Origin of the sequence: Polymorphospora sp. NPDC051019, from assembly GCF_040683055.1 — a bacterium.
GTDB lineage: Bacteria > Actinomycetota > Actinomycetes > Mycobacteriales > Micromonosporaceae > Polymorphospora > Polymorphospora lycopeni.
The window spans coordinates 6641-121983 of record NZ_JBFBCH010000021.1 but is presented as its reverse complement, the minus strand read 5'-3'; the positions used below and the strand labels follow the sequence as shown (position 1 = coordinate 121983).

The window sequence follows — 115343 nt, the reverse complement described above, 5'->3', positions numbered from 1 at the left end:
ACTCTCGCGGGCCCGGTCGACCGTATCGACGAGGTGGTCGCCACCGGCTGCTGGAACGCGCAGTTGCACGATGATGACGTGGCCGATCGCAACGGCCTGCCGGACGCCATTACACGGGCCCGGCACCTCCGGTTGTTCCTCGATGGATATGAACTGTCGAGGGCTGACCGAGAAGGTCTGGTCGGCCGGATGATCGAGTTCGCGATCCGGGATTGTGCCGCGGAGGCGGCCCGAGCCCGGATCACTCCGGGCTCGACCGACCCGGCGCCGCTATGGGCATTGGCTTGGCGGTCCCGCGCCGCAGACTGGATGATCCGCCACCGCACCCTGCTCGAACGCGCCATCGGCTGAGCGGGTCGCGACTGTGGGCCGTCGACGTACGCGTCGGCGGCCCACGGTTTTCGGCAATTCGTCGGAGCTCTCACCCATCAATCGCACCCGTCGGGCACCGCCACCGCAGCCGGCGCACAGCCCGCCAGCAGCGGCGACAGGTATGCGACGACCGGCGGGGAATGCAACGCCGAACACGTCGGATCTCCGCCGACGGCCATCACCTCTCGATGATGGTGCCATTCTCGTCGATGCCGTGGCTCCGCCAATAGACGTCCCACTCGTCGTCCACATGCTGCGGCACCTTGCCCTCGGGATAGCGAACATATGGAGCGGTCGGCTCCTGTCCGTCCGGGATGCAGGCACTGCCGCCCTGACCGCCGACCGCGATGACCGGATACTCGCCGCCGCCGCAGATGCTCTCCTGGAAAGAACAACCACCGGTCACCAGCAAACCGGCCAGTCCAACCGTGGCAAGGACAATCCGTGTACGCATACGGAGGAGTCTCGTCGCGGGTAGCCGCCGCAACCATCCGTACGCGTACTCATGCTTCCTCGCTCGCGCCGTCCAGGGCGTGTCGTGTCGATCATGGGAGCCAGATGATCCGGCGATGAGTACGAGGTTGCGCTTCGTGTAGGTTGCCCGGTCGGAGTCTGGTGGTCGCCCGCCGTTGCCGCCCTTGGCGGCGTGGCGGGAGATCTGGTCGGACCGTTCCGGGATGGCGTGTCAGATCCCGGCACACCGTGAACGAACCACCGCTACAGGATCGGCAGGACACGCCCAAGTGCGGTGACCACAAACGATCACCGGGTTGGTCACGCAGCCCGGGACCGGGGACCACGTGTCGTTCACTCCGTACCCGGGCACGTTCCCGACGCTGCGCGACCAGCACATTCGGATGCCGGTTGTTCGCGTTGGGCCACCGCAGATAGGCGTGCAACTCCCGCCGTCGCCTCCCCACCGGCCGAACTATGATTCGGCACCGGGCCCCAAAACCCTTGGAGAGGACGCATGAGCGATGTGAGCACCGGCAAAGTGGTCGTGAACAGGGCGATGTCGCTGGACGGGTTCATCGCCGGTCCTGGCCACGCGATGGACTGGATCTTCGAGTACCTGACTGCGGACACGTTCCCGGAGGTTATGGCGGCCTCGGGTGCCATGCTCGTCGGCCGGGGCACGTACGAGGTCGCCAAGCGTATGGCCGACCAGGACGCCCCCTACGACGGGGGAGCACAGTTCGTCCTCACCCACGAGCCTCCCGACGAGCCGGACCCTACCGTCACGTTCCTCACCTGTGACATCGAGGAAGCCGTTGCCACGGCACGCAGCGCCGCGGGCGGCAAGAACCTGGAGATCCTCGGTGCTGACGTGGCCGCCCAGTGCCTGCAGCGCGGGCTCGTCGACGAGATCCTGGTGTATGTCCTACCGGTGCTGCTCGGCGACGGTGCCCGCTTCTCGCCCCCAAGCCTCGGCAGGATCGACCTGGAACCTTTGAGCAACACCCAGTCGGGCGCCGTCACAATGCTCCGCTTCCGCGTGCTCGGCGGCTGACCCTCCTGGTCAGACAGCCGCCGCACACGCACGGGTTCTGCCACCCGCCCAGCCTGAGCCCAGCCACGCCACCCGACCGGCAGGTCGAGCGGCGTGTCATCCAACACCGTGAACGTCTCTGGTCAGAGCACTAGGCGGACTCGAGGACGAAGAAGAGGAAACACATGAAGGACCCGGAGCCCTTGACCTTGTCGGGTGGCAGCAGCTCCGCAGGAGTGTCCGGGGAAGGGGGCGGCTCGCTGATCGTCACGATGCGGAACCCAGCGGTAGCAAAAGCATCCGACATGGCGTGCAGCGGCCGGTGCCAGAAGGTCAGCCACACGGTCTGGCCGTCCATGATGTAGTCCTCGGAGTACTTCGTGAGCGCGAAGTAGTCGTCTTCGGGATGGGTGACCGGATAGGCGGCCGGATGCATGACCGAGAGCAGCAGGCGACCGCCTGGCTTCAGCACGCGACGCAGCTCGGCGAGGGGACCCGACCAGTCCTCCAGGTAGTGCAGGACCAGGGACGCGACGACGTCATCGAACTCGGCGTCCGCGAACGGCAGCGGCTTGCTCAGGTCCGCCACGTGCAGGTCGGCGTCTTCACCCAGCCGCTGGCGGGCCAGATTGATCATGGCCGCACTCACGTCGAAGCCGGTGACCACTGCTCCCCTGGCGCGCAGCGCCGCTGACAACGGGCCGGAACCGCACCCCGCGTCGAGGATTCGGCGGCCGGAGACGTCGCCGGCAAGGCGAAGCATTGCGGGTCGCTCGTAGTAGGCGTTGAAGAGGCCGGTCTCGTTCTCCGCCGCGTAGGCGTCCGCAAAGTTGTCGTAGTCGGTTGCTGTCACCGTGACCCCGTTCGCGTGAGAGGCAAGGGTGCATGTCTACCAGAGCCGCGTGGGTGCGACAGACAAGCACCCGACTCGTGCGCGTGGGCCAGGATCCGATCCCACGTCCCGTCCGCTGCCGCAACCGCTCCTCGCAGTTTTTCCACGGCCCATAGCGGTCGGGCAGGTTCCGTCACGGCGTCAGCCCGGGGCGAGAAGGCAGAACTCGTTGCCTTCCGGGTCGGCGAATACCGTCCACGGCACATCGCCCTGACCTACGTCGATGGCGGTGGCGCCGAGAGTCCGCAGTCTGGCCGCCTCTGCCTCTTGGTCGGCACCTGGGTACGGGCGGACGTCGAGATGGACGCGGTTCCGCACGGTCTTCACGTCGGGTGTGCGGAGGAACTGCAGATATGGGCCGACGCCCTTGGCGGAGCGCAGTACCGCCTTGTGGTCGGTCACCTCGTGCAGGGTCCAGTTCATGGCCTCGCCCCAGAAGCGGGCCATGGCTCGCGGATCCGCGCAGTCGACCACCACCGTGGCGATCGGTCCGGTGTCTCGGTAGAGCGAGTCCAGCACGCAGAACTCGTTGCCCTCCGGGTCGGCCATGACCGTCCATGGGACGTCGCCCTGACCTACGTCGACGGGTGTTGCGCCGAGATCCTTCAGTCGCGCGACCACCTCCGCCTGATGGGCCGCCGAGGTGGTGGCGAGGTCGACGTGCACACGGTTCTTCACCGTCTTGGGTTCCGAAAAGGCGATGATGTCGAGGCAGACGGCGACGGGGTCGGGGTAGACGAAGCCCTCGGGTTCGAGGTTGGTCACGCCGGGTTCCTCGCTGGAGATCACCCAGCCGAGCCGCCTTCGCCCAGAAACCGCCCAGCGCGGAGTCGTCCCGAGCCTTCATGCTGACCTGCACAAGCCGCGTTGCCGTGCCGACGATGCTAGCCACAGTCTGGCGCATCAAGATCAGCCGTACCGATCTCGACGGGTGGGGAAGCCGAGCGCGTGGGGCGCGGAACGCGCCCAGCCAGAATCAAAACCGGAAACGGCACCGGTATCCGACCGGTAACGCACGCCGATGCTGGGGCACCGATCGATGCTGTGATCAGCGCCACGCCAACGGGCCGTGCCCCGGCGCCCGACGCGGTCGCCGGTGAGCGCTACGCCCCAGGACCCGCCGGGCACACCGGTCAGTGACTCTTGGCGCAGGCCTCGGCCTTCAGGTCGCGGATCATTCGAGACTCGCGCTCCATGGCACCGATCTGCTGGAGCAGTAGGCTGAGTTCGCCCTTGACCCGCTGCTTCGCGTCATCGGTGTAGGTGTCTTCCCATTCCTCGAACTTCCGCTTGGCTTCGTAGTCCAGCTCCAACGCCTGCGACAGCGACTGGCCGTAACGGGCGTTGGTGTCCACCTTCCAGTCGCCGTCCCCGGTCTTCGGGTCGATGCCGTTGAACCGGATGTAGTTCTCGCGCATGGCTTGGACCTGGGCCTTGGTCAGCTGCCAGGTCTGGAATTGCTCGGAGAACCGGATGGCGTCGTCGTCGGTCACCGGGTTGCCGCCCTGGATGAAGTCGAACAGAGATTCCGCCTGCTCGTGCGCGACCTTCAACGCCTCCTGGGAGATGTCGTGTTGTCGGGTGAGCTGGTCACACAGCTCCCTGTCGTAGGTCATCGGAGGGTGTTCCCGGCCAGGCTCACCGTGGCCGCCTCCTCCCGGGCCGGAAGGTGGCTTCGGCAGCTCACCGGGGTCTCGGCCACCGCCCCCGGGTTCACCGGTTGTCGTGTACCACTTGCAATACGGCACTACGTAGTACGTGTCGTTTTCGTAGTAACCGCTGTGTGCGTACTCGGAGCACGCCAAACCCGCAAGAGCCTGTGCTGGCGCGGCGACGAGCGTGCTGGCCAGAGCAGCCGTCGCCGTGACCGCCACGAGTTCGCGAATCGACCTCATGGCCGAAATCGTCGAGAGGGCTTGCGCAGGGCGCCGCATTCTGTCGGGTTTCCGGCTGTCCTTGATGATTCCGGACCATCGGGACGGTGGATGTCGGGCCGTACCCCTTGATTCCTGACCGATCCGGTCCTCCTCTCCCCTGTCGACCATGCATCGATCGGAAAGCCATGAGGTAACAAGGCGGCGGCAGGACGGTCCAGCGCGAGGACGGCCAGGCCCCGCCGGTGACTCCGGCGGGGCCTGGCGTGGTGGGGGTTACCTGGAACGTCGGTGCGGGGCCGCCCCGGTCGGGTGCGGAGGGGTCAGTTGCAGGTGGTGCCGTTGAGGGTGAACGGCACCGGGGTGACCGGTGAACCGTCGGCGCTGTAGCCGAAGCTGACCGCGCCACCGGTCGGGATGGCGGCGTTGTAGTTCTCGTTGGTCACCGTGACGGCGGCACCGGTCTGCTGGAAGATGCCGTTCCAGTGGCCCTGGACGATCTGGCCGCCGGGGAAGTTCCAGCCGAGCGTCCAGCCGTTGACGGGCGGGCCGTCGTTGTAGACGGTGACGCTGGCCGTGTAGCCGGTGCTCCACGAGTTGGTGACGACGAAGGAGACCCGGCAGCTGCTCGCGAGAGCGGTCGCCGGAACGATGTCGCCGTAGTCGTCGCGGGCGGTGGCGAAGTCCTGGAAGCCGAAGCCGGGGCCGGCGGACCGGGTGGTGGTGCCGGCCGCCAGCACGGTGCCGTCGGGGTTGACCGCGTAGACGGGGCCGCCGCTGTCGCCGCCGCGGGCCGCCTCCTCGCCGTCGAGCTGGGTGGCCTCGACCAGGTCCTCGATGTCGTCGTAGTGGAACTCGACCCGCAGGTTGCAGACCGGGCCGCCGAGTTCGCCGGCCGAGGTGTATCCGGACTGGCAGAGCAGCTGTCCGGGGTACACCGCGGTCCAGCCGACGACCTCGGCGCGGATCTCGTCGTGCAGGCCGCCGACGTAGATGTGGCTGCCGGGCGACGAGGTCGAGATGAGCATGGTGTCGTGGTCGTCGTTGCTGGCGACCGCGTAGCCGACCAGCGTCCCGGTGTTGGTGGTGGTGTTCCAGGCGATGTGCCAGGGCGAGCCGATGGCTCCGCAGTGTTCGGCGCTGAGCAGGTAGCCGGTGCCGGTGACGGCGTCGCGTACACCGAAGCCGGCGGTGCAGCCGTAGGTGGTGAACCCGATCCCGATCCCGCCGTCGTACGGTGCGGCGTCGTCGAACCGGGACCGTTCGACCATCGGCTCGCTCCGGACGATCCGGGTGCTGACCCCGGTCGCCGGCAGCTTCGGAAGTCTCGCGCCGGCGGCGTCGTCGACGGCGACGTCGATGCCGGAGCCGTCGGTGCGCAGCCGGAGGGCGTGGGTGGCGCCGGTCGGGTCGGCGTCGACCACGGTCCGGAGCTTCGCCGCCGCCTTCTTCAGTTCGGCACGCGAGTAGGTGGCGGCGGCCACCTCGACCGGCGCGGTACGGCGGGCGGCCGCCACCGCCGCCGCGATGTCGGCGGGCAGGGCGCCCTTCCACCAGACGGTGACGTGGTCGTCGACCAGCCCGATGCCGGCGTAGCCGCGCGGCGGGGCGGCTTCGACGGCGGTGCGGATGACGTTGGCCGCGTCGACGAGGGGGGCCTGGGCGGTCATCCGGTCCAGGATCCGCGCCGGGATGACATCGTGGATGGAGCCGTCGTCGGGCGTCGGCGTCGGTGCCGACGCCCCGGACGGCTGGCCGGGCGCCGCGTGGGTGGGCGCCGTCAGCGGGCCGACCAGCGCCGTGGCGCCGATCAGTACGCCGGCGACCACCGTGCGGGTGGTCGCCTTCCAGGTCTGTGTCATGCCGTCGAGTCAATCGATGCCGGCGGCCGTGGAACAGGCAGGACGCCCGGCAGGAGTGGTCCTGCCGGGCGGCTGCCGGGCCCCGGACCGGGCTGTGCCGTCCGGGTCCGGGCGCGTCAGAGCAGGTCGAGGGACATCGCGGTGGTGACCGCCGCGGTCCGGTCGGAGACGCCGAGTTTGGCGAAGGCACGCAGCAGGTGTGTCTTGACGGTCGCCTCGCTGATGTGCAGTTCGCGGCTGATCTCGGCGTTGGACAGGCCGCGCGCGACCAGGCGGAGGACCTCGGTCTCCCGGGGCGACAGTGACTCGTGCTGGGGCCGGCGTACCCGGTGCAGCAGCCGGGTGGCGACCGACGGCGCCAGTACGGTCTCGCCGCGGGCGGCGGTACGTACGGCGTTGACCAGGTCGGCGCGGGAGGTGTCCTTCAGCAGGTAGCCGGCGGCGCCTGCTTCGACGGCGCGCAGGATGTCGGTGTCGGTCTCGTACGTGGTCAGCACGACGACCCGGGTCGTGGGGGCGACGGTGAGCACCTGCCCGGTCGCGGTGACGCCGTCGATGCCCGGCATCCGCAGGTCCATCAGGACCACGTGGGGGCGCAGGGCGCGTACGGCGGTGACCGCCTCGGCGCCGGAGCCGGCCTCGCCGACGACGGCGATGTCGGCCTCGCCGTCGAGCATGCCGCGCACCCCGGCGCGGACCACCGGATGGTCGTCGACCAGCAGCACGGAGATCAAAGGTCGGGCACCTCCACCCTGATCGTGGTGCCGCGGCCGGGTTCCGAGTCGACGCTCAGCTTGCCGGACACCTGCTCGACCCGGGCCCGCATGGCACCGAGCCCGTAACCACCGGACGCCTTTTCGGGGTCGAACCCGCGTCCGTCGTCGGCGACCTCGACGGCGACGGTGCCGCCGAGGTGGGCCAGCCTTACCGTGACCAGTCCGGCCCCGGCGTGCCGGCGGATGTTGGCCAGTGACTCCTGCACGGCCCGCAGCAGGACCACCTCGACCGCGGTGGCCAGCCCGACCGGTTCGCCCTCGGTGCTGAAGTCGACGCGTACGCCGGTTTCCCGGCCGAACCGGTCGACGAGCCGGGCCAGTGCGTCGGCCAGCGACGAGCCGTCGAGTTCGGTCGGGGTCAGCGCGCCGACCAGGGCGCGGGCCTCGGAGAGGTTGTCGCGGGCGGTGTCGAGGGCCAGGCCGAGGTGCCGGCGGGCCTGGGCGACGTCGCGCTCCAGTTCGGCGTCGGCCGCCTGGATGAGCATGATGACGCTGGTCAGACCCTGGGCGACGGTGTCGTGGATGTCGCCGGCGAGGCGTTGCCGTTCGGCGAGCATGCCGGCCTCGTGGGACAGCCGGGCGACCTCGGCGCGGCTGCCGTCGAGTTGGCGGATGAGCCGGGCCCGTTCGTCGTTCTGGGTGGTGACCCGGCGGGCCCAGGTGCCGAAGACGGCGGAGCCGACGACGATGGTCGCCGCGACCGGCAGTGGACCGGCGACGGTGTCGGCCAGGTCGCGGGTCGACTCGTACGCCACCGCCACGTCGGCGACGTTGAGCACGAGCACGGCGATCGTCGCCCGTAGCGCGTCCATCAGCATGTACGCCTGCGGGCAGAGCGCGAGCAGCGCGAACGACGACACGCTGACCAGCGCGACGGCCGGGGTCATCAGCACGACGACGCCGGCGAAGTAGAGGTAGGCGCGACGGTCCTCGATCTCGCCGCGGATCAGTGGCCGCCCGTACAGCCAGTACCAGGCGGCGAGGCCGGCCAGCAGGGCGACCGCCCAGGCCCGCGCCACCACCGGCACGGAGCCGGTGGTGGCGACGAAGCCCGACGTGCCGACGGCGACCAGCCCGAAGTAGGCGTCCCACATCGGGAAGCGGTTCAGCCAGGTCGGCGTGTCCTCCATGGGGACTACCGGTCCCGCCGTCCGCGCCAGCGGAAGGTCGTCAGGCACAGCAGCAGACCTCCAATGCACCACGCCCCCAGGACCAGGGCGATCCGCCCATGCTCCCACGACGTGGTGACGATCTCCTGCGGCAGGATGTCGTCGGGCAGGAAGACCGACCGGAAGCCCTGGGCCATCCACTTCAGCGGGAAGACCGCGCCGAGCTGCTGCAGCGGCTCGGGCAGCGCGCTGATCGGGGTGTAGAAGATGCCGGAGATGAAGGCCAGCACGATGTACGGCAGGTTCATCACCGCGGCGGCGCTGCGCTCGGTACGGGCCAGGCTGCTGGCGGCGATGCCGAGGAACGAGCAGCCGATGACGCCGAGCAGGAAGACCCAGCCGAAGGTGACCCAGCGCGAGGCCTCGCTCGGCAGTTCGACGTCGAAGAGCAGCATGCCGAGGCCGAGCAGGATGATCACCTCGGCGACGCTGATGACCAGCACCATGACGACCTTGCCGAGGAAGTACGCCGACTTCGGCATCGGGGCGCCGCGCAGCCGCTTCAGGGTGCCGTCGTCACGGTCGGCCGCGATGCTGATGCCGAGGTTGACGAAGGTGGCCGAGGCGACACCGGCGGCGATCATGCTGGGTACGAAGTACTGCGCCGAGGTGACGGTGCTGCCCTCGTAGATGCCGCTGAACAGCGAGCCGAGCAGGGCGAGCAGCACGATCGGCAGGGCGAAGGTGAAGACGACGTTGTCCCACTCGCGGAAGAAGCCCTTGAGTTCGATCACGCCCCGGTGCAGGCCGAGGCTGACCGCGGAGGGATCCTTCCCGGCGGTCGCGGGGCGGGTGGAGGTGGTGGTCATTTCTGGGCGCTCCCGATCAGGTCGAGGTAGACGTCTTCGAGGCTGGGCCGGCTGACGGTCAGGCCGGGAACGGTGCCGCCGTGGCGGGCGGTCAGTTCGGCGATGACGGGGCCCGGGTCGGTGGCCTCCTGGGTACGGTGCTCGCCGTTCTCGAGCCAGGAGACGGTCGCCTTGGCCTCGGCGCGCCCGCCGAGGGTGGCGGGGTCGCCTTCGGCGACGATCTGGCCCTTGACGATGACCGCGACCCGGTCGGCGAGGTTCTCCGCCTCCTCGAGGTAGTGCGTGGTCAGCAGGACGGTGGTGCCGTTCTCCTGGGCCAGGGAGCGGATCAGGTCCCAGAACTGCCGGCGGGCCTGCGGGTCGAAGCCGGTGGTGGGCTCGTCGAGGAAGAGCAGCGCCGGGTTGCCGATCATGCCGACGGCGACGTCGATGCGGCGCCGCTGGCCGCCGGAGAGGGTGCTGACCCGGGAGTTGGCCTTGGCGGCGAGACCGACCTGCTCGATGACCTGGTCGGGGTCGCGGGGGTTGGGGTAGTAGCGGGCGAAGTGCCGCACGGTCTCCCGGACGGTCAGTTCGCTGAGGTCGGACGCGTCCTGCAGGACGATGCCGATCCCGTAGCGCCAGCGCCGGCCGGCGCGCTGCGGGTCGGCGCCGAGCACCTCCACCTCGCCGCCGTCGCGGTCCCGGTAGCCCTCGAGGATCTCGACGGTGGTGGTCTTGCCCGCACCGTTCGGGCCGAGCAAAGCGAAGATCTCGCCGGAGGCGATGTTGAGGTCCACGTTGTTGACCGCGAGGTTGTCGCGGTACCGCTTGGTCAGGCCGCGTACTCGCACGGCGGAATCAGTCATGTATCGATCATCGCGACCGGTGGGGTCCCCCGGGACGCCCGGACGATTGACAACGGCTGTCCACCGATCGGTGGACAGCCGTCGGCACGTCAGTGGACGTCGGTGGCGGGCCGGTTACTCAGTGGAACACCTTGAGGCCGATGACGCCGGCGACCACCAGCAGCAGGCAGGTGATCCGGGCGACCGTCGCCGGCTCGCCCAGGGCGACCATCCCGACGGTGGCGGTGCCGACCGCGCCGATGCCGACCCAGACGGCGTAGCCGGTGCCGATCGGGATGTCGCGCAGGGCGAGCGCGAGCCCGGCCATGCTGAGCACGAGCGCGACCGCGAAGACCAGCGAGGGTACGGGTCGGGTGAAGCCGGCGCTGCGCCCGAGCGCGATCGCCCACACCGTCTCCAGCATCCCGGAGATGATCAGTAGCAGCCAGGCCATGTCTGTTCCGTCCTTTCCGCGCGGATCGGCCCCGGTCGCGGCCGCGCGGCCCGGGCGCGCGTCGGCGGCCGGGCGGGGGCGGAGAAGGGGAAATGCGACGGAGGCCATGGTGGGTTGCGCGTCGTCTTCGCACGACCGGGTACGACACGCGGCTCGTCCGGGGCGACCCGCCAGATCGGGCGCCGGTTGCCACCCTAGCCGACCGGGGTGGCCGGCGGACCGATGGTGGGCGGACTCACCACACCGGCACGCAAGCCGGCAGCGGCGGGACCGCACCATCCGAAAACAACACTATCGACGCTTGTGAATGTCGCGGGCCACTCCTAGCGTGAGGCCTCAAGCCGGCGGCCATCCGTACGCCGGCAGTGAGACCCGGCGGCGCGGTTCGCACCGAATCCGTCCCGCCGTCGCCCCGACCGCCCCGGAACCCCGGGTGGAATCCCTCGGTAAGGAGCCCGTCTTGCGCATCCGACTGACCCTGGCGATCCTCGCCACCGCACTCACCGGCGCCCTCGTCGCCCCGTCCGTGGCGGCCGCCGCGCCCGCGCCGATCATCGGCGGCGGCACCGTCGCCTCGGCCCCCTGGGCCGCGGCGGTGTTCCAGAACGGCTCGTTCGCCTGCTCCGGCTCGCTGATCCACGCCAGCTGGGTGCTGACCGCCCGGCACTGCCTCGGCGGCACGATGTCCGTCCGCGTCGGCAGCGTCTACTACGGCTCCGGCGGCCAGACCCGTTCGGTCTCGGCCACCTACGGCCAGAACGACGTCGCCCTGCTGCGGTTGAGCAGCGCGATCAGCAGCCCGTCGGTGGTGACGCTGGCCACCGCGAACCCGCCGGTCGGCTCGACGAACCAGATCTACGGCTGGGGCCGCACCTGCACCAACTGCGCGCCGTCGGCGCAGCTCAAGACCGCCACGGTCGGCGTCACCTCGCTCAGCGCCACCGACGCGTACGGCGGCCCGGCCATCCGCAGCAACCGGGGCAACGGCGTGGCCTGGCAGGGCGACTCCGGCGGCCCGCAGTTCTACAACGGCCGGCAGGTCGGCGTCTGCTCGACCGGCAACGGCAGCACCCTGCAGAACTACGCCTCGGTGGCGGCCAACCGGGCGTGGATCACCTCGGTCTCCGGCGTCTGATCCGATCTCCCACCACGCGCCGTGCCGGCCATCCGCTGTGGATGGCCGGCACTGCCGCGTCCGGCGGGTCGGCGGTCAGCCGTCGTCGGCGGGACCGGCACCCCGCTCGAGGGCGGCGTGCGCGGCGGACTCCTCCAGCCCGGAGGCCAGCATCAGGTCGACCGCCACCGAGCGCACCTGCGCCGCGATCGCGGCCGTCGACAGGCCCACCCCGGCGGCGTACACCTCGCCGGCGAGCCGGGCCGCCCGGACGGCGTGCCGGCGGCCGTCCACCGACTCCCGTCCCCGGTCCAGGTCGTCGTGCAGGGCCCGGACCGCCGCCGCCAACTCGTCGAGCGCCTCGGCCAGCACCGGCGGGCCCGCCTCGCCGGTACGCAGCGCGGCCCGCTGCCGGCGGGCCAGCACCCGCGCGTTGCGTACCGCGTGGTCCAGGTGCGGCGCGGCGGTGACGTACATGCCGAGCGCCGACTTGTCGCCCCAGCGGATCGGTGACACCGCGACCGTCTCGCGGGCGCCGGCCAGCGCGTCGGTCAACTCCTGCAACAGCGGCTCGGTGGCCCGCAGCCCGGCCAGCGTGGCGTCGGCCGCCGCCGGGTCGGCCTCGCGCAGCGCCCGGCCGGTCGCGGTCAGCGCGTCGGCGAGGGTGGAGAGCACCGGCCCGACCGCCCGGCCGACCGTGGCCAGCGGGTCGCCGGGCAGCAGCAGCGCGTGTACGCCGAACGCCACCGCGCCGCCGATCAACGCGTCGAGCCACCGGGTGTAGTAGATGCCGCCCGACGGCGGGTAGAGGGTGGCGATCAGCACCGCCGACGCCGCGGCCTGGTTGATCAACAGGGCGCCGCTGCCGAGGAACAGCGCCGCCCCGACGGCCAGGCCGACCACCAGCGCCAGCTGCAGCGGGCCGGCCCCGAACAGCACGATCAGCAGGTCGCCGACGAAGATGCCGACCGCGACCCCGACCACGAGTTCGACGGTGCGGCGCAGCCGCTGGCCGGCCGAGGCACCGAGCACCACCACCGCCGAGATCGGCGCGAAGAACGGCATCTCGTGCCCCATCACGTACTGGGCGAGGAACCAGGCGAGGCCGGCGGCGGAGCCGGCCTGGATCACCACCCGCCGGTGGGTCCAGACCCGGGCACCCCGGGTACGCAGCACCTCCGGGGTCGACCAGCGTCGCCCGGCCTTCGTCTCAGCAGCCCCACGCACCCTGACACGCTACGGCCGGCAGCGCCCCGACCAGCACCGATACCCGGTGTCAACCCGATCACAAACCCGGCCGTACGGGCGCTCCCGCCGGCCGGACCGGAATCGTATGCTTCAATTCCTGGCGCCGCCTCGAGGGGAATCCATGACGACCGGTGAACAGCTGCGCAGCTATCCCTTCGAGCCGTTCCACGGCGACCTGCCCGACGAGTTGCTCAAGATGGTGCGGACCGAGCCGGTGAGCCGGGTGGAGCTGCCCGGCGGCCGGCCGGCCTGGCTGGTGGTCGGCTACGACGAGGTCTGCACGGTGCTCGCCGACCCGCGCTTCACCCGGCACGGCGACCCCTACCCCACCGGCGGCGGGGACGGCGGCTGCCCGGTCCGGGAGCTGAGCATGAACGGGCCGGCGCACACCAGCCTGCGCCGACTGGCCGCCCGGGCGTTCACCGCCCGCCGGGTCGAGGCGTACCGGCCCCGGGTGCAGCAGATCACCGACGACCTGCTCGACGAGATGGTGGCCGGCGGCAGCCCCGCCGACCTGATCGCCGGCCTGGTCGCCCCGCTGCCGGTGCGGGTCATCTGCGAGGTGCTCGGGGTGCCGCTGGCCGACCGCGACCGGTTCGCCGAGTGGACGGCGGCGATCCTGGCCATCGCCGGGCAGGACTCCCCCGAGGCGGTCCGGGCGGTCGCCGAACTGCGCGCATATCTCGCCGGGCGGCTGGCCGCCAAGCGGGAGCGGCCCGGCGACGACCTGTTCTCGGCGTGGCTCGCGGCGCAGGCCGACGACGAGCTCAGCGACGAGGAGATCGTCGGGCTGGCGGTCGGCGTACTCATCGGCGGACGGGAGATCAACTCCACCAGTGCCGGCCTGCGCGCCCTCTTCCTGCACCCCGACCAGCTCGACCGGCTGCGCGCCGACCCCGGGCTGCTGCCGTCCGCGGTCGACGAGATCCTGCGGTGGACGTCGGTCAGCCCGATGTTCCTGCCGCAGACCGCGGTCGGCGACGTCGAACTGGCCGGGCACCTCATCCGGGCCGGTGACACGGTGATGGCGGTGCCGTGGGCGGCCAACCGGCACCCCGACGTCTTCCCCGACCCCGGCGCCTTCGACATCGGGCGCGCCCAGAACCCGCACCTGGCCTTCGGGCACGGCCCGCACTTCTGTCTCGGCGCGGCGCTCGGCCGTTTGCAGATCGAGGTGGCGATCGGCACCCTGCTGCGCCGGTTCCCCGGCCTGCGGCCGGCGGTCCCGCTCGAGGAGCTGCCGTGGCGGCAGGAGCGGGTCAACTGCGGGATAGCGGAGTTTCCGGTCGCCTGGTGAGGTCGGGCAGCACCGACTCGACCGCGTCGGCGGCCCGCTCGACCGAGGTCGCCGCGAGCGGATCGGGTACGGCCGGCGGCCGGTCGTCGATCGCGGCCCGGATCGCCGCCGCCACGGCGTCGGCGGTCCACTCCCCCTCCGGCAGCCACCGGCCGACGCCGTACGCGGCCAGCCGGCGGGCGTTGTCGGGCCGGTCCAGCCCGGCGGCCATCGCCACCTGCGGGGTGCCGGCGGCCAGCGCCCGGCCGAGGGTGCCGATGCCGCCGTGGTGCACCACCGCGGCGACCCGGGGCATCACCGCGCGGAACGGCAGCTTGACGAACCGGTGCACGTCCGGCGGCAGCGGGTCGGGCACCAGGTCCCCGTGCCGGACGGCGAGCAGGGCCGGCCGCCCGAGCGAGCGGATCGCGTCGACGGCGGTGCGGTAGAAGCGGCGTTGCAGCAGCCGCCCGGTGCCGCCGGTGACCAGCACCGGCGCCACGTCGCCGGCGAGCAGTTCGCGGGCCGCCGGCGGGATGTCGTCGGAGGTGTCCTCGTCGGCGAGCACGAATCCGGCCAGGTCGGTGCCGGCCGGGGCGGGCGGGCCGGCGGCGTCGAACCAGGCCGGCCACAGCCCGACGTAGTGCCGGGCCGACGACATCCAGGCCGGCCAGTCGGTGACCGGGCCGAGCCCGATGCCGGCGCGGGCGGTGTCGACACCGTCGGCGAGCACCTCACGGTAGATGCCGGCGACGCCGGGCAGCGCCATCAACTGGAACGGCGAGGCGGCCAGGCAGACGGCGGGCGCGTCGAGCGCCTCGGCGGCGGTGAGCACCGACTGCCCGGAGATCGGCGCCCCGACCAGCACGGTCTGGTGTGGACGGTGCAGGCGCAGCATCTCCCGGCACTCCAGCAGGAACTGGTCGAACAGCCCGGTCCGGTCGAAGTGGCGGCGGAACTCGGAGATGTCGGTCTCGTCGAACTGGCCGGCGGCGTCGGCGAGGTAGCGCTCGTACTCCGCGACCGTGTCGACGGGCACGAAGCCGAGCCCGGCGCGGTGCACCGCGCTTCGGTAGTAGGCGTGGGTCAGCACCGTCACGTCGTGCCCACGGCCGCGCAGCGCCCGGCCGACCCGGACGAACGGCAGCACGTCGCCGTCGGTGCCGTGGATCACCATCAGGATCAGCGCCACCGGCGGCCTCCACCCGTCGCGGCGGGCCGCCCCGACCGGCCGTGGTCAGTAGTTCTCAACGGCGTTGACCCGGGCCGGCCAGTACCGCTGGCCGGGCGGCGCCTGGTAGTGCTCCCACCGCGGCTCGCCGCCGGCCGGCGCGTCGCCGAGCACGGTGACCCGCTGCCCCCGGCGGGGCTCGTCGTAGTCGTTGACCGCGTAGTGCTGGGTGACCCGGTTGTCCCACACCGCGACGTCGCCGGCCCGCCAGCGGTAGCGGCAGACGAACTGCGGGCTCTCGGAGAACTCGAAGAGGTATTGCAGCAGCGCGTCGCTCTCGTTGCGGGTCAGCTGCGGGATGTGCGAGGTGAAGAGGCGGTTGACGTACAGCGAGCGGCGGCCGGTCTCCGGATGCACCCGGACCACCGGGTGCTCGGCCCGGCTGGCGAAGTCGCTGCCGCCGATGCGGATCGCGTGCACCGCGGTGAGCCCGTCCAGCAGCTCGCGCATCGGCGCGGAGAGCCGCTCGTAGACCAGATACTGGTTCGTCCACATCGTGTCGCCGCCGGTGCTCGGGCACTTGACCAGATGCAGGATCGAGCACAGCGGCGGGTTGGCGTGGAACGTCATGTCGGTGTGCCAGACGTCGACCTTGCCGCCCCGCTCGGAGTCGATGATGACGATCTCCGGCTGCCCGTCGAGCCGGGGCAGGTAGGGGTGCAGCTCGACCTCGCCGAACCGGTGGCCGAAGTCGACGTGCGCCGCCGGGGTGAGGTCTTCCTGCCCGACGATGAAGATCACCTGGTACGTCAGCAGCAGCCGCTTCAGCTCGGCGAAGACCTCGTCGGTCAGCTCGGTCAGCCGTACGCCGTGGATCTCGGCACCGAGCGCGCCGGAGATCGGCCGTACGTCGAACATCGGTTTCGACATTCCCGCCTCCGAACCCGTCGTGGTGGTGCCGTCCGTGGGCGCATCATTCCACGGCCGGACGGCCGTACGCCAGAGTCGCAAGGGCCGCCCACGGCGACCTTGACGGCACCGCGCGGCGGCTGCAAGCATCGATCGCAGTTGCTGCCGGCCGCGCGTCCTGGCGCCGCATCCTGCCGCGTTGCGGACGGACGCGTTCCTGACGGGAGAAGCCCCGCGTTGATCAGCCACGCCGTCCTGACCCCGTGCCTGCCCTACGACGATCCGGACGCCGCGCTGCGGTGGCTGGACCGGGCCTTCGGGCTGGCGCACACCGCGGCCGGCGCCGGCCCGGCCGTCGTCACCGCGGGCGGGATCCGGGTGGCCGTCGAGGCCCGCCGGCCCGGCACGCCGCACGTGGCCGTGCGCCTGCTGGTCACCACCGACGACGTCGACGACCTGCACGGGCGGGCGGTCGCCGCCGGCGCCCCGGTCGTCGACGGACCCGACGGCGCCGGCACGTTCACCGTCGCCGACCCCGGCGGTCACCTGTGGACGTTCGCCCGCCCCGCCGGACCAGACCCGGCCGGCGACGCCGCTCCCCCGGCGCCGGCCGGGGCCCTCCCGGTGACCGCCGACGGCGCCGCGTCGCCGCAGGAACGGCTCGGCCGGCTCACCGACCTGGCCGCCCCGTTCGCCGTACGGGTCGCGGCGACGCTGCGCCTGGCCGACCTGATCGGGTCCGGGGTCACCCGCCTCGACGCGCTCGCCGGGCAGGCCGGCGCCGACCCCGACGCCCTCGGCCGGCTGCTGCGCTACCTGGCGCACCGCGGACTGTTCACCGAACCCGCCCCGGACGTGTTCGCGCTGACCGAGACCGGGCGGCTGCTGGGCGAGGACGGCGCCGGCGGGCAGCGGAGCTTCCTCGACCTCGAGGGGCTCGGCGCCCGGATGGACCTGGCCTACATCGGCCTGCTGCACGCCGTACGCACCGGCGAGGCCGGGTACGCCGCGGTGCACGGCCGCAGCCTCTGGGAGGAACTCGACGCCGTACCGCACTACCGCCGGTTCTTCGACAACCTGATGATGAGCCAGAACCACCTGACCGCCCCGCAGGTCGCCGCACTCTACGACTGGAGCGGCGTCGGCCACGTCGTCGACGTCGGCGGCGGCAGCGGCGCGCTGCTGGCCGAACTCCTGCGGACCCACGGCCACCTGCGCGGCACACTGGTCGACCGGCCCGACCCGGCGGGTACGACCGCGAGCCGGCTCGCCGGTCACGGCCTCGGCGGCCGGGTCGAGGTGGTCCCCGGCGACTTCTTCGCCCCGCTGCCGGCCGGCGGCGACGTCTACGTGGTCGCCCGCGCGATCACCGACTGGAACGACCGCGACGCGACGGCGATCCTGCGCCGCTGCGCGGAGGCGGCCGGCGACGGCGGTCGGGTGCTGATCGTGGAGGTGCTGCCGACCGAGCCGCACGTGCCCCACCTGTCCCCGTTCGACCTGCAGATGCTGGCCGTCGTCGGCGGCCGGGAACGGACCCTGGCCGACTTCGAGGCGCTTGTCGCCGCCGCCGGCCTGGCCGTCACCCGGGTCCTGCACGGGCGCGGGGGTCTGGCCCTGATCGAGTGCGCCACCACCCCGGCCAGCGGCGGCGGGGCGGACGCCGGTGACCCGGCGGCCCTGAGCACCGCCGGCTGACCGCGTGCGGATCCTGCTGACCTGCCAGCCGATCACGTCCCACCTGGTGCCGGCGCTGGTTCCGCTGGCCCACTCGGCGGCGGCGGCCGGCCATCAGGTCGCGGTCGCCACGGCCGGCTCGATGGCCGACGACCTGCGCCGGCACGGCGTCGCCCACCTGCCGCTGCCCCGGGTGCCGGGCCTGGCCGAGCTGCGTACCGACCCGGCTCTCGCCGACGAGTTCGGGCTGCCGAAGGTGCTGATGGCGCCCGGCAGCCGCACCGTCGAGCCGGCCGTCGCCCGGCAGATCGCCCGGGCGTACGCCGGGCCGGTCGCCGGCCGGTTCGCCGCCGACCTGCTGGCGGCGGCCCCGGACTGGCGCCCTGACGTGATCGTGCGTGAGCCCGCCGAGTTCGGCGGCTATCTCGCCGCCGAGCGGCTCGGCATCCCGCACGCCACCGTCGACATCGCCCCGTACGCGCTCACCGAACTCCCGATCGTCCACGACGCCGTCAACGCCCAGCGGGTGACGCTCGGCCTGCCCCCGGTCGACGATCCCCGGCACCCGCACCGCCACCTGCTCGCCGCCCTGCTACCGCCCCGCTGGTATCCGCCCGACCTGCGGCTGCCGACCACCCGGCACTACCGGGTGCCGGTCCCCGGGGAGGAGCCGGCACCGGCGGGCGACCCCGGTGCGGCCGGAGCACATGACCGGCCGCTGGTGCTGGCCAGCCTGGGTTCGCTCGCGCTGACCCTGCCGGGGATGGCCGACCTGCTGCCGGTCATCGTGCGGGCGCTGGGCACCCTGCCGGGCCGGGCCGTGGTCACCCTCGGCGGCCAGGCACAGCTCGCCGGGGCCATCGGGCCGGTGCCGGAGAACGTGACCGTGGTGCCGTACGTGGCACAGGCCGAACTGCTCGCCCGGTGCGACCTGTTCGTCACCCACGCCGGCTACAGCGCGATCCGGGAGGCGGTCGCCGCCGGGGTGCCGATGGTGGCGCTGCCGGTCGTCGCCGACCAGCCCGCGAACGCCGCCCGGGTCGCCGAACTCGGCCTCGGCCGGGCGCTGCCGATCGAGGACCTGACGGTCGAGGCGACCGCCCGGGCCTGCTCCGCCGTCCTCGCCGACCCCGGCTACCGCAGCCGGGTCGCCGCCCTACGCGACGAGTTGTGGGCCCTGCCCGACCTCACCCGCCTGGTCCACGACCTGACGACCCTCACCCGCTCGCCGGCACCGGCCCGGAACACCGGGACAGTGCGACGCTGACCCGTGGACGACGGTCGCACGGCGGGGCCAGGACGGGCCGCGCGAACAGCGGCCGGGGCCGCTAGTCCTTTCCGGGCAGTGGCTGCTGCGTCGTCGCGCCGGGGGTCCGGCCGGCCGGCGGGTATTCGCAGTCGAGCGCGGTCGGCTCGCGGTCGCCGTCCGAGCCGTCGTCCACGACCAGGGCGGTGCACACCCGACCGTGCTCGTCGGTGAACGTGACGACCTCGCTGTCGTCGGCGCAGCCCACAAGGGACGCTGCGACGGCGACGCCGAGGAGTGCGGCGGCGAAACGTCGGCGGAGAGACACGCCGGCAGTCTATGGCACCCGGCCACGCCCGGCCCGGGCCGAAGCACGGTGCCGGACCGGGCGCCGAACCCGACCTTCGGACGACGACGGGTCAGCGGGCCGGGCCACCGGTGGCGGCCGGCAGCGCGGCCGGCGTCCGGGACGGGAGGGCGGCCAGATGGTCGGCGAGCATCGGGCCGATCTCGGCGATGGCGTCGGGCCGCATCATCCGCTCGTGCCGGCAGGCGATGTCCCGGTTGTCGATACGGCCGTCGACGTACGGCAGCCAGGTGTCGACGGTCTGCAGCAGTTCGGGCCGGGTCAGCGTCGCGGAGAAGAAGAGCAGGTCGCCGTGGAACCGGTCGGGGTCGAAGGCGCGTACCGCCGCGAGGTTGTTGGTGGTGACCTCGACCAGGGCGGCGATGGCCTCGTCGGACCAGTCGACGAGGGCACCGCCGGCGGCCCGGATGACGGACAGGACCCGGTCGAGGTCGAGCGGGCCGCCGTCGAGCAGGGCGGGGTCGTAGCCGAAGTCGGCGAGGACGACGTTGAGGATCCGCCGCCGCTCGATGTCGGCGGCGACCGGGCTGTGCAGGTGCGGGTCGGGCGGGTAGGCGTCGAGCACCGCCAGCAGGTCGACCTCCTCCCCCCGGTGCTGTAGTTCGGTGGCGGTCGCGTACGCCAGCAGCCCGCCGAGCGACCAGCCGAGCAGGTGGTAGGGCCCGGTCGGCTGGACGGAGCGGATGTGGTCGGCGCAGTCGGCGGCCATCTGCTCGATGGTGCGGGGCGGCTCGCCGGGGCGGGCGAGTGCCGGCGACTGGATGCCGTAGACCGGCCGGTCGGTGCCGACGTGCCGCAGCAGGACCGAGTAGCACCAGCTCAGGCCGGTGATCGGGTAGAGGCAGAACAGCGGCGGCGCGGTGCCGGTGGCGCGCAGCGGCAGGACGACGTCGAGGGCGCTGTCGCCCCATCCGGTGGCCGGCCCGCCACCGGCGGTCGCCGGTGTCCGGTGGGCGTCGGGGACCGGGCCGGTGCCGCCGGCACCGGCGAGGGCCGGGTTGATGCCACCGGCACCGGCGATGAGCGGGTCGGTGCCGAGGCGGGCGGCTAGGCCGGCGACGGTGGGCGACTCGAAGACCGCGCGCAGGTCGAGCCCGACCCCGAAGACGGTGCGGATCCGGCTGGCCAGCCGGGCGGCCCGCAGCGAGTGCCCGCCGAGGTCGAAGAAGCTGTCGTCGACGCCGACCATCGGCAGGTCCAGGGCCTCGGCGAAGAGTCCACACAGGACTACCTCGTGCCGGGTGCGGGGGGCCCGGCCGGCGGCGGCCACGGCCGGTCCGACGTCGGGCAGCGCGTGCCGGTCGAGCTTGCCGTTGGGGGTCAGCGGCAGGGCGGCCAGCACGGTGAGTACCGCCGGCACCAGGTGCGCGGGAAGGGTCTCGGCGAGGCGGGCCCGTACGGCCGTGGGGTCCGTGTCGCGGCCGGCGGCCGGCACCAGGTAGCCGACGAGGTCCTGGTCCCCGGCGGTGTCGGCGCGCAGGGCGACCGCCGCCTGGGCGACGTCGGGATCGGCGGCCAGGGCCGCCTCGATCTCGCCGAGTTCGATCCGGTGGCCGCGCAGTTTCACCTGGTCGTCGGTGCGTCCGATGTAGACGAGTTCGCCGTCGGGCCGGCGCCGCACCAGGTCGCCGGTGCGGTACATCCGCGCCCCGGGCGGCCCGTACGGGTCGGCGGTGAAGCGCTGCGCGGTCAGGCCGGGGCGGCGCAGGTAGCCGTCGGCGAGCTGGACTCCGGCGAGGTACAGCTCGCCGGGTACGCCGTCGGGGGCCAGTCGCAGGAACGGGTCCAGGACGTAGGCGGCGGTGTTCCACGCCGGCCCGCCGATGGAGACGGGTTCCGGGCCGGGGACGCACCGGGCCGCGCTGACCGCGACCGACGCCTCGGTCGGGCCGTACAGGTTGTGCAGTTCGGCGTCGAGGACCCGGTGGAACCGGGTCACCAGGTCGGCCGGCAGCGCCTCGCCGATGCACAGCACCCGGCGCAGGTCGCGGCAGCCGGCGGCGGCCGGTTCGCGCAGGAAGAGCTGGAGCATCGACGGCACGAAGCCGGCGGTGGTGATCCCCTCGGCGCGGATCAGGTCGGCGAGGTGGCCGGGGTCGCGGTGCCCGTCCGGGCGGGCCAGTACGGCGGTGGCGCCCACCAGCAGCGGCCAGAAGAACTCCCACACCGACACGTCGAAGCCGGCCGGCGTCTTGACCAGCACCCGGTCGCGCGGGGTCAGGGCGTAGCGGTCCTGCATCCAGGCGAGGTGGTTGACCAGGCCCCGGTGCGCGACGACGACGCCCTTCGGCCGGCCGGTCGACCCGGAGGTGTAGAGGACGTACGCCGGGTCCCGCTCGTGCGGCGGCCGGGCCCTCTCGGCGGCGGTGAGGGCGGTGCCGGACCGCCCGGTGAGGCTCGTGAGCGTCGCCGGGTCGTCGACGACCAGCACCCCGGCCGGGTCGGGGCCGCCGGGGATCGTGTCGCGGTGGGCGGTGCCGGTCAGCAGCAGGGTGACCCGGGCGTCGCCGAGCAGGTAGGTGATCCGTTCGGCGGGGTCGACGGGGTCGACGGGCAGGTAGGCGGCCCCGGTCTTGAGTACGGCGAGCATCGCCACGACGAGGTCGGCCGAGCGGGGCAGGGCGAGGGCGACGACGGCGCCCGGGCCGGTGCCGCGGGCGAGCAGTTCCCGGGCGAGCCGGTTGGCGCGGGTGTCGAGTTCGCGGTAGTGGACGGCCGCCCCGGTCGCGGTGACCAGGGCGACGGCGTCGGGGGTGGCCGCCGCCCGCGCCTCGAACAGGGCCGGCAGGGTGCCGGGCGGGACATGGTGGGCCGGGCCGGCGCTGCGGGCGAGTACGGCGGCCCGCTCCGCGGCCGGCATCAGCCGTACGTCGCGCAGCCGCAGGCCGGGCCGGGTGCAGACGACGTGCAGGACGCGGCGGAACCGCTCCTGGACGGCGGTGAGTTCGGTGTCGTCGTAGCGGGCCGGGTTGGCGACGAAGTCGATCCTGGGGTCGGCGCCGCCGGGGGTGCCGTAGACGTCGATGGAGAGGTCGTCGACGGGGCCGGCGCCGAGGGTGCGGTCGAGGGTCGGGTGGGGGCCGAAGAGCGGCCGGTTGTCGAACGGCATGACGTTGACCGACGGGCCGAGCAGTTGGCCGGCGTCGGCGGTGAGTCGCAGGTCGGCGCGCAGGTCCTCGAGGCGGTAGCGCTGGTGGCGCAGGACGAGCCGGATCTGGTCGGCGGCCTGCCGGGTCACCTCGTCGACGGTCATGGCTCCGGTGAGCCGCAGCCGCAGCGGCAGGACGGTGGTCATCATGCCGGCGGTCTCGCGGGCGTTGCGGCCCCACCGGCCGGTCATCGGGAAGCCGAGGACCAGGTCGGGTTCGCCGGTGGTGCGGAAGAGCTGGATGGCGGTGGCGGCGACGAACAGGGCCGGCCACGAGTCGCGGTTGGCGGCGACGCGCAGCATCTCCACGTCTGTCGTGGACAGGTGCAGGGTCCGCCGGTGGGCCAGCGGCGAGGCCGGCGCCGTACGGGCGGCGAGGCTGGCCGGCGCCCGCCGGCCGGCGAGGTATCCGGTCCAGAAGGTGCGGTCCTCGGCGTGGCGGTCGGAGTCGCGGTAGGCGGCGTCGTCGTCGAGTTGCCGGACCAGTGAGCCGGCCGGGGCCGGGCCGGCCGGTGCCCCGGTGGTCCGGGCGGTGTAGAGCTGGCCGGTGCGGCGGGCGACCAGCGCGGTGCCGTAGCCGTCGAGGATGACGTGGTGGGCCCGCTGGTAGTAGTAGAAGAAATCGTCGGCGATCCTGATCAGTGCGGTGCCGAATAGCCGACCGGTGGTGAGATCGGTCGGGCGTGCCATTTCGGCGGCCATCCACGAATGCGCGGCCACCTGCGGGTCATTGGTGTTACGCACATCTACGTAGGACAGATCAATGGTGGCCCGGTCGGAAATCACCTGCCACGGTTCGCCGCCGTCCTCGCCGAATTGCAGGCGCAATGCCTCGAATTCCGTGGCGGCCCGGGTGGCGGCCCACTCGAAGGCGGCGCGGTCGAGGTGACCGTGGATCTCGAGATATCCGCCAATGTTCCAGGCCGGGCTGGTGGGCGCCAACTGCTGGGCGAACCAGACGCTGCACTGGGCGACCGACAGTGGCCGACGCGGGCCCGACACGATCATCCACCTCGCTGGCACGGCATCCCGGCTGGCATGGTCGGCAACGCTATCAGCAGGTTGCCGGCTACCGCGAGCCCCCGATCGGACCGTACCGGCGGGGCCGAACCGACCCCTGGACGGTAACAGCGGGTTGGTGGCGGTCGATGCCACTTGTCAGCTTTTCTCCGCCAACTCCGACTTTCCGACAACGCTGGGTGATCATCGGATCGGTACCGGGCCGGATCGGGGACGCCGGATATGAACGCTGTGTTACCCATCAACCAGTGTCTTTACCGACAGATGAGGCGGTGGTAGCGTCCCTATCCCGCGGTGATATTTCCTCGGACAGCGGCAATTCCGCTCGCAGGGGCCTGATGTCATGACCATTGTTGCCAGCACAGATCCGCTCGACTTCACGGGGAAGCTGTCCGCCAGCCACAGCGGCCGCCTTTTACGTGACCGGCTCGGGCAAAGGTGGCCGGAATCGGCCGACCGCCTGTCCACGATGGTGCGTCACGCGCTGCTGCCCGCCGGAAAGCTGATCCGGCCGATCATGGCGTTGGAGTCGGCCGTCGCCGCCGGCGGCCGCCCGGAACCGGTGCTGCCGGCCGCGCTGGGGCTAGAATACCTGCACGTCGCGACGCTGGTCCACGACGACATCATCGACGGCGACGCGACCCGGCGGGGACGGCCGACCGTGTCGGCGGCGTACGGCACCCCGGACGCCATCGTCACCGGCGACGCGCTGATCTTCACCGCCTTCACCGCGATCGTGGAGTGCCGGGCCGGCGGGGTGCCCGCCGACCGGATCGTCGCCGCCGTCGACGCGCTCGCCGGGGCGGGATCCGACCTGTGCCGCGGCCAGGTGCTCGAGGCCGGGCTGGCCGGCGACCCGGCCGGTGCCGCGACGGAATACCTGGAGATGGTCCGGCTCAAGACCGGCGCGCTGTTCCGGGCGGTGTGCCAGATCGGCGCCCTGCTCGGCGGCGCGGACGCCGAGCGGGCCCGGCTGCTCGCCGGCTACGGCGAGAGCGTCGGGATCGCCTTCCAGATCCGCGACGACCTGCTGGCCTACACCTCCGACGCGGCGACGATCGGCAAGTCGACCACCAGCGACCTGGCCAACGGCCGGCCGACGCTGCCGGTGCTGCTCGCCCACCGGGCCGGCGGGCCGGCCCAACGCCGGCAGCTCGCCGAGGCACTGAGCCGGGGCCGCGCCGACCCGGCGGCGCTGGCCGGGGTGCGCGACATCGTGCGCGCCACCGGGGCGCTGGCCGCCGCCCGGGACGTGGCCGCCGAACACGCCGGCCGGGCCCGCCGACGACTGTCCACACTCGACGAGTCGGCGGCCCGGGACACGCTGGCCGCCATCGCCGGCTGGGCCGCGGTGCCCGGATGACGGCCGTCGCGGGGCGCCGGCACACCACCCTGATCGCCCACGTGCAGACCTGGCGCCCCTACACGCTGTGGTATGTCGGCCTGCTCGGCCTCGCCGGCGCCGGCCTCGGCGGTGGCGACCGGGACTGGTGGCGGCTGCTCGCCGCCTGGGCCACCCCCACCATCGGCTGGATCGGCGGGCACTACCTCGGCGACTACTTCGACCGGCGGCTCGACGCGATCAGCAAGGCGCACCGGCCGATCCCGTCCGGGCGGCTACGCCCGCAGGCGGCGCTCGGCTGCGGCGTGGCGTGCTTCGTCGGGGTCGGGGCACTGGCGATCGCCGGCGGCCTCGGCACCGGGCTGGTCGCCGTGCTCGCCGCGATCGGGATCGTCGCGTACGGCAAGGGGCTGAAGGCCCGCGGGCTGTCCGGCAACCTCGCCCGTGGGGCGCTCGGCACCCTCGCCATGCTCTACGGCGCGCTGGTCGTCGCCCCGGTCGGCTGGTGGCCGCTGGTCGCCTTCGCCGTCGCGTTCTGGGCGCACGACACCGCGTCGAACCTGGTCGGCACGATCCGTGACGTGGCCGGCGACCGGGCCGGCGGCTACCGGACCGTACCGGTGCGGCACGGCGACCGGATCGCGGCCGGCATCGCCCTGCTGTTCTACCTCGCCGCCGTGGCCGCCGCCGCGGTCGGCGGACTGGTCCGGCCGGTCGACTCGCCGCTGACCGGCGGGCGGGGCGGCTACCTGGTGCTGCTCGCCCTGACCGCCGCCGTCGGGTTCGCCGCCTTCGCGACCCTGCTGCCGCGCCGCGACCAGCTTTCGATACGGACCGCGTTGCGGGCCCACGAACTGCTCGTCCTGGAACGGATCGGCTTCGCCGGGGCGGCCATCGGGCTCGGCTTCGGGCTCCTGCCCGCCGTCGTGCTGGTCGTACCGGCGCTGACCGTGAGCTGGTGGACCCAGGCCCGGATGCGGGCCGCCTACGAACTCGGTCCGCCCGCTCCCCCGGCCGGGGCCACCGGCCCGTCCACCGGTGCCCCGCCCGCCGGGCAGGCCACGTCCGATCCGTCCTGAAGGGAGCGCCGATGCCCCCCGTACCCGTGGACCGCGTCGCCGCCGCCGTCGCGGCCGGTGCCGAGGAACTCTTCGGCCACCAGCGCCCCGACGGCGCGTTCACCGACCATCCGCCGGCGTCGGTGCTCGGCACCGCGGGCGCGATCACCGCCCTGCACGCCGCCGACCCGGCCGGCTCGGCGGAACTGGTCCGCGGCGGCGCCGCCTGGCTGCGCGCCGCGCAACGCCCCGACGGCGGCTGGGGCGGGGTGCTCGGCGCCGACAGCGAGGTGGTGCCGACCGCGGTCGCCGCCGCGGCGCTGCGCGTCGTCGCCGGCACCGGTGACGCCGAGACGGACGCCGCGGTCGCCGCCGGCCAGCGGCGGCTGGCCGAATTCGGCGGGGTGGCGGCGGTGACCGACCGGGCGGTGGCCGTACTCTGCCAGCAGTTCCAGGCCCTCGCCGGTTTCCCGGAGGCGCCGGCCCCGCGCCGGCTGCCGCTGGAACTGGTGCTGTTCGACGGCGTACGGCGGGACCGGATCTCGTTCCGCACCGCACCGTTCATCGGCATCGCGCTGCTCCAGGGCGCGACGATGCCGACCGGCGCGCTGCGCCGGGCGACGCTGAAGCTGGCCCGGCCGGCCGCGCTGCGCCTGCTCGAGGCGATCCACGAGCACGAGGGGCGCACCGGCGCGTTCAGCGAGGACCCGTGGCCGGCCGCCCTGGTCTGCCTGGGCCTGGCCCGCGCCGGCGAGGCACCGCACCTGGTCGAGGCGATCACCGGCTTCCTGCGCCGGGCCGTACGCCCCGACGGCGCCTGGGACGCGGTCACCAACCTGGACCTGACCAAGTCGGCGTTCGCGCTGACCGGCCTGGTCGCCGCCGGGTACGCCGCCGACCCGCGACTGGCCGCGACCCGCGAACTGTTCCACCGCACCCAGCAGCGCAACCCGTTCCCGGTCTTCGACTGCCCGGCCGGCGGCTGGAGCTTCTCCGGCGCCGACGGCTGGCCGGTCACCCTGGAGTCGGCCGAGATCGTCGCCGGCCTGGCCGGGCTGCCCGGCGCCGCCGACGACCCGGTGCTGCGCCGCGGCGTCGGCTGGCTGACCGAACGCCAGGACACCCGCGGCTCGTGGAGCCTGTGGGTACGCGACACCAAGCTCGCCAACGACGGCCCCTGCCCGGCGATCACCGCCCAGGGGGTCGTCGCCCTGCTCGACGCCGGCCACACCCCGGACAGCCCGCCGGTGGCCCGGGCCGTCGAATGGCTGCGGACCGCGCAGCGGCCGGACGGGTCGTACGAGAACCTGTGGTACCGCGACCACACCTCCGGCACCGCGATGGTCCTCGACGCGCTCGCCCGCGCCGGCCTGGCCGGTGACCCGGTCGCCGTACGGGCCCGGGACCGGCTGCTGGCCGCCCAGCGCGACGACGGGTCGTTCGGCCCCGGCGACGACCGGCCCGGCTCGGTCGAGGAGACCGCGTGGGCGGTCCACGCGCTGCTCGCCGCGGGGCTGCCGGCCGACGACGAACGGATCTCGCGCGGCGTCGGCTGGCTGTTGGACGCCCAACTGCCCGACGGGTCGTGGCCGGCGACCCGGCTCTGCGTCTACATCCGGCACCACATGCACTACCCGAACTCGATCATCACCCGTGGGCTGGCGCTGCGTGCCCTGGCCGCGCACCGGTCCGCCGCGACCGGCGCCGCGCACGGCACACCGACCCCGGGGGCGCGGGCGTGACCACCGACGTCGTCGTCTGCGGCGCCGGCGTCGGCGGGCTGGCCAGCGCCCACGCGCTCGGCGCGCTGGGGCTGCGGGTGCTGGTCGTCGACCGGCAGGACGGTCCCGCCGACGTGCCCAAGGGCGAGATCCTGCAACCGGAGTCGGTACGCGTCCTCGACGCGTTCGGCGCGCTGCCGGCCGTGCACGCCGGCGGCGCGGTCCCGGTGGCCCGGCTGGCGATCCGCGACCCGGCCGGCCGGGCACTGCTCAACCTGGACTACGCCGACCTGGCCGGCGACCACCGGCAGATCCTGTGCACCGGCTACCCGAACGTGCTCGACGCCCTGACCGGCGTGCTCGGGCCGGGCGTGGAGGTGCGGCGCGGCGTCACCGTCACCGGGGTGCTGCGCGACGACACCGGCCGGATCGCCGGCATCCGGGCGGTGCGCGACGGCCGGCCGCACGACATCGCGGCCCGGCTGGTCGTCGCCGCCGACGGGCTGTCGTCGAGGCTGCGGGCCGACGCCGGGCTGACCGCCCGCCGGCAGGCGTACGACCACCGGCTGGTCGCCTTCGACCTGGCCGGGGTACGCGTCGACGACGAGGTGACCGCGTACGCCGGCGACCGGGGGCTGCGCCTGGTCTACCCGCTGCCCGACGGCCGGTGCCGCCTCTACGTGCAGGTCGAGCCGGACGAACTGCGCGGCGGCGGCGACCTGTCCGACTGGTCGGCGGCGGTGCTGGAAGGCACGCCGGCGCTCGCCCCGCTCGCCGACGCGCTGCGCGCCGCGCTGCGGACCCGGCAGATCCTGGCCGTGCACCGGCTGCGCGCCCCCCGGCTGTCCACCCCCGGGCTGGCCCTGGTCGGCGAGGCGGCGCACGCGGTCCACCCGATGGCCGCGCAGGGCATGAACAGCTCGCTGGTCGACGCCGAGACCCTGGCCCAGCGGGTCGCGGCCGCCGGCACCGACCCGGCCGCGCTGGACCGGGCGCTGCGCGAATACCACGCCGCCCGGCTGCCCCGGCTAGACCATACCGCGACCGTCAGCCACAACGCGTCGCGGATGCTGACCACCACCACCGGCCTGCCCCGGGTGCTCGGGCGCCGGATGATGCGGCACACCTCGGCCAACCGGCGGCTGCTGCGGATCACCACCGGCAACCTCGCCGGGGTCGGCGTACACCGGCTGACGGCCCTCGACCGGCTCCACCAGTTCGGCCTGCTGCCCGACCCGCGCGCGAACGACCGTCCCCGACAACCCGCGACCGAGAGCGAGACCCTATGACCACCCCCGTCGACCTGTCGATGAACGAGACGCCGTACCCGCCGCTGCCGAGCGTGCGCCGGCTGGTCGAGCAGGGGGCCGGGCAGCTCAACCGATATCCCGACCACGCGTCGAAGGCGCTGGTCGGCGCGATCGCCGGGCACCTGGACGTGCCACCGGAACACGTGCTGGTCGGGCCGGGCTCGGCCGGGCTGTGCCAGCACGTCATCGCCGGCCTCGACCGCACCCGTGGCGAGGTGCTGCACGCGGCGCTGTCGTTCGAGGCATACCCGCTGCTGATCGCGAACGGCGGGGCGCGGCCGGTGCCGGTGCCGATGGACGGCTTCCGGCACGACCTGGCCGCGATCGCCGACGCGGTCACCGCCGACACCCGCGCCGTGCTGCTGTGCAACCCCAACAACCCGACCGGGGCGGTGCTGCACCGCGCCGAGGTCGAGGCGTTCCTGGACCGGATCCCGCCCGAGGTCGTCGTGATCATCGACGAGGCCTACCGGGAGTTCGTCACCGACCCCGACGTGCCCGACGGGATCGACCTCTACCGGGGGCGCGACAACGTCTGCGTGCTGCGGACCTTCTCGAAGGCGTACGGGCTGGCCACCCTGCGGGTCGGCTACGCCGTCGCGGGCGCCCGGGTCGGGGCGGCCAGCCGGATGGCGGGCATGGTCTTCTTCCCCGGTGGTCTCGGGCAGGCCGCCGCGGTGGCCTCGCTGGCCGCCGACGCCACCGCCGAACTCGCCACCCGGCTCGCCGACCTGGCCGCCGAGCGGCGCTGGCTCACGCAGGCGCTGACCGGGTACGGGCTACCGGTCGCGCCGAGCGAGGCGAACTTCCTGTGGCTGCCGGTCGGCGACGGCTCCGCCGGGTTCGCGCAGCGGCTGGGTGAGGCCGGCGTGCTGGTACGGCCCTATCCCGGCCACGGCGTACGGATCACGGTCGGCGACCGGCCGGCGAACGAGCGGCTGCTCGCGGCCGTACGTGAGACCACGGTCAGCCCGGTGCCGTGACCACCACACCCGAGAGGAACCTCGTGACCACCGACGACCCGCTGCTGACCGTGGTGGTGCCCGCGTACGACAACGGGCACCTGCTCGAAATGACCCTGCACTCGCTGACGCTGCAGACCCTGCCCCGGGACAGGTTCGAGGTGATCGTCGTCGACGACGGCTCGAACGTGCCCGTCGAGCCGGTCGTGGCACGCTACGTCGACCGGCTCCCCCTGACCTACCTGGCGAACGAGGTGAACCGGGGGCGCTCGGTGACCCGCAACCGGGCCATCGCCGCCGGCCGCGGCGAGATCGTGCTTTTCCTCGACGCCGACCAGCCGGCGCATCCGACCACCCTGGAGCGGCACCGCGACTTCCACGTCGGCCGTGGCCTGCGCCCGACCGTCCTGCTCGGCCGCAGCCTCGCCCTGGACTGGGGGGCGATCGACGCGCTCAAGCGCGGCGAGACGCCGGACCACCGGGTGATCGGCGACTACAACGAGGACATCCGCGACTACCTGCTCTTCGCCCCGAGCCGGCGCCGGGACTGGAAACGCGCCCCGTGGATCTACGGGCACACCAACAACGCGTCGGTCGACCGGGCGACCCTGGACGCGGTCGGCGGGTTCGACGAGAACCTGGTCACCTGGGGTGGCGAGGACAACGAGCTGTTCTACCGGATCTTCCACCACCACGGCGACGACATCGACCTGTTCCACCTCGGCGACGAGGCGATCACCTACGACCTGCCGCACTTCCGGGTCATGCCGATGCTGATGTCGCAGCTCACCCAGAACATGCGCTACCTGGCGCAGAAACACCCGCGCTTCGACATGGAGTTCTTCGGCTACCCCGGCAACTGGGCCAACGCCGTACGGCGGATCATGCGCTTCGAGGACGCCCTGGCCGCCTGCGAACGGCACGGCCTCGGCCGGGTCGACACCCTGCCGGCGCCGCTGCTGGCCGAACTGGAGGACCGGGACTGCCTGCTGATCGGCTACGGCGCCAGCAAGGTACGCCTCGGCGACGGTGGCCGCACGTTCGACTACGACGCCCCGCTCGGCGAACAGAACTGGCACCTGGCCGGGGTGGTGACCGGCCTGGAGGACCAGCGGTTCGAGCGGGTGGTCAGCGTCGACCTGTGGCGGCTGTTCGCGCCCGAGGAGCTGGGCGCGTTCCTGGTCGAGTCGGTGCGGATCGGCCGGCGGGTCGACCTGGTCAGGTCGGCGGCCACGGTGACGCCGGCCGACCTGCTGCCGTTGCAGATCGTCGACGACCTGGAGTTCATCCGGATCACCATCGAGCCGTACTTCCGACTGGAGGTGACCGAGGTGGAGGGGACCCGGACGGTGTCGCTGCTCGGGCCGCGCGGGTGATTCCGGCATGCGGGTCCTGATCAGCACATGGGGCTGGCGGTCGCACTTCTTCCCGCTGGTCCCGCTCGGCTGGGCGCTGCGGGCGGCCGGGCACGAGGTGCTCGTCGCCAGTCAGCCGGCGCTGGTCGGGACGATCACCGCCGCCGGGCTGCCGGCCGTCGCCGTCGGTGCCGACCTGGACTTCGCCGAGGTGTTCGGCGGCCGGATCGGCCGGGTCGCCGACGGGGACGGGGAGGAGCCGGCGCCGGACTCGGTCACCCCGATGATCACCGCGGACGGCGGCGTCGTCCGGTACGCCGACGCGATGCTCGACGCCCTGGTCGCCGCCGGCCGGTCGTGGCGGCCCGACCTGGTGGTGTACGAGCCGTACAACCTGGCCGGCCCGATCGCCGCCGCCGCCCTGGACGTGCCCGGCGTACGGCACCTGTGGGGGCCGGACTCCAGCACCGCGATCGGGATCGACGAGGACGGGATCATCGCGCCCCGGGCCGCCCGGTTCGGTGCCGGAAGCGTCGACCTGGCCGGGGCGCTGACCCTCGACCCGTGCCCCGCGCCGATGCAGGTGCCGCTCGCCGGTCCGGCGCTCCCGATCCGGTTCGTGCCCTACAACGGGCCGGCGGTCCTGCCGGGCTGGCTGCTCGACCCGCCGCGGCGCCCCCGGATCTGCCTGACCTGGGGCACGATGATGGCCGGCGTCGACCTGCCCGGCACGCTCGCGTTGCGCACGGTCGCCGAGGCGCTGTGCGGGCTCGGCGCCGAGATCGTCGTCGCCGTCGACGCCGCCCAGCACGCCGACCTCGCCGGGCTGCCCGCCGACGTACGGGTGGCCGACTCGCCGCTGGCCCTGCACCTGCTGCTGCCCGGCTGCCGGGCGCTGGTGCAGCAGGGCGGGGCCGGCACCACGATGACCGGGCTGGCCTGCGGGGTGCCCCAACTCGTCCTGCCGCAGGTCAGCGACCAGCACTTCAACGCCGTACGGCTGGCGGCGACCGGCGCCGGCACCGTCCTCACCGACGACGCGGTGACCGGCGAGCGGATCCGCGAGCGGGTCGCCGACCTGCTCGCCGCCGACCACTGGCGCGACGCGGCCCGGGTGGCGGCCGACCGGGTGGCGGCGGCGCCGAGTCCGGCCGACGTCGTCGCAGCGCTGCAGGAACTGGTCCACACCAGAGAGGTTGCCGCCGTATGAGCGTGTCGTATCCGTTCACCGCCCCGTCGATGCACGAGCCGGCGCCGGAGTTCGGCGAGCTGCGCGAGAAGTGCCCGGTCGCCGCCGTGACGCTGCCCGACGGCACGCCGGCCTGGCTGGTGACCAGGCACGAGGACGTCCGGCAGGTGCTGGTCGACCCGCGGTTCAGCCGGGCCGCGGCGACCGCGCCCGGTGGACCGGAAAGCGAGCTGGGCGCGCTGACCTCGGAGTCGCTGATCGGGCTGGACCCGCCCCGGCACACCCGGCTGCGGCGGCTGGTCGCCGGCGCGTTCACGCCGAAGCGCGTCGAGCGGTTGCGCCCCCGGGTCGCCGAACTGGTCGACGGGATGATCGACGTGATGGAGGGGATGCCCCGCCCGGTGGACCTGGTCGCCAACCTGTCGATGCCGCTGCCCGTACAGGTGATCTTCGAGATGTTCGGGGTGTCGCCCGCCGACCGGGACCCGTTCCTGCGCTGGTCGGCGGCGCTGATGGGCAAGTGGGACCAGGACCCGGAACGGACCCGGGCCGCGCTCGACGGGTTCGCCGGCCTGATCGCCGCCAAGCGGGCGGCCCCCGCCGACGACATGCTGACCGCCCTCATCGCCGCCCGCGACGAGGAGGACCAGCTCACCGAGCGCGAGCTGGTGATGCTCTGCATCGGGGTGCTGATCGGCGGCCACGAGACGACCGCCAACCAGATCAACCTGTTCCTGCTCACCCTGCTACGCGAACGCGACCGGTGGGAGCGGCTGGTCGCCGATCCGGACGCGCTCCCCCGCGCCGTCGAGGAGCTGCTGCGCTACGTCCAGCTCGGCGACAGCGGTGTCGGGCAGGTCCGGCTCACCACCGAGGAGGTGACGCTCGGCGGCACCGTGATCCCGGCCGGCGCCGCCGTGCTGCCGGCGATGGTCGCCGCCAACCGCGACCCGGCGGTCTTCGCCGACCCCGACCGCCTCGACCTGGCCCGCGCCGACAACCCGCACCTCGGGTTCGGTGCCGGGGTCCACTACTGCCTCGGCGCGCAGCTGGCCCGGATGGAGCTGCAGGAGGTCCTCGCCGCGCTGCTGCGCCGGATGCCCGGGTTGCGGATCACCGTGCCGCAGGAGGAGCTGCGGTTCAAGTTCGGCATGGCCGTACGCAGCCTGGAGACGTTGCCGGTCACCTGGTGACGGCGCGGGTACCCCCTGGTTCTCCCGGGTGCGGTCTTCCGCACCCGCTGATTGCGCCGAAGTCGGGGGTCGCCCTCATGGCCGATGCCGCCCTCGGGTCCATACCCTGGTCGGCATGTCCCGCCTGTCGCAACTGTCCACGTACGTAGCTTCGCTGGCCCAGGAGTCGTCCGATCCGTCCGAGGGGGGCCTGGTCGGGTTCGTGACCGACCTCATGGAGTGGCTCGGGGCCCCCGGCGCCGGTCTCGCGGTCGCCCTGGAGAACCTGTTCCCGCCGATCCCGAGCGAGGTCATCCTGCCGCTGGCCGGGTTCACCGCCAGCCAGGGCAAGATGAACCTGTTCGCCGTGATCGTCTGGACCACGATCGGCTCGGTCGTCGGTGCGATGGCGCTGTACTACATCGGGGTCGCACTCGGGCGGGACCGGGTCCGCGCCATCGCGGCACGGCTGCCGCTGGTGAAGCTGAGCGACGTCGACCGGACGGAGGCGTGGTTCATCCGGCACGGGGCCAAAGCGGTCTTCTTCGGACGGATGATTCCAATCTTCCGGAGTCTCATCTCCATCCCGGCCGGCGTCGAACGGATGCCGATCCCCACGTTCCTGCTGTACACCACGCTGGGCAGCCTGATCTGGAACACCGTGTTCGTCATGGCCGGCTACCTGCTCGGCGAGAGCTGGCACACCGTCGAGGCGTACGCGGGCACCTTCCAGAAGATCGTCATCGTGGTCGGGGCGCTCGCCGTGGCCGGGTTCGTCATCGCCCGCGTGGTAAAGGCACGACGCGGACAGCCGGCGACCGACGGCGACGACGTGCCGCCCGACGGCGACGTCGCGCGGCCCGGCGACCTCGCGCGGCCCGACGGCGACATCCCGCGGCCCGACTTCGTCGAGCCCTACCCGCCGGAGGCCGCGGTCGAGCCGTACACCCAGCCGTGGGCGGGCACCGCGGGCCACGCCACCCGCGGCACCGTCTACGGATCCGCACGCGTCCCGGCACACGGGGCCGGGGCCGCCCCGCGCGGCACCCTGTACGGCACCCCACGCCGGCCGGCGGACGACCACTGACTCGCGTAGCTTGTTGCCATGCCGATCGAGGACGTCACGCCCGAGGCGGTGCGACCCGTACGCCGACCGTGGCTGGTGCAGAACTGGCGGGAACTGACCTTCGTGCACTGGCCGACGGATCCCGCCACGGTCGCTCCGCTGCTGCCGCCCGGCACGGCACCGGACACCCTGGACGGGGTCACTTACGTCGGGCTGGTCGCGTTCCGGATGGTCGGCCTCGGGCCGATGCGCGGCCCCGGGATCCCGTACCTGGGCACGTTCTGCGAGACCAACGTACGGCTCTACAGCGTGGACGGTACCGGCCGGCGGGCCGTGGTGTTCCGCTCCCTCGACGCGGCGCGGCTGCTGCCGGTGCTGACCGCGATCGCGACCCTGCGGCTGCCGTACAAGTGGGCGTCGATGCGGCTGCGCCGCGAGGGCGACCTGCTGACGTACACCACCCGGCGGCGCTGGCCGGGCCGTGCGGCCGGCGCGATGACGGTACGGGTGGGTGAGCCGATCGCCGAGCCGACGGCGTTGGAGCACTTCGTCACCGCCCGGTGGGGCCTGCACACCCGGGCCTTCGGCCGCACGATCCACCTGTCGAACGAACATCCCCGGTGGCCGCTGCACCGGGCGACGCTCCTCTCACTTTCCGACGAACTCCTGCCGGCAGCGGGACTGGCGAGGCCGACGGAGGCACCGGTGAGCGTGCTGTACGCCCCCGGCGTGCCGGTACGGTTCGGCGGGCCGTCGGTCGTGTGAGGAACGGCGCCCTCCCACCGCAATAACGAGGTTCGGCCTGGCGCGCCTCGGGCCCGATCGGCTTCGGTCAGGACGGCGGTGAGGCGGTTGGTGCCGTCGCGGAACGCGTTCTGACGGGTGGGTCAAGCGCGGCCACGGGCTTTGGCCGCACAGGCTCAGGGACGTAGCGGCGGGTCACCGGATGCCAGCGGCGTGGAGCTGTCGGATGGCGGCGGGGTCGATGCTGGTTCTCGCCAGCGAACCGGGCGGTGACCCCCCACCACTGAGCGCGCCCACGATCACCGCGATGAGCAGCAACGGCATGAGCAGCGTCCTGACCAACATGGCCCAGCACGCCTTGCCACCGATCCGACCGCCGTCCTTGACCCGCACGAGCTGCGTACCGGTGAGGACCGCGCCGAGCGCACGCCCGTTGCCGTAGCACAGGCCGTACAGCAACGGCACCACGAACAACAACGAGACCGCCAGCAGGGCGACGGTCCCGTCGGGGAGGCCCGCCGCGACGGCCACCAATGACAAGACGACGAAACCCACCCCGACACCCAGCACGTACACCACGAAGTCGACGAGCCACGCCAGGAACCGCGCGCCCCCGCTGGCCTCGACGTACAGGGTGCCGTCGTCGAACGCCGCGAGCCGTTTGGCGGTTCGCCGTCCGAGCACGCGTTCCGCGTGCTCCCTGGCGACCTCCAGTCGGGTCGGCGGCCGGCCTGTTCCGCGGACTGTCACAGCGCTCTCCTTGTCGTGTCGTCGCCATAGTCTGCGCCAACCCCGGAGCGTGACCGGGAACGACCCCACCGTCAGGCCCCGGCCGGCCGGGCGCACGATCACGACGGCGCCGGGGGCAGCGTCAAGCCCAGGAGGATCAATGGCACCGCGGGCATCGGTTCCTCGCTGCGACCGGCGTCATCCCAGAGGCTGGGACCTTCCATGTACATCTACCGCTGGAGAACCTGGCGATCAGCCCCAGCGCGGCTTCACCTTGATCAAGGAAGCTAACGTTGTCACCGTCGACGAACAGCGCCGCAAGCTTCAGCTGGCCGCGACGCCTGCGGGCCAGGGCTGGGCCCGATCGGCCCTGGCCGGCTCACCCACTCTTCGAGGAGAGGTCATTGGGACGAGACGCCCTGCGGTGGCCGATGCGGATCATCGCGCTCGTGCTGGGCCTGCCCCTGTTGACCGGCTGCGCCATCGACAAAGGGACGGCACTCGCCTCGGACTTCGAAGAAGACTGGGCCGGCACGTCAGACGTCGTGGATATCCGCACCACCGAGAACAACACGCTGCCCTTCTTTGGAACGGCGACCGGCGTGGTGATCCTCAAGGACGGCACTTCGGCCGACCGCGTAACCGAACTGGCGAACGAACTGAGGGAGTACGTCGCCAGTAACGACAAGACCACCGGCAGGATCACGGCGGATGGCATCACCTTCACCGTGGTAGCGGACAAGACGCGCACCGACGAGGTACTGGCGCTGTGGCGGTCACTGACGGACGACGACCGAGTGATGAACGGCGACATCAAGGATGCGCCCAGGAAAGAAACCGACCGCTGGGACATTGAGGTCACCGCGGCCGATCCGACTGACGCAATCGCGGTGTTCAAGGACATGATGACCGATGGCGACCGGCACCGGCCACTCTCGCAAGCGACCTCCCTGGAGGTCAGCACGGAGCACGGTGTGCGGCCCTCGCTTCACGTCGAGACCGACTTCGACGACGGCTTCCCTGCCGAGGCGATCGCCGCGTACGAGGCGGTGGCCGCTCGGTATCCAGTCGTCGGTGCGACTCTGCGACGCGATCCTACGACCGGATCGGCGGTAAGCATCGTCGTGGCGGACAGCGGGGATCTGGACCGTGCCGGCGAACTCGCCAGGGCCGCGGCGCCGAACCTCGCTGCCGCAATCAAGGTCACCAGCGACAACAGCGACTGATCTGGGTGCGGACTGAGCGCCGCGTTCAGGACCGCCCTAAGTTGATCATCTTTCGTGCCGGCCGGTCGCGGCGATGTCCCGGTAACATCCTTCCTGGGCAGAATCACCACGGGCCGCCCCAGACCACCGAAATGCCCCACCGAACAGACGCTCGGCCGCGGGTCTGTGGTAGGCAGTCCCGGTGGATCGACAGACGCTCAGCGCCTTGGCGCACTCGGACCATCCCATCGCCGCGCCGGCCAGCGAGAGCACGGTGGACCGCCTGCTCGGCCGCGCGATCCGCCGACCGGACGCCCACCTGCTGGACCTGGGCTGCGGTGAGGGGGCGTGGCTGCTGCGGGCGCTTCGGACACATCCGGGGGCCACGGCGGTGGGCGTCGACATCTCCGGGCAGGGATTCGACCGGACCCTCGAATCGGCCGCCCGCCTGGGTGTCGCGGACCGGCTCGAACTGCGCCAGGAGGACGTGACCCGGTACCGATCCTCCCGCAAGGCCGACGTCGTGCTCAGTGTCGGCGCCGCGTACGCCTTCGGTGAGCTGTTGCCCACGCTGGAGGCCGCCCGCGGGCACCTCGCCGACGACGGCGTGGTCCTTCTCGGCGACTGCTTCTGGGAGCGGGAGCCCGACCCGGCGCTACGCGCCGAACTGGAGCACGGCCCGCAGAGGTACGGCGATCTGCCGACCACGGTGGCCCGCGTGGTCGCCGACGGGTGGACGCCGGTCCACGGGCATGTCAGCACCCTGGCGGAGTGGGACGAGTACGAGTGGAACTGGACTGGGTCGCTGGCCCGGTGGGCGCTGGACCATCCCGACCACCCCGACCGTGACCAGGCTCTGGAGGTGTCCGCCGCCCACCGTCGCAGCTGGCTCGAAGGCTACCGCGGGGTGCTCGGGTTCGTCTTCCTGCTGCTGCGGCCCAGCCCCTGATGACGGGCGGATCGAGGACGTCACGCCCGAGACGGTACGGCCCGGCGGCGCTGGCCGGGCCGCGGCCGGCGCGATGACGGTACGGGTGGGCGAGCCGTCGGCGGTGTGAACCGTACGCGGGATATCGGCCCCGGCAACCGACCGGCTAGCGTCACCGGGTGGACCTCCGGCAGGCCTGGATCTCGCTACGGGACGCCCAACGCGACGGTGACGAGGCCACCATCGCACGGGCGGCGGAGGCGCTGGCCGAACTGCCCGATGACGTCGCCGAGCGCCGGATGCTCGCCGAGATCCTGGGGTACGCGGCCGGGGCACTGATCAAGCTCGGCCCCGGACACCTCGACGCCGCGGTCGCGCTCGCCGACCGCGCGGTGCGGCTCGATCCGGATGCCGAGCTGGCGATGAGCCTGCCGCTCGCGCTAGCCCTCCGCTCGGCGGCGACGACCAGACTGGCCGATCTCGACCGGTCGATCGCCGTCGCCGGTCGACTGTCCACCGACGAGGCGATGTTCGCGGTCGCGACGACGGCGATGCGGGCCGCACGCGGCGGGTCGCTCGACGAACTCGACGCCGCGATCGACCTCGGCCGCCGGGCGGCAGCGGGCCTGCGGCGCGGCGCCCCGGCCCGTCAGGTTCGCGCGGTGAGTCTCGGTGACGCCCTGTTCGCGCGCTTCCTGCGTACCGGGGACCGGGCGGCGTTCGTGGAAGCGGTCCGCGTCGTACGGGAGGCGACGTCGGCCCGGGACCACGACATCCGCGCCTATGCGATGTTGCGCCTCGGCGAGTTCTACCTGGCCGGCCCTGGCTTGCCCCGGTTCATGCTGCTGTTCCAGGCCAGGCAGGCGGAGCGGCTGAGCCGGCCGGTACGCATGGTCCGCGCCCGGGCGCTGCACCTGCTCGGCCAGGTGCAGCGACTGCGCGGCGACCACCGCCGGGCCGTCTCCGCGTTCGCCGAGGCGGCGGGGCTTGCGGATGCCGAGCCCGTACAGCGGGCCGTCAACGCGCGGCTGTGGGGTGACACCGCCGCCGAGGCCGGCGACCACCACGAGGCCCTCGCCGGCTACCGGGCGGCGCTCGACCTGCTGCCCTGGATCACCTCCTGGCGCGCGGACCGCGTCGACCGGGAGCACACGCTGACGGCGTTCGTGGGCCTGGCCCGCGACGCCGCGGCGGTGGCCCTCCAGGTCGGGGATCCGCAGGCCGCCCTGGTGCTGCTGGAGCAGGGCCGGGGTCTCCTCCTCGATCAGCTCATGTCGCCGCGCGCCCGGCTCGACGAACTCGAACGCGTCGCGCCGCGCCTCGCCGAACGTCTGGACGACACGATCGCGGCCATGAACGAGCCGGCGACGGTCGGCGAGGACCTGACCGGACGGGCCCGGCTGGTCCGGGAACTCGACGATGTTTCGGCGGCCATCCGCGGTCTTGACGGCTTCGCGCGCTGGGATCTGCCGCCGCTGTTCGCCGACCTCGAGGGCGCCGCGCGGGACGGACCGGTGGTCGTGGTCAACGTCGCCGCCAGCCGGTGCGACGCGCTGATCCTGACCGCCTCGGGCATGACGACGCTGCGTCTGACAGAGCTGACCCTCGCCGACGCAACGGCCCAGGCCGAACGGCTACCGGACGCCGACGACGACGTACTCCGGGAGATCCTGGCCTGGTTGTGGCGCACCACCGTCGGCCCGATCCTCGGGCACCGCGCCCTGCGGCCGCTGCTCGACGCGTCGGCGCCGCCGCGCCTGTGGTGGGTGCCGACCGGCCCGCTGGCCCTGCTGCCGCTGCACGCCGCCGGCGACGCGCTCGACCTGGTGGTTCCGTCGCTCGCCCCGACCGTGACCGCACTGCTGCGTAGCAGGGCGAAGTCGGCGCCGGTCGCCGAAGCGCGGATGGCCGTGGTGGTCGTCGACCAGGTTCCGGGCCTGCCCACCCTGACCGGGGCCCGCCGCGACGCACGGATGCTCGCCGACCGGGCCACCCGTCTCGACGGGCTGGCGACATCCGGGCCGCAGGGCTACGGCGTCGTGCACTACGCCTGTCACGCCACCACCGATCTCGGCAGCCCGTCCGAGAGCCACCTGGTCCTCGGCCCGGAGCTGCGACTGTCGGTCACCGACCTCACCCGCTGGCACCTGCGGCACGCCGAACTCGCGTTCCTGGCCGCGTGCGGCACGGTCCGCACCAGCGGCGCCCTCGCCGACGAGGCCGTACACATCGCCGGCGGCTTCCTGACCGCCGGTTACGCCCAGGTGATCGCCACGCTCTGGAGCGTCAACGACCAGCTTGCCCACCGCGTCGCCACGCACTTCTACGCCGGCGACCCGCTCGACGCCGCCCGCGCCCTGCACCATGCGGTGAGGGTCATCCGGCGGCATCCGACGTATGGTGAGCACCCGACGGCGTGGGCGGCCTATGTCCATCTGGGCCGCTGACACCGCCGCAATACGCAGTGTGTTCCGGAAACCGATGCGCTATCCCCTGAGCTACGGGGGCACGATGACCCAAACTAGCTAGCACCGGCTGTCAGCGCTGCGGCAAGGAGCCGCAGGCGCGATCGACGCCGGGACCGCCACGAGCGGATCGCACGACGACCACACGTACCCGGTCTGGACGGGCCACCTTCAACAACCGGCACGGTCGATCACCGTCGCTAAAGCACACATCGGACATGCCACGAAGGCCATCGATACCCGCTCATGCCGGCCGGTCTCGTCGAACTGTCCGTAGGCGCGAGTCGTGAACTTGGGAAGGGAAAGGCATTGCGGCGGCCGCTACGGTGGACGCAAGGCATCGATACACGCTGCTACGGGGGTAACGATGGATCCGATCACGGCCGGGATCCTGTCCGCGACACTGGTACCGCTGGCCGCCGGTGCCGCCGGTGAAGCCGGCAGGCAGGCATGGGAATCCCTCACCTCGTTCGTCCGCGACCGGTTCGGTCGCGGCTCCGACGCTGACACCGCTGCCCAGACGCTGGCAAGCCACCCCGGCGAGGTCGTGCATGGCGAGGTTCTCGGCCGGATCCTCGAACACGGCGCCGCGACGGACGAGCAGATCGCGGCCTGGCTGCGTACCTGGCTGCGCGACGCCGGCACGCTGACCGGACAGCCAGCGACCGGGACCAGTGTGACGAACACGGTCAGCGGCCATGCTCAGGTTCACGGCCCGCTCATCCAGACGCACACCATCTCCGGGCCGATCACCTTCGGCCCACCGGTCCTGGTACCGCCGCCGGCCGGGCCCTCGGCGACCACGGCCGGCATCGGTTCGGTCCCCCAGGCCAGCGACGGCGCCCAAGTCGCCGCGACCGGTCCCGTCCATGTCAACGACCGCCCGGTCACATGACCACCACCTCCCCGGCCGGAGACCACGATTACCCCACAGTCGTCCGGGTCTCGGAGGCGGGTACCGATAACGATGTGTCGGGTGTGGTGGCGGGGCCGGTGGTGCAAGCGGGTGCGCTGCACGGTGGGGTGCATGTTCACCAGTCGATGCCGGCGCCGCCGCCCAAGGCCGAGCGAACGCTGCCCGCGGACGTGCCCGGCTTCGTCGGACGGCACGACGAACTCGCCCGGCTGCTGGCCGCCGTCACCGACGCGGCCGACGGTCAGGTGCAGGCGGTCGCCGTCCATGCTGTGGACGGGATGGCCGGAATCGGCAAGACCGCCCTCGTCGTGCACGCCGCCCACCACCTCGCCGCCCGGTTCCCCGACGGGCAACGATTCATCGCCCTACGGGCGCACGCTCCCGGCCAGCCCCGTGTCGACCCCGCCGCCGCTCTGGAGACCCTGCTCCAGGCCGATGGCGTCGCCGCCGAACAGATCCCGGCCGGTCTCGACGCCCGGGCCGGACTGTGGCGTCACCGGATGACCGACAAGAAAATCCTGCTCGTCCTTGACGACGCCGCCGACACCAACCACGTCACACCACTGCTACCCGCCGCACCCGGTTGCCTCGTCCTGATCACCAGCCGTCGGAAACTGACCACCCTGCCCGGCGTCACCCTACTCGCGCTGGACATTCTCCCACCCGACCAGGCCGTGGAGCTGTTCATCGAGCGTGCCGGGCACCGCGCCCTCCATGAACCGGAAGCCGTCTACCGGATCACCGCCCTGTGTGGATATCTGCCGCTGGCGATCACCTTGACCGCTGCCCGCCTGCACACTCACCGCACGTGGACCGTCACCGACATCGCCGACGACCTCACCGAAGCCCGCGACCGGCTCGCCGAACTCGCCAGCGGCGACCTCGCCATCACCGCCGCCTTCGACCTGTCCTACCACGACCTGTCCAGCGACCGGCAGCGGCTGTTCCGACGCCTCGGCCTGCACCCCGGCCCTGACCTCGACCGCTACGCCACCGCTGCACTCGACAACACAACCCTCACCCAGGCCCGCCGAAGTATGGAAGACCTCCTCGAACATAACCTGATCACCGAACCCCACCGCGGCCGCTACCGCTTCCACGACCTCATCGCCGTACACGCCCGCATTCTCGCCACCACCGACCCGAAAACGAACCAGGACGCCGCCCGCGACCGCCTGCTCGACTACTACCTGCATACCGCCACCGCCGCCGCCCGCCATCTCCCCCACCACACCTCACCCACCAGCCCCACTACCTGGCCAGCACCCACACACGCCCCTACCATCACCAACCCCGAGCAGGCCACCGACTGGCTCACCCGCGAACAACCCAACCTCGTCGCCGCCACCGTCTGGGCCGCTGCCCACCACCACCCGGCAGCGATCGGAATCCCCAAGGCCCTGCAGAGCCACCTCCGTGCCCACGGACCCTGGGACCTCGCCCAGGACCTGCACCACACCGCCCTGGCCACAGCCCGCCACATCGAGAATCAACCCGCACAAGCCCACACCCTGACCAACCTCGCCATCGTGCAGCGCTTGACCGGCGACTACGCGGCGGCGGCCACCAACTCGCAGCAGGCCCTCGACATCTCCCAGCAATTCGGCGACCCGCACGGCCAGGCCGATGCTCTCAACGCCCTCGCCGGTGTACAGCAGGCGACCGGCGACTATGCGGGGGCGGCCATCAACTCGCAGCAGGCCCTCGACATTTGCCAGAGACTCGGCCAACGGCACGGCCAGGCCGACGCCCTGGAAACCCTCGCCCACGTCCTGCGTGCAACCGGCGACTACGCGGCGGCGGCCACCAACGCACAGCAGGCCCTCGACCTGCACCAGCAACTCGGCAACCCACACGGCCAGGCCGATGCTCTCAACGCCCTCGCCCGTGTACAGCACGCAACCGGCGACTACGCGGCGGCAGCCACCAACGCACAGCAGGCCCTCGACCTGCACCAGCAACTCGGCAACCCACACGGCCAGGCCATCACCCTGAACACCCTCGCCCGTATACAGCACGCAACCGGCAACTACGCCGCAGCAGCCACCACCGCACAGCAGGCCCTCGACATCTCCCAGCAACTCGGCCGACGGCACGGCCAGGCCAACGTCCTGAACACCCTCGGCCTCGTCCAGCAGGCGATCGGCGATCCCACCACGGCAGTTGCCACCCTCCAGCAGGCCCTCGACCTCTTCCACGACGTCGGTGACCCTGACGGCCAAGCCGAAACCCTCAACCACATCGGGCAGATACAACTCACCACCACAACGCTCGGCATCGCCCACGAGCAGTTCACGGCAGCACTCGACATCGCCCGCCGTGTCCATGCACCAGCCCATGAAGCCCGCGCCCTCGAAGGCATCGGCACCTACGCACTCCGGCATGGACGCCGTGACGAAGGCCTCGCACACCTGCGTAACGCCCTGACCATCTGCCGGCGCATCAACTCCCCGAACACCGTCCGCATCGAAGCCGCCCTCAGCCATCAGGACGACTGAATACCGGCGGACGTACCTGCTTCGTGCACGGTCAAGCGTGCATCCGATCATGGTTTGGTCGGCGATGCCGCGGCTGGCTCAGATCGGCTGTGGCTGTCTGTCTCAGCGCGCGACGAGGTGATACGTCGCCGTCACTCTGAACCCATGCCCGTCGGTGCCGTCCAAGCGGACCGTGTGCGCGCCGGACGAAAGCTGGTCGACCATGGCCCAGATACCCCAGACCCGCATGGGAACGACCCGTCGGACGCGGGTGACCGGGTTGAATAGAGCACCCCGGACGTCGAACATCGTTGCCGCGTCGATGGTGACGACCGGGTGCTGCTCTCCGTCGACGTGAACGGTGCCGCGTGCGCGAGGCAGTGGCGGGATGTACGTGCCGTTGGGACACTCATGATTGGCTCCGTGACCAGCTTTCCTGCGCAGGCGCGCCGTGTCCGCGACAGCGCCCTCTCGCCGCAGCGCAGGCTCTACGCGTTACGGGAGTGCGCTCTGCACTGTGCCCCGTACGGATTCCGTGCCACCTGGCACCACCTGGTCGTCGCCGCCCGTATCCCACGCAGGCTCACCGACGATCTCGACGCGCTCGTGCGCGCCGCCGACGAACTACAGCGGACACGCGACGTGGTCCTGCATCGTGCGCAGGAGTACGCCGCGTTGCGGCGTCGAGAGAAGGCGGCTGGCATGCGAACCCCACGGACGCTGTCGCCCTGGAACTCGTGGGGCTGGTCCCGGATCGCCTACTGTCCCGACCCTGAGCACCACCCGACGGAACCTCTCGCCACGGTCGTCCAGGCGGTCCTCGATCGCCACGATGCCGGCATCAACCCCGACAGGCACTGCCTGGCATGCGGCACCGAACGGCGCCGCCCGGGCCATGCATGCCCGACCTGTGGCGTCCATCCGGACGGCCCCGCCGCACCCTGGCGTGCCTCCCAAGCCGAGGAACGCTGGCAACAGGTCTGGCACCGTGAGCTCGACGACCGGCCGACGCCCGTCCCATGATTTCGAGGTGCACGAATCTGCCGCTGATCGAGCGGCACTACGTCACGCCATCAGGGCGGCCTCCAGGTCGCGGCGTGTCAGAGCGGCGCCCGCAACGGACTAACACGGCGACCACCGCGATGCCCCGGCGTGCGGCGCCTGGCCTCGCGCAGGCCACCAGCAGTACGCCGTGCGGGACGAATGGCAGCCGGCGGCTTGGCGCGTGAACGCTCGCCAGGTCAGGCGGCCGGAGTCAGGCGTACGACTCGACGACGGTCCCCGTGTAGAGCATCGCCGCGTCCATCGCGAGGCTACCGACAGACGGCGGGGGTGCGGGCCGGGTCCCGGACCGCACCCCCCGACGCGGACGGGGCGCGGCGCCCGGCGTCGCGGTCGTCATCATCTGGGCGCTGGGTCGCTCAGGTCCAGCTTGAAGGCGGGGCCGGGCCGTGACGGCCGCCAGCCGGCCGTCAGGGCTTGACGGACGCCTGCGGCCACTGTCCCGGGCAACACCGGTTGGCTCGGCAGTCCGAACCAGTTGCCGGGATGGGCACAGGGCAGCGCCGCGACCAACAGGGCACCCGGCTGTTCCGCCTGCTCGACGACGAAGGTCAGTGGCGACCAGCCATTTCCCTGGGAATAGGTCGGCCTGCGCCGAACCGACCAACGGAAGGCGACGCCGTCGACGGTGATCCGTCGAGAACCCTTGATTGCCAGTGTCATCCGTAACCTCGCCTCTCCAGCACTGTCTGGGCGAGCACCGTAGGCAGGGATCCGATGTCGCTGCTATCGAATTACCGCTTCCGTTCGCACCGGTGCGTGCGGCTCGTACCCAGGGCGCCAGTTGACGAAGGCCGGCGGTACGTCGACCATCCCTGGTGTTGCTCGAGGTGTACGTCGTGACCGGCGTCCGGAACGACGACGTGCGTGACGTCGGTGCGTGAGGCGCACATCCGGGCCGGTCCTGCCCGCTGGATGCCAAGGATCTCTCACGCCCGACCCTCGGCAGGGTCTGGCGGCCACGTACGGCACGTTGGGGTAGCGCACATCGCCAAACCGCTGTTGACGTCGCCATCGATGGAACTCACACCTCTGTATGATTTCCAGCCGAACGACTGTCACCGATCATCGGCCACTCACCTATACGACGTCGGCCTCGCAGGGGTGGGCAATAGACTCGGGCAGCGGCATCGCCTTCGCGGAGTCGCGAGACGTCCTTCAGATGAGCGAAAGTGCCTTCTGGTCTGGCTCATGAGGCTTTCGTAGGCTTCATATCACCAAAGTCCGAAGGCACTTTCGGCGTTCACTACATTTTTTGACGTTCAGAACTCGCGCTCAGCGGTGGTCGAACCATCCCTCGACGGGAGACTCAGCCGAGCCGGAGCCGCCACCCCTCGACGTATGTGGGCGCGGTCACCGTCGACGGATAGTAGCCCCACTCCTCGCACAGCGAACCTCTGGCGCGCCATTTCTCGACGTAGTAGGAGACCTGGTAGGCGTGCACCCCGTAGTCCGCGTAAACCGTCTGGTTCGGCTGCACCTCGAAGCTGGTGGACACCCCGATCGCCGTGCTACGTATCTGCACGATCTGGGTGCTGACATTGATCGTGAGCTGTTCGGTGAGCTGGGTGGCCACGCCGACCGACGTGGTGACCTGGTGCGTCCGCGTTTGGGTGGCGGTCACGGTCGCCGAGACCGGATAACTCAGGCCGTTGCTCACGGCGCGACCGTCGCTGGCAAGAAAGACCGGTGTCGAGGAGACGATCCGGTAGCGGTGGGCTTCCCATGCGGAGCCGTAGCGGTTCCAGTACTGGAGGTCGGTCGGGCAGGCCACGATGGCCCCTGCGTGGGCGGCGGTGGGTGCGACCACTACCAGCGATGCGATGGCCATGCCAACCACGGCGAAATAGGCGCCGAGTCGGGTAGGCCGCGAGGTTCTCGCCCCGCCCCGTCCGCGATCCTTCGGACGTCTCCTGAAGATCATTTAGATGCTCCTCCACGATAGACAGAATTGCTGTCCCTTCGCGCCGGCCGGCATGGCCGCTATGATGACAGCACTCGATCCCCCAAGGCATCGGCAAACCTACCTACATCGATCTACCTAACCGCTTCGCGGAGGCAGGAACATGTCGTCGGTTGCGGTGCCTCGGCCGAGCGCGGTGATCGGTCGTACGGAATGCGGTCGTGATCTCGAATGTCTGGTGGACAACCTGCAGGCCGGCACGGGCGGTGCCGCCGTCATCTTCGGGGAGCCGGGGATCGGCAAGACCACCCTGCTGACCGCGTCGCTCGCGTACGCGAAGGCTCGTGACCTCTGCGTGGTGTCGGCTCCCAACGGCGCGCTCGACGATCAGAGCCCCGACGCGCCCTCACCGTTCGAGTGGTGGCATCGCCTGCCGGACGGGCTGACGGAGTTGTCAGCCCGCACCGACGTACTCCTCGTCCTTGACGACCTGCACCGGCTGCCCCATTTCCTTGCACCCGTTCTCGACCGCCTACTCGAGCTCACGGTCTGCGCGCCGGTCCTGCTGATCGCCGCCTACCGTCCCCGGCAGCTTCCGTTGGAGGTGGCCGCCGTGGTCTTCCAGGCGACGTCCTCGCGAACACTGCGGACATACCCGATCGGCGCGCTCTCGCTCGCCGACACCCGACAGATGCTCGGCGACCGCCCCGATCTGGCCACCATCCACGGTGACGGGCACGGCAATCCGGCATACATGCGAATGCTGGCCGCCAAATCGCCGGACACCTCCGACGCCGCCGGCGTGTTCTCCGACGAGCTCGCGCAACTCTCGCCGACCGACCTGCGAGCGGCGCAGCTGGCGTCGGCGCTCCGCGACCCGTTCTCGCCCGACCTGCTGGTCGCGGTCGCCACGGCCACTTCCGACGAGACGCTCACGGCCCTCGACACACTGGTCGCACGGGATCTGATCCGACCGACCGAGCCGGCACCCCGGCTCGCCTTTCGACATCGGGTGCTCGCCGACGTGGTCTACGCCCGCACACCGGTCAGTCAGCGCCGCGCGATACATGCGCGGATCGGGGCGGAACTGGGTCGGCGGGGTGGGTCGATGGCGGCGCGCGCGTACCACGTCGCACGGGCAGCCGACCCGGCCGAGCCCGCGCACGTCGACACGTTGCTGGTGGCTGCCCGCGAGGCAACAGACGCTCACCCCGACGCGGCGATCGGCTGGCTGACGGTCGCGCTGACCCTGATTCCGGAGTCCGACGGCCGGTGGTACGAGGCGCACCTCCTGCTGGCCCGTGCCCGGCTGCTGACGGGGCAGCCAAAGGCCGGCCGGGAAGCGCTGCACACGCTGCTTGCCCGGGAGCCGGCTCCGGACCGTCAGGTCACGGCGACCGCGCTGGTCCTGTCCAGCGAGGTGGAACGGCAGCTGGGGAACTTCCGGGAGGCGGACGCGATCGCCCGTACCGTGGCGCTCACGGCGCTCCCCAACGGAGACCGGATCATGAGCCGACTGCGGCGTGAGCTGGCCGAGAACGCGCTGGAGGCGCTGCACTACGACCGCGCGGCGCGGCAGGCGACCGCCGCCACCCGGCACGCGCGCCGCGGTGCCGATCCGGCAGGCGAGATAATCGCGTTCAGTTTGACGGCGTTGGCGCGGTACTCCGACGACAAGCCGGGCCACGCCGAGACCGCTATCGGGCGGGCAGCACGGCAGGCCGACGCGACATCCGACATGGTGCTGCTGCGCGACCTGTCCTGTCTGTACGAGCTGGCACGAGTCGAGGCGATCATGGAGCGCATCGGTGACGCTGAGCGCCACCTTGAGCGCGGGGTGACGCTGTGCCGTAGCAGCGGGCAGTCGCACATCCTTCCCGCGATGCTGAAGACCCTCGGAGACATCCAGGTTCGGCTCGGGCGGCTCGCGCGCGGCTTGGAGACCCTGGACGAGGCCGCGCACCTGGCCCGGATCAGCGACGACCGGCCGAGTCGGGCGCTGGTCGCCGGGCTGCGCGCGAACGCCCTGGTGTGGCTACGGGCCGGTGCCGACACCGCCGAGGCGGTGGCCGCGGCGGACGAGGCCGTGCGGGTCTGCGACGGGCACGAGACCGCGTTCGCCGTGGTGGTCCGCGCTATGGCGGCCGAGGCGTTGGTGCACGTGGGCGAGCCCGAGCGTGGCATCCAGCTGACGCTGCGCGCAGCCGGTGGACACGACCTGCCGCGCCTGCCGACATGGCGCCGGCCCCGACAGTGGGACCTGCTCGCTTACGCGGAGCACGGGACCGGCGGCGAGCCGGGCGCCGCCGACGGTTATGTACGACGCGCCAGAAGCTACGCCCGGCGACGGCCGTCCCCGCTGTGTCTGGGATACGCCGGTCGGGCCGAGGCACGTGCCCACGGCGTACATGGGGATCCCAGCGGGGCGGCGGAGACCGGCACGGCGGCCCTCGCCCAGTTCGAGGCCCGTGATGCCAAGCTCGATACGGCCCTCACCGGCCTGGTCATCGCCAACGCCTGTCTCGACAACCGGGTGGCTGACGGCGTTCGGGGCCACCTTGACCGTGCCGCTGGACTGGCCGACGTCTGTGGGTCGCCACGGCTGGCGGAGCACGTCGCGGTAGCGCGGCGAGCCCTCAACGCCACCCTGCCCCTGGCGACGGCCGTGCTGGACCAGCTCACCGCACGCGAGTCCGAAATAGCGGCGATGGTCAGCACCGGAATGACCAACAGCCAGATCGCCGCCGACCTGGGGCTGAGCGTCCGTACGGTGGACAGCCACCTGTGGCGCGTCTACCACAAGCTCGGGGTGACCAACCGGGCCAGCCTCACCCGACTCCTGGCCCACCGAACCTGACCGGCACGCCGAAGTTCAACCAGTCCGGCAACTCGGCGCGCTTGTCGTCGGTCGGGTCGGCCCAGTACGCCTTGGCGCTGTCCCACTGCTCGCCGAGGCCGTACTCGTGTGCGTTCCACGCCGCCGTAGGCGGATCGGAAGCACATCGGCAGCGGGTCGAGCCTTTCTCGGGAAGCACCCGTCGCGGTGCAGTGGATGCACTGATCGCCCGCTGCGCGAGGAGGGGCCATGTCCGACGGGAAGTGGAGTCAGCTCAGCAGTTCCTTCGAGTTCGTGCACAAGAACCTCGACGGCTTCAAGATCAAAGAAAAGGTCGATTCGATGGGGATCGACGGCTACATCAACTACTGCGCGCTGCTGGCGGCCGGAAGCGGTGCCGTGGCCGGGGTCGGTGGACCGATCACGTTCGTGGTCGGTGTTCCCGCTGACGTCGCCAACACCGTCGCGCAGCAGTTCCGGGTCACGCTGGCGGTGATCTACCACCGGACCGGCCGGTACGCCGTGTCCTTCCCGGAGTTCATGAAGATCGTCGGCCTGTCCCTCGGGGTCGAGGTCGGCGTCATGGGCCTGCAGCAGGTGGTGCGGGTCGTCGCCCAGGTGATCCTGAAGAAGCTCACCGCACGCGTCGCGGGCAAGGTGATCCCGTTCGTGGGTGCGGCGGTGGGGGGTGGCCTCAACTACGCCTTCATCAAGGCGATCGGGGGGACGCTGCTCGCGTTCGAGGACAGCATCTTCAACGGCCGTCGGGAGCTGCCGCCCGGGTGACGGCCGGTACCGGCCATCCGACCACGCGGGCAGGACCGGCTCAGGGTGCGCGGCGGTAGGCGTCGAGTTCGGCGAGGTCGCCCGCGGCCAGCCAGTCCTGCCCGTGGTCGTCGACGGCGCAGCCGGCGAGCCGCAGCCGGTGGGCGAGCTTGCGCCGGAAGTCGGCGCTGTCCCGCAGCTGGAGGAAGTTGCGCCCGTCCAGGTCGGCCACGGGCCGGTGGGAGCCCGCCTTGACGATGACGGTCCGGTCGGGATAGGCGGCCAGCGCCATGCCGAGTTCCAGCAGTACGTTGGGGCGGGCCTGCATGCCGGTCGCCCACTCGTGGGGTTCGTCGGTGTCCAGGCGCAGGCTGGGGTGCAGTCCGACCACGTCGTCGGGGGTCAGCACCACCACGGCCGCCCGCGCGCGGGTCACCGCGTGGGCCACGACGTCGCCGAGGAACGGGGTGGCCATGCCGGTGCCCGAGACGAGGGTCTCCCACTCCAGCGGTTTGAGGTCCAGGGCGCGCAGCAGGGTGAAGATGCCGTCGCGGACCGCGGCGTCGCGGCCGTGGACGACGAACACGCTGCGGGCGACGTCGTCGGCCGGCGCGCCGGTGGACGGTGGCCGGTCGACGCCCGGTGACGGCGGGTCCGGTGGCGGGTCGACGGGTCTGTCCCCGGTCAGGTGGCGGGCCCGGGCCGCCGTCGTCTCCAGGTGTTCACGTTCGTCGTCGAGGTGGGTGAGGAGCCAGTCGATCATGTCCTGGTCGTCGGCGAAAAGTCCCTGGACGGCGGGCGGGGTCCTCCCCCACGCTGCCGCCATGTTGTGCTTCGCCACGCCGACGGTGTGGCGCATGGCCCGCAGGTCTTCGACCGACAGGTTCGCGTCCCGCTGTACGGCGGTCAGTGCCCCGATCACGGCCGCGGAGGTGTCGCCGGCGCGGACGTCGGCGGCCAGCGCGTCCACGCGGTCGCGCAGGTCGTCCGACGGGTTGTCCCGGCGCAGCACCCGCAGTTGGAAGCGGGCCTTCGCCGTGTGGAGCAGGTAGCGGGCCAGTGGTGGGATGGCCGCGCTGCCGTCGGACCACACCCACGCGCTCACCGTGGCGTCGTCGTGTGTCGGGGCGGCCAGCAGCAGTCGCCGTTCCCACCGGGCGTCGTCGGAGTACGGCAGTTCCCAGAGCAGCGCGGAGTCCCCGAGTTGGGCGGGTTCGGCCCACCGGGGCGCCGGGCCGGGCAGCTGCCCCGCCAGGGCGCGGCCCACCGCCGCCCGTCCGGCGGGCGGGATCCCGGCCGGACCGGCGTCGGGCAGGTCGGTCATCCCGGCGAGATAGATCCGGACCACGCCCAGCAGCGGGGCGGTCCGGCCGACGGCCAGGGCGTTCCACTGCCGGTCCAGGTCGTGCCACCGCGGCCAGTGGGCGGGCGCGGCGTCGGTCGGCGGCGGTCCGGGAGCCAGTGCCAGCGACAGGTTGAGCAGGTCGTGGTGGCGGCGCAGTACGGCCTGGTAGTCCGCGTCGGCGCGCTCCTGGCCGGCGAGGATCCACTCGGGTCCGGTGCCGGCCGGGGCAGGCAGGTCGGCGGCGGTTTCGGGTAGGCGTGCCGGTGCGTCGAGGCCGGGGATCTCGTCGTCCAACCGGAACAGGTGGCGGCAGGCGTCCCACAGGTCACGGAGCGCGGCGTACGCCGCGGTGGCGTGGGGGCCGGCGGCGGGTGCGAAGACGTGGACGACCATCTGCTGGTCGAGCAGGCGGGGTTCGCCCACCGCCGGCTCCGTGTGCGGCCCGGTCACCGCCTCGACGGCTTCGCCGGTGCCGGTCCGGCCGGCGGGTAGGCGGCGGTCATGGCGTCGACGGTGCGGCCCACCCGTTCCCGCACGGTCTGCGGCACGGAGCGGTCCGGTGGGGCGGAGACGCGCTGGATGCGGTCCGGGCCGGCCAACTCCAGCGCGGCGACCGCGTGCGCGAGTGCGGTGAGGTCCCGGGCGGCGATGGCGGCTTCCGTGTCGGTCAGCAGTTCCTCGACCGTCGACCAGCGCTGGTCGGGAAGGTGCCACTCGATCAGGTCGGCCAGGATGTCCCGCGCGTCACGGACCGCGTCGGGTTCGGATGCTTCCGGACCGGCGGCCGGTCGTGGCGGGAGTTGGTTCTGCACCCGGCCGTCCTTCCAGGCCGATCCTTCGAGGTCAGGCCAATCTCTTGGTCAGGGCAATCCTTTGAGGAACGATGCGACGTCCAGCATAGCGGTCCGTTGGAGGTCCTCCGGTCGGACCACGACGCGCAGTTCCCGGCTCACCGGCCGGTGTCGGGACCTTCGTACGAACGACTCGACGATCATGGTGATCAGGGTCGCGGGCTCGATCCGGTCGACCCGGGCCAGCCCCGCGCCCATCACGGGCACCGCCACCGGCTCCCGGCGCCCGTGCAGGTCGACCGCGTCCCACAGGTTGTCCAGGCTGTGCCGTAGACGGTCGAGGGAGGACCGTGCCACGAGGTCGTTGCCCATGACGCTGTACGCCACGGCGAAGACCTGGCGGCTCGATCCCCGCAGCACCGCCACCGTGCCGACCGGGTAACGGGCGAGTTTCCCGCGCCGCTTGTCGGCGCGCGACTCCACGGTGACCGGGTCGACGGTGCGCAGGGCGTTGCGCAGGTCCCGGTCCAGGCGGGTGCGGTCGCCTCCGTAGAGGCGGTCGAGCACCTGTCCCTGGAGGCTGGTGCGGCTGATCACGACGTCCTGCGTGATGTCGGTGTCGAAGGTGTCGCTGAAGCCGACGGCCAGGTGGGCACCCTCCTGGGCGAACAGGTCGCCGCCGGCGACCACCACGGCGGTGCCCAGGGCGGCCAGGTCCCGCCGCAGGGTGCCCGCCCGCGTACGCGACCGGCCGCGCAACTCCACCAGCATGGCGGCCAGGCCCGGGTCGTCGGGGTGTTCGGAGTGCAGCACCTCACCGACCCGTAACGCCTCGTCGAAGAGTCCGAGCTGCTGGTACGCCTCGACCAGGGCACGGCAGGCGGCGGCGTGCATGGGACGTAGCCGTGCGATCGTCGCCCGCGCGAACGCGTACTCCTCGACGTGGAACAGCGGACGGCCCCGCCACAACGCCACGGCCTCGGTGAGCAGTTCCACGGCCGTCGCCGCGTCGGTCCGCTGTGCCCGCGCGAGCAGGTCACCGAACCGGTGCACGTCGACGTGGTCGCGCCCGACGGTGAGCCGGTACGCCGAGGTGGCCGCGCCCCGGTCGGTGGGGATCAGCAGCGACTCGGCGCCGTCGCGGTCCGGTTCCAGGACCCGGCGCAGTTCGAGGATCCGCTTCTGGACGCTGATCCGGTCCTCGCGGCGCACCGTGCGGGCCTGCGTCGGCCAGACGTCCCGGAAGATCTCGTCGACGGTCACCAGGTCACCGTTGGCGATCACCAGTCGCGCCAGTACGGCGATCGTCGTCGGGGTGAGCTTGACGGCCTGCCCGTCCACCTCGACGACGGTCGGTCCCAGCAGCCCGATCCGGACCCGGCTCACCCTCGGCTCCGGCCGGTCGCTGTTTTCATCAGAAGCGAATCGGAAGCACGTCGGAAGCAGGAGTGCCATTTCACCGGAAGCAGACCTCCGTGTTCGCTTTCTGGTGTGTTTCCCCTATCGAAATGGCCGGTCACGCACCCCCGGACCCGCTCGACGTCCGGAGGATACCGGGCCGCGCCACACTCCCCCGTGGACAGTCCGGAACCCGACCCCGCCGTGGCGGCCGGTTGGTGCCGTGACTGACCAGGGGCTGCCGGACCGTACGGAACTGGACGGCCTGCTCACGCCACCGCCGGAGGGCGTCCGTGACCGGATCCTCGAGTTCCCGCACCGCTTCGGTGCCGCGCCGCGGCGGCACCGCTGGTCCACCGACCCGGACGGCACCCCGACCGATGTGGAGCTGGTCGTGCAGGGCTTTCTGCCCGTGACCGGTCCTGACCGGCACACGGCACTGCCGTGGGTGCACCACGTCTGGCGGCGCTGCGCCGAGGTGGCGGGCATGGACCAGGCACTGGCTGCCCTGCCCGCCGCGCCCCCGGCCGCCCTCGAGGACCTGCCGGCCGGCAGCCGACCCGCCGCCGCGTGCGCCGGCCCGGGCCCCGGAGTGCGCCAGGCCCTGCTCTACCGGGAACACGACCTGCTCTGCCTGTCGGTCGTCCTCGCCCCGGACCCACCCACCGGATGGGAGGCGTCGGAGCGGCTCTGGGAACGCCTCGTCGACGGCGCTCCCGTCGCCGCCCCGACGATCGGCGAGGCCCGCCTGTTCCTGGCCACCGGAGAATGGCCGCCGACACCGCGGGCCGCGGTGACCCGCAGCGGATTCCGGGTGTGGGAGAAGCCCCTGCCGCGGCGCAGGAGGCGTCGGGGGGCGGCATGAACCCGCCGGACTCCACCGACCCGTTCACGCACGGCCTCGCCCTCAACGACGAGGGCATGGACCTGCGCGAACGGTTTCAGGCGACCGGGTCCGACGCCGACCTCGACGCCGCGATCGAGACCGTACGCCGGGCCGAGGCGCTGGTCGACGCCGGCGGCAGCGGCGGGACCGCCCACGGCACGGTGCTGTCCAACCTCGGTTCCATGCTGGCCACCAAGGCATACCGCACCGGCCGGCAGAACCTGCTCGAGGAGGGCGTCGTCCACCTGCGCCGCGCCGTGGCGTGCGCCGCCGAAACGGCCCACGACCGCGCCGCCCGATCCGCCAACCTCGGCCAGGCCCTGGCCGTCCAGGCGTCCCTGAACGGCGACCCGACCACCCTGACCGAAGGACTCACGCTGATCGAGGAGGCGCTGCGCGTCGGCGACCCCGACGACCCGGTCCGGGCCGTCGCCGCGTCGGCGTACGCGATGGGTCTGCGGGTCCGCGCCGAACTGACCGGTGAGCCCGCGCACCCGGCCGGCGAGGTCCCCGACCCGTACACGATGTCGGACACGCTTGCCGACGACGCCGATCCCGACCAGGTGGCGGCCGTGCTCGCCAACGTCGGCCTGGCCCGGCTGCAGTCGGCCGACCCCGCTGAGCGCGAAACCGCGATCGCCGGGGCACTCGACCTCGCCGCCCGGGCGGTGCGGGCCATGACGCCGGCCCGGGCCGACAGCGCGATCACCGCCAGCCACCTGGTCACCCTCGCCCTGCGCCACTACCACCGGACCGGCCGGCTGTCCGAACTGGACCGGGCCGTCGCACTCGGTGACGCGCTGACCGACCGCCTGCCGGCGGGGCTGCGACCGATGCTGCTCGTCAACATGGCGCTGGCACTGGACCTGCGCTCCCGGCGGTCGGCGTCGCGGGCCGACGCGACGCGGGCGGTCGCCCTGTGCGAACGGGCCGCCCAAGAAACGGCCGACTCGCCCCAGGTGGCCGCCACGGTCGCCCTCAACCACGCGATCTGCCTGGAGAACCGCTGGCGGCTGACCGACGACCCCCACGACCTGGTGCGGGCCAGAAGGATCCTGACCCGGGTGGCGGGCACCGTTCCCGCACCGGCGCTGCGCGGACACGCGGCGATGAACCTGGCCGCGTTGCACCTCGCCCGGGCCGAGCACACGGCCGAACAGGCGGAACAGGCACGTACGGCACCCGCCGGATCCGGCGTCGCCGGTCGGGTCGCCCGCCGCGCCAGCAGGCTCTACCGCACGATCCTGTCGCGGCTGAGCGCGGTCGGCGACATCGACCACGCGATCGGATACGCCACCCAGGCCGCCGCCGAACTTCCGACCGGCTGGGACGGGTACGGCACCGTCCTGCTAAACCTGGCCCGGGCCCACGTCGCCAGGTGGCGCCGCGACGGCCGCCCCGCCGATCTGGAGCAGGCGACCGACAACTACCGCCGGCTCGTCGACCTGGACTCCGAGGCTCCGCTGCGCAGGATCGTCGCCGGCCAGGAGTGGGGTGACCTGGCGGCCGGCACCGGCGCATGGCCGACGGCCCACCAGGCGTACCGGCGCGCCGTCACGCTGCTGCCGATGTTCGCCACCTGGCGGGCAGACCGTCGGGACCACGAGTTCGTGCTCGGAATGGTGTCGGAGCTGGCCCGGGACGCGACGGCGGCGGCGCTGTACGCCGGCGATCCCGACGACGCGGTCGTCCTCGCCGAACTGGGGCGCGGCGTCATGCTCAACCACGTCACCTCGTACCACACCGAATTCGACGAGCTGGCCCGCACCGCCCCGACGCTCGCCGAGCGGCTACGGGCGACGCTGTCGGCGCTGAACGAGGACGGGGTGGCCCCACCCGTACCGGACCCCGTCCCGGACGCCCGGGAAGCGGCCGAACCCGCTGATCCGCAGACGGATCTGATGACGGCTCTCACCGACCGGCGTCACCTGATCGACCGCCTCACGCAGATCCTGGACGACATCCGGGCACTGCCGGGCCTGGCCCGGTTCGCCCTGCCACCCCGGCCGGCAGATCTACGGGCCGAGACGGCCGAAGGCCCGGTCGTCATCGTCAACGTCAGCCGGCACCGGTGCGACGCCCTGCTGGTCGGCGCCGACGGCGTCACCCACGTACCCCTGCCGGACCTGCGACACGCCGACGTGACCGCCCGCGCCCGGCAGCTGCTCACCGCGACCACCGACGGCGACGAGGAGGAGATGGTACGGGCGATCCTGCGATGGCTGTGGGCGACCACCGTCGGGCCGGTGCTCGCCCGGCTCGGCCTGACCGCGGCGGCCGTCGGCGACCGGCTGCCCCGGGTGTGGTGGGGTTCCCACCGGCATGCTCGCCGCCATGCCGCTGCACGCCGCCACCGACGACAACCACTGCGCACTCGACCTGGTCGTCTCCTCGTTCGCGCCGACCATCCGGTCCCTCGGCCACAGCCGGCGGACCCGGACGACCGGCCTGCCGCGCCGGCTGTGCCTGGTGCTGCCGGCCCCTGACGACCGCTCCGGGCTGCCCGCGGCGCGCCGTGAGGCACAACGCCTGCGGGAACGGTTCGGCGCCGACCACACCGACCTCATCGCAGCCGAGGCGGGCGCGGCGACGGTGGCGGCGGCCCTGCCCGGTCACGCCTGGGCCCACTTCGCCTGCCACGCCCGCAGCGACCTGGCCGACCCGTCCAACAGCCGACTGCTGCTCTCGTCGGCCACCGACGGCGCCCTCACCGTCGAACGGCTGGTGCGTCTACGGGCAGACGGCGGCGAACTCGCCTTCCTGTCGGCCTGCGAGACGGCGATGTCCGGACCGCACCTGGCCGACGAGGCGGTGCACCTGGCGGCAGGCTTTCTCACCGCCGGATTCGGCCAGGTCATCGCCACCCTGTGGGCGGTCAAGGACCCGGTGGCCCGCCGTACGACCGACGAGGTCTACGCGGCGTTGATCGACCAGCGCGGCCACGCTTCCCCGGTCGCGGCGGCCGACGCCCTGCACCGGGCCACGCTGGCGACCCGGGCGCGCTACCCGGACGCCCCGACGGCGTGGACCGCCTACATCCACCTCGGGCGTTGACGGATCGGTGACGGGTGGCGGCCCCGCCACCGGGATAGCCGCGGCCATCGGTTTCTCGGTCATGATGGCCGGAGCGGTCGTCACTCACCTCCGCGCCGGCGGCTCCGCGTACGGAGTGTTACCGACGACTGTCTTCGGGTTGGCCTCGATCGCGGTGGTCGTCCTCTATCTCCGCCGATCTGACCGCGGACGGCGAGAATCTGCGGACATCGACACCGCCGACGGGGTGGGTTCGGCTGTGCTTCTGGTGAACCGGTCGGCCAGTTGCGTGAAGGCCTGCGTGAGTTCGGCGGGGCCGGCGACTTCGAAGTCGGCGTCGTAGCGCGCGACGGCGGCGGCAAGGCTGGGCCAGGACCAGGAGCCGAGGGTGAGTTTGCAGCGGTCTGGGCTGATTTCCTCGACGACGCCGTCGCGTGTGTGGAGGGCGACCGTTGCTGCGGGCAGGTCGAGGATGACGGTGCCTTGGCAGGGCCAGTTGCCGGAGGCGTCGATGGAGCCTCGGAAGGTGCTCGTGACGTAGGTGACCACGTCTCCCCCGGGCAGTTCGCGCGGGCTGAAGCGAGGTCCGTTGGGGGTGCGCAAACGTATCCGGTCGGCGCGGTAGGTCCGCCAGTCCCGGCGGTCGAGGTCCCAGGCGACGAGGTACCACCGCGTGTCCCGGAAGATGACGTGGTGCGGCTCGACCCGACGCGGGGGCTTGTCCGTGGTGTCGGTGCCGTAGTCGAAGCGCAGGATCTCGTGGGCGTGGACGGCGGCGCTGATCGCGAGCAGTACGTCGCCGTTGACGGGCGGGGCCGGCTGGGTCGCGGGCCGTTCGACGGCGGTGACCTGGAGGGCGTCGATCCGGTGGCGTAGCCGGCTGGGCATGACCTGGCGGATGGTGTTCAGGGCGCGGGCGCTGGGTTCGGCGAGGCCGCTACCGGCGGTGGTGGCGGCGATCTGCAGGGCGATGGTGAGGGCGACGGCCTGTTCGTCGTCGAACAGCAAGGGCGGTAGTTCGGTGCCGGCGCCGAGCCGGTAGCCGCCGTCGGGCCCCTTGACGGCGGCGATGGGATAGCCGAGTTCGCGGAGCCGGTCGACGTCGCGGCGTACGGTGCGCAGGCTGACGTCCAGGCGGTCGGCGAGTGCCGTGCCGGGCCAGTCTCTGCGGGTTTGCAGCAGCGACAGCAGAGCCAGCAGCCGCGCAGAAGTCTTCTGCATGAGACGAGTCTGCCGGTCATTGGTGACACAACCTGGCACCTACTGCTGCAAATCTAGGTCGGGCCGGCGGGCAAAGCAGTCCGGCGAGGCCGCCACGGCCGCTTCCTCATTCGCGACACACCCCGGCAGGATTCATCATGGGCATCAGCACTACCGCACACCTCAACTTCCGCGGCAACGCCCGACAGGCGCTGGAGTTCTACCAGTCCGTCTTCGGCGGCCGGCTGACGGTCATCACGTACGGCGACTTCGGCATGCCGAATGGACTGCCCGACGCCGACAAGGTCGTCTGGGGCCAGGTGGAAGCCGACAACGGCTTCCGCATCATGGCCTACGACGTCCCGAGCCGGCCTGAAGCCTCGCCGGGCGGCGCGGCGGCTTCCACCACGTGGCGGGAGAACGGCATGACGCTGACCGGGCAGCCGTTCTTCATCTCCATCCGCGGCGAATCCGTCGAAGAGGTCGGCGCCCTCTGGGAGAAGCTCGTCGACGGAGCCACCGTGGTCGAGGCCTACGCCACGTCGCAGTGGGCCCCGGCGTTCGGAATGCTGACCGACCGCTTCGGGATCACCTGGATCCTCGACGTCGCCACCCAGCACACCGCCGCCTGACAGCGAGGACGTACGGGTCGGTCCTTCCGCCCGGTCTGCCTTCGGGGTCCTTCACGGGATCTGTCGACCGTGGCCGGGAGGACTGCTCGTACGCTCACCGGACGCGGTGGTGAGCGGGAAGGTGACGCCGGTCAGCTCCTCGGACACCGTCCACAGTCGATGGGCGACCGCGTTGTCGCGGGCGGCTCTGGACCGGCCGACGAGCTTCGGTGCACCACGACCTTGAAGGAAGCCGCCGGGGCCGGCGTAGCTGCCGGCCGGGACGTCTGCCACCGCCGCGTAGACGACAGGCAGCGCGCCGGCCTCCTCGCTCTGCGCCAGGAGACCGATGAGAGTCGTGCGGAGCCTGCGCAGCGGGGACTGCTCGCGATCGAGGTGCCCGAGGAGGTTCGTGGCCGCCAAGCCGGGATGGGCGGCGGTCGCGATCACCGGTGACCCCGCCTCGGTCAGGCGGTGCTGCAGTTCCAGGGTGAACAGCAGGTTCGCCAGCTTCGACTGCGCGTACGCCGGAAACGCCCGGTAGGCCCTGCGCTTCCAGTTGAGGTCGTCGAAGTCGATAGCGCCCGTCCGGTGCCCGGTGGAGGAGATGGTGACCACCCGATCCCGGATCCTCGGCAGGAGGAGATTCGTGAGCGCGAAGTGCCCGAGGTGGTTGGTGCCGAACTGAAGTTCGAAACCATCGATGGTACGGCCCAGTGGCGGGATCATCAAACCCGCGTTGTTGATGAGCACGTCGATCGGCTCGGCGGACCTCTCGGCGAACTCGCGGACCGAGGCGAGGTCGGCGAGGTCGAGCCGCCGCACGTCGACGTCGCCGGTCATCGTCGCGGCGGCGGCGCGGCCCTTGGCGAGGTCGCGGACGGCGAGTACGACGTGAGCCCCCTTCGCGGCGAGCATGCCGGCGGCGGCGCGGCCGATGCCGCTGTTCGCGCCGGTGACGACGATGGTGCGGCCGGTCAGGGCGGGGATATGCGCCTTCGTGAATGTTGTCATGGCAAACAATGTATGCGGTGACAACAATGTCGTCAACGGCAACACCTTCGGTTAGGGTGGGGTCGTGTCCCCGTACCACCACGGAAACCTCCGTACGACGTTGCTCGCCGCCGCCGAGCGCAGCCTGCGCCAGCACGGCGCGGACCAACTCTCGCTGCGCGAACTGGCCCGCGAGGCCGGCGTCAGCCACGCCGCGCCACGCCGGCACTTCCCGGACCGTCAGTCGCTGCTGGACGCACTCGCCGAGGCCGGATTCGCCCGGTTGGACCAGGAGCTGCGCGCGGCACTCACCGCCACCGGGCCCGAGTTCGGCTCGCGCCTGCACGCCGCAGCGGCGGCCTACCTGCGGTTCGCCACCGAGGACGCCGCACTGCTGGAACTGATGTTCACCCGCAAGCACCGCAAGGAAGCCGACCGGATCGTCGCGGCCGCCGCCGCACCGTTCGGGCTGCTGCACGACCTGATCGCCCAAGGACAGAAAGAGGGCGCCCTCCAGCCCGGCGACCCGCAACACGTGGGAATCGTGCTCTTCGCGACGCTGCAGGGCATCGCCACGCTCATCAACGGCAGCCTGGTGGCACCAGAACTGCTCGACGGGATCGTGGAAACCGCGGTCGACCAGTTCATGCGGGGATCGCGGCGGCCCTGAAGGTACGACCGGACCGCGACGACTGAAGGACGACCGACTCGAGCGGCTACTCCCCTGTCTGGCGGAATGCGTTGACCGCGGCCCGCAGGCGGAGCCAGGTCGGATCGGCGTCGTCGGCCGTGGTCAGGGTTTCGAGATCGTCGAAGTCCCACGTGCGTCGTCCGTCGTCGCGAACCAGGCTGGCGTCCAGGTCGGCGTCATCGGGCGGTTCCCTGGTGGCGGACAGGAACTTCTCACCCCGTTCGCGTCGACGACGATATCGCCGACGCGAACGGACCTGGGTGGCGACGCACTACAACGCTGCCACTTCCCTGCACCGCGTGGATCCCGGGCCGCCGTGACGCGTCAGGCCACTCACCCGATGCCGTCGACCGCGGCCCTGAGTGCATTGATCGACAGATCCCAGCTGAAGTTCAGGACGGGGATGCCGGAAGCGGCGGCATTGCTGTCGCCACCAAGGACCACTGCCCGCGGCTTACCGGTGCCCTGGGGGACTATGAGGTACCAGTTGCCCTTCACATTCGCGATGAACACTTCATCTACCTCCTGGTCGGGCGGGTTCGGGTGGGCGACGTCTCCGACGTGGTTCTCGAAATCGACCGTCGCGCGGAAGTTCGTCGGACTGCCGGTGTTCAGCCAGAGACTTGTGTGCACATGCGGTCCGACACCGTAGTCACTGCCGTTCGCCGAGGCGCCGGAGTACGCGATCGTCTGGCCTCGCGACACACGTTGGCCGGTTGAGACGGTGATCCTGGACAAGTGCAGGTGCCGGGTGTAATTGCCATCATCATGGGCCATCCCCACGACGCGCCCGGTCGCGGTGGAGGTGTCGGTCTTCACGAAACGGATCGTGCCGTTCGCCGCGGCCTTGACGGGAGTACCGGTTCCGACCGCATAGTCAGTGCCCGGCTCCCCCGAGGGCGGCGTCCGGTTCCGGTGGTCTTGCCAAGAACTCGAGATCCGGACGTTTCCGCACGGCCTCTGATAGCTGCCAGCAGCCTGAGCGGAGCCGGGCAGCAGAACAAAGGCGGCCGACACCCCGGATGCCGCCAACGCGGCACTTGTGATGAGCCCCCGTCTCGAAAGTCCCCGCAGATAGGCGATGCCACCGAGATCCTCGGGCCGCAGGTCGCCGTGGCTGACATTGTGAGGTGGGTCAGGGCGAGGCTCCTCGCTGAGGATCATCGATGCAATTTAAGGCCACTTCCACGCAAGGGCAAGGGTTTCCCTACGATCGCTTTGGGAGGTTACGCGAGTCCTCTCCGTGAAGTAGCCAGGCCAGGGCATGCGTCGTCGTAGGTCGGGTTGCGCTTGGATCGACCACTCCCAGGACGCATCCGGACGCCCATCGGCTCGCCAGTGGCCGCTCTCCGCGCCGCGCAATCGCGGCAGATCCGGATGTCGCGTCGCGGCGCTCGGCTCCGTCGGACTCATGGACTCGTCGTGAGATCCTGCCCGGTCAAGGGGGCGGGACGTGGGTGGCGAGTGGACGATCGTCTCGGAAGATGAGGCTCTGGCCCGGCTGGGCACGGCGCGTACGGTCGTCCGAGGCGATGCGGTGACGTTGGCGAAGGGCGCAGACAGCACGGTCGTCATCATCGTTGATGCCGGTGACCGGCCGTCAGGCAACGCCGTCGCCGGCGAGAGAGCCATAATGCTGCACGAGCCCTTCCCGGAGGGAGTGCTCGTGGGGCGTGGTAGACGACGTCGGGCAGACGTCGTCCGGGCCCTGTTTACGCCAAGCCGGTCACTATCGGCGATCACGTCTGGATCGGCGACGGCGTTACGATCATCCACGGTGTGGCCATCGGCGCGAACATGATCATCGGCTCGGGCAGCGTGGTCACCCGCCCCATCCCGGCGAACGTCGTCGCCGTCGGATCGCCGGCCCGGGTGCTGTGCGAGATCACCGACACCGACAAGACGGGTTACCGGCCTTGATGCACGTCCGACACGCGATCGTGAAGGAGGGACGCCGATGCAGTCACGGCGCCCTGTAACCCGCACGCAGCTTGCTGCCGACCTCCAAGAACTCGGCCTGGGCGCGGGAATGGCCGTGATGGTGCACACGTCGCTGAAGTCCCTCGGCTGGGTCATCGGCGGCGAGCAGACGGTACTCGATGCCCTTCGAGACGCCGTCGGGCCGACCGGAACGCTGGTGATGCCCACGCAGTCATGGCAGCTGTGCGACCCCGCCTACCTCAATCTGGAGCCCGCCTCGTGGTGGCCGACCATCCGTGACAACATGCCCGTGTACGCGCCGCAGGTCACACCCACCCGGACCATGGGTGCAGTCGCCGAACTGTTCCGGACCGTGCCGGGCACACGGAGATCCGGGCACCCGCATCGCTCGATATCCGCCAACGGACCACAGGCGGCCGCCATCACGGCCACGCATGATCTCGACAGCCCTGCCGGGGAACGCTCGCCGCTCAGGGCCCTGTACGACCTGGACGCGTCCGTGCTGCTTCTCGGCACGACAGCAGCGAAGATCACCGCGCTACACCTGGCGGAGGATCGCGCGCAATGGCCGGGCAAGCGCCTCGTCGGCAACGGTGCCGCCCTGATCAGAGACGGCCGCCGAACCTGGGTGAGCTGGGAAGAACTGTGGGTCGAAGACGACGACTTCGTCGATGTCGTCGAGGCGTTCGCCGGCGGCGGTGGACTCCGCCGCACCGGCCACGTCGGTGACGCACCTGCCCAACTCCTGCCGATTCGCGCCCTTGTCGACTTCGCCGCGCCGTGGTTCAGCGCACGCCGAACCCACTGAACGCCGCTGACCGGGCCCATCCCGCCGCGCCCGAGGGCACCGTGGCGGCCCTCCACCGAGTCCTTCACACCGTTCGGGGTTGCTGACTGGGATCGTGACGCCACCAGGACCTCATCGCCAGAGGTACTGCCGGTTACCTGTGGCTCTACGCGGGTGAGAGTGTGCGTGGGCCAAGCATCGGTTGGCGAGTACGGATCGGCCGGGGCTGGTGGACACTCCAGCGGCACCGGCCGAACCTCGCATGCTCGGTACGTCGGGCGCTCCGCCGCCGCCGCACACGCGTTCGCAACCGGGCGCGGCTGCGTCAGGAGAACCGCCGGCAGCCGTTCAGACGCGCCTACCCCGACGCTAGGCGCCGGCCAGCCGCCGCACGCCGACAACCTCGACCACCTTCCCGGGCGCGCCCAGGCGGCCAGCCGCACAACGTCGCGTGTCGTTTCCGACGAACGGCACTCCCGTGGGAATGAGACCGGGTGTCAGGTCAGGTGCTCGACCTTGCGGGTTCCCAGCGGGGCGGCCAGTTGTACCAGGACAACGGACTCCAGGGCGATCGCCGCGCACTCCTTTTCGGCCGCATGTGGCAGCAGGCCCACCCGGACCCGGACGCGCACCGCCGCCTCGCTCTCCGCCACCTCCGGCTCGGCGCCGTAGCAGTCGGTGGGTCCGGCGGTCACGGTAACCTCAAGCGTCCGGTCGTCGACGGCTCGCCAGGTGCGCCAGGGAACGACCCGTGGGTCGACCAGGTCGTTCCGGACCGGCAACGCCCCAGGGCTCGATGAAGCGTTCGGCGCCTGGGTGGCGGTGGTGTCGTCATCGGTGCCGGGCTCGGCCGCCGAGCCGCAGGCGCTCAGTGCGATCACCGCCCCGACCAGCAGCAGGGCTGCCAGTCGAGGCGATCGTCGCGTCAGCATCGGCTCAGATTACCAGTCACCGTTGGCGGCGTTCGTGCCGTCGAGAACCGCCGTGTCGAAGTACGGCCCCCGGTTGACCCCGCCGCCATCGACGGTTGACATCACGGAACGGACCAAGCCGAGCCCGTTGGCATTGTTGTAGTTCCAGATCCACGGACCACCCGAGGAGCCGCCGCCGAAGTTGCAAGTGATCTTCGAACGGTCGTCCCAGATGCTGTTGTCGGTGGCGACACCCCAGCAGGCCCACATCCTGTTCCCGCCGTCGTGATTGCTCGGGTATCCGAAGACCGACACATCGAACTCGGTGCCGCCGTTGTAGGCCAGACCGTGCCCGCCGACGGTGTCGACGACCGTCGTGCCCCAGTCACCACCGGAGAACGTGGTAACCCAGCCGACGTCCCGGTTGAGGTTGCTGTTGTTCATCCATTCGTTGAACGTCCGCAACTGGTACGCCTGGAACCGGCCCACCGGGTCGCGGTCGGCGTTGAAGGCGTTGTACCGCGGCACGAAGACCAGATTACTCAGCCAGGTGCCGCCCTGTCCGCTGTGGACACAGTGGCCAGCGGTGATCAGCACCCGCTTGGACGGTGTGTTGATCGCCGACGCCGAGCACCATGAGCCGCTCTCGTAGCCGCCGATGAACAGCTTGCCGTTGGTGATCGAAAAGTTCGTCACCGGCGGTGGGGCATCTATCTCCCTCGTCGCGATCGTGGCGGCCACCGGCTTGGTCGCGACCGTCGGCGCCTTGCTGGCAACAGCCCGTGCGGTGTTCTCGACCCACACGGCGTCTCCGGGCGCGTCCAGCGGCTTGGCCGCCTTCATCCGCTCCGGTGTCCAATATGCCAGCACCGCGGGGTCACCGCCGGTACGCTCGAACGTCTGCAGCTGCGCAGGCGAGTAGGTGCGGGGGGCTTTGTCACCCGGCAACTGCACCGGTGCCAGCGAGCTGCTGGTGCCCAGATCGGAGCCTGCGACCCGGGTCGGCTTGGTGTCCGCCCAGGCCGGACCCGCGGAGGACAGGACGGGTGCGACGGCCACGGCCAGCGCGATGACACCCAGGCGCCGAGCGCCCCGGGCAAAACGGGTTCTACCAGACACGACCATGCGGCTAACTCCTCATTGTCGAGCAACCGTCCCCGATTGCTTTCGAAATCCACGCGTCACACCCACGCCCTGTCGAAGCTCACGACGTCCTCGATCAGCCAGGTTGGAACAAGTCATCCCAGAAGAGAGGGATCTCTGTTTACGAGGCAGACGGTTGTCGACGGCATGACGGCCGCTCCGACCTCTGGAGTAGCGAGGGCGGAGACCGACACCGCGGAGACAGCGGCAAGGACGGCGGCGACTTTGCGCGGCTGGTTGACCTACAGCCAGAACTCCCTTCGGAGATCATCGCATTGCAAGCGCCGGATCCGACATGCGAGCGAACGACGTCAACAGTTTCCCACTCAGCACGTCCGCCACCGGCTACGAAACCACAGCTGCCATAGTCAATGACCCGTTTCAATCAGTCAACCCTCAGTTACTGGATCGCTACTGGATGGATGTTGTGACAATTGTGGATGCGCAGGCATCCCCAGCCTTGACCATCAGGCCGGGTGGATGTTCAGGCTCTGGAAGGCGAGTTGGTCGAGGTGCCCGACGCCCTGCTCGATCACGGTGAACTCGACCTCGTGCTCCCCGAACCACTTGCCGAGGTCCAGCAGTGTTGGCGGTTGCGGCCGATACGCCGCGGCCGGACAACCGTGAATTGATCACCCGGTTCCCGCAGTTATTGCCATGCCCTAAGCAGGGCCGTCAACACCTCGGGCCGGTGCGAATCGCCCACCGCCAGGTGGCCCTCGTCCGGGATGACGACGAGTTCGGCGTTGGCGATCCGTTCGGCATACCAACGTCCGTACACCACCGGGCAGACGTCGTCCGCATCTCCGTACCAGAGCAAGGTCGGGGCTTGAATGGCGTGCAGGTCGACGTCCCAGCCGCCGCCGAGGGCGAGCCCATCGAACACCGCGCCTTCGGTGCCTTCCAGCACCTCGCGCATGGCGTCGGCCATGATCGCCCGGTAGGTTCCGTCGCCGGCCAGCGGATCGTCGCCGAGCCACGTATCCAGGCGGGCATCACCGTCGAGTTCGCGCAAACCCGCCTGCCAGACGTTCTCGACAAGGTCGCGCATGCCGGCACGAGCACCAGCCAGGTCGCCTTCGTCCAGACGTGCCAGGCACGCCCGTTCCTCTGGCTCCGCCGACGGATCGGCAAGCTCCCGCCACGGTCCACTCCCAGCGACTACACCGAGGGCCCGCACCCGCTGGGGATCGGCAGCCGCAGCTGCCACAGCGAAAGGCCCACCTCCCGACGAACCGACCACGGCGTACTGGTCAAGCCCGAGCAAGGTAGCCAGGGCCACAATGTCGCGACCCACTGCCGACAGGGTTGGCCTACCAACGATCGCAGTCGATCCGCCGTAGCCTGGCCGACTCACACTGATGAGTCTGACACCGGCCGCCACCGCTGCCGGATGCCACAATTTCCCGATGGTCCGCGTATTCGGGCTTCCCGGCTGAAAGAAGACTGGAAGCCCCGACGGATCGCCCCCATCGAGATACTCGACAACTCGGCCATCGGGCACCGTCAGGCTTGCCTCGTTCTCGGAACTCATGGCCCCACGCTACAAAGGAGTCAGCTACCGCTGCCTGCAGGGGCACACCGCCCTCGTCGGCTGGGAACCGCCGAACGTACCGGCCCTCTGGCAGCGTCTGCAGACCGAATCGAATCCCGGAAACACGGGTCCGACCACAACCAGGTGGCCGGGCCCGTCGCCGATGCTAACGATCTTGTGCTGAGTAGCGAGGCGTCCTGGCGTTGGCCGGCCGGTGTAACGGGTGCGGCGTGGTCGATGGTGCCGAGGTCGGTGGCATCGAGAAAGACCGTGGTCGCCTCTGCGTTGTCGTGCAGGTGGTGGAGGAGGCCGGTGCCGGGAATCGGGACGATGTCGAACCCCTGGTGAAGTAGCCAGGCGATGGCCAGTTGAGCGACGGTGCAACCGCGCCCCTTGGCAATCGACGCCAGCCGGTCGGCGAGGGTGCGATGGGTGGCGAGTTCACCGACGGCGAACCGCGGATCGGCGCGGCGGATGTCGCGCGCCGCAAGGCCAGGCAGATCGCGGCCCGCACCGGCGAGCAGGCCACGGCCGAGGGGCGAGCGTGCGACCAGCCCGATCCCGAGTTCACGGCACGTGTCGAGAACGCCGTTCACCTCCGGCGCCCGGGTGCCGACCGAGTATTCGGTCTGCACCGCGGTAACCGGATACACCGCGTCGGCCCGCCGGATCATCTCCGGTCCGGCGTCGACCATTCCGAGGTGACGTACCTTTCCGGCGGCAACGAGATCGGCCATCGCACCCCAGGTCTCCTCGATCGGTACGTCCGGATCGACGTGGTGCTGGTAATACAGATCGATGACGTCGAGGCCGAGCCTTCTCAGGGACGCGTCGCAGGCCGCCCGTACGTGGTCGGGACGGCCGTTGATCCGGGTCCCGGTGCCGTAGGGGATGCGTTCGACGCCGAACTTCGTTGCCACCACCACCTGATCGCGTCGGCCCGCCAGCGCCCTGCCGACCAGGTGCTCGTTGACGCGGTCACCGTACGAGTCAGCCGTGTCGAACAGGGTGATGCCCAGATCCAGTGCCCGGTGGAGTGCCGGGGTCGACTTCGTGTCACGGCCCGGATGGTATTCGGACAAGCCCAGGCAGCCGAGGCCGATGGCCGAGACGGGAAGGGTCCGCAGACGTCGCGCGCGCATCACACCTCCTCCTCCTCGTCACTGCGCACCGGTCACGCGCCGGCGGAACCGGGCTGCCCGGCCCGTGCCTCGGTGGTGAGTTCGGCATGACGGTCCATGATTTCCCACACCTTCTGCTGCAACTCGGCGGGCGGTTGTGGAAGCAGCGAACGGCCGTGATCGCGGCTGCGCAACGCCACGGTCGCCTCCCCTGTCGCGGTCTCCTCTCCGCGTTGGTTGACCGCCCGTAGTTCGATCTCGACGAGGTTCATGCCGCTGTCCCGCCGCTTGCCGGTCACCGTGCCGGAGAGGTACTGGATGTCTCCGTGGTAGTTGAACTTCCGGATCTCGTCGTGCTGGCGCACCACGAATCCCTCGTCCCCCATCCAGTCGGTGAGCCGGTGGTGCAGCCAGCACTCGCGCAGTACGCCGTAGTCGTAGGCGCGCGGGTTGCCGATCGCCTGCGCCCATGCGGAGTCCCAGTGCACCCGCTGCGCGACGTCCGGTACGCCGTACTCGTTGTCGACGTAGAAGGCCGGAATGCGCTGGCGGTTGCGCCAGTTCAGGCGGGAGGTCCTCAGGCCGTACGGCACGAAGCCGTAGCCGCCGGCATGAAAGACGATCATGTCGGTGGTGGTGAGCGGGCCTTTGGCCATCGTTCCGAGCGATTCGCCGACCGTCACGTCCTCGAAGTAGCGGGGCTGCCCGCCACGTACCGTTTCGGCGGCGTAGATCTCGTCGAGTTCGGCAAGGTCCTGCTTCGTGTACGAGGGGGTCGGTACGTCCCGGTACTTGCCGGCCTCCCTGGCCTTCTTCCTGCCGGTGAGGATGATGAGGGTCCGGTATACGCCGACCACTTCTCCCCGCTGGTTGAACTTGACCTCGCGGTTGACACGGATCACGCTGCGGCCGGCGAACTCCGACTTCTTGACCTCGACCGATTCCAGGCCCTTGAAGGAGTGGAGCCGGTCCCCCGCGTGCACCGGCCGATACCATTCCCAGGTGCCGCCGGAGACGAAGGCGTGGATGCCGCGGTAGCTGCCGCCGCGCAACTCCTTCGGAAGCCGGTCTCCGAGCAGTGGGGTGTTCAGGATCGCGGCGATGATCTGGGGGGCGACCTGCCCGCCCCAGCGGGTGCCCGCACCGTGGTCGGGGTCGGTGTAGAGCGGGTTGTCGTCGCCGTAGCTGAAGGCGAAGTTCCGGATCGCCTCGGGTGTGGCCGTACCGAGGTAAGCCAGGTCGCGGACGGCGGCGACCGCGCCGGCGGCCGCCCGGTCCCGATCGATGTCGGCCTCGTCGATGTCGAAGTCGCTCGCCTCCTCGAACGCCTGACCCGGTTCGGCTCCGCCGCGGTTCTCTTCGCTCATGTTCGATGCCTTCAATCAGTACGGGTGGTCGGGTCGTGCCGGCCAGGCCGGCCTCGAGCACGCCTTGAGGTATTCGTTCGTCAGGCGGGCGGCGAGCTCGTCCACGGAGGGGATGTCGTCGATGAGTTCGACGCCCTGGCCCGCCGACCAGATGTCCCGCCATGGGCGTACGTCGGGAGGCAGGTGGGTGTGGTCACCGCGGGCCGCTGGAACCGGCAGGTTCCGGGTATCGAGACCGACGCGTCGCAGTGACGGCACGAGCCAGTTCGCGGGGACCGAGGCGACCGCGTCGGTGTAGAGGAGGTCGGCCGCCGCGGCGTCGACGAGCATCCGCTTGTACTCCGGCGGCGCCGACGACTCCCGCGTGGCGATGAACCTGGTGCCCACGTAGGCGAGGTCGGCGCCGAGGATCTCGGCGGCGCGGATCGCCGCGCCGGTGGCGACCGCTCCGGCGAGGACGATGGTGCCGTCGAACATCGCGCGTACCTTCGGCACGAGCGCGAGGTGGGACACCAGTCCCGAGTGTCCCCCGCCGCCAGCTCCGATACAGGTCAGTCCGTCGACGCCGGCGGCGATCGCCTTTTCGGCGAAACGCAGTGACGTCACGTCGTGGAACACCCGACCACCCCAGTCGTGGACCCTTTTCGTCAGCTCGGTCGGGTCGCCCTGCGCGGAGATGATCAGTTCGACGTCGTGCCGCCGGCAGACGTCGAGATGCGCGTCGAGGTGTTCGGCCATGATCGCCCGGGAGATGTTGACCGCGATCGGGCCGATGGCCGCCTGGGGGTGGCGTTCGCGGTGTTCCCGCAGGCTCCGCCGGATGGTGCCCAGCCAGGCGTCGAACTCTTCGATGCTGCGGGCGTTCTGTCTCGGGAGCGCACCGACGAAGCCGTTACGGCAGGCGGCGGTGACGAGTTCGGGACCGGTGACGAGGAACATCGGCGCGCAGATCACCGGTAGGTTGAGCGAGCGGCGCAGCTCGGCGGGAATGCTCATACGTCGCGGACCCGCGTTCTGGCGTCCCGGAAACGGCCCCGTTCGAGGGCGGCGAAGACTCGGTCGTAGCCGTCGTGCCAGGCCTGTTCGAAGGATCGCCCGGCGTCGAGGCGGACCTGGCGGCGCAGTTCGGCCAGGGAGTGGACGTCGTTGGCGGCGAGTGCGCGGGCGTAGGCCCGGACGTCCGTGGCGAGCGAGTCGGGCGCCGAGACGAACTGGGCCAGACCATACTCGTACGCCTCGGTGCCGGTGATGGCCCTGGCGCTGAGCAGCAGGTCGAGCGCGCGGCCGGTGCCGACGAGTTGGGTCAGCAGCCATGCGGTGCCGAGTTCCGCGACCAGGCCGATCTTCGCGAAGGCGGTGGTCCACTTGGCGTCCGGCACGGTGAAGCGCACGTCGGCCATCAACGCGTGGGCGAGGCCGATCCCGGCGACCGCCCCGTTGACGGCGGCTATCACGGGCTTGTTCACGCGCATCGCGACGTCCCGGGGTTCGGCGAGGGCGCGCCGTCGCACCTCGTCGAGGTCGAGGGTTTCGAGGCGGGTGAAGTCCGCACCGGCGCAGAAGCCGCGGCCCGCGCCGGTGATCACGATGACGCGGACCGCGGGGTCGTCGTCGGCCCTGCGTAGCGCCCCGAGGTAACGGGAGGCCATGTCGTCGGCGAACGCGTTGAGTCGCTCCGGGCGGTTGAAGGTGATCGTGGCGATCTCGTCCTCGACGCCATAGCGGATCGTCTCCGCTGGCAGCTCTCCGTCATGAGACACGCATGGAGTGTACCGATCGGTATGTTGGTGATCAAGGGTCGCGCTCCGGCGGCGAACGAGACAGCCCAGCGATCGATCACGCCAACCACACGGCTACAGCAGGCCACACCTCTACTACCCCTCCCCACCCGTCGAGGCGGAGCCGACCGCGTACTACAGCGATCAGGTCTCGGAATCATCCAAACTGATAGACTGGTCGGTCCATACAACCGGCAAGTCGACTACCGTAGGTCGCGACCGCCAGACCGGGAACGGCACCGCCGACCGAAACCCCCACCCGACCCCGTCCGCGGACCGACCGCCGAGGACCGGGGCGCGGCCCAAGACAGAGGAACCGCCGAATGACAAGCTTCGCGGACGTCCACCTGGACGGGATGTCGATCCGGCTCGACGGCCGGATCCTGCGAATCACCCTCAACCGGCCCGAGCGCCGCAACGCACTCAGTTCGGAGTGCGCCCGCGAGGTCGCGGCACTGCTGCCGGACCTCGGACGAGAGGATGTCGTCCGGGTCATCGCCATCACGGCCGAAGGAGACCACTTCTGCTCGGGGATGAACCTCAAGCGGGACCGGCGGCACGAAGGCGAACGGCCCAGACCCACCGCGACGCACCGGAGCATCGACACCGGGCCGCACCGGCTGATCGGTGCGCTCGCGCGGATCGAGGTACCGGTCGTGACGTCCGTCCGCGGCCACGCATCAGGTCTCGGCTGCTCACTCGCCCTGGTCGGGGACTTCTGTGTCGCCAGCCACACCGCGCTGTTCTCCGTTCCCTTCGTCCGTAGAGGCTTCACCCCGGACTCCGGCAGCACCTGGCTGCTGCCGCGACTGATCGGGATCGCCCGCGCACGGGAGATGCTGATGCTCGGCCGACAGGTGACCGCGGGCGAGGCGTTCGAATGGGGTCTGATAAGTCGACTCGTTCCCGACGAGGAGCTCACGGCAGCCACGGAGGCGATCGTCCGCGAACTGGCGGACGGCGCGACCACCTCACTCGGACTCGTCAAGTGGCTGCTGGACAGGAACTCGGTCGGGACGCTGGAGGACGCGCTGCGCGTGGAGAGCCTCGTCGAGGACATCGCGACCAGGACGCTCGACTTCAAAGAGGGAATCACCGCGTTCATGGAGCGCCGTTCGCCGTCCTTCGAGGGGAACTGAGACGATGCCTGAGCAACATCCCCTCCGGCCGGCCTTCGGGGTGGTGTCCGGCCTCGAATACCAACGGGCGATCGCCGACGGGGTGATCCCGACACAGCCGTTCCAGACACTCCTGGGATTCCACCTCCGATCGGTCGACGACGACGGCACCGTCGTCGGCGACGCGATCCCCCACGCCGAGTTCGCCAACTCCGCCGGGCGACTGCACGGCGGATACCTCTCCGCGCTGATGGACTGCGCGACGGCGACCGCCGCCCACTCCCGGCAACCCGTCGGAGCCGGCGCGCCACACATCCACGCGTCCTACCGGTTCCTGTCGTCGGCCGATCACCGCTCCGCGTTGGTCATCACCGCCAGACCCAGCCATGTCGGCCGGTCCGTGGTGCATGCCGCGGTCGAGATACGGACCCGGGCCGGGAGACTGATCGCCTCCGGCGAGACCATCCACAAGGTACGTCGGATCGCAGCGCCCCCTGACGCCGATACCGCCCCGTGATGACGACGCCGAGCGGCGCGCAAGGGACGGGGTTCGTCCTCGACCATCGCGGTACCCCGCTGCGCGGACGCGTGCTGCCGGGGGCCGGCAACGGGCCGGACGTGGTCCTCATCCACGGCGCCGGTGCGCACGGGCACTGGTGGGACGCGATGCTCGGCCACGTCGGAGGGCGGTGGCGGGCCACCGTCTTCGGCGAAAGCGGCCACCGGTCGCAGGGGTACGACGGCGAGACGTGGGCCTCGGAGGTGGCGTCGGTGATCCGGTACGGCTCCCGTACCGGGTCGGCCACCCTCGTCGCCCACAGCATGGGTGGCCTTGTCGGCGCCGCCACCGCGGCGCTGCACCCGGGGCTGGTGAACGAACTCGTCATGCTCGATGTCGCGATCAGACCACCGCGGGCCGGTACCGCGCACCGGCCCCGGGGCCGGCCCGGCCGCGAGCGGACCATCCATGCCGATCTCGACACGGCGATCAGCCGGTTCCGCCTCGTGCCGTCGGGAAGCACCGCATCCGCCGGGCTCGTCCGTGATCTCGCCGGTCACTCGTACGAACAGGTTCCGCGGGGCTGGCGGGTACGGTTCGATCCCGCGGTGTTCCAACGGTTCACCGATGCGGTGATCCACGAGTGGCTGGGGCGGATCGACTGTCCCGTGGCACTGGTCGGCGGTGCGCTGAGCCCCGCGGTCACCGAAGCCTCGGCCCGGTACGTGGCGGGCCGGGTCGGGCGCCCCGTCCGGTGGGGACTCGTCCCGGCCGCCCATCATCACGTGCAGCTCGATCGTCCGGGCCCGCTCGCGGATCTGCTCGTGGAACTGCTCGACGGCGACGAGCCGTCGGCCTGCGCCGGGTCGGCTGAGGATCAGTCGGCGAGTTTCCTGACGATCGCGTAGTCGTGGACCTGCCGGGTGTGGCCCGGTGCCACGGGACGCAGATTCAAGGTGGTCACACCTGCCCGGGAGAACGCATGGATCCGCTCGCCGAGCCGATCGGGGTTCCCGATCAGCGACAGCCCCCTGGCGAGTGCCTCCGGTACGGCGTCGATCGCCTCCTCGCGTCTGCCGGCGAGGTACAGCTCCTGGACACGTGTCGCCTCGTCGGCGAATCCGAACCGCGACACGAGCGTGGTGTAGAAGTTCTTGCCCCTGGCTCCCATCCCACCGATGTAGAGGGCGAGGTGCTCCCGGACCTGGCGCAGCGCCGCCTTCTCCTCCTCCTCGGTCTCGACGACCGCCAGGTAGCTCTGCGCGATGACATCGAGCGGCCCGAGGGCCGGGTCCCGGCGGGCACTGCCCTTACGCAGGTGCGGGCCGAACACCGGGTCCGCGACCTCGGGAAGGAAGAACATCGGCTGCCACGCCTCGAAGTGCTCGGCCGCCATCGCCACGGCCCGGTCACCGATCCCGCCGAGCATGATCGGGATCCGCTCGCGTACCGGCCTGTTTATGATCTTCAAAGGCTTGCCGAGCCCGGAGCCGCCACGCTCAGGGCCCAGCGGCAACTGGAAGTGCTCGCCGTCGTGCTCGAGCGTCTCCCTGCGCCACAGCGTCCGGCAGATCTGCGTGACCTCGAGCGCGCGACCGAGTGGCGCCCGGTACGGCACACCGTGGAATCCCTCGACGACCTGCGGCCCCGACGCGCCGATTCCCAGCATGAACCGACCTTCGGAGACGTAGTCCAGTCCGGCGGCGGTCATCGCGAGGAGCGCCGGCGTGCGGGAGTAGACGTTGAGGATCGAGGAGGCGATCGTGATCCGCTCGGTCGACGCGGCCAGATAGCCCAGCAGGCTCACCGCGTCGTAGGAATACGCCTCCGGGACGAAAAGCACGTCGACGCCGACCGCCTCGTATTCACGGATACGACCCACGGTCTCCTTGAAACCGCCGCTGTAGGACAGCGGCATACCGATCCTCAATGCACATCCTCCACTCTTTCCATCGGCCCGAGTTGGCGCACTCGGTGCCGGCGAGGTGCTCGCCATCCTCGCAGAAGTGTACCGATCGGTTGGTTCAGTGTATCATCGCTGAGCGGACATGCGGCCCGACCATGGGCCCTGATCCGCCGGGAAGGGTGGTAGCCATGGGCCTGCGTGAGGCAGTCGTCGTCGAGGCGGTGCGCACTCCGATCGGGCGCAAGAAGGGCTCGCTGGCCGACGTGCACGCGGTCGACCTGTCCGCGGTCGTGCTCAACGAGTTGGTGAAGCGCGCGGGCCTGGACCCCGAGGTCGTGGAGGACGTCTACTGGGGCTGCGTGACCCAACTCGGCGACCAGTCGAGCAACGTGGGCCGCTTCGCGGTGCTGGCGGCCGGCTGGCCCGAGACGATCCCGGCCGTCACGATCAACCGGGCCTGCGGCTCGAGCCAGCAGGCCCTGGAGTTCGCCGCGTTCGCGGTGATGTCGGGCCGGGCCGAGGTCATCGTCGCCGGTGGCGTGGAGACCATGAACCGGGTTCCGATCGGTTCGGCACGCAAGTTCGGCGAGCCCTACGGCCGTACGGTCCTGGACCGCTTCGGTGTCGACGACCTCAGCCAGGGCATCGGCGCGGAGATGATCGCCGAGAAGTGGGGGTTCAGCCGGACCCGGCTCGACGAGTTCGCGGCGCTTTCCCACGAGCGCGCCGCGGCGGCCATCGACTCCGGCGCCTTCGCCCGACAGCTCGTTGCGGTGCCGCGCGACGGCGGCCCGCTCGAGGTGGACGAGGGGCTCCGGCGCGGCACCTCCGTGGAGACGCTGGCGTCGCTCTCGCCGGCCTTTCTCGAAGAGGGCAGGATCCACGCCGGCAACTCCTCGCAGATCGCCGACGGGGCGGCCGCGCTGCTGGTCACGACGCCGGAGAACGCCGCCCGTCTGGGGCTGCGACCACTCGCCCGCTTCCATGCCGGAGCGGTGGCCGGCGCGGATCCGGTGGAGATGCTCACCGCGCCGATCCCCGCGACGGAACGCGCCCTTCGTTCGGCCGGGCTCTCGATAGACGAGATCGGCGCCTTCGAGATCAACGAGGCATTCGCGCCGGTGCCGCTCGCGTGGCAGGCGGAGACCGGTGCCGACCCGGCCCGCCTCAACCCTGTCGGGGGCGCCATCGCGGTCGGACACCCCCTCGGCGCCTCCGGCGCGATCCTGGCCACGCGGCTGATCCACTACATGCGGGACAACGGAATCCGGTACGGTCTCCAGTCGATGTGCGAAGGTGGCGGGACCGCTAACGCGACGATCTTCGAACTCTGGTCCCAGAATTGACTATTGACGACATGGCTAAGAAGTCGAACAAGGAGACGACCAGCGAACGGGTGCTGCGCGTCGCGACCGAACTCTTCGCCGAGAAGGGCTACGACGCGACCGGCGTCCAGGAACTGTCGGAGTCGACCGGGCTGGGCCGCGGTGCCCTGTACTACCACATCAAGAACAAGCAGCAGTTGCTGCTCAGCATCGCCCTTCGCCTGCTCGAGAACGCCAACCGCGAGGCTCGGCGGATCCTCGCCAGCGGCGGCTCGGCCGAGGACAGGCTGCACCGGATGGCCGAGCACCTGCTGACGGACCTGTCCACCAACCGCAGCGCCTGGATCACCTCGATGCGCGACTGGCAGGCGCTCGACGAACCGCACCGCTCGCACGTGCGCCATCTTCGGGACGAGTACGAGCAGTACTGGCAGGCGCTGTTCGACGAGGGCGCCGAGTCCGGGCTCTTCCGGCCGGTCCACGCCATGCAGCGCCGAGCCATAGTCGGCATGTTCACCAGCAGCTACCGCTGGATCGAGCCCGCCGGATCGCTGTCCCCGAAGGAGATCTCCGAGCTCTACGTGTCGTTGTTCCTCGACGGCCTGCGGGTACGCAAGGGCGACTAGGACACCGTTTCCCCGCTCGCCCGGCACGGACGGGTTCTCGTGCCGGGCCGGCTCCATGCCGGCGCACCTCACGTGCCCTGGCCCGCCACTCCCCCGACTTCGGCGGCCAGTGCCCCGCCGAACGGTTCCCGCCCGGCCTCCTTCGGCGGCGACACCTCCGGATGAATCGCGTCCGCCGGCCGGCGGAACGTGGCCGTGGGATGGCCGAATCCCCACCGTTCGAGCAGCTCGGCGCCGTCCACCGGGGCGTCGGCGTATCCGATGGGTAGCACCGGGACCCAGCCGCGGCCGCCGGCCGTGCGGCGCAGGACCCCGCGCGCGGCGAGCTGCGGATGCGTCCCGGCCTCGGCGAGGGAGAGCACCGGTGCGATACAGGCGTCGACCCGTTCGGCGATCTCCGTCCACTCGGCACGGGTCCTGCTCCGGATCGCCGCCGCGATCCGCTCGCGTAGCCGCGGCCAGTTCGCCTTGTCCTCCCGGCCCACCCGCTCCTGCGGGGTCAGTCCGATCACGTCCGCCAGTTGCTCGAAGAACTTGTCCTCGAGGGCGCCGACGGCGACGTAGCCGCCATCGGCGGTCTCGTAGCTGTCGTAGTAGGGCGCGCCCGTGTCGAGGCGGTTCGTGCCGGGGGTGTCCGACCACATCCCGAGGTTGCGGTACTCGTGCAGCATCGTGGTGAGGTACGTCGTGCCGTCGACGATGGCCACGTCGATGACGGTGCCGGTGCCGGTACGGGCGCGCTCGACCAGTGCCGACAGCACCGCGATCACGAGGTACATGCCGCCGCCGCCGAAGTCGCCGACGAGGTTCGCCGACGGCATCGGCGCGAGTCCCGGACGCCTGGCCAGGTCGAGCGCGCCGGTGATGGCGATGTAGTTGATGTCGTGTCCGGCTCTCGGCGCGAGCGGGCCGGTCTGTCCCCAGCCGGTCATCCTGGTGACGATCAGCCCGGGATTGCGTTCCCTGAGCTGCTCGGGGGCGAGCCCCAGCCGCTCGACGACGCCCGGTCGGAAGCTCTCGACGACGACATCCGCCTCGTCGATCACCTCGCGTACGAACGCGACGCTCTGCGGATCCTTGAGGTCCAGCTCGAGCAGGGACCGGTTGCGCACCATGGCCGCCGTCGACTGTCCGGGCCTGGTGACGGTGAGTACCTCGGCACCGAGATCGGCCAGGAGCAGGCAGCCGAACGGTGCGGGCCCCAGCCCCAGGAACTCCACGACCCTTATACCGGTGAGCTGCCCCGCCATGTGACCTCTCCCGCCTTCCCAACGTCTGTACCGACCCATACAATGTACCGACCGGACCGTACAAAACAACGGGACGAAAACAATCACCGCAACAGTCGACTCGGACAGCGAAGGACGAACCGCAGGTGAGCCGGGGATTCTACGAAGCCGACCACGAGGATTTCCGTGCGTTGGCCCGTCGTTTTGTTTCGCGCGACGTCGCACCACATCTCGACCGCTGGGAGCGGGAGCGACTCGTCGACCGGCGGGTGTGGCGCGCGGCCGCCGAACTCGGCCTGCTCGGGCTCCGCACACCCGAGCGGTACGGCGGCGGCGGGTCGACGGACTACCGCTTCCGGTGTGTCCTCACCGACGAACTGGCCAGGGTCGGTGCCGCGGCATTCGCCTCCGGGCTGGCAATCAACGAGGACATCGTCGCCGGGTACCTCATCGCCCTGGGCACCGAGGAACAGAAGCGCCGGTGGCTTCCCGGCATGGCGTCCGGCGAGGTGGTCACCTCGATCGCCATGTCGGAGCCCGGCGTGGGAAGCGACCTGCGGGGCATCGCGACGACCGCCGTCCGTCGGGACGACCAATGGGTGATCAACGGCGCCAAGACGTTCATCACCAACGGCTTCAGCTCCGACGTGGTCCTGGTCGCCGCCAGGACCGGCGAGCGTGAGGGCAGACCCACCTTCTCCCTCATCCTGGTTCCCACCGACACACCCGGGTTCAGCCGGGGCCCGAAGCTACGGAAACTCGGGCTGCACGCGCAGGACACCGCGGAGCTGTACTTCGACGAGGTCGCCGTACCCGGTGGGAACCTCGTCGGCGAGGAGGGGCGCGGGTTCCACCACCTGACCCGACAGCTCCCCCTGGAACGCCTTTCGATCGCCTGGCGCGGACTTGCCGGCGCCGAGGCCGCGCTCGGTTGGACCGTGGACTACACCAAGACGAGAAAAGCCTTCGGCCAGCGCATCATCGACTTCCAGCACACGCGGTTCCGGCTCGCCGAACTCGTCACCGAGGTCGACGTGACCAGGGCCTACCTCGAATCGCTCGTACACGAACTCGACGAGGGACGCCTGGACGCCACCACGGCGGCCAAGGCCAAGTGGTGGGCGACCGAGCTGCAGCAACGCGTGGTCACCGCCTGCCTGCAGATGCACGGCGGCTACGGCTACATGGAGGAGTACCCGATAGCGCGTGCCTTCGCCGACGGCCGGGTGCAGACCATCGTGGGCGGGACCACGGAAATCATGAAAGAGATCATCGGACGCGAGCTCGCATCCGACCGATGACAACGCGTCCGCGCCGCGGACCGACCACAGGAGAACCATGGATCTCAACGGCGCTTCAGCGCTGGTAACCGGCGCGGCGTCCGGGCTCGGCGCCGCCACCGCCGCCGCACTCGTCAAAGCCGGCGCCAAGGTCGTGATCACCGACTTCGCGAGCTCCGACGGCCCCGCCGTCGCCGAGCGCCTGGGTCCGAACGCACGCTTCGCGGCCGCCGACATCACCAACGAGGACTCCCTGCGATCCCCGCTCGACGTGGCCCAGGAACTGGGCGTCCTGCGCGCGGTCGTCCACTGCGCCGGCCGGGGCGGCGACCGCCTGCGCGTCATCGACAAGGAACGCCGGCCGGCCCCGCTCAAGAGCTTCCGCGACGTGCTCGAGGTCAATCTGATCGGTACGTACAACGTGCTGCGCCTGTCCGCGGCCCGCATGAGCGGCAACAGCATCGAGGACGGCGACCGTGGCGCCATCGTCCTGACGGCATCCGCGGCCGCGTTCGAGGGGCAGATCGGACAGACCTCCTACTCCGCGTCGAAGGGTGCCGTCCATGCGATGACCATCGTCGCGGCGCGCGACCTGGCCAGCTGGGCGATCCGCGTGAACACCATCGCACCCGGCATCTTCGACACGCCGATGCTCGCCCGGCTTCGGGGCGACATCCGCGACAGTCTCGCCGCGACCGTGCCGCACCCGAAGCGGCTGGGTGACCCGGACGACTACGCCGCGCTGGCGGTCACCCTGTTGCAGAACGGGTATCTCAACGGCGAGACGGTCCGGCTGGACGGCGCGATCAGGATGGCACCCCGGTGAGCGACGGACCCGCCACGACCCTCGAACCGGAGGTCGTGGCCTGCGAACACGACGGCATCCTGCTCCTGGAAATCAACCGTCCGCGGCAACGCAACGCGATGACCAGGAGCGCGGCCAGGGCGATCGCCGACGCGCTCACCCGGCTGGACGCCGAACCCGGCCTTCGGGTGGCGATCCTCACCGGACGCGGCGGCAACTTCTGCGCCGGAATGGACCTCAAGCGCTTCGCCGCCGGCGAGCGCGCCGCGACCGCCGAGCGCGGGTTCGCCGGGCTCGTCGAGGCACCGCCGGCCAAGCCGATCATCGCCGCCGTGGAGGGCTGGGCTCTCGGCGGCGGCTTCGAGATGGTCCTCGCCTGCGATCTGGTGACCGCCGGCGCCTCGGCCCGCTTCGGTCTACCCGAGGTCAAGCGCGGGCTGCTCGCCAGGGGCGGTGGGATGTTCCGGCTGCCTCGCCGCCTGCCGCAGGCGATCGCGTTGGAGATGCTGCTGACCGGCGACCCGATCTCCGCCGAGCGGGCGAGCGGTCTGGGGCTGCTGAACGCGGTCGTCGCCGACGGACAGGCGCTGGACGCCGCGTTCGACCTCGCCCGGCGGATCTCGGCGAACGCTCCCCTGTCGGTCGCCGCCTCCAAGTCCATCGCGACCGGGTCGGCCGACTGGCCGCTGTCCGAGGCGTTCGAGCGGCAGCGGAGTCTGAGCGAGGTCGTGTTCGCCTCGCAGGACGCCAAGGAAGGGGCGACGGCGTTCGCGGAGAAACGCAGCCCGGTCTGGAAGGGACGCTAGTCTGTGCGCCGGTCTCGTTGGCGCTACTCGGTGGCGGCGTCGAGGCCGGCCAACTCTGCCACCATCTCGAGCTGCTCCATCTCGCGCTCGAGCCCGTCGGCGAGACTCGCGACGATCAGACGGGTGGCGCCAGCGGCGCGGTACTCGGCTATCCGATGCGCGACCTCGGTCGGCGAGCCGGCAAGACAGAAGGCCCGGACCACGTCGTCGGTGACGGCCGCGACGGCCCCGGCGCGATCTCCGCCCAGGTACCGGGCGCGAATCTCGTGCGCCTCGTCCCCGAAACCGGCCCGCGTCACCGCGTCGTTGTAGAAGTTCTGCTCGCGCGAGCCCATGCCTCCGACGAGGCGTGCCAGATAGGGCCGCGCCCGGTCCCGTGCGGCCTCGGGATCAGGATCGATCACGAGTTTCATCGTGACCGTGATCGCGAAGTCGTCGAGCGACCGGCCGATCCGGTCGGCGCCGTGCCGCACCCGCCCCCATGCCCGGCGGACGCCGTCGGGTGTGAGCATCGTGGGGATGATGCCATCCGCGATCTCGCCGGCGAGTTCCATGCTCCGCGGACCGTTCGCCGCCAGGTGGATCGGAATCCGCCGCTGGGTCGGCGAGATCATCAGCCGTAGCGCCTTTCCCGGGCCGCCGGGCAGCGGCACGGTCAGGACCTCGCCACGATGCTCGACGACCTCGCGGCGCAGCGCCGTACGGACGATCGCGACGTAGTCGCGCGTGAGCGCCAACGGCCGCTCGAACCGCTGACCGTGCAGACCCTCGGCAACCTGGGGCCCGGATGTGCCCAGGCCCAACTCGAACCGCCCGCCGGAGAGGAGGTCCAGGGATGCCGCGGCCATCGCCACCGCGGCCGGGCTGCGCGTCGGCATCTGCAGCACCGATGTGCCCAGCCGTACGCGTGTCGTTTGCGCCGCGGCCCACGCGAGCGGGGTGAGCGCGTCGTTGCCGTACGCCTCGCCCGCCCAGACCGAGTCGAAGCCGAGACGCTCGGCCGCGAGTACGAGGTCGCGCAGGTCACGCACGCGCTCACTCGAGGTCCAGATCCCCGACGTGAAGCCGATGCGGAGAGTCATCGAAGCACACCCTCTTCCTGGAGTCGGTCGACGCGCGTGACGTCGTAGCCGAGGACCTGGGTCAGCACCTGGCGTGTGTGCTGCCCGAGCGTCGGCGCGGCACCTCGCACCCGCCCCGGAGTGGCGGAGAGACGGTACCGCGGCGCCTCCACGGTCATTCGCCCATGGATCGGGTGCGGAACCTCGACGAAGTGTCCCAGCGCGGCCAGCTGCGGGTCCGCGGCGAGGTCGGCACCGTCGGCGACGACGTGCGCGGGTACCCCGGCGTCGAGCAACCGATCCTGCAACTCGTCGGCATCCCAGGCGCGCGTGCGTTCGCTGACGAGGTCGTCGATGGTGGGCACGGCCGGCCCGGCGGCACGCGGCGACGACATCGGCTCATCGGGGCGCAGACCGAGCACGGCGGCGAGCCGTTCCCACTGCTCGTCGTCGGCGGCCGCTATCGCGACGTAGCGCCCCCGGTCGTCGGTGGAGCGGCACGGGTAAACCCCGTGGAGCACATGGTCCGCGTCGGCGTTGCCACGGGCTCGCGCAAGCTGCCCGTCGACCCGGTAGGCGTGCAGTTCCGGTGACAGGAACATGACGCCGCACTCGACCTGGGACACGTCGATCCAGCAACCGCGGCCCGTGCGTTCCCGGTGCCGGAGGGCCGCCAGCAGCGTCGCCAACGAGAACCGGGGCGCGACGTAGTCGGTGTAGGCGCCGAAGGGCCCGACGGGAGGGCGGTCGGGCCAGCCGGCGAGGGCCTGGAAACCACTGAGCGAGGCGCCGACGTTGCCGAACCCGGCGAGGCGGGCATGGGGGCCCGTCTGGCCCGTCATGCTCGTCGACAGCATGATCAGGTCCTCGTGCCCCGCCGCGAGCCGGTCGTATCCGAGGCCCCACGCGGCCAGCCGCCCCGGCGCGAACGACTCGATGACCACGTCGGCCCACGCCGCGAGGTCACGCACGACCTCCCGCCCCGGCTCGGTCGAGAGGTCCAGGGCGACGCCGAGTTTGCCCGCGTTGCAGGTCCCGTAGAGCGCCGAGTTCTCCGGCCCCCACTGCCCGCCGACGAACGGGCCCGCCACGCGCGCCGTGTCGATCCGAGCCGCGGACTCGACACGGATGACGGTTGCCCCGAAGTCCGCGAGGGTACGGCCGATGAGAGGGCCGGCCACGACCCAGGACAGGTCGAGCACCCGAAGTCCGTCGACGGGCGCCGCACCGGCGGTCGCGCCGGCGGACCTGCGGTCGCGGACGGCCCAGCGCCTCAGCGGGTCGTCGTTCGGCGCGTCAGCCGCCGGTGCGGCCCCACGTACCGTGGGCCCGGGGGCGCCGGACACGTGCGCGAACCGTCCGGGGATCGCGACGCCGCCCCTCTCCTGCGCCACGTCGACCCAGAAGCCACGGCTGGCCAACTGCGCATCCGCCGCGACGTCGGCCAGGTCGTGGACCGGCACGGCGAGCAGACGTCGGGCGAGTGACTGTTCGAGGATCTCGCGCTTCGCCTTGCACGCGAGGAAGTTCTTGACGACAGCCCGCGCTGCCTCGATCAGGGTCGCATCGACGTCCCCCGACCTCAGCGCGGCCGGGACCTCGCGCCAGTCCAGTTCGCGGAAGGGAACCGCGTCGCCGCGTTCCTCGGCGATCCAGGCGAACAGGCGGTTCGTGAAGGCGCCGGTGGCGGGGCCCATCGAGAGGTTCAACTCGACGAACCCGTCCGCGCACTCCCAGCGACGCATCGAGCCGGCCGCCGTCGAACCGCTGCCGCTCTGATCGGGGCGCTGGGCACTGAACAGGCCGCCCGGCCGCGCCGTCTCGCCGATCTTCCCGCTGAGCGACCAGCCGAGGGTCGCGAGCGTCACCGACGCCTGCACCGACACGTCCACGACCTGGCCGCGGCCGGTCTGCTCGGAACCCAGTAGTCCCAGCAGCGCACCCACGACAGCGTCGGCCGCGGCATGTAGCCACGCCTGGGGAACCGAGACCCGCAGCGGGGGGCGGGACCCGTCGCGCAGCGGCTCCATCGGTCCGCCCGCGGCCCACAAGGTGAGGTCGCTGGCCGGGGCGCCGCTCTTGGGTCCACCCAGACCGAAAGCCGTGATCGTGACGACGACGAGTTCGGATGCCAGTGCGGGAAGTTCCGCCACCTGGAGGGTGGAACCCAGGATTCCGCCCGCGCCGGAGTGCAGGAGCACGTCGGCGCGACCACAGAGGTCGACGAAGCGTTCCCGATCGTCCGCCACGTCAAGGTCGAGGAGGAGGCGGGACTTGCCGGCCGCCAAGGTCGACCACATGTTGGACCGTCCGGGCGTGGACCGCGGATGCGGCCGGCGCGTGCGGGCTCCCCGCGCCGGCTCAAGCTGGACGACGTCGGCACCGAGGTCGGCGAGGATGCGTCCCGCGAGCATCGCGCGCCCGTCCGTCGCGTCGATCACCCGGCAGCCGCTGAGCATGCCGTCGAACTCACCCGTCCCAGGACCCGTCGACATAGCGTGCAATGTACCGATCGGTCGAACGGAGAACAAGGTCCATCTCTAGCGCGGTCCATTCGTAGGCGAGCTTGTCCTCCGTTGACCGATCGGTACACTGAAAGAATGTCTGACCAAGCCGACCAGGCGGCGGAGCACACGATCCTCTACGCGGTCGACGGGCCGATCGCAACGATCACGTTCAACCGTCCAGATCGCCTCAACGCACTTGTCGGCGACATGACCAACCGCTACGTCGCCGCGCTCCAGCGAGCCGATGCCGACCCGGCGGTCCGCGTCGTCGTCGTCACGGGCGCCGGCCGAGGTTTCTGCGCCGGCGCCGACTTCAGCAGACTCGAGAGTCTCACCGGCGAGGGTGTGCGTCAGCGGGCGCGGGAAGCTCCCCGGGACGCGGCGGTACGGATCTCCAAGCCTGTCATCGCCGCGGTCAACGGCGCGGTCGCTGGTGCGGGCCTCGCCCACGCGCTCATGGCCGACGTCCGGTTCACGGTTCCGGACGCGAAGTGGACCACGACGATCGCGAAACTCGGCCTGGCGGCCGAGCTGAACCTCTCCTGGACCCTCACCCAGTTGGTCGGCACCGGCCGTGCGCTCGACCTGCTACTCAGCGCACGGGTCATCAGTGGGACCCAGGCACATGACTACGGGCTCGCCCAGTTCCTGACCGAACCGCAGTCGTTGCAGGATGACGTGCGGCAGTACGCACTCCAGGTCGCCGCGAACAGCGCCCATGCGCTCGACCAACTCCGTCAGCAGGTGCGACTCGACGCCGCCCGCAGCTTCGACGAGGCGTGGGCCGACGGCTACGAGCGGGTCTACACAGCGATCGACCACGGCGGCACCTATCGCGAGGCGCGCGAGCGCGCGAGGCGATCCGACGCACGCGACCGCTGACGACGACGCCGGAACCGCGCGGCGATTCCCCGTGGCGGCCCGGCCTTGTCCGGCCGGCGGTCAACGGCCCGGGCGTACGACCAACTGGTTGGATCGACGCACGGGCCCGGACCGACGCGGTGCCGGGCAGGTCAGCCGGTGCCGACGAGCACCTCGGTCTGCAGGTCGCGAGGCTGGAAACCCAGCCCGAGAAACCGCGCACGCTTGAGCAGCCGGTGAGCGCCGTGCTCCCACGTGAAGCCGATCGCCCCGTGGTTCTGGATGTTCACCCGGGCGTTCTCCAACGCGGACGACCCGGTGAACCGCCGGGCGGCCGCCACCCGGCGCCGCAGGTCCGGGTGTCCCTCGTCGACGCTGACGGCGGCGAGGTCGACGACCGCCGACGCGGCGTTCGAGCGGATCGCCATCTCCGCACAGCGGTGGGAGATCGCCTGGAACGCGCCGATCGGCCGGCCGAACTGCTCTCTGATCTTGGCGTACTCGACCGACATCGAGGTGGCGGCCGTCGCCACGCCCGAGAGCATCGCGGCGACCAGGACGGACGCGCGTACGAGGACGGCGTCGGCGTCGGCTCCGGTGATCTCGGCGAGCACCTCGGCGCGGTCCAGGCCGACCCTGGCCACGGTGACCGCTGGATCCATCGGAGAGAGGTCGTCGACGATGTCCCGGTCCGCCAGCCCGTACAGGCGCAGCCGGGAGCGTTCTTCGTCGACGAGGAGCAACACGCCCGCGCCACGGGCATCGAAGGCGGTGAACCGGTCGTCGTGGGAGCCGAACGCGTGGGCCGCCCGGAGTGCCCCGGCCGCCAACCCGTCGGCAAGCGCCCGTTCGCCGGCGACGGCGGCGACCCGGGCGGCGAGGTTCGTGGCGAGGAACGGTCCGGCGGCAGCGGCGGCGCCGATCTGCGCGAAGACCTGCGCCTCGTCGGCGAGCGTCCCGCCGAGGCCACCGTCGGCCTCGTCGAGGCCGAGGGCGAACCAGCCCTGGCCGGCCGCGACCGACCAGGCGTCGTCGCTCCCCGTCGCACCGTCCATCGGCGCGGCCCCGGCGAGCACGTCGCGTACGGCCGCGGAAAGCTCCCGCTGCTCGTCCGACGGATACAGATCCATTGCCTGTCCCCTGTTCCTTGGCTCAGCCGCGCGGCAGTCCGAGCACGCGTTGGGCGATCACGTTGCGTTGTACCTCGGAGGTGCCCGTTCCGATCGTGTGGGCGAACGAGTAGAGGTAGGAGGGGACGAACTCCGCGGCGGCCGCCGAGCCGTCGACCGTCAGCCCTTCCCGGTCGAGAAGGTCCGCGCCGAGGCGTTTGACCCGCTGGCTGAGTTCGGCGTAGAACGGGCGCACCATCGAGCCCTTCGGTCCGGCCTTCCCGGTGCGGACGACCTCGGAGACGAAGGCGAGGGCGAGCGCGTAGAGCGCGACCCCCTCGGACTCGATGTCGGCGATCGCCGCCGCCACCTCGTCGTTGGCGAGCATGGCCCGACCCCGCCGGTCGACCCGGGTCGCCGCGAGTTCCCTGACCTGGTCGATCAGCTTCAGCAGCCGGATCACCATTCCGAGCGTCATCGTGCCGCGTTCGAGGCCGAGGGTCGTCATGGCGACCTTCCAGCCGTCGCCGAGCCGGCCCACCACGTTGGCGAGCGGGATGCGTACGTCGTCGTAGAAGACCTCCGCGAAGGGTGTGTCGCCGTCCATCGTGGTGATCGGGCGCACCTCGATCCCCGGGGTGTCGAGGGCCACGATGAGGAACGACAGTCCGTGGTGGCGGGCCGCCTCCGGATCGGTCCTGACGAGAAGCTCCTGCCAGTCGCTGACCGACGCCTTCGTCGTCCAGATCTTCGAGCCGTTGACGACCAGGTCGTCCCCGTCGCGTACGGCGCGCATGCGCAGGCTCGCCAGGTCGGAGCCGGCACCGGGTTCGGAGAAGCCCTGTGCCCAGATCTCCTCGCCGCGCAGGATCGGTCCGAGGTGGTCGTGCTTCTGCGCCTCGCTGCCCTCGACGATGAGGGTGGGGCCGGCGTGGCCCAGCGCGATGTTGAACACCCCCGGTTCCGGGGCGTCGAACCGCGCGCACTGCTCGTACCACAGGATCTGCTCGGTGAGGCTCAGTCCGGCACCGCCGAACTCGCTCGGCCAGGAGACCCCGGCCCAGCCGCCGTCGTACTGGCGGCGCTGCCACGCACGGTCGAAGTCGACCATGGCCGGTCCCGACGGTGGGCGGTCGGCTGTCGGTACGTTGTCCGACAGCCAGTCCGCCGCGCGCTCCTGAAACTCCCGTTCCCGGCTGTTGAGCTGCAGTCGCATGGTTCAGCGCTCCTGTCGTGCCAGTGGCTCGAGCAGTTCGCGCAGCAGCGGTCCGCTGACCTTCAGCGCGGCGGTGCGCGGTAGCGAATCGAGCACGTGGATTCGCACCGGCACCTGGTACGGCGTCAGACGCTCGCGCGCGAACTGCTTCAACGCCGCCTCGTCGACGGTCTCCCCCGGGGCGACCTCCACCGCGGCGACGGGAACCTGCCCGAGTCGGGGGTCGTCGAGGCCGATGACGCCGGCGTCGCGTACGGCGGGGTGGAGCTTGAGGGTCTCCGCGACGGTCCCGGTCGAGACCTTGAATCCGCCGCGGATGATGACGTCGTCGGCCCGACCGACGATCCAGAGGAAGCCGTCCTCGTCGAGGCGGGCCCGGTCGGTGGTCCGTACCCACTGCGATCCACGCCTGCCCAGTTGCGGCGCCCGCACCTCGAGCAGGCCGACCTCGCCGGCGCCGAGCGGCTCTGCCGTGACCTCGTCGGTGACCCGCAGTTCGACGCCGGGGTGGGCGCGGCCGACCGAGCCGCGTTTGGTGGCGGCGAACCGGCGGTGGTCGTCGAGCGTCCAGCCGGCGATCCCGCCCGCGAACTCCGTCGCGCCGTAGACGACCAGGATGGGGATGCCGTACCGGTCCTCCCAGGCGAGCTGGTCCTCGACGCTGATCGGTGCGGTGCCCACGAGAACGCTGCGGGCGAAGGACAGCCGCTCCGGTTCGACACCGGCGGCCATCACCATCCGCAGCGCCGTCGGCGGGAGCGTGATGGCCTTCGGTCGGTGTTCGGTGACCAGCTCCAGCCATTCGTCGACCGCGAACCGCTCCAGCAGGGCTATCTTGCGTCCGGCCTGAACGTTCAGCAGCAGTGTGAAGATCCCGCTGACGTGCACCAGCGGTGCCATCACGATCGCGACGCTGTCGCGCAGCCGCACCGCCGCCGAGCCGCTCTCGTAGTGCGACGCACCGGCGTAGCCGGCGTCGAATCCCGCATAAGTGAGGGGGACGCGTTTCGGTGGCCCGGTCGTGCCGCTGGTGAGCATGAGGATGGCGGTGCCCGGCATGGCGAGGTCGGCCGCGTCGTCGCGGCGCAGCGGCTCCAGCACCTCGACCCGGGTGTCGTCGATGGCGATCGCCAGGCAGCCCGCGGCGGCGGCGGCTTCCCGTACCCCGGGTCTGGCCCAGTCGTCGGGGTGGGCGAGCAGGACCGTCGCCGGCAGCCGGCCCAGTTCCGCGGCCAGCTTCGCGTCCGGCTGCAGGCTGGACACGGTGACCAGGGTCTGTTCGTGCGTCAGCAGGGACAGGATCGCCGCGACCGTACCGGGACGGTTGCGCATGAGCATGCCGATCGGTGCCCCTGGCGGCAGGCCGAAGGCGGCGAGGATGCCCTGCACCGCGTCGCCGAGTTCCCGCAGCCGTCCCCAGGTGACCCACCGCCCCTGGAATTCGAGGGCGTCGGCGGCGGGGTCGATCCGCATCACCTGCGCGATCCGCTCGGATACCGAGTAGCCGTTTCCGGTCGTCACGACGCTCACCCTTGCCCTCCGTCGAGCACCACGAGGCCGTCGACGGCGACGACCCGGTCCGGTGTCGCGATCAGTGGGTTCACGTCGGCCTCCGCGACCGCCGGCTCGGCCAGGGCGAGCCGCTGGACGCCCATGAGGACGTCCACGAGCGAGTCCCGCGCCGCCGCGGTGAGCCCCCGGTGGTGGCTGACGAGTCGTCCGCCCCAGAGGCGGTCGACCATGGCCCGGGCCCGGGACCGGTTGAACGGGACGACCGAGACCTGGGACTCGGCGATGATCTCGGCGGCGACACCGCCGGCGGCGAGCGTCACGACCGCTCCGTGCACGGGGTCCCGCGTCAGGCCGAGCATGAGTTCGATCCCGGGCGGCACCTGTTCGGCCACGAGGATCCGGTACGGCGCGTCGGGGGTGGGACGATGTTCTCGCGCCACCTGGCCGAGGCGGGCGAAGGCGGCCGACGCCGCTTCCCTCCCCCGCACACCGACGATCACGCCGCCGACGTCGGACTTGTGTGGGAGCCAGGCCGCGTCGATCTTGAGTACGGCGGGTCCCGGAAGCTCCTCCACGGCACGCACCGCCGCGTCCTCCGCGTCGACGACCGTCTCGGTCGGCACCGGTACGCCGTAGCGTACGAGCAGCGCCTTCGACTCGGACTCCGACAGCGTTCCGGTCGTGGCGGTGACCGTGGCCGCGCCGGCCGACGGGGCGTCGGTGAGGTCGAGGAACGCGCCGGCCTCCTGCGCCCGCACCAGTTTCCCGGCGACACCGATCAGGCTGGCGGCGTCGGCGAAGCAGGTCAGGCCACGTTCTGCCATCCGGGTCAGCACGTCCGGTTGATGGGCCAGGGCCAGGAACGGCTTGTCGGTGCCCCGCGCGGCGCGCAGCAGGATCTCGCGGTGGGTCTCCGGCAGCGTACGTGCCACGGTGCCGTACGCGACGATGTCGAACTCGTCGCTGGAGCCGACCTCCTCGAGCACGGCCGCCACCGGGCGCAGGTCGTTGACGAGGTTGCCGGTGATGTCGACCGGGTTGCCCGTGGAGCCGAAGGACGGGAGCACTTCCGCGAGCCCGGCCCGCAGTTGCGCGCTCGGCGGTGGCAGCGCGAGCCCGGCCTGCTCGGTCGCGTCGGCCATCAGAGCGCCGTTGCCGCCGCTGCTGCTGATGACGACGACCCGGTTGCCCCGTGGCCGGCGGCCGGCGGCGAAGCCGCGGGTCACGTCGACGAGTTCCCGGATCGTGTCGACCATGACGATGCCGTTCTGCTCGCACGCCGCCGCGAAGGTCGCGTAGGAGCCGGCCAGGGCTGCGGTGTGGCTGATCGCCGCCTGCCTGCCCCGTTCGGTGCGCCCCAGCTTCAGCAGCACGACCTGCTTGCCCGCCCGGGCCGCCTGCCGGCCGGCCTTCATGACCGTCGCGGCGTTGTTCACCCCCTCGACGACCATGGCGATGACGTCGGGGACGTCCTCCTCGCTGGCGAGCAGTTCCATGGCCAGTTCGCCGGTGGAGACGTCGAGTTCGTTGCCGGTGGCCGCCCAGAAGCCCACGCCGGCGCCGTCGGCGCGCAGCAGGCTGGCCGTACCGATGCCCATCGACCCGCTCTGGGCCAGGACGGCGATGTTCCCGTCCCGGACGTCGAAGGGCACCCGGGTGAAGGTCGCGGTCAACCCGCGCCGGAAGTTGGCGAAGCCGAGGCAGTTCGGGCCGAGCAGGCGCAGCCCGGTCTCGGCGACGAGGCGGTCGAGTTCGGCCTGGAGCGCCTCGCCGGCTCCGCCGACCTCGGCGAAGCCCGACGAGTAGACCACGGCGCCCTGCGCGCCCGACTGCGTGCTCTCCCGCAGGATGGACGGGATCAGCTTGCTGCTTGCCGCGGCCAGCACCAGGTCGACCGGTTGTCCGACCGCGCCGACCGTGGGAAAGGCGGGCAGCCCGCGTACGGTGTCGTAGTTCGGGTTGATCGGATAGATCGGTCCGTCGAAGCTGGTGGTGAGCTGGCCCATGATCCGCCCGCCGACCGAGTCCGCTTTCTGCGAGGCACCGACCACGGCGATGGACCGGGGATTCAGGAACGCGGTGAGTGTCAAGGTTCGTCCGTTCTCTTTCTTGCCCTCGGGTCGTGACGCTGGTGCGGCTACTGCGTCAGCCACAGGTAGTGCGGGCGCAGCGCCCAGTCCTCCGGGGCGAGGACCGGTTGCTGGGCCGCCACCACCTGCTCCTTGGCGGCGGCGATGCGCGACCGCAGGCTCAGCGGGAAGATGACACCCCGGTTGATCACCTCGGCCTGCAGTTCCTTGAGGATCGGGGAGCGTTCCGCCGTCGGCAGGGCGAGGGAGTCGACGTACCGCTTCTCCAGGTCCTCCAGGTCGGTCAGCTTGAAGGGGTTGAGCGGTCCGTTGTTGGAGACGGTGCGGGTCCACCACTGGTCGATGTCGACGGCGGTCGGGATGAGGTACGACGCCGGATACTCGCCCTTGCGCTGGGCGGCCGTGTACTCCGACGGGGGGAGGTCGACGATGTTCATCGTGATCCCGCCGGCCGCCAGCATCTGCTGCACGGCGACGACCGCCGGGGCGATCGAGGTCGTGCTCGGGAACTGGAAGCTGAAGCCGTCGGGATAACCGGCCTCGGTGAGCAACTGTTTGGCCTGCTCGATGTCCAGGGCGCGCTGGTTGAGCGCCTCGTCGTACCAGGGCGTGGTCGGGGACGAGAAGCCGCCGGCGGGGTATCCGCTGCGACCCAGTACCGCGACGTTGAAGCCGTCCCGGTCGATCAGCAGCCCGATAGCCTGCCGCACCCGCGGGTCGCCGAACGCCGGCACCACGGTGCCCTCGCGGTCCATGATGACGACGGTCGTCGCGATGGACAGATCGGAGAAGACCCGTGATCCCGAGGTTTCGACGAGCGCCTTGTTCGCGTCGGGAACGTACGTCATCATGTCGATCTGCCCGCTGGTGTAGGCGTTCAGCCGGGCGGCCGGATCGGTGTAGATGTTGATCTCGACCCTGGACACCTTGACCGCGTCGGGATTCCAGTAGCCGGGGTTCGCGGTGTAGACCTGCTTGGAGCCCTCGGCGAACTCGTCGCCCTTCCAGCGCCAGCCGCCGGACCCGGCCGGTTCCCGGGACAGGTCCCTGCCCTGGGCGATGGCGGCGGGGCTGACCATCATGCCGGCCGGGGTCGCCATGTTGTAGTAGAAGTCCGGGTACGGGCGCTCGAACTCGACCAGCGCCACGAACTCGCTCTCGACGGTCACCGACTCGATCGACGCGTACATGTTGGCGTTCGGGCTGGTGGTGGTCGCCGCCGCCCGTTCCAGGTTGACCTTGACCGCCTCGGCGTTGAACGGGGTGCCGTCGTGGAAGACCACGTCTTCGCGCAGCGTGAGTCGGGCGCTGGTCGCGGTCGGTTCCTCCCAGCTCGCCACGAGCCACGGCAGCGGCTCGTACTTGTCGTTGATCTGGAAGAGCGGGTCGTAGGCGGGATGCAGGTTCTGCCCCTGGATGACGGTGATCGCGACGGGGTCGAACGAGCCGTTGGAGATCCAGGAGCCGATCCGCAGGGTGCCGGTCGGTTCGCCGGGCGCGCCGTCGGTCCTGACCATCGCGGCGAGTGCCTCGGTGCTCGTGTGCTCGAGAATCGACTCGTCGACGTCGTTGCCCGAGTTGCCGGTGCCGCTGCACGCGGCCAGGACGAGGCTCAGTCCCACGACGGCCGCCGCTGTTCTGACGCCCGTTCGAACGCCTCGTCGTCGGCTGCTTCCTCGCGATCCGGTCAGTGACTCAACTGTCGGCTTCATGTGGCGTCCTTCCTCGGAAGGTCGGGGGTCGCGGCAGCCTGCAGCACTCGCTCGGCGGCGAAACAGGCCAGCTCGCCGCCCCCCGGGACGGGCGTCGGCTCCGGGAAGCCCGTTGCGCATTCGGGACCACGCAACGGGCACCGGGTGATGAACGGGCACCCGGCCGGCGTCGGTTCGACGCCGATGTCGGGCAACGGGAGATCGAACTGGTTGGCCCGGCGGGGACCGCGCATGGAGCGGGGCACCGGGTTGGGCACGGCGTCGAAGAGGAGCCGGGTGTACGGGTGCCGTGGTGTCCCGCAGACCCGGTCGGCCGGGCCGCTCTCCATGATGCGGCCGCGGTACATCACCGCGACGTCGTGACTGGCGTGGCGAACCACGGCCAGGTCGTGGGCGATGAACAGATAGGAGATGCCGCGGTCCCGCTGGATGCCGTCGAGCAGGTTGATGATCTGGCTCTGGACCGAGACGTCGAGCGCGCTCACCGGTTCGTCGAGCACGATCAGTTGCGGATCCACCGCGAGCGCCTTGGCGATAGCGACACGTTGCCGCTGGCCGCCGGACAGCTCGTACGGGTAGCGGCTGAGGTGTGCGGTGCTCAGCCCGACCATCTCCAGCAGTTCACGTACCCGCGCCCGGCGCTTTCCCGATTCGAGGTCGAAGTGGATCCGCAGCGGCTCCGCAAGGATCTGCTGCACCTCCATCAGAGGGTCGAGCGACCCCAGCGGGTCCTGGAACACCGCCTGCACCGCCCTGCGGTACCGGGCGGGTGGAGCACCCCGGAACTGGTCGACCCGGAAGCCCGCCGCGGTGATGGAGCCCCGGGTCGGCGCGTTCAGCCGGAGCACGGCCCGGCCGATCGTCGTCTTCCCCGACCCCGACTCGCCGACGAGCCCGAGCGTGCGCCCCCGCCCCAGCCGAAGGCTCGCACCGGAGACGGCACGGACGACCGATCTGGGGCCCCAGGCACGCTTGCGGCCGCCACGAAACTCGATCCACAGATCGTCGACCTCGAGCACGTCGTCCGTGGGTGGCTGTCGCTTGCCGGTCATGCCACACCGTCCCGCCCGGAGGCCCGCGAGAGAACCGCCACGACCTGCGACTGCTCATCGCCGATCCCGGTCAACCGCAACTCGTCGACGCGAACGCACCGGGTGCTGTGCCCAGGGTCCACGGTGGGTGCCAGCGGGACCGGGGACCGCCGGCAGGCATCGGTGGCGAAGTCGCAGCGGTCGGCGAAGCGACAGCCCACCGGCCAGTCGATCGGCTGGGGAACCGTTCCCCGGATCGACGGCAGTGCCCCCGCCGGGGCGACGTTCCTGGGTATCGAGTCGAGCAGGCCCTGGGTGTACGGATGACGCGGTTGGGCGAACACCTCGGCCACCGGGCCGGACTCGACTATCTGCCCGGCGTACATGGTGGCGACGGTGTCCCCCACCTCGGCCACCACACCGAGATCGTGCGTGATGAGCAGGATCGACAGGCCCCGCTCGTCACGAAGCCCCACGAGCAGGTCGAGGATCTGCTTCTGCACGGTGACGTCGAGGGCGGTGGTGGGCTCGTCGGCGACGAGGACCTCCGGATCGCAGGAGAGCGCCATGGCGATCATGACCCGCTGCGCCATGCCGCCGGAGAACTGGAACGGGTAGTCGTCGAGTCGCAGCTCGGGGTTCGGGATACCGACCCGTTCGAAGAGGTCGATGGTGAGCCGTCGCGCCTCGCGTCGCGGGACGTCACGATGTTCCATGATCGCCTCGCACATCTGGTTACCCACGGTGAACGTCGGGTTCAGGCTGGCGAGTGGATCCTGGAACACCACGCCGATCCGGTTGCCCCGGATCGACCGCATGGCCTTGAAGTCCAGGCCGCTGATCTCCTCGTCACCCAGCCGGACGCTGGACGCGGTGACGACACCGGGGTGCGAGACCAGTCCGAGCATCGACATGGCGGTGACACTCTTCCCACTTCCCGACTCCCCGACCAGGCAGAGCAGTTCCCCGCGCCGCAGCCGAAGATCGACGTTCTGGACGACCTGGACGCGCTGGCCGCCCGCCTGGGGAAACGAGACGCTGAGATCCCGCACCTCCAGCGCGGATGGCTGGTCGGGCTCGCCGGCGAAGATCTCCCGTTCCGAGGCCGTCGGTCGCGTCTTGCGAACCACGTTGAGTCCGAGCCGTCCGACGGTGATCTCGCGGCTGAACAGGTCCCGCAGCCCTTCCCCGACCTGGTTGATGCCGAGGACCGTTATGAAGATCGCGATGCCGGGCGGCACGGCCAGGAAGAAGTTCTGGCGGATCGTCGCCTGTGCCTCGGAGAGCATCGAGCCCCAGCTCGCGGTCGGCTGGGTGACGCCGAGGCCGAGGTAGGACAGGGTCGCCTCGGCGACGATGGCGGTGGCGAACATGAGCGTCGCCTGCACGATGATCGGCGGGGCGATGTTGTTGAGAATGTGCCGGAACAGGATCCGGGGGCCGCCGGCACCGGAGACCTTGAGCCCGTCGACGTAGAGCTCCTCCTTCGCGGAGAGGACCTCGCCGCGAACGAGCCGGAGTACGGACATCGCGTAGACGATGCCGACGACCGCCATCGCGTTGTGCAGTCCCGGACCCAGGGCCGCGATCACGGCGATGGCGAGCACGAGGAACGGAACCGACATCACGCCGTCCACCAGGCGCATGAGGATCCGGTCGAGCCAGCCGCCCGCGTATCCGATCGCCAGTCCGGCCGGAACGCCGATGCCGAGAGCGATGGCGACGGCCTGCACGGCAGCCAGCAGCGCGACCTGCCCGCCGTACAGGACACGGGTCAGCACGTCCCGTCCGTACCGGTCGGCACCGAGCCAGTGTTCGGTGGACGGTGGCGCGAAGCTGTCCGCCAGAACACCGGTGTCCGGATCGAACGGGGACAGCAGCGGTGCGAGGACCGCGCTCAGCGCGATGATCCCGACCACCGTGCCCCAGATCAGCAACGACCGCTGCCGGAGCAGCCGGCCGAGGAACCGGCTGGACCTGACACTCCCCTTGGCGGCGACATCGGCGGCCGGCAGGCGCGGAACGTCGGAGGCTGATTCGCTCATGTTGTCCGCACCTTCGGGTTGAGCCAGACATAGGACACGTCGACGAGAAGGTTGACCAGGACAATGACGACGACCGCGAACAGCACGACCGCCTGGATGATGTTCGGGTCGTACCGCAGCACGGCGTCGATCGTGAGCGAGCCGAGCCCCGGCAGTGCGAAGAGCCGCTCCACGACGATCGCACCGCCGAGTAGCTGGGCGACCTGGAACGATATGGACGTGACCACGGGCGAGGCCGCGTTGCGTCCGGCGTGTTTGAGCACCACCCGCCGCCGGGAGTGCCCCTTACTCAACGCCGTACGGGTGTAGTCCTGCTGCAACGCGGTGATCATGCTCGACCGGGCCTGCCGCGACAGCGCCGCCGCGACGCCGACTCCTAGTGCGATCGACGGCAGGGCGAGGGAGTGCAGCCAGCCGCCGAAGCTGTCCGCCGGCGAGACGTAGCCGGTGGCGGGGAACCAGCCGAGCTGCAGCGCCAGGAAGTAGATGATCAGCATCCCGACGAAGAAGCTCGGCGCGGCCTGCCCCATGGTGGACAGGAGGATGACGCCTCGGTCGAGTCGGGTACCCGCGACGACCGAGGCGAACAGCCCGGCTCCGACGCCGAGCACGACACCGACGACGAGTCCGCCGGCGGTCAGCGACAGCGTGACCGGGAGCGCGGCGAGAAAGAGGTCCGTCACCGAGGCACCGGTGTACAGCGAGGTTCCCAGATCACCCTGCAGCAGGCCGCTGAGCCAGGTCCAGTACTGCTCGAGGGCCGGCCGGTCGAGCCCGAGCTGCTGCCGAAGCGCGTCGATCTGTTCCTGTGTCGCGTTGCCGCCAAGAATGATCTCAGCCGGATCGACGTTCGAGGCCAGCGACAGGAAGAACGTACCGCTGACCACGAGCAGCACGAGCGGGATCATCGTGAGCAACCTGATCACCACGTTGCGCATCGAGCCCCCTCACCGGCCTGCGCAGTAACAAGCTTGTTACGGCAGCATGTCTGAACTCAGACATCGTGCATTGTACCGTCCAGTCAGTCAAGAACGAGGGAAAGATCACGCCGGGAGGCAGACCCCGGAGAGCAGCGGGCAACGCAGCGGACACGCAGCGGAACCACCCTCACCCCAGCGCCCGGACAGCCCGGATCCGACCCGTGGGATTCATCAGGACGAGAACGACGAGCAGTACAAAGAGCGAGATCGAGCTACCGGGCGACCCAGCGGGTCCGGGCCGGCACGGCGGGACGCGGGCGCTTCGTCGGACGCGGCGGGACCCGAGATCGACCACAACGACATCCCTACGGGCGGAACGGTCGTATGTACCGATCGGTATAGCCTGGCCAGTGTCGGACCGGGTCAGGGCTGGGCGACCCGTTCGTCGACGGAGCGAACGTCGGCCGCTGCGGGAAGACCCGTTCGGTCAGGATCCGGGGCGCCTCGGGATCCGCGTCGGTGCACACGTTGGGCAGGACCGTGATGCCGTAAAACAGCAGGTTGATCTCCGCCGGATGCTCGGCCGATCCCACATGCGAATGGTCCCCCTGGGAAACACCCTTCTAGACTCCCCAGGACCCCGGCAAGGTTCGTCGAAGTGGCCGGCTTGGGACAGTTGCCGGCTGCCGCTCAGCGGCCCAGTGTCCTGGTTCACTCCGCCGGCAGGCGGAGAACGGTGACCGCGAAATCCGCGCCCGGATGCCAGGGGCGCAGGTCCCAGGTCGCGAAGCGGTGTTCCCGGCGCAGACCCGAAGCCTCGATGTCGGCGTCGAAAGCGGCCAACGCGTATCCCCGGTCGGCGCCGAAGCCGACCACCACGATTCCGTCCGGCCGCAGGTGGGCGGCGATCCTGGTCAGCACGTCGCGTTCGGTGCCCGGCGCGACAAAGGCCATCACGTTGCCGGCCACCACCGCCGCGTCGAACGGTTCGGCGATCCCGGACGCCGGCAGGTCCAGCGTGGCCAGGTCGGCGACCAGCCAGCGCGGTCCGGGATGGTCGGCGCGAGCCGCATCGATCAGCACCGGGTCGGCGTCCACACCCAGCACGGTGTGCCCCCGGGCGGCCAGCGTGGCACCGACCCGCCCGGTGCCACAGCCCGCGTCGAGGATCCGTGACCCGGGAGCGACCATGGCGTCGAGCAGCCGAGCTTCACCGCCCAGGTCGGCGCCCTCGGCGGCCAGTTGACGGAACCGGTCGACGTACCACCGGGAGTGATCGGGGCCGGTATCGGTGCTCCAGCGGGTCGGTCTGCCCATGGGATCACCGTATCCGGCCCTACACCGGTGGTGCCGATCGAGCCGCCGACGCTCCACCCGCCAGCAACACCCACTACCCAACCAGCCGCCGGCGCTGTGAGCACTCTCCGGATATGGCCGGTTGGTGAGTGACGGTGTGCCCGCCGCCGGGACCTGGGCCTCTGCCCCACGCTGACCACCAGCCTTCATCGCCGCGTGCAAGGGCCAGTCTGGCCCGGGGGGTGGGACCCACGTCCACAGGTGGTCACGGATCCTTTCTCCCCGCCCGCAACTGTGTACCTGCCACTCGGCGGTCCCGGTCCGCTCGGCGAGCTCGCCGGCGCCGATCAGGGTACGGCCATCGTTGACGCGCACGCGCCGGCCACAGCCGACCGCCTGGACGTAGCCGATCCTGCAGTCCTCCAGGTCGGCGCGTAGGCCGGGCGGCGCCGTAGACCTCGCCGCCGGTCAGTGACTCGGGTCGCGACACCGGACACCAGATGGTCGTCGGTTCGGGCAGCGTGATTGGTGGGCCCGTCTCTCAGCGCTGATGATCCGTGCCGGTCGACTGCGATAGGTTCCGGGTCATGGATGGTCGGGCCGCGGTGCAGATGTCGGTGTCGACGTGGCAGCAGCCACTGCCGCCTCGGGCATCGCAGCAGCGTTCGGCGGTGCTGGCGGAGGTCGCTGACCGAGTGTTGGCGTGTGGCGACAGACGGTTGCGGGTTGGCATCGACGGGTTGACCGCCGCGGGCAAGACCAGCTTCGGTCACGAGTTGGCGCAGCAGATCAGCGCGCGAGGCCGGCCGGTGCTGCGGGCAAGTCTGGACGACTTCAAGAGGCCGTGGCGTGACCGGCAACTGTATGACCGCGAGTCCGGTGAGGGCTATTACCGCAATGCCTTCGACTACGACGCGGTGGTGTCGCTGTTGCTGCAACCAGCGGGCCCCGACGGGTCTGGCGACTGCGTGCTGTGCAGCATCGATCCGCTGACGCAGATCGAACATCGTGACGTTGTCGCTGTCGCGACAGCGGACACGGTGCTGATTGTTGATGGTGTCTTCGCGTTCCGCCCGCAGATCAACGACTTCTGGGACTATCGGATCTGGCTGGATGTCGACGAGGACACCTCCGTGCGTCGGGGCACCCACCGTGACCAGGACTGGGCTGGCGCTCAGGCCGAGGCGGTGCACCGGGATCGCTATCTCGTGGCTGAACGGCTGTATCTGACCGAGGTGGATCCACTGCGGCTGGTCGACGTGATCGTCGACAACGCTCTGTTCGACCAGCCGCGCCTGCTGCGCGACCGGCGTGCCGGGTGAGGCGTGTCAGCCGTGCGGCTCGGCGCGAGCACGTGTGCGCCAGGCGGTAGGAGTCGGTTCCGGTTTCGATGATGTTGCCGTCGATCGTGGGCCGGTCGACGATGGCTACGCAGAGCCACGGGTCGGTGAGGGTCTTGGTGCAGCCGGCGAAGGAATCGTTGGAGGCTGTCGCGTCCGGCTGAAGGTTGCGGATGACCCCGGCGCTGACCGCCAACTCGCAATGTAGGTCCGGAAATCGACGAGCCGAAGTCCGGATCTACCTTGTGGTTTCCCGGCTTGAACTCAATATGCCCTATGGGTTCAATGTGGAGAGCGTGTCAATTCGCAAGGCCGAGATCGACGCAACCGTCGAACTCGCGGCGGACGTTGCGCTACTACTGGGAAGAGGCCCGGCTGCAAGCAGTTGAGGCGGCCGAGCCAGGGCGCACCAGAGCCGTAGGGTGGCCCATTCCTTCCGCCTGGTCAGCAGGGTCCGGATGCGGTCCAAGACGGGGCGAGCCGGGTCGGGGCCGGTCGGGTAGCCCGGCCAGGCCCTCACGGTCGTGGCGGGCGATCACCGTCGCACTGTTTGGGGTCCGCATGCGTCGGGATCTGGCTTGCCGATGAGCGCGAACGCCGCGCCGATGGCTCCGATCTGGATCATTCCAGACAAAGGCAGAAGGGATGACCTGCAGGGTCCAGGAAGACCCGGTAGGACGTACCGGGCTGGTCCGGGTGTTTGGTTGCACCGAGATCGGTCACCGCCGCCTCGGCGGCATCGAGGTCATCAACGAGCATGTCGAGGTGCATCTGCTTGGGTCGCTCCCGGGTCGGCCACGTCGGCGGCGTGTAATCAGCAACCCGATGGAATGCGATGCACTGGCCGTCCTCAGGGCAGACCGAAGCCCGGTCGACAGAGACGTCGACCTTCCAATCCAGCATCGCGCCGTAGAACCTGGCGAGCGCACCAGGATCGGGACAGTCGATGGCGATGAGGGGCAAGCGAGCGATGGCCATGCCGGCCAGGGTATCGACCATAGCGGTTGGCGCACCGCCGGATTCCGCAGTGACGTGCCGGCGCTGTTGACCGTCGTACGTCCGCTGTTGGCCGCGGTCCGGGCGTAACCCCACTCCCACGTTGACTCAGTTCGAGCAGCGCGGGAGCGGGCGCTGAACCGCTGATCGCCGGGTAACCGTGGCCGCCAGTCAACCTGGCCCTGGGCATTTGGAGTACCTGACTCTGATCGCAGCCCGTAACCCGACGAGGGATAGATTCGCCGTCACAACGGTCTCGACGGGAAGGCAACGGGGTATGGACGCCAGGACCGAGGAACTGCGGGACGCGCACGACGTGCTTTCGGAGTGGTATGCGGAGAACCTGGTCGGGGTGCTGGAGAGCATGCCGGTCGAGCGGGCCATGCTCGACCTGTTCGCTGAGATGACCTTGGTCGTGGGCGCGGAGGTCGCCGACGTGGGCTGCGGCACCGGACGGCTTCTTCCTTACCTCGCAAGCCGGGGTCTGTCGCCTCGTGGCGTGGATCTGTCGCCCAATATGGTCGAAGTAGCCCGGCGACAGCACCCAGGCTTCGCATACGAGGTCGCCGACCTGCGCGAGCTGCCATTCGAGGACGCGTCGCTGGCCGGGGTGGTGTGCTGGTTCTCGTTGATCTATCTTGCGCCGGACGCCAGGGAACGTGCGTTCACCGAGCTCGGCCGAGTCGTCAAGCCGGGCGGATACCTGGTGACGGCCTTCAAGCACGGCGACGGCACCTTGCACCGTAACGCTCCAGGCAGCCGCGTCGAGAGCTTTGGCATCGACTTCGACCGGTACTGGCTCTCCGCCCGTGAAATGGAGGACCGCTTCGCCACCGCCGGTTTCGCCCTGGTCTTCCAGGGCAGCATCCCAGCCGAAGAGGCGGAGCCCCCATACGGGTACATGCTGGTCCGCAGGACCGACCCCAGGAGTACGTAGTCGCAAACCTCTGTGCGGCGTGGTCATGCCCGGGTTGACCTGGCTGCCCCTCGCCTGTGGGTAACGGGCGGCGATCGGCCGATACGGCGCCCTGGAAGTTGACAGGGAAGTCGGGTGTCCGTTCCGCACCGACGCCGAATGGGTCGGGCTGCGCCCCCCGACAGCCCGTGCGTTGGGCCGAGGCGATCGCGTTCGGCGCCGCGATCCGCAACGGATCCGCCCGAGCGGCGGCCACCCGGATCGTGGGTACGACCCTGACAGCGGCGTCGGCCAGCACCGGGCCGGCGGTCCGGGCGTCGACGTGGCCGAGGGCAAGTGCGATTCATCGCGGCACTCCCATCCGCGACAACCGGTGACGAACCCGCACAACTCAGATGGTACGCCCCGTCGCTGGACCAAGTCCCGGCCGCAGTGATCGGCAGCACCCTCCGCTAGAAACTGCACCGACTGGTCGGTTAAGTTTTGCTTATGACGACACCGCTGGAGGCTGCGCCGAGGCGCCGCTGGGCAGCACTCGCCGTGCTGGTCGGGGCTGTCCTGCTGCTGGCGATCGACGGGACGGTGCTGTACCTGGCCGTGCCGTCGCTCACCCGTGACCTGACCCCCACGGCCGCCCAGGTGCTGTGGATCGGCGACATCTACTCCCTGGCACTGGCCGGCCTGCTGGTCACGATGGGTACGTTGGCCGACCGGATCGGCCGCAAAAGGCTGCTGCTGGCCGGAACCACGGCGTTCGGCCTGGCGTCGCTACTGGCCGCGTTCGCCCCGACGGCGGAGGCACTGATCGCGGCCCGCCTGCTGCTGGGCGTCGCCGGGGCAACGATCATGCCCTCGACCCTGTCGATCATCCGCAACATGTTCACCGACCAGGCCGAGCGCACCCGGGCGATCGCGGTCTGGTCGGCCGCCTCGGCCGGCGGCATCGCGCTCGGGCCACTGGTCGGCGGTGTGCTCCTGGAGCGGTTCTGGTGGGGCTCGGTGTTCCTGATCAACGTGCCGATCATGATCGTGCTCCTGGCCGCTGGCGCCTTCCTGCTCCCCGAATCACGCGATCCCGCTCCCGGACGCTTCGACCCACTGTCCGCCGGCCTGTCGATGGCGGCGATCGTGCCCTTGGTGTACGCGGTCAAACACGCCATCGGCTCCGGGTTCGACACCGTCACCGCCGTATGCCTCACGGTCGGCTTGGCCGCCGGAACGCTCTTCGTACGCCGGCAGCGACGGCTGCCCGTGCCGATGATCGACGTGGCCCTGTTCCGCAACCCGGCGTTCAGCGGGTCCGTGCTGGCGAACTTCATCTCGATCTTCGCGTTGACCGGGCTGTTGTTCTTCTTCTCCCAGTACCTCCAACTGGCCCGCGGTCTCGGTCCACTGCTCGCCGGACTGGCCGAGATGCCCGCCACGATCGCCTCGATCGTCGTCGTCGGCCTCGTCGGAATCGCCATGTCCCGACTCGGCCGGGGGCGGGCCATCGCCCTCGGCCAGGCCCTGGCCTCCGTCGGACTGGTCCTGATGGCGCTGGCCGAGGGCGCCGACAACTACCTCTGGCTCGGGCTCGCCCTGGTTCCGGTCGGGTTGGGCGTCGGCCTGGCGATGACGTTGAGCACCGACGCAGTGGTGTCGGCCGTCCCACCCCGCAAGGCCGGATCGGCGGCATCGATCTCCGAGACCGCCTACGAACTGGGCGTCGCGCTGGGTATCGCTATCCTCGGCTCGATCGTGACCCTCGTCTACCGCGCGGACCTGACCGTTCCCGACGATCTCCCGACAGCCACCCGCAGCGCAGTGGAGGACTCCCTGGCCTCGGCAATGAACGTCCTCGACCCCGGGTCAGCCCTCGCCCACGCCGCGCAGGAGGCGTTCGTCCACGCCACGCAGACCACCTCCGTGATCGCGGGCGTCATCACGGCACTGGCCGCAATCGTCGCCTGGCGCACCATCCCGTCGCCGAAACAACCGGCAGACGGCGACCCCACTACGTCCACGAGTCACTAGGAAGCAGCAACGATGCCCCGCAAAGCCGGACGCCCACCCGAACAGACCCGTCGCATCCTGCTCGACGCGGCCGCCACCGTGATCCGCAACCGCGGCATCACCGCGACCCTGGACGACATCGCCCGCGAGGCCGGCGTGTCCAAAGGCGGCCTCATCTACCACTTCGCCAGCAAGGACGAACTCATCCTCGCCCTGGCAACCGACCTGCTTGACGCCTTCCGCAAAGCGGTCCACGCCGCCCTGTCCCCCGACGACCAGACCGCCGGACGGCTCACCCGCGCCTACATCCACGCCTGCCTGGACCCGACGGACGACGAGCACACCATCCGCGAAAGCCTCACCCTCACCGCCCACCTCATCACCAGCCCCGAGGTCGCCGCCCTCGCCCATGACGACGCCCGACGGTGGCAGGCCGAACTGGACGCCGACGGCCTCCCCGCGGATCTCGTCACCCTGGTCGTCGCCGCCGCCGACGGCGCCAGCTACACACCGATCTGGGGAGGCAGCATCCACACCGCCGCCCACCAGCGACTCAAACACCAACTCATCGCGCTCACCCACGACCCCACAGCGTGGAAGCTCGTGGGTCAGCACCGGACGGCAGCACCAGCAGACTCCGCCGGGACACGAATGCCGGGCCACCGGCAGGACTGACAGTTTCCCCGTTCACGCGGTTAGGTTCGAGGTGCGGGGACGGCAAGTCGTCCCGCGACAGGCCAAAGTCCCATGAGCCGGTGCCGGTTGCTGTCGAGCAGGTCGGCAGCGGCGGTGTCCTGGCCGGCTGCGGTCAGGGCTTGGGCTGCCTGAAGGTGTAGGTGCTCGTTGAGAGGTCGACGGTGATGGACTGTTCGAGGAGCCGACGCCGCTCGCCGGTCCGACTCGTCATCTCACCAGAAGAACGGCAACTGGTAGAACACCCCGTCACACGGGCCACCGAGCATCGATTAACTTCTGGCGACCTCAGCGCCGCTGAGGTTCCCGCGTGCGTCCGCTGCCCGCGCCCGACGACCAAACGGCGTCCAAGCGACGTTGCACCCGAGGCCGTAAAACGGAAAACGTGAGGATGGCACCACCAGCGTCGCCCGGCGACGTTCGGCCACGCCGCTGGTCGGATGACGTCGTGTCCGAGCCAATCGAGTGGATCAAGCAGTGTGTGAACGCGGACGATGTCGTCGAGCGGCAGTTCGTCCTACACCGACCATCGGGCGCCGTACCAGGAGTTTTGTGGATGCCGCCCTTGGCCGGTTCGCCACGTCCGCTGATCCTGCTGGGGCATGGCGGTAGCGGGCACAAGAGAAGCCAGCGGATCGTCGACCTTGCCTGCTGGTTCGCGGCGCGTTCCGGTTTCGCGGCGGTCGCGATCGACGGCCCCTGTCACGGTGATCGCTTCCCGGTTCCGTTGGCGCCCGCGGAGTATCAGGCCAGGATCGTCCGGGAGGGGATCGAGATTGTCCTCGACCGGATGACCGACGACTGGCTGGCGACCGTGAACGCGCTTGCTGCCGTGGGTCTCGCCGACATCAGCAACGTCGGATATCTCGGGATGTCCATGGGGACACGGTTCGGTCTGCCCCTGGCGGCGGCCATGGGCGACAGGCTGCGGTGCGTGGTCTTCGGCAAGTTCGGGCTTCGGCAGCCCCCGGCGTGCACGAGGGCCTGGACGCCCCGCAGCGCGTCGCCGCCGACGCCCGACAGGTCACTGCCCCGGTGCTCTTCCATGTGCGGTGGCACGACGAGATCTTCCCCAGAGACGGCCAGCTGGCGCTGTTCGACCTGCTCGGCTCGCCGGACAAGGAACTGGCCGGCTATCCCGGCGGACACACCGATACCAGGCCCACGGCTGTCGGCCGGTGGCGCGAGTTCGTCTCCCGCCACCTGACCCGGAGTACCTGAACCTGCCGACCATGCTCACCGCCGAACTCCTGCAAGGTGTCGGCGTCGGACTGATCTTCCCTGCCGTCCACGCCGGCTCGAGGGAGAACCTCACCACCACCGCGCAGGAGGAGCAACCATCGCCGCCGCCTGGATCGCGCCATCCGCTGCCATGCCCATAACTGGCATCGGCATGGCATCCCGCCACCACGCCGCTCGCCCATGGAACGCGGTACGCCAGCGCCGCCCCGTACACGTCTGACTGTATGCCGGTCTCACCTGACACCGGATGTCGGGCTCGTTCGAAACCAGCATCGATGAGGGGTACCAGATGTCGACGGGCGACGACACCACGGGTGTTCCGCCCAGCCTCGATGGCTTCTACCCAAGCCGAACATGACGCCCGGATGCCAGCACTGGCTTATATAAGTGAAGGCCGGTACGATCCATGATCGTGCACGCGTTCGACATCCTCGGCGACCCGGTACGCCGGCGCATTCTGGAGCTGCTCGCCGACGGTGAGCTGACCTCTGGCGCGATCACGGACGTGGTCCGGGCCGAGTTCGGACTCTCGCAGCCGGCTGTCTCACAGCATCTGCGCGTGTTGCGTGACAGCGGGTTCACGTCGGTGCGGGCCGAGGGCGCTCGCCGGTTCTACGCCGTCGAGCCCGCGCCGCTGCGCGAGGTCGACGCGTGGTTGGACCGGTTTCGCCGGTTGTGGGAACAGCGCCTCGACGCTCTGGGAACCGAGCTGGCCCGGGGCAGGCGTGCTGCTCGGACTCCGGCTGGTGGGGAGCCCACCCGACCGGCCGGGTCCGGCACCGATGCGGACGAGCCAGATTCATCAGCGAAGGGAACATGACATGAAAGACGTATTGGACGAACTGGCCGCCGCGCAGCGGGCAATGGGCAAGGGCAGCGTGCCCGCGGGCGACGCGTACACCATCGAGGTGCGGCGGCGATACAACGCGCAGATCGACGACGTCTGGGACGCCGTCACCAGCCCCGAGCGGCTGCGTCGGTGGTTGAGGCCGGTCACCGGGGATCTGCGGCCTGGCGGGAAGTTCGAGTTGGACGGTGGTGAGCACGGCGAGATCCTGCGGTGCGAGCCGCCGCGCCTGCTCAAGGTGTCCTGGCTCTACGGGCCGGACGCGGACGCTTGGCCCGGCACGAGCGAGGTGGAAGTGCGCCTTGCCGCGGGCCCGACCGGCGACACCGAGTTCGAGCTGATCCACGCGGCGGTCGTCGAGGAGCCCCTCTTCCCGACTTACGGCCCCGGTGCCGGCGGCGTTGGTTGGGACCTGGCTCTCCTCGCCCTTGCCCGGCTGTTGGCCGGTGGCGAGACCGCCGACCACGAGGGGGTCCAGAAGTCGCCCGAAGGGCGCGAGTTCATCCGGCGCAGCGCCGCGGCCTGGGGCGAGGCTCACCTGGCCGCCGGTGGCGAACCGGAGCACGTCGCGGCCGCGGTGGAGGCCACCACGAAGTTCTACGCACCCGACCCGACCTGACATCCCCGCTGCGGTGGGCTGACCGGCATCCATGGCGCTCGCCCCCTGACGAGAATCGTCGATCGCGAGACGGGCGTCAGGCCTCTCCGTCGAGGAGCAGGACGAGCAGCACAACAGCATGTGGTCCCACACCTAGAAAGATTGCGCGATGAAATACACCAACTCGATCGAAATCGCCCTGCCGCGGGAGCGCGTGGCTCAACTGCTCGCCGACCCGGCACACCTACCGAAGTGGCTGCGGGGCATGGTGCTGCACGAGCCGGTGAACGGGATACACGGGCAGCTCGGTACCACGTCGCGGGTCGTGCTGCAGTCGGGGAAGCAGAAGATGGAGTGCATCGAGACGATCACCCGCCGGGAGCCGGCAGACCTGCACGGGATCCCGAAGGAGAGCGTCGTTCACTTCGACCGCGAGACCGTCGGCGCGGGCATGTGGAGCGTCGTGCGCGATCGGCTGACCGAAGCCGATCCGGAGACGACGCTCTGGGAGAGCGAGAGCGAATACCGGTTCAGCAGCCTGCCGATGCGGCTGATGGGGCTTCTCATGCCCGGCGCCTTCCACAAACAGTCGCAGCAGCACATGCAGGATTTCAAGGCGTTCGCCGAACAGGGCAAGGATGTCCGCGCGTGATCATCATCGAGCACCTGCCTGGCAGCTCGGCCGGCTCCTCGCGCTGCAGAGCAAGCCGTTCGCGGCGGCGTTGTACCGGTGGAAGCGGCTGCGCGCACAGCGCCGCAAGAGCGGGGACACCACGCTGCCGGCCCTGCCCACCCACGTCACCAGCTTCCTCGACGACCTCGCACTGCTGGACGGGGTGCCGTTCAACTACCTGGTGCCCGAGGAGAGCATGACGCCGGTCGAGTCGCTGCGGTTCTTCTCGCTCTACGAAGGATGGCTCGCCGCCCTGCTCGACGGGGCGCTGAGCATCGGCCGGGTCACCCCCGCCGACCGCCGGATGGAACGCCACCCTCGCCGCGGACCTGCTCGGCCTCGACGGTCTGGCACCGTGGACCCGCCAGGTGCTGTCGCCGTCCGGTGGCCCGACTCCGAGCGGATTCCTGCTCCGGTCGCACGCCGTCGCCGGCTGACCGGACCTGCGGATCAACGCCGAGGGCGCGCGCGGCGGCAAGCTGGACCCGCTGCCGCCCAGACTGCTGTCGCCAAGCACCCTGCTCTGTCTGTTCGCCGGTGACCTGGCCACCCTGACCCTCGCCCAGCCGGAACACACCCTGCACTTCGGTCTCGGTGCCACGGCCGGCGCCTGGCAGGGCGGTTCCCGGGTGGTGGACGTGACCGCGCTGGCCACCGATCGGATCGGTGCTCCGGCGGCGAGCCAGGCCGCCTCGGCCCGATTCGCGGCGCACATGATCGCGGTCGCGCCGCAGGCCACCGTCACCCGCCGGTGACCTCGCGGTGGGCGCACCGGTGTCCGCGATTCCGGGCACCGGTCGCCGACCACGGGTTCGACGCACGACGATGCCCGCGACCGATGCCCATCCAGACCAGCTCATCCTCGAGGTCGACGCCGCCCGCCCACCCACATCGCCGATTGCCGCCCGAACCGTGGCCGGCATGTCTGCACGCGACATCCGGATCCTCGCCGATGCGTTTTTCCTCTCGGCATCCTCTCAGAGGACGACCATAAGATATTCAGCTTCTGCTGCGATAGTCACCGAATGATCCCATGTGTTGGGAGCGAGGTTCCGCTCGCCTGTAGGGACAGTCCCAACATTCTCGAACTGCTCCCGGGTAAGCCGGCGGCATGATCGTCCACTTGCCGCTCAAGGGTCGGGTCCGCGGCATTCCCCTGCGGGTCAAGCTGGTCGCCGCGGTCCTGGCCCTGGTCACCGCCGCCCTGGTGGTGATCGGCGCGAGCAGTTCCTTCTTCCTGCACCGCTATCTGGTTGATCAGATTGACGCGGGACTGGGCGGGTTCGTCAACCGGGTGAAGGCGACCGGTCAGGTCCCCATCAATCAAACCGCCGGCCTGCCGACCGACTACGTCGCCGTACTCATCGACAAACAGGCAGGCGTGGGGCGGACGGTCACGGATCAGCGTTTCGCCGCCACGGACCTCCCGAACTGGCCGACCAGCCTCAGTTGGTACGAGCAGAGGGTCAACAAGATCTCGACGGTCCACGCGGCCGGCAACCACCTGCGTTGGCGGGTCACCGTCGGACAGATCAACGATCAGCAGTTGCTCGTCGTGGGGCAGAGCCTGGCCGGCGTCGACCAGGCCGTCCGGCAGCTGATCTTGATCGACGTACTGGTCGGTTGCATGGTCCTGCTGCTGCTCGCCTCGATAGGGGCAGCGATCGTAGCTACCAGTCTTCGGCCGCTGGTGGAGATCGAGCGGACCGCCGCGGCGATCGCCGCCGGCGATCTGACCAAGCGGGTACCGGACCCGGAGCCCGGCGTGCCGGAGCCACGCAGCGAGTTGGGACGGCTGTCCCAGGCACTCAACGCAATGCTTGCCCAGATCGAGGCCGCGTTCACCGCGCAGGCGGTCTCGGAAGCCGCGGCCCGGCGCTCGGAGGAGCGAATGCGGCAGTTCGTGGCGGACGCATCGCACGAACTACGTACTCCGCTGACCACGATCCGCGGCTTCGCCGAGTTGTACAGGCAGGGTGCCGTCGGCTCGCCGGAGGACACCACCCGGCTGGTCCGACGGATCGAGGATGAAGCGTCCCGGATGGGTCTTCTCGTCGAGGACCTGCTACTCCTTGCCCGCCTGGACAAGGAACGGCCGCTGACACTGGCACCGGTCGAACTGCCGTTGCTGGCGGCCGACGCGGTGCAAGCCGCTGCCGCGGTCGCGCCCGAACGGGCGATCGGGCTGGAAGTGGCACAGGGTGCCGGCCCGCTGGTGGTGTACGGCGACGACGCCCGGCTGCGGCAGATCCTCGGGAACCTGATGACCAACGCGGTCACCCACACGCCCTCCGGGGCAACCGTCACCCTCCGGCTGCGACGGGAAACGGGTGACCTGGCCGTCGTGGAGGTCGCGGACACCGGTCCAGGTCTCTCGCCGGAGCAGGCTGAGCGGGTCTTCGAGCGGTTCTACCGCGCGGATGCGGCCCGGACCCGGCGGACGGACGGCGCCACCGGTGCGGGCCTGGGCCTCGCTATCGTCGCCGCCCTGGTCGCCGCACATCAGGGCAGCGTCGAGGTGGTCGAGACGCCGGGAGGAGGAGCCACCTTCCGGGTACGGCTGCCGCTCGCGCCTTCGGTCGACGACCCGCCCCGGACGGTCACGGCTTCAAGGGCGGGATCGTCTCGATGATTGCTTCGACGGTTTTGGCGCGCAACTGTGAGCCGGTCAGCCCAGGGTGTTTCCGGCCTACGGACTCCTCCCACGACTTGGCCGACCACGGGCGGACCTCCAACCAGACCAGGGCCATCCCGACCATCTTGGGCCGGAAGTCATCGGGCTCGATCCCGGCGGGGTTCGCCGTCACGACGGCCTTGTCGAGCGCCTTCATCGCCTCGTCGGACTTCCTCTCGATGGCGCGGATCACGGACAAGTGCAGCAGCGCCCGCCAGTGCCCGTAGATACAGGCCTTTTCGATCTCCATGTGCGCGGTGGCCCCCCGACCGGTGGCAAGGCGCGTCTCAGCCTCCTGGTAATGCTTCTCCCCCTCTTCGGCCCTGGTGAGGCAATACTTCAGGACGTGGCGTGCCGCCTTCACCCGCCATTCCCACCGCGGTCCGGTCACGGACGGCTTGGCCTCCGAGTCGGCCGGCTTGGCCTCGGAGTCGTCGAACACCAGCTTGGCAACCAGCAGCACCACCCCGATGATCACCAGCCAACCAAACACCTCGGTCCAATCGCTCACCCCATCCACAGTAGAGGCGGGCCCGTTTCGTGTGAACCGCCCCGGATCTTGTAGAGGCGAGCAGGCAAGAACCCGCCAGCGCCTGAGACGTGCGGGTGCGCGGCAACCGTCGCAGCCTCCGCCCCGCCCGCGACCGGCCGACGCGACGACGCCGAACCCCGACCGCATGCCCGGCAGCGGGCCGCCTGATCCATAGCCGGCACCAACGCTCCCCCGCTGGCAACGGATTGATTACCCCCGACATGCCGAAGGCTGGAAAGACCAGAGGCGCCGTCTGGACACCGCCTGAGCTCGAACTCGGGGATACGTACCATCCACGAATGACGGACGATCCGATTGCGCCCGACCTTGAAGTCACGAGGGTGTTGGCCGCATCGCCCCAACAGATCTGGTCAGCCTGGGTCGACTCGGATGCGATCGCGAACTGGTGGGGACCCGATGGCTTCACGAGCACGGTACGCGAACTCGATCTGCGAGATGGGGGCCGATTCGACGTGGTGATGCACGGCCCGAACGGAGCCCGATACGAGAACGCGTACCTCTTCGAGGAGGTGGAGGTGGAGGTGGACAAACGGGTTGCCTACCTCCACCAGGGTCCGAAACAGCATGGGCTGGCTCCGTCGCGCTCAACAATGACCATTGAGGAGGAGGACGCCGACGCGCCACGGGGTGCCCGTCAGCACCAGCCGTTGATCGGGCCGTTCACCCCGGTCCACAGGTAGGCGTCGGTCACCCAGGTGCCGTCACTCAGCCGGTTCCAGAGGCTGGTGGTGCCGTACCGGCCGGCGTGCGAGGTGCCGTTGGCGGAGCAGGAGACGGTGACCGTGGCGCCGTCGCCCACCGTTCCCCGAACGGCATAGCCGGTGCCGGGCCCGGACCGCTTGTTCACCGTGCCCCCGCCGTTGGCGTCGACGACCGCCTGGTTGAAGCCCAACGCCCCGTAGTTGTAGACCGCACCGCCGGCGCCTCTCCAGGTCGAGCCGTGCCGGGCGCCGCCCTGGTAGGCGGAGGCGCCGTTCTCGAACGCCCACTTGCCGATGCCGTGGCCGGCGATGCCCACGTACGCGCTGTTCTGCCGCAGCCCGAAGTGGACGTGCCGGCCGGACGCCGCACCGCCGCAGGTGACGTCGGTGCCCGTGTAGCCCAGGTAGGCACCCTGGCCGACGGCGGCGCCGTTGACCGAGATGCTGCTCCACAGGTGGTAGTAGTCGGTGGAGTAGCCCCGGTCGTGGATCACTCGGATCCACCCCGTACACATCGTGTACGCCGTGCCGGCCCGCGCCGCGCGGACCACCTGGTCGCCGCCGGCCAGGTCGATCGAGCTGTACGGCGTCTCGTAGCCGCCCCAGCCGTGCGGGCCGCTGGTCAGCGTCCACGTCTGGCCGACGGCGAACGGCAGGGCCATCCCGGTCCGGTAGTCGCCGCCTGCCTGCATGGTGGTCGGGGTGCTCGTGAAGACCGCCTTCTCCTGCTTGTTCACCAGGGGCGACTCGGCGGCCAGCTCACTGAACCCGGCTTCGCCGTCGAAGTTCACCCGCCACGTCCCGGCCTCGGCACGGGCGATGAAGACCGCGCCGGTCGGGTGGATGTCCTTCTCGTGGGAAGTGACGGCCACGGCCGTACCGAAGGCCCACTGGCTGTTCTTGCGGGTAACGGTCACGCGGGTCTCGGAGCTTTCGGCGTGCTCTGCCACGGAGCTGCCGGCGTGCTTCGCCGCCTCGGCCTCGACCTGCCCGCGCAGCTTGGCGGTCACGGCGTCCTCGACGCTCATCCGCACCGGGTGCGACGCGGTGGCGTGCGCGGCGGTGCCCGCGACCAGGAGTTCCGCCGCCAGCAGTGCTGCGGCGACGCCGGTCCATCGTCTGATGTGCACCATTGACGACCTCTCTCGAATCGAAGGGCATCGCTAGGTTCTGCTGACGATAGACAGGTCGACGAATATTGTCTACATGCTGACCGTCAGCGGTGAAGGTATATTTCGCGCGCCCTCACCACCGACACCAGCCGCCACGGCACCACAACCCGGGACGACTCCACCCCGCCCGAGCCGCCGCACCAGCTGGATCGACCACGACGGTGACCCGCCCGTCATCGAGGGCACCCCGATCCAGCTTCAGGTCAGGCACCTGCCCGGCGCCCTGAACCACTCAACCCCCGCGAGTCAACCAAACCCGGGGCACTCCCCCGGCTCCAAAGCGGCGAAGTGCAGTCGCCCATCGTGGACGTCCCGTGTCGGGACGGCAGATCGATACGCGGAAGGGCATTGGCGTTCTTGACAGTCTCGGTCTCGTTGGGACATTCTCTGGCCAGGTCGCGCCCGACAGTCCGTCCCACAAGGGCGTACATACACAAGTTCGACCCTCCACTCCACCACGAACATGGAGGTCACTTTGCGTCGCCATATCGCAGCGAGCCTGGCTGTGCTTGTCGCCGGGCTCGGAGTCATGACTTCTCAGCAGTCTGCGCATGCCGGCAGTGGCGCACCGTTCAAGCTGCCTTACCGGGCTGGACACGCGTACACCATTACCCAGACCCCGGGGAGCGGTTTCTCCCACAATGACGCCTACAACCGGCATGCCGTTGACTTCGCCATGCCGCAAGGAACCCCGATCGTAGCCTCGGCGGCCGGCATCATCCACTATGCGGGATGGAGCGCCGGCGGCGGTATCATCGCGCTAATCGACCACGGCAACAATCGCTGCTCTCAGTATGCCCATCTCAGCGGCACCACTGTCGGCAAAGGGAATAGGGTGGCCCAGGGGCAGCAGATCGGCACTTCCGGCGCCACTGGAAACGTGACCGGGCCCCATCTGCACTGGAATGTTGTCTACTGCGACTCCCAGGTCAGCCGCGAAATCCCCAATACGGTGGAGGTCGGCACCAACTATCCCACCGGTACCAGACCGGTGAGCCAGAACCGCCTGTCCACCGGCCTACCGGGGGCCGACGGTGAGCGAGTGTCCGACTTCAGCGGTGACGGTGCCGCCGATGTCCTGGGTGTCGATGCGAGTGGAAATCTCTGGTACTACCCGCACAGCGGCGCCGGCCTCGCCACCCCGGTCAAGATCGGACACGGCTGGTCGACCTTCAAGCACGTGATGGCTGCCGATTGGAGCGGTGACGGCGCCGCCGACATCTTGGGCGTCGACTCGTCCGGGAGGCTGTTGTACTACCCGAACAACAACTACAAGCTCTCCAGCCCCACCCAGATCGGGCACGGCTGGTCGACCTTCAAGCACGTGATGGCCGCGGACTGGAGCGGTGACGGCGCCGCCGACATCCTCGGCGTCGACGCGAATGGAAACCTCTGGTACTACCCACACAGCGGCGCCGGCCTCGCCACCCCAGTCAAGATCGGACACGGCTGGTCCAGCTTCAAGCACGTGATGGCCGCGGACTGGAGCGGTGACGGCGCCGCCGACATCCTCGGCGTCGACGCGAATGGAAACCTCTGGTACTACCCACACAG

At 70.8% G+C, this 115343-nt stretch carries 101 protein-coding genes, 5 pseudogenes and 1 riboswitch (1 of these 107 cut by a window edge); of the genes and pseudogenes, 56 read left to right on the top strand and 50 right to left on the bottom strand.

What is annotated here, in order from left to right:
- On the top strand, positions 1 to 351 hold the 3' portion of the coding sequence (locus AB0M79_RS29260) for a hypothetical protein (RefSeq protein WP_364219689.1). 240 nt of this gene lie to the left of the window's left edge; only the last 351 of its 591 coding nucleotides appear in the window; its start codon lies beyond the left edge, outside the window; its stop codon occupies positions 349 to 351.
- Positions 352 to 550: 199 nt separating this feature from the next.
- Here AB0M79_RS29260 and AB0M79_RS29255 read toward each other — a convergent pair whose 3' ends face one another.
- Together AB0M79_RS29255 and AB0M79_RS29250 are read right to left on the bottom strand one after the other, a co-directional pair.
- Complete coding sequence (locus AB0M79_RS29255; protein ID WP_357534292.1) at positions 551 to 826, bottom strand: hypothetical protein; 276 nt, start codon at positions 824 to 826, stop codon at positions 551 to 553.
- Between the two features lie 120 nt (positions 827 to 946).
- A pseudogene (locus AB0M79_RS29250) lies at positions 947 to 1066 on the bottom strand (IS5/IS1182 family transposase); the annotation flags it as partial.
- A 276-nt stretch (positions 1067 to 1342) separates the two neighbouring features.
- Here AB0M79_RS29250 and AB0M79_RS29245 point away from each other — a divergent pair.
- The gene (locus tag AB0M79_RS29245; protein WP_364219686.1) at positions 1343 to 1882 is read left to right on the top strand and encodes a dihydrofolate reductase family protein; all 540 of its coding nucleotides are present in this window, start codon (positions 1343 to 1345) and stop codon (positions 1880 to 1882) included.
- 130 nt (positions 1883 to 2012) lie between these two features.
- Here AB0M79_RS29245 and AB0M79_RS29240 read toward each other — a convergent pair whose 3' ends face one another.
- From AB0M79_RS29240 to AB0M79_RS29200, 9 genes and pseudogenes are all read right to left on the bottom strand, one after another.
- Positions 2013 to 2714, bottom strand: coding sequence for a methyltransferase domain-containing protein (locus tag AB0M79_RS29240; RefSeq protein ID WP_364219683.1), 702 nt, complete (start codon positions 2712 to 2714; stop codon positions 2013 to 2015).
- Positions 2715 to 2894: 180 nt separating this feature from the next.
- A pseudogene (locus AB0M79_RS29235) lies at positions 2895 to 3657 on the bottom strand (VOC family protein).
- Between the two features lie 229 nt (positions 3658 to 3886).
- The gene (locus AB0M79_RS29230; protein ID WP_364219681.1) at positions 3887 to 4648 is read right to left on the bottom strand and encodes a hypothetical protein; all 762 of its coding nucleotides are present in this window, start codon (positions 4646 to 4648) and stop codon (positions 3887 to 3889) included.
- A gap of 302 nt (positions 4649 to 4950) precedes the next feature.
- Positions 4951 to 6489, bottom strand: a complete 1539-nt coding sequence (locus tag AB0M79_RS29225) for a cellulose binding domain-containing protein (protein ID WP_364219678.1) — start codon at positions 6487 to 6489, stop codon at positions 4951 to 4953.
- 116 nt (positions 6490 to 6605) lie between these two features.
- The gene (locus AB0M79_RS29220) at positions 6606 to 7223 is read right to left on the bottom strand and encodes a response regulator transcription factor (RefSeq protein ID WP_357534303.1); all 618 of its coding nucleotides are present in this window, start codon (positions 7221 to 7223) and stop codon (positions 6606 to 6608) included.
- Complete coding sequence (locus AB0M79_RS29215; protein ID WP_364219673.1) at positions 7220 to 8395, bottom strand: sensor histidine kinase; 1176 nt, start codon at positions 8393 to 8395, stop codon at positions 7220 to 7222. Before AB0M79_RS29215 ends, AB0M79_RS29220 begins: the two co-directional genes overlap by 4 nt.
- Positions 8396 to 8400: 5 nt before the next feature.
- Entirely contained in the window at positions 8401 to 9243 is an 843-nt protein-coding gene (locus tag AB0M79_RS29210; protein WP_364219670.1) for an ABC transporter permease, read from the bottom strand.
- Positions 9240 to 10091: an ABC transporter ATP-binding protein gene (locus AB0M79_RS29205; RefSeq protein ID WP_364219667.1), complete on the bottom strand. Its 852-nt coding sequence runs from the start codon at positions 10089 to 10091 to the stop codon at positions 9240 to 9242. The genes AB0M79_RS29210 and AB0M79_RS29205 overlap by 4 nt, the downstream gene beginning before the upstream one ends.
- A 118-nt stretch (positions 10092 to 10209) precedes the next feature.
- Positions 10210 to 10524 carry an SMR family transporter gene (locus AB0M79_RS29200; RefSeq protein ID WP_364219664.1) on the bottom strand — a complete coding sequence of 105 codons (315 nt, stop codon included), beginning with the start codon at positions 10522 to 10524 and terminating at the stop codon, positions 10210 to 10212.
- A 115-nt stretch (positions 10525 to 10639) separates the two neighbouring features.
- A riboswitch (guanidine-III (ykkC-III) riboswitch) is annotated at positions 10640 to 10707 on the bottom strand.
- Positions 10708 to 10984: 277 nt separating this feature from the next.
- Between AB0M79_RS29200 and AB0M79_RS29195 the strand changes: the two genes are divergently transcribed.
- Positions 10985 to 11659 (top strand): DUF1986 domain-containing protein, encoded by a 675-nt coding sequence (locus AB0M79_RS29195; protein WP_364219661.1) that lies wholly within the window; start codon positions 10985 to 10987, stop codon positions 11657 to 11659.
- Between the two features lie 75 nt (positions 11660 to 11734).
- Here the strand turns inward: AB0M79_RS29195 and AB0M79_RS29190 are convergent, their stop codons facing one another.
- Positions 11735 to 12865 carry an FUSC family protein gene (locus AB0M79_RS29190; protein ID WP_364219658.1) on the bottom strand — a complete coding sequence of 377 codons (1131 nt, stop codon included), beginning with the start codon at positions 12863 to 12865 and terminating at the stop codon, positions 11735 to 11737.
- Between the two features lie 142 nt (positions 12866 to 13007).
- Between AB0M79_RS29190 and AB0M79_RS29185 the strand changes: the two genes are divergently transcribed.
- Complete coding sequence (locus tag AB0M79_RS29185) at positions 13008 to 14183, top strand: cytochrome P450 (RefSeq protein WP_364219655.1); 1176 nt, start codon at positions 13008 to 13010, stop codon at positions 14181 to 14183.
- Here the strand turns inward: AB0M79_RS29185 and AB0M79_RS29180 are convergent.
- Positions 14146 to 15354, bottom strand: a complete 1209-nt coding sequence (locus tag AB0M79_RS29180) for a glycosyltransferase (protein WP_364219652.1) — start codon at positions 15352 to 15354, stop codon at positions 14146 to 14148. The two genes, AB0M79_RS29185 and AB0M79_RS29180, sit on opposite strands and share 38 nt — an antisense overlap.
- Before the next feature lie 45 nt (positions 15355 to 15399).
- Positions 15400 to 16263 (bottom strand): TauD/TfdA family dioxygenase, encoded by an 864-nt coding sequence (locus tag AB0M79_RS29175; protein WP_364219649.1) that lies wholly within the window; start codon positions 16261 to 16263, stop codon positions 15400 to 15402.
- Positions 16264 to 16479: 216 nt separating this feature from the next.
- Here AB0M79_RS29175 and AB0M79_RS29170 point away from each other — a divergent pair, with 216 nt between their 5' ends.
- Both AB0M79_RS29170 and AB0M79_RS29165 read left to right on the top strand, forming a co-directional pair.
- Entirely contained in the window at positions 16480 to 17940 is a 1461-nt protein-coding gene (locus tag AB0M79_RS29170) for a methyltransferase (protein WP_364219646.1), read from the top strand.
- Between the two features lie 4 nt (positions 17941 to 17944).
- Positions 17945 to 19186, top strand: a complete 1242-nt coding sequence (locus AB0M79_RS29165; RefSeq protein ID WP_364219643.1) for a glycosyltransferase — start codon at positions 17945 to 17947, stop codon at positions 19184 to 19186.
- 61 nt (positions 19187 to 19247) lie between these two features.
- Here AB0M79_RS29165 and AB0M79_RS29160 read toward each other — a convergent pair whose 3' ends face one another.
- Both AB0M79_RS29160 and AB0M79_RS29155 read right to left on the bottom strand, forming a co-directional pair.
- Positions 19248 to 19493, bottom strand: coding sequence for a hypothetical protein (locus AB0M79_RS29160; protein WP_357534326.1), 246 nt, complete (start codon positions 19491 to 19493; stop codon positions 19248 to 19250).
- A 91-nt stretch (positions 19494 to 19584) separates the two neighbouring features.
- The gene (locus AB0M79_RS29155) at positions 19585 to 23682 is read right to left on the bottom strand and encodes an amino acid adenylation domain-containing protein (RefSeq protein WP_364219639.1); all 4098 of its coding nucleotides are present in this window, start codon (positions 23680 to 23682) and stop codon (positions 19585 to 19587) included.
- Between the two features lie 487 nt (positions 23683 to 24169).
- Between AB0M79_RS29155 and AB0M79_RS29150 the strand changes: the two genes are divergently transcribed.
- The 10 genes from AB0M79_RS29150 (at position 24170) to AB0M79_RS29105 (ending at position 35640) form a co-directional block, all read left to right on the top strand.
- The gene (locus tag AB0M79_RS29150; protein WP_364219636.1) at positions 24170 to 25063 is read left to right on the top strand and encodes a polyprenyl synthetase family protein; all 894 of its coding nucleotides are present in this window, start codon (positions 24170 to 24172) and stop codon (positions 25061 to 25063) included.
- Positions 25060 to 26121, top strand: coding sequence for a UbiA family prenyltransferase (locus AB0M79_RS29145; RefSeq protein WP_364219633.1), 1062 nt, complete (start codon positions 25060 to 25062; stop codon positions 26119 to 26121). The genes AB0M79_RS29150 and AB0M79_RS29145 overlap by 4 nt, the downstream gene beginning before the upstream one ends.
- Positions 26122 to 26132: 11 nt before the next feature.
- Positions 26133 to 27842 (top strand): prenyltransferase/squalene oxidase repeat-containing protein, encoded by a 1710-nt coding sequence (locus AB0M79_RS29140; RefSeq protein WP_364219630.1) that lies wholly within the window; start codon positions 26133 to 26135, stop codon positions 27840 to 27842.
- Complete coding sequence (locus AB0M79_RS29135; protein WP_364219627.1) at positions 27839 to 29110, top strand: NAD(P)/FAD-dependent oxidoreductase; 1272 nt, start codon at positions 27839 to 27841, stop codon at positions 29108 to 29110. The genes AB0M79_RS29140 and AB0M79_RS29135 overlap by 4 nt, the downstream gene beginning before the upstream one ends.
- Entirely contained in the window at positions 29107 to 30114 is a 1008-nt protein-coding gene (locus AB0M79_RS29130) for a histidinol-phosphate transaminase (RefSeq protein WP_364219624.1), read from the top strand. Before AB0M79_RS29135 ends, AB0M79_RS29130 begins: the two co-directional genes overlap by 4 nt.
- Positions 30111 to 31469, top strand: a complete 1359-nt coding sequence (locus tag AB0M79_RS29125) for a glycosyltransferase family 2 protein (RefSeq protein ID WP_364219621.1) — start codon at positions 30111 to 30113, stop codon at positions 31467 to 31469. Before AB0M79_RS29130 ends, AB0M79_RS29125 begins: the two co-directional genes overlap by 4 nt.
- Before the next feature lie 7 nt (positions 31470 to 31476).
- Positions 31477 to 32658: a nucleotide disphospho-sugar-binding domain-containing protein gene (locus AB0M79_RS29120; protein WP_364219618.1), complete on the top strand. Its 1182-nt coding sequence runs from the start codon at positions 31477 to 31479 to the stop codon at positions 32656 to 32658.
- Positions 32655 to 33830, top strand: coding sequence for a cytochrome P450 (locus AB0M79_RS29115; protein WP_364219615.1), 1176 nt, complete (start codon positions 32655 to 32657; stop codon positions 33828 to 33830). Before AB0M79_RS29120 ends, AB0M79_RS29115 begins: the two co-directional genes overlap by 4 nt.
- Positions 33831 to 33945: 115 nt before the next feature.
- Positions 33946 to 34896 (top strand): DedA family protein, encoded by a 951-nt coding sequence (locus AB0M79_RS29110; RefSeq protein ID WP_364219612.1) that lies wholly within the window; start codon positions 33946 to 33948, stop codon positions 34894 to 34896.
- Between the two features lie 18 nt (positions 34897 to 34914).
- The gene (locus AB0M79_RS29105) at positions 34915 to 35640 is read left to right on the top strand and encodes a DUF2071 domain-containing protein (protein WP_364219609.1); all 726 of its coding nucleotides are present in this window, start codon (positions 34915 to 34917) and stop codon (positions 35638 to 35640) included.
- A 174-nt stretch (positions 35641 to 35814) separates the two neighbouring features.
- On the opposite strand, the gene AB0M79_RS29100 is transcribed toward AB0M79_RS29105, so the two are convergent.
- Positions 35815 to 36369 (bottom strand): RDD family protein, encoded by a 555-nt coding sequence (locus AB0M79_RS29100; RefSeq protein ID WP_364219606.1) that lies wholly within the window; start codon positions 36367 to 36369, stop codon positions 35815 to 35817.
- A 410-nt stretch (positions 36370 to 36779) separates the two neighbouring features.
- Here AB0M79_RS29100 and AB0M79_RS29095 point away from each other — a divergent pair, with 410 nt between their 5' ends.
- The 6 genes from AB0M79_RS29095 (at position 36780) to AB0M79_RS29070 (ending at position 45362) form a co-directional block, all read left to right on the top strand.
- Positions 36780 to 37574, top strand: a complete 795-nt coding sequence (locus AB0M79_RS29095) for a hypothetical protein (protein ID WP_364219603.1) — start codon at positions 36780 to 36782, stop codon at positions 37572 to 37574.
- A 181-nt stretch (positions 37575 to 37755) separates the two neighbouring features.
- Positions 37756 to 38502, top strand: a complete 747-nt coding sequence (locus AB0M79_RS29090; RefSeq protein ID WP_364219600.1) for a methyltransferase domain-containing protein — start codon at positions 37756 to 37758, stop codon at positions 38500 to 38502.
- A gap of 158 nt (positions 38503 to 38660) precedes the next feature.
- On the top strand, positions 38661 to 40928 hold the full coding sequence (locus AB0M79_RS29085; RefSeq protein ID WP_364219597.1) for a CHAT domain-containing tetratricopeptide repeat protein: 2268 nt from the start codon (positions 38661 to 38663) through the stop codon (positions 40926 to 40928).
- A gap of 385 nt (positions 40929 to 41313) precedes the next feature.
- Positions 41314 to 41841: a hypothetical protein gene (locus AB0M79_RS29080; protein WP_364219594.1), complete on the top strand. Its 528-nt coding sequence runs from the start codon at positions 41314 to 41316 to the stop codon at positions 41839 to 41841.
- Positions 41842 to 41939: 98 nt separating this feature from the next.
- A complete protein-coding gene (locus AB0M79_RS29075; RefSeq protein WP_364219591.1) occupies positions 41940 to 44360 on the top strand; it encodes a tetratricopeptide repeat protein in 2421 nt (806 codons plus the stop codon).
- 402 nt (positions 44361 to 44762) lie between these two features.
- The gene (locus AB0M79_RS29070; RefSeq protein ID WP_364219588.1) at positions 44763 to 45362 is read left to right on the top strand and encodes a hypothetical protein; all 600 of its coding nucleotides are present in this window, start codon (positions 44763 to 44765) and stop codon (positions 45360 to 45362) included.
- A 378-nt stretch (positions 45363 to 45740) separates the two neighbouring features.
- Here the strand turns inward: AB0M79_RS29070 and AB0M79_RS29065 are convergent, their stop codons facing one another.
- Both AB0M79_RS29065 and AB0M79_RS29060 read right to left on the bottom strand, forming a co-directional pair.
- Entirely contained in the window at positions 45741 to 46064 is a 324-nt protein-coding gene (locus tag AB0M79_RS29065) for a hypothetical protein (protein ID WP_364219585.1), read from the bottom strand.
- Between the two features lie 646 nt (positions 46065 to 46710).
- Positions 46711 to 47232: a hypothetical protein gene (locus AB0M79_RS29060; RefSeq protein WP_364219582.1), complete on the bottom strand. Its 522-nt coding sequence runs from the start codon at positions 47230 to 47232 to the stop codon at positions 46711 to 46713.
- A gap of 310 nt (positions 47233 to 47542) precedes the next feature.
- On the opposite strand from AB0M79_RS29060, the gene AB0M79_RS29055 reads away from it, so the two are divergent.
- A complete protein-coding gene (locus AB0M79_RS29055; RefSeq protein WP_364219579.1) occupies positions 47543 to 50161 on the top strand; it encodes a LuxR C-terminal-related transcriptional regulator in 2619 nt (872 codons plus the stop codon).
- Here the strand turns inward: AB0M79_RS29055 and AB0M79_RS29050 are convergent.
- A complete protein-coding gene (locus tag AB0M79_RS29050; RefSeq protein WP_364219576.1) occupies positions 50133 to 50339 on the bottom strand; it encodes a hypothetical protein in 207 nt (68 codons plus the stop codon). The genes AB0M79_RS29055 and AB0M79_RS29050 overlap by 29 nt on opposite strands.
- Before the next feature lie 50 nt (positions 50340 to 50389).
- Between AB0M79_RS29050 and AB0M79_RS29045 the strand changes: the two genes are divergently transcribed.
- A complete protein-coding gene (locus AB0M79_RS29045; protein ID WP_364219573.1) occupies positions 50390 to 50926 on the top strand; it encodes a hypothetical protein in 537 nt (178 codons plus the stop codon).
- A 40-nt stretch (positions 50927 to 50966) separates the two neighbouring features.
- On the opposite strand, the gene AB0M79_RS29040 is transcribed toward AB0M79_RS29045, so the two are convergent.
- The 3 genes from AB0M79_RS29040 to AB0M79_RS29030 are packed head-to-tail and all read right to left on the bottom strand — an operon-like array spanning position 50967 to position 54427.
- Positions 50967 to 52673: a CATRA conflict system CASPASE/TPR repeat-associated protein gene (locus AB0M79_RS29040; protein ID WP_364219570.1), complete on the bottom strand. Its 1707-nt coding sequence runs from the start codon at positions 52671 to 52673 to the stop codon at positions 50967 to 50969.
- A gap of 23 nt (positions 52674 to 52696) precedes the next feature.
- A complete protein-coding gene (locus AB0M79_RS29035) occupies positions 52697 to 53062 on the bottom strand; it encodes a CATRA system-associated protein (protein ID WP_364219567.1) in 366 nt (121 codons plus the stop codon).
- A gap of 48 nt (positions 53063 to 53110) precedes the next feature.
- Positions 53111 to 54427 (bottom strand): macro domain-containing protein, encoded by a 1317-nt coding sequence (locus tag AB0M79_RS29030; RefSeq protein ID WP_364219564.1) that lies wholly within the window; start codon positions 54425 to 54427, stop codon positions 53111 to 53113.
- A 235-nt stretch (positions 54428 to 54662) separates the two neighbouring features.
- Between AB0M79_RS29030 and AB0M79_RS29025 the strand changes: the two genes are divergently transcribed.
- The 3 genes and pseudogenes from AB0M79_RS29025 to AB0M79_RS29015 all read left to right on the top strand — a co-directional run.
- A complete protein-coding gene (locus tag AB0M79_RS29025) occupies positions 54663 to 55304 on the top strand; it encodes a CATRA conflict system CASPASE/TPR repeat-associated protein (protein ID WP_364219561.1) in 642 nt (213 codons plus the stop codon).
- A 2355-nt stretch (positions 55305 to 57659) separates the two neighbouring features.
- Positions 57660 to 58379 (top strand): CHAT domain-containing protein, encoded by a 720-nt coding sequence (locus tag AB0M79_RS29020; RefSeq protein WP_364219558.1) that lies wholly within the window; start codon positions 57660 to 57662, stop codon positions 58377 to 58379.
- Positions 58380 to 58386: 7 nt separating this feature from the next.
- A pseudogene (locus AB0M79_RS29015) lies at positions 58387 to 58512 on the top strand (DoxX family protein); the annotation flags it as partial.
- Positions 58513 to 58544: 32 nt separating this feature from the next.
- Here the strand turns inward: AB0M79_RS29015 and AB0M79_RS29010 are convergent.
- Positions 58545 to 59579: a WYL domain-containing protein gene (locus AB0M79_RS29010; protein WP_364219555.1), complete on the bottom strand. Its 1035-nt coding sequence runs from the start codon at positions 59577 to 59579 to the stop codon at positions 58545 to 58547.
- A gap of 137 nt (positions 59580 to 59716) precedes the next feature.
- Between AB0M79_RS29010 and AB0M79_RS29005 the strand changes: the two genes are divergently transcribed.
- Complete coding sequence (locus AB0M79_RS29005; RefSeq protein WP_364219552.1) at positions 59717 to 60190, top strand: VOC family protein; 474 nt, start codon at positions 59717 to 59719, stop codon at positions 60188 to 60190.
- 51 nt (positions 60191 to 60241) lie between these two features.
- Here the strand turns inward: AB0M79_RS29005 and AB0M79_RS29000 are convergent, their stop codons facing one another.
- Positions 60242 to 61183, bottom strand: coding sequence for an oxidoreductase (locus tag AB0M79_RS29000; protein WP_364219755.1), 942 nt, complete (start codon positions 61181 to 61183; stop codon positions 60242 to 60244).
- Positions 61184 to 61247: 64 nt separating this feature from the next.
- Here AB0M79_RS29000 and AB0M79_RS28995 point away from each other — a divergent pair, with 64 nt between their 5' ends.
- Positions 61248 to 61832: a TetR/AcrR family transcriptional regulator gene (locus AB0M79_RS28995; RefSeq protein ID WP_364219549.1), complete on the top strand. Its 585-nt coding sequence runs from the start codon at positions 61248 to 61250 to the stop codon at positions 61830 to 61832.
- Between the two features lie 354 nt (positions 61833 to 62186).
- Here AB0M79_RS28995 and AB0M79_RS28990 read toward each other — a convergent pair whose 3' ends face one another.
- Positions 62187 to 63017: a M23 family metallopeptidase gene (locus AB0M79_RS28990; RefSeq protein WP_364219546.1), complete on the bottom strand. Its 831-nt coding sequence runs from the start codon at positions 63015 to 63017 to the stop codon at positions 62187 to 62189.
- A gap of 567 nt (positions 63018 to 63584) precedes the next feature.
- On the opposite strand from AB0M79_RS28990, the gene AB0M79_RS28985 reads away from it, so the two are divergent.
- Both AB0M79_RS28985 and AB0M79_RS28980 read left to right on the top strand, forming a co-directional pair.
- Positions 63585 to 63773: a hypothetical protein gene (locus AB0M79_RS28985; protein WP_364219752.1), complete on the top strand. Its 189-nt coding sequence runs from the start codon at positions 63585 to 63587 to the stop codon at positions 63771 to 63773.
- A 37-nt stretch (positions 63774 to 63810) separates the two neighbouring features.
- Positions 63811 to 64602, top strand: coding sequence for an AAC(3) family N-acetyltransferase (locus AB0M79_RS28980; protein WP_364219543.1), 792 nt, complete (start codon positions 63811 to 63813; stop codon positions 64600 to 64602).
- Positions 64603 to 65078: 476 nt separating this feature from the next.
- Here AB0M79_RS28980 and AB0M79_RS28975 read toward each other — a convergent pair whose 3' ends face one another.
- Positions 65079 to 65513: a hypothetical protein gene (locus tag AB0M79_RS28975; RefSeq protein WP_364219540.1), complete on the bottom strand. Its 435-nt coding sequence runs from the start codon at positions 65511 to 65513 to the stop codon at positions 65079 to 65081.
- Positions 65514 to 65522: 9 nt separating this feature from the next.
- Entirely contained in the window at positions 65523 to 66551 is a 1029-nt protein-coding gene (locus AB0M79_RS28970; RefSeq protein ID WP_364219537.1) for a hypothetical protein, read from the bottom strand.
- Between the two features lie 560 nt (positions 66552 to 67111).
- On the opposite strand from AB0M79_RS28970, the gene AB0M79_RS28965 reads away from it, so the two are divergent.
- Complete coding sequence (locus AB0M79_RS28965) at positions 67112 to 67267, top strand: hypothetical protein (RefSeq protein ID WP_364219534.1); 156 nt, start codon at positions 67112 to 67114, stop codon at positions 67265 to 67267.
- 17 nt (positions 67268 to 67284) lie between these two features.
- On the opposite strand, the gene AB0M79_RS28960 is transcribed toward AB0M79_RS28965, so the two are convergent.
- Positions 67285 to 68169 carry an alpha/beta hydrolase gene (locus AB0M79_RS28960; protein ID WP_364219531.1) on the bottom strand — a complete coding sequence of 295 codons (885 nt, stop codon included), beginning with the start codon at positions 68167 to 68169 and terminating at the stop codon, positions 67285 to 67287.
- On the opposite strand from AB0M79_RS28960, the gene AB0M79_RS28955 reads away from it, so the two are divergent.
- A complete protein-coding gene (locus tag AB0M79_RS28955; RefSeq protein ID WP_364219528.1) occupies positions 68168 to 68353 on the top strand; it encodes a carbohydrate-binding protein in 186 nt (61 codons plus the stop codon). The genes AB0M79_RS28960 and AB0M79_RS28955 overlap by 2 nt on opposite strands.
- 55 nt (positions 68354 to 68408) lie before the next feature.
- On the opposite strand, the pseudogene AB0M79_RS28950 reads toward AB0M79_RS28955, so the two are convergent.
- The 4 genes and pseudogenes from AB0M79_RS28950 to AB0M79_RS28935 form a co-directional block, all read right to left on the bottom strand.
- Positions 68409 to 69311 (bottom strand): annotated as a pseudogene (locus AB0M79_RS28950) (aldo/keto reductase); the annotation flags it as partial.
- Between the two features lie 32 nt (positions 69312 to 69343).
- Positions 69344 to 70657: a MaoC family dehydratase N-terminal domain-containing protein gene (locus tag AB0M79_RS28945; protein ID WP_364219525.1), complete on the bottom strand. Its 1314-nt coding sequence runs from the start codon at positions 70655 to 70657 to the stop codon at positions 69344 to 69346.
- 15 nt (positions 70658 to 70672) lie between these two features.
- Positions 70673 to 71653 (bottom strand): nitronate monooxygenase, encoded by a 981-nt coding sequence (locus tag AB0M79_RS28940; protein WP_364219522.1) that lies wholly within the window; start codon positions 71651 to 71653, stop codon positions 70673 to 70675.
- Positions 71650 to 72417, bottom strand: a complete 768-nt coding sequence (locus tag AB0M79_RS28935) for an enoyl-CoA hydratase-related protein (protein WP_364219519.1) — start codon at positions 72415 to 72417, stop codon at positions 71650 to 71652. Before AB0M79_RS28935 ends, AB0M79_RS28940 begins: the two co-directional genes overlap by 4 nt.
- Positions 72418 to 72758: 341 nt before the next feature.
- On the opposite strand from AB0M79_RS28935, the gene AB0M79_RS28930 reads away from it, so the two are divergent.
- Genes AB0M79_RS28930 through AB0M79_RS28920 form a run of 3 tightly spaced genes read left to right on the top strand, consistent with a single transcriptional unit; the run spans position 72759 to position 74960 of the window.
- A complete protein-coding gene (locus tag AB0M79_RS28930; protein ID WP_364219516.1) occupies positions 72759 to 73574 on the top strand; it encodes an enoyl-CoA hydratase-related protein in 816 nt (271 codons plus the stop codon).
- Positions 73575 to 73578: 4 nt separating this feature from the next.
- Positions 73579 to 74070: a PaaI family thioesterase gene (locus tag AB0M79_RS28925; RefSeq protein WP_364219513.1), complete on the top strand. Its 492-nt coding sequence runs from the start codon at positions 73579 to 73581 to the stop codon at positions 74068 to 74070.
- Positions 74070 to 74960, top strand: a complete 891-nt coding sequence (locus AB0M79_RS28920; protein ID WP_364219510.1) for an alpha/beta hydrolase — start codon at positions 74070 to 74072, stop codon at positions 74958 to 74960. Before AB0M79_RS28925 ends, AB0M79_RS28920 begins: the two co-directional genes overlap by 1 nt.
- On the opposite strand, the gene AB0M79_RS28915 is transcribed toward AB0M79_RS28920, so the two are convergent.
- Positions 74930 to 75982, bottom strand: coding sequence for an LLM class F420-dependent oxidoreductase (locus tag AB0M79_RS28915; protein WP_364219507.1), 1053 nt, complete (start codon positions 75980 to 75982; stop codon positions 74930 to 74932). The genes AB0M79_RS28920 and AB0M79_RS28915 overlap by 31 nt on opposite strands.
- Positions 75983 to 76152: 170 nt before the next feature.
- Between AB0M79_RS28915 and AB0M79_RS28910 the strand changes: the two genes are divergently transcribed.
- Together AB0M79_RS28910 and AB0M79_RS28905 are read left to right on the top strand one after the other, a co-directional pair.
- Complete coding sequence (locus AB0M79_RS28910; RefSeq protein WP_364219749.1) at positions 76153 to 77304, top strand: thiolase family protein; 1152 nt, start codon at positions 76153 to 76155, stop codon at positions 77302 to 77304.
- A gap of 11 nt (positions 77305 to 77315) precedes the next feature.
- Positions 77316 to 77909: a TetR/AcrR family transcriptional regulator gene (locus AB0M79_RS28905; RefSeq protein WP_364219504.1), complete on the top strand. Its 594-nt coding sequence runs from the start codon at positions 77316 to 77318 to the stop codon at positions 77907 to 77909.
- A 68-nt stretch (positions 77910 to 77977) separates the two neighbouring features.
- Here AB0M79_RS28905 and AB0M79_RS28900 read toward each other — a convergent pair whose 3' ends face one another.
- A complete protein-coding gene (locus AB0M79_RS28900; RefSeq protein ID WP_364219501.1) occupies positions 77978 to 79159 on the bottom strand; it encodes a CaiB/BaiF CoA-transferase family protein in 1182 nt (393 codons plus the stop codon).
- Positions 79160 to 79284: 125 nt separating this feature from the next.
- Here AB0M79_RS28900 and AB0M79_RS28895 point away from each other — a divergent pair, with 125 nt between their 5' ends.
- The 3 genes from AB0M79_RS28895 to AB0M79_RS28885 are packed head-to-tail and all read left to right on the top strand — an operon-like array spanning position 79285 to position 82029.
- The gene (locus AB0M79_RS28895; protein ID WP_364219498.1) at positions 79285 to 80439 is read left to right on the top strand and encodes an acyl-CoA dehydrogenase family protein; all 1155 of its coding nucleotides are present in this window, start codon (positions 79285 to 79287) and stop codon (positions 80437 to 80439) included.
- A gap of 37 nt (positions 80440 to 80476) precedes the next feature.
- Positions 80477 to 81244 carry an SDR family NAD(P)-dependent oxidoreductase gene (locus AB0M79_RS28890; RefSeq protein WP_364219495.1) on the top strand — a complete coding sequence of 256 codons (768 nt, stop codon included), beginning with the start codon at positions 80477 to 80479 and terminating at the stop codon, positions 81242 to 81244.
- Positions 81241 to 82029, top strand: coding sequence for a crotonase/enoyl-CoA hydratase family protein (locus AB0M79_RS28885; protein WP_364219492.1), 789 nt, complete (start codon positions 81241 to 81243; stop codon positions 82027 to 82029). The genes AB0M79_RS28890 and AB0M79_RS28885 overlap by 4 nt, the downstream gene beginning before the upstream one ends.
- A gap of 23 nt (positions 82030 to 82052) precedes the next feature.
- On the opposite strand, the gene AB0M79_RS28880 is transcribed toward AB0M79_RS28885, so the two are convergent.
- Positions 82053 to 83111, bottom strand: a complete 1059-nt coding sequence (locus tag AB0M79_RS28880) for an LLM class F420-dependent oxidoreductase (protein WP_364219489.1) — start codon at positions 83109 to 83111, stop codon at positions 82053 to 82055.
- Positions 83108 to 85585, bottom strand: a complete 2478-nt coding sequence (locus AB0M79_RS28875) for a CoA transferase (RefSeq protein WP_364219486.1) — start codon at positions 85583 to 85585, stop codon at positions 83108 to 83110. Before AB0M79_RS28875 ends, AB0M79_RS28880 begins: the two co-directional genes overlap by 4 nt.
- 81 nt (positions 85586 to 85666) lie before the next feature.
- Here AB0M79_RS28875 and AB0M79_RS28870 point away from each other — a divergent pair, with 81 nt between their 5' ends.
- Positions 85667 to 86479, top strand: coding sequence for an enoyl-CoA hydratase-related protein (locus AB0M79_RS28870; protein ID WP_364219483.1), 813 nt, complete (start codon positions 85667 to 85669; stop codon positions 86477 to 86479).
- Between the two features lie 131 nt (positions 86480 to 86610).
- Here AB0M79_RS28870 and AB0M79_RS28865 read toward each other — a convergent pair whose 3' ends face one another.
- The 9 genes from AB0M79_RS28865 to AB0M79_RS28825 form a co-directional block, all read right to left on the bottom strand.
- Positions 86611 to 87588, bottom strand: coding sequence for an acyl-CoA dehydrogenase family protein (locus AB0M79_RS28865; RefSeq protein WP_364219480.1), 978 nt, complete (start codon positions 87586 to 87588; stop codon positions 86611 to 86613).
- 22 nt (positions 87589 to 87610) lie between these two features.
- Entirely contained in the window at positions 87611 to 88783 is a 1173-nt protein-coding gene (locus tag AB0M79_RS28860) for an acyl-CoA dehydrogenase family protein (protein WP_364219477.1), read from the bottom strand.
- A gap of 3 nt (positions 88784 to 88786) precedes the next feature.
- Positions 88787 to 90304 (bottom strand): long-chain fatty acid--CoA ligase, encoded by a 1518-nt coding sequence (locus AB0M79_RS28855; protein ID WP_364219474.1) that lies wholly within the window; start codon positions 90302 to 90304, stop codon positions 88787 to 88789.
- A gap of 5 nt (positions 90305 to 90309) precedes the next feature.
- Positions 90310 to 92385, bottom strand: a complete 2076-nt coding sequence (locus tag AB0M79_RS28850; protein WP_364219471.1) for an acetate--CoA ligase family protein — start codon at positions 92383 to 92385, stop codon at positions 90310 to 90312.
- Positions 92386 to 92432: 47 nt separating this feature from the next.
- The gene (locus tag AB0M79_RS28845; protein WP_364219468.1) at positions 92433 to 94007 is read right to left on the bottom strand and encodes an ABC transporter substrate-binding protein; all 1575 of its coding nucleotides are present in this window, start codon (positions 94005 to 94007) and stop codon (positions 92433 to 92435) included.
- 86 nt (positions 94008 to 94093) lie between these two features.
- A complete protein-coding gene (locus AB0M79_RS28840) occupies positions 94094 to 95149 on the bottom strand; it encodes an oligopeptide/dipeptide ABC transporter ATP-binding protein (protein ID WP_364219465.1) in 1056 nt (351 codons plus the stop codon).
- Positions 95146 to 97173, bottom strand: coding sequence for a dipeptide/oligopeptide/nickel ABC transporter permease/ATP-binding protein (locus tag AB0M79_RS28835; protein WP_364219462.1), 2028 nt, complete (start codon positions 97171 to 97173; stop codon positions 95146 to 95148). Before AB0M79_RS28835 ends, AB0M79_RS28840 begins: the two co-directional genes overlap by 4 nt.
- Positions 97170 to 98111, bottom strand: a complete 942-nt coding sequence (locus tag AB0M79_RS28830) for an ABC transporter permease (RefSeq protein WP_364219459.1) — start codon at positions 98109 to 98111, stop codon at positions 97170 to 97172. Before AB0M79_RS28830 ends, AB0M79_RS28835 begins: the two co-directional genes overlap by 4 nt.
- Positions 98112 to 98804: 693 nt before the next feature.
- Entirely contained in the window at positions 98805 to 99410 is a 606-nt protein-coding gene (locus AB0M79_RS28825) for a class I SAM-dependent methyltransferase (protein ID WP_364219456.1), read from the bottom strand.
- Positions 99411 to 99976: 566 nt separating this feature from the next.
- On the opposite strand from AB0M79_RS28825, the gene AB0M79_RS28820 reads away from it, so the two are divergent.
- Entirely contained in the window at positions 99977 to 100711 is a 735-nt protein-coding gene (locus AB0M79_RS28820) for a uridine kinase (RefSeq protein ID WP_364219453.1), read from the top strand.
- Positions 100712 to 100902: 191 nt separating this feature from the next.
- Positions 100903 to 101118 (top strand): hypothetical protein, encoded by a 216-nt coding sequence (locus tag AB0M79_RS28815; protein WP_364219761.1) that lies wholly within the window; start codon positions 100903 to 100905, stop codon positions 101116 to 101118.
- 2 nt (positions 101119 to 101120) lie between these two features.
- Here the strand turns inward: AB0M79_RS28815 and AB0M79_RS28810 are convergent.
- Positions 101121 to 101285, bottom strand: a pseudogene (locus AB0M79_RS28810) (IS630 family transposase); the annotation flags it as partial.
- A 65-nt stretch (positions 101286 to 101350) separates the two neighbouring features.
- The gene (locus tag AB0M79_RS28805; RefSeq protein ID WP_364219450.1) at positions 101351 to 101728 is read right to left on the bottom strand and encodes a VOC family protein; all 378 of its coding nucleotides are present in this window, start codon (positions 101726 to 101728) and stop codon (positions 101351 to 101353) included.
- 274 nt (positions 101729 to 102002) lie between these two features.
- Here AB0M79_RS28805 and AB0M79_RS28800 point away from each other — a divergent pair, with 274 nt between their 5' ends.
- From AB0M79_RS28800 to AB0M79_RS28755, 10 genes are all read left to right on the top strand, one after another.
- Positions 102003 to 102662 (top strand): class I SAM-dependent methyltransferase, encoded by a 660-nt coding sequence (locus tag AB0M79_RS28800; RefSeq protein ID WP_364219447.1) that lies wholly within the window; start codon positions 102003 to 102005, stop codon positions 102660 to 102662.
- 468 nt (positions 102663 to 103130) lie between these two features.
- Positions 103131 to 104657 carry an MFS transporter gene (locus AB0M79_RS28795; RefSeq protein ID WP_364219444.1) on the top strand — a complete coding sequence of 509 codons (1527 nt, stop codon included), beginning with the start codon at positions 103131 to 103133 and terminating at the stop codon, positions 104655 to 104657.
- A 12-nt stretch (positions 104658 to 104669) separates the two neighbouring features.
- On the top strand, positions 104670 to 105311 hold the full coding sequence (locus tag AB0M79_RS28790; RefSeq protein WP_364219441.1) for a TetR family transcriptional regulator: 642 nt from the start codon (positions 104670 to 104672) through the stop codon (positions 105309 to 105311).
- Positions 105312 to 106301: 990 nt separating this feature from the next.
- Entirely contained in the window at positions 106302 to 106550 is a 249-nt protein-coding gene (locus AB0M79_RS28785; protein ID WP_364219438.1) for a hypothetical protein, read from the top strand.
- Between the two features lie 433 nt (positions 106551 to 106983).
- Entirely contained in the window at positions 106984 to 107391 is a 408-nt protein-coding gene (locus tag AB0M79_RS28780; RefSeq protein ID WP_364219435.1) for a metalloregulator ArsR/SmtB family transcription factor, read from the top strand.
- Between the two features lies 1 nt (position 107392).
- Complete coding sequence (locus AB0M79_RS28775) at positions 107393 to 108037, top strand: SRPBCC domain-containing protein (protein WP_364219432.1); 645 nt, start codon at positions 107393 to 107395, stop codon at positions 108035 to 108037.
- A gap of 148 nt (positions 108038 to 108185) precedes the next feature.
- Positions 108186 to 108668, top strand: coding sequence for an SRPBCC family protein (locus AB0M79_RS28770; protein ID WP_364219430.1), 483 nt, complete (start codon positions 108186 to 108188; stop codon positions 108666 to 108668).
- On the top strand, positions 108655 to 109230 hold the full coding sequence (locus AB0M79_RS28765) for a hypothetical protein (RefSeq protein ID WP_364219427.1): 576 nt from the start codon (positions 108655 to 108657) through the stop codon (positions 109228 to 109230). The genes AB0M79_RS28770 and AB0M79_RS28765 overlap by 14 nt, the downstream gene beginning before the upstream one ends.
- Positions 109231 to 109318: 88 nt before the next feature.
- Positions 109319 to 109444: a hypothetical protein gene (locus tag AB0M79_RS28760; RefSeq protein WP_364219424.1), complete on the top strand. Its 126-nt coding sequence runs from the start codon at positions 109319 to 109321 to the stop codon at positions 109442 to 109444.
- A gap of 356 nt (positions 109445 to 109800) precedes the next feature.
- Entirely contained in the window at positions 109801 to 111321 is a 1521-nt protein-coding gene (locus tag AB0M79_RS28755; protein WP_364219421.1) for a HAMP domain-containing sensor histidine kinase, read from the top strand.
- On the opposite strand, the gene AB0M79_RS28750 is transcribed toward AB0M79_RS28755, so the two are convergent.
- Positions 111290 to 111874, bottom strand: a complete 585-nt coding sequence (locus AB0M79_RS28750) for a hypothetical protein (protein ID WP_364219418.1) — start codon at positions 111872 to 111874, stop codon at positions 111290 to 111292. The two genes, AB0M79_RS28755 and AB0M79_RS28750, sit on opposite strands and share 32 nt — an antisense overlap.
- A 320-nt stretch (positions 111875 to 112194) precedes the next feature.
- On the opposite strand from AB0M79_RS28750, the gene AB0M79_RS28745 reads away from it, so the two are divergent.
- Complete coding sequence (locus AB0M79_RS28745; RefSeq protein ID WP_364219415.1) at positions 112195 to 112596, top strand: SRPBCC domain-containing protein; 402 nt, start codon at positions 112195 to 112197, stop codon at positions 112594 to 112596.
- Here the strand turns inward: AB0M79_RS28745 and AB0M79_RS28740 are convergent.
- Positions 112551 to 113747, bottom strand: coding sequence for a peptidoglycan DD-metalloendopeptidase family protein (locus AB0M79_RS28740; RefSeq protein WP_364219412.1), 1197 nt, complete (start codon positions 113745 to 113747; stop codon positions 112551 to 112553). The two genes, AB0M79_RS28745 and AB0M79_RS28740, sit on opposite strands and share 46 nt — an antisense overlap.
- A 571-nt stretch (positions 113748 to 114318) precedes the next feature.
- Between AB0M79_RS28740 and AB0M79_RS28735 the strand changes: the two genes are divergently transcribed.
- A partial coding sequence (locus AB0M79_RS28735) for a peptidoglycan DD-metalloendopeptidase family protein (RefSeq protein ID WP_364219409.1) occupies positions 114319 to 115343 on the top strand: 1025 nt, incomplete at its 3' end.

Excerpts from the sequence above, each read along its gene's own strand:
- AB0M79_RS29255 (WP_357534292.1), bottom strand. The coding sequence starts at position 826 with ATGCGTACACGGATTGTCCTTGCCACGGTTGGACTGGCCGGTTTGCTG.
- AB0M79_RS29245 (WP_364219686.1), top strand. The coding sequence starts at position 1,343 with ATGAGCGATGTGAGCACCGGCAAAGTGGTCGTGAACAGGGCGATGTCG.
- AB0M79_RS29230 (WP_364219681.1), bottom strand. The coding sequence starts at position 4,648 with ATGAGGTCGATTCGCGAACTCGTGGCGGTCACGGCGACGGCTGCTCTG.
- AB0M79_RS29225 (WP_364219678.1), bottom strand. The coding sequence starts at position 6,489 with ATGACACAGACCTGGAAGGCGACCACCCGCACGGTGGTCGCCGGCGTA.
- AB0M79_RS29215 (WP_364219673.1), bottom strand. The coding sequence starts at position 8,395 with ATGGAGGACACGCCGACCTGGCTGAACCGCTTCCCGATGTGGGACGCC.
- AB0M79_RS29210 (WP_364219670.1), bottom strand. The coding sequence starts at position 9,243 with ATGACCACCACCTCCACCCGCCCCGCGACCGCCGGGAAGGATCCCTCC.
- AB0M79_RS29205 (WP_364219667.1), bottom strand. The coding sequence starts at position 10,091 with ATGACTGATTCCGCCGTGCGAGTACGCGGCCTGACCAAGCGGTACCGC.
- AB0M79_RS29200 (WP_364219664.1), bottom strand. The coding sequence starts at position 10,524 with ATGGCCTGGCTGCTACTGATCATCTCCGGGATGCTGGAGACGGTGTGG.
- AB0M79_RS29185 (WP_364219655.1), top strand. The coding sequence starts at position 13,008 with ATGACGACCGGTGAACAGCTGCGCAGCTATCCCTTCGAGCCGTTCCAC.
- AB0M79_RS29175 (WP_364219649.1), bottom strand. The coding sequence starts at position 16,263 with ATGTCGAAACCGATGTTCGACGTACGGCCGATCTCCGGCGCGCTCGGT.
- AB0M79_RS29150 (WP_364219636.1), top strand. The coding sequence starts at position 24,170 with ATGGTGCGTCACGCGCTGCTGCCCGCCGGAAAGCTGATCCGGCCGATC.
- AB0M79_RS29145 (WP_364219633.1), top strand. The coding sequence starts at position 25,060 with ATGACGGCCGTCGCGGGGCGCCGGCACACCACCCTGATCGCCCACGTG.
- AB0M79_RS29140 (WP_364219630.1), top strand. The coding sequence starts at position 26,133 with ATGCCCCCCGTACCCGTGGACCGCGTCGCCGCCGCCGTCGCGGCCGGT.
- AB0M79_RS29130 (WP_364219624.1), top strand. The coding sequence starts at position 29,107 with ATGACCACCCCCGTCGACCTGTCGATGAACGAGACGCCGTACCCGCCG.
- AB0M79_RS29120 (WP_364219618.1), top strand. The coding sequence starts at position 31,477 with ATGCGGGTCCTGATCAGCACATGGGGCTGGCGGTCGCACTTCTTCCCG.
- AB0M79_RS29115 (WP_364219615.1), top strand. The coding sequence starts at position 32,655 with ATGAGCGTGTCGTATCCGTTCACCGCCCCGTCGATGCACGAGCCGGCG.
- AB0M79_RS29110 (WP_364219612.1), top strand. The coding sequence starts at position 33,946 with ATGTCCCGCCTGTCGCAACTGTCCACGTACGTAGCTTCGCTGGCCCAG.
- AB0M79_RS29105 (WP_364219609.1), top strand. The coding sequence starts at position 34,915 with ATGCCGATCGAGGACGTCACGCCCGAGGCGGTGCGACCCGTACGCCGA.
- AB0M79_RS29095 (WP_364219603.1), top strand. The coding sequence starts at position 36,780 with ATGCGGATCATCGCGCTCGTGCTGGGCCTGCCCCTGTTGACCGGCTGC.
- AB0M79_RS29080 (WP_364219594.1), top strand. The coding sequence starts at position 41,314 with ATGGATCCGATCACGGCCGGGATCCTGTCCGCGACACTGGTACCGCTG.
- AB0M79_RS29065 (WP_364219585.1), bottom strand. The coding sequence starts at position 46,064 with ATGACACTGGCAATCAAGGGTTCTCGACGGATCACCGTCGACGGCGTC.
- AB0M79_RS29060 (WP_364219582.1), bottom strand. The coding sequence starts at position 47,232 with ATGGCCATCGCATCGCTGGTAGTGGTCGCACCCACCGCCGCCCACGCA.
- AB0M79_RS29045 (WP_364219573.1), top strand. The coding sequence starts at position 50,390 with ATGTCCGACGGGAAGTGGAGTCAGCTCAGCAGTTCCTTCGAGTTCGTG.
- AB0M79_RS29020 (WP_364219558.1), top strand. The coding sequence starts at position 57,660 with ATGCCGCTGCACGCCGCCACCGACGACAACCACTGCGCACTCGACCTG.
- AB0M79_RS29010 (WP_364219555.1), bottom strand. The coding sequence starts at position 59,579 with ATGCAGAAGACTTCTGCGCGGCTGCTGGCTCTGCTGTCGCTGCTGCAA.
- AB0M79_RS29005 (WP_364219552.1), top strand. The coding sequence starts at position 59,717 with ATGGGCATCAGCACTACCGCACACCTCAACTTCCGCGGCAACGCCCGA.
- AB0M79_RS29000 (WP_364219755.1), bottom strand. The coding sequence starts at position 61,183 with ATGACAACATTCACGAAGGCGCATATCCCCGCCCTGACCGGCCGCACC.
- AB0M79_RS28990 (WP_364219546.1), bottom strand. The coding sequence starts at position 63,017 with ATGATCCTCAGCGAGGAGCCTCGCCCTGACCCACCTCACAATGTCAGC.
- AB0M79_RS28980 (WP_364219543.1), top strand. The coding sequence starts at position 63,811 with ATGCAGTCACGGCGCCCTGTAACCCGCACGCAGCTTGCTGCCGACCTC.
- AB0M79_RS28975 (WP_364219540.1), bottom strand. The coding sequence starts at position 65,513 with ATGCTGACGCGACGATCGCCTCGACTGGCAGCCCTGCTGCTGGTCGGG.
- AB0M79_RS28955 (WP_364219528.1), top strand. The coding sequence starts at position 68,168 with ATGGCCCCACGCTACAAAGGAGTCAGCTACCGCTGCCTGCAGGGGCAC.
- AB0M79_RS28960 (WP_364219531.1), bottom strand. The coding sequence starts at position 68,169 with ATGAGTTCCGAGAACGAGGCAAGCCTGACGGTGCCCGATGGCCGAGTT.
- AB0M79_RS28945 (WP_364219525.1), bottom strand. The coding sequence starts at position 70,657 with ATGAGCGAAGAGAACCGCGGCGGAGCCGAACCGGGTCAGGCGTTCGAG.
- AB0M79_RS28940 (WP_364219522.1), bottom strand. The coding sequence starts at position 71,653 with ATGAGCATTCCCGCCGAGCTGCGCCGCTCGCTCAACCTACCGGTGATC.
- AB0M79_RS28930 (WP_364219516.1), top strand. The coding sequence starts at position 72,759 with ATGACAAGCTTCGCGGACGTCCACCTGGACGGGATGTCGATCCGGCTC.
- AB0M79_RS28925 (WP_364219513.1), top strand. The coding sequence starts at position 73,579 with ATGCCTGAGCAACATCCCCTCCGGCCGGCCTTCGGGGTGGTGTCCGGC.
- AB0M79_RS28920 (WP_364219510.1), top strand. The coding sequence starts at position 74,070 with ATGACGACGCCGAGCGGCGCGCAAGGGACGGGGTTCGTCCTCGACCAT.
- AB0M79_RS28905 (WP_364219504.1), top strand. The coding sequence starts at position 77,316 with ATGGCTAAGAAGTCGAACAAGGAGACGACCAGCGAACGGGTGCTGCGC.
- AB0M79_RS28900 (WP_364219501.1), bottom strand. The coding sequence starts at position 79,159 with ATGGCGGGGCAGCTCACCGGTATAAGGGTCGTGGAGTTCCTGGGGCTG.
- AB0M79_RS28890 (WP_364219495.1), top strand. The coding sequence starts at position 80,477 with ATGGATCTCAACGGCGCTTCAGCGCTGGTAACCGGCGCGGCGTCCGGG.
- AB0M79_RS28880 (WP_364219489.1), bottom strand. The coding sequence starts at position 83,111 with ATGACTCTCCGCATCGGCTTCACGTCGGGGATCTGGACCTCGAGTGAG.
- AB0M79_RS28875 (WP_364219486.1), bottom strand. The coding sequence starts at position 85,585 with ATGTCGACGGGTCCTGGGACGGGTGAGTTCGACGGCATGCTCAGCGGC.
- AB0M79_RS28865 (WP_364219480.1), bottom strand. The coding sequence starts at position 87,588 with ATGGATCTGTATCCGTCGGACGAGCAGCGGGAGCTTTCCGCGGCCGTA.
- AB0M79_RS28860 (WP_364219477.1), bottom strand. The coding sequence starts at position 88,783 with ATGCGACTGCAGCTCAACAGCCGGGAACGGGAGTTTCAGGAGCGCGCG.
- AB0M79_RS28840 (WP_364219465.1), bottom strand. The coding sequence starts at position 95,149 with ATGACCGGCAAGCGACAGCCACCCACGGACGACGTGCTCGAGGTCGAC.
- AB0M79_RS28835 (WP_364219462.1), bottom strand. The coding sequence starts at position 97,173 with ATGAGCGAATCAGCCTCCGACGTTCCGCGCCTGCCGGCCGCCGATGTC.
- AB0M79_RS28830 (WP_364219459.1), bottom strand. The coding sequence starts at position 98,111 with ATGCGCAACGTGGTGATCAGGTTGCTCACGATGATCCCGCTCGTGCTG.
- AB0M79_RS28825 (WP_364219456.1), bottom strand. The coding sequence starts at position 99,410 with ATGGGCAGACCGACCCGCTGGAGCACCGATACCGGCCCCGATCACTCC.
- AB0M79_RS28820 (WP_364219453.1), top strand. The coding sequence starts at position 99,977 with ATGGATGGTCGGGCCGCGGTGCAGATGTCGGTGTCGACGTGGCAGCAG.
- AB0M79_RS28815 (WP_364219761.1), top strand. The coding sequence starts at position 100,903 with ATGACCCCGGCGCTGACCGCCAACTCGCAATGTAGGTCCGGAAATCGA.
- AB0M79_RS28805 (WP_364219450.1), bottom strand. The coding sequence starts at position 101,728 with ATGGTCGATACCCTGGCCGGCATGGCCATCGCTCGCTTGCCCCTCATC.
- AB0M79_RS28800 (WP_364219447.1), top strand. The coding sequence starts at position 102,003 with ATGGACGCCAGGACCGAGGAACTGCGGGACGCGCACGACGTGCTTTCG.
- AB0M79_RS28795 (WP_364219444.1), top strand. The coding sequence starts at position 103,131 with ATGACGACACCGCTGGAGGCTGCGCCGAGGCGCCGCTGGGCAGCACTC.
- AB0M79_RS28790 (WP_364219441.1), top strand. The coding sequence starts at position 104,670 with ATGCCCCGCAAAGCCGGACGCCCACCCGAACAGACCCGTCGCATCCTG.
- AB0M79_RS28775 (WP_364219432.1), top strand. The coding sequence starts at position 107,393 with ATGAAAGACGTATTGGACGAACTGGCCGCCGCGCAGCGGGCAATGGGC.
- AB0M79_RS28770 (WP_364219430.1), top strand. The coding sequence starts at position 108,186 with ATGAAATACACCAACTCGATCGAAATCGCCCTGCCGCGGGAGCGCGTG.
- AB0M79_RS28765 (WP_364219427.1), top strand. The coding sequence starts at position 108,655 with ATGTCCGCGCGTGATCATCATCGAGCACCTGCCTGGCAGCTCGGCCGG.
- AB0M79_RS28755 (WP_364219421.1), top strand. The coding sequence starts at position 109,801 with ATGATCGTCCACTTGCCGCTCAAGGGTCGGGTCCGCGGCATTCCCCTG.
- AB0M79_RS28745 (WP_364219415.1), top strand. The coding sequence starts at position 112,195 with ATGACGGACGATCCGATTGCGCCCGACCTTGAAGTCACGAGGGTGTTG.